The following is a 109,833-nucleotide window of genomic DNA, read 5'->3' as shown; positions in this document are numbered from 1 at the left end:
CGAGCCGCCGAGCACGGCGGAGACCGTCACGAAGCACAGCACCATCAGGCAGAAGTACTCGGGCGGGCCCAGCTTCAGCGCCAGCTCCACCACGATCGGGCCGAGGAAGGAGATGCCCAGCGTGCCGATCGTCCCCGCCACGAAGGAGCCGATGGCCGCCGTCGCCAGCGCCGGGCCGGCGCGGCCGTGGCGCGCCATCTTCGCCCCCTCGAGCGAGGTGATGATGGAGCCGGACTCGCCGGGCGTGTTCAGCAGGATCGAGGTGGTCGAGCCGCCGTACATCGCCCCGTAGAAGACGCCGCAGAACAGGATGAAGGCGCCGGTGGCCGAGACCTTGAAGGTGATCGGCAGCAGCAGCGCGATGGTCAGCGCCGGGCCGATGCCCGGCAGCACGCCGATGGCGGTGCCGAGGAAGCAGCCGAGCAGCGCCCAGCCGAGGTTGGAAATCGAGAGCGCGTTGCCGAAGCCCAGCGCCAGGCCTTCCCAGACGGACATGGAGTCAGAGAATCCCTTCCAGGATGCCGGCGCCGATGTTCACGCCCAGCAGGCGGTCGAAGGCCAGGTAGGCGACGACGGTGACGATGATGCCGATGAGAAGGTCCACCAGCGGCCGGCGGGAGCCGAAGGCGGCGCAGACGAAGACGTAGAGGATCGTGGAGGCGATGACGAAGCCCAGCCACTCGATCAGCGCCACCTGCACGATCAGGCCGGCGGCGAGGAGGCCGAGCGCGCGCCAGTTGGTCGGCGGGGCCTCCCGCACCTCCTCCAGGTCCTTGCTCCAGCCGCCGCGCAGCGCCGCGCCGCAGAGGCCGGCGCCGACGCCGACGAGCAGGGCGGCGACCAGCCAGGGCACCACCGTCGGCCCCACCACCGCGTAGGTGGGGGAAGCCGGGATGACCAGGGTCTGCCAGACCACCAGCAGGGCCATGAGGAGGACGGCGACGCCGACGGCGAGGTCGGGGCCGCGCCCCACCTCCTGTCCCGGCGGCGGCGCGGAGGTGGGCCCGATGGCATCGGGCCCGGCATGCTCCGGGGTCACGTGGTCGAAGGGGCTGTGGCCGGGTCCGGCGCCGCTCACGTCACCAGGCCCAACTCGCGCAGCACGCCGTCGGTCGCGGAGTTGTCGTTGCGCAGGAACGTCTCGAACTCGGCGCCGGTCAGGAAGGCGTCGTCCCAGCCACGGGTGGCCAGCAGCTCCGTCCAGGCCGGCAGCGCGTGGACCTCGGTCACCAGCCGGGTCAGCGCGGCACGGGCCTCGGGGCGGATGCCGGGCGGGCCGAAGAAGCCGCGCCAGTTGGTGGCGGAGACGTCCAGCCCGCTCTCCTTCAGCGTCGGCAGCCCCTCGATCGCGCGCTTGTCGCCCGAGGTGGCGAGCGCGCGCATCCGGCCCGCCTTCACCTGCTCGGCGAACTCGGAATAGCCGGAGATGCCCGCCTTGACCTGGTTGCCCAGGATCGCCGCCTGGGCCGGCCCGCCGCCGGCGAAGGCCACGAAGTTGGCGTCGCGCGCGCTGCGGCCCAGCGCCTTCAGCATCAGCCCCAGCACGATGTGGTCGGTGCCGCCGGCGCTGCCGCCGGCCACCGGCATGCCGCGCGGATCGGCCTTCAGCGCCTCGATGAACTGGGCGATGGTCTGGATCGGGCTCTCGCCCGGCACCACGATCACCGCGTCCTCGGCGGTCATGCGCGCGACCGGCGTCACGTCCTTCAGGCTGTAGGGCGCCTTGTTGGTCAGCGCCGCGCCGACCATCACGGAGCCGCCGACCATCAGCGCATCGGGCTTGCCGCGGCGCTGGGAGATGAAGCGGGGCAGCCCGACCATGCCGCCGGCCCCGCCCACGTTCTCGAACTGGAAGGAACCGACCAGCCCGGCCTGGCGGGCCACGTTCTCGAAGGCCCGGCCGAGCCCGTCCCAGCCGCCGCCGGGGCCGGCGGGGATGAACATGTTAAGGCTGGGGAAGAGCTGTTCGGCGCGGGCCCGGGGCGCGCCGGCGAGCAGCGCGGCGGCAGGGGCGGTGGCGAGCAGCAGGTGACGGCGCAGCATGGGTTCCTCCCGGTACGACGAGGGCGTACCGACCCCACTGTAGCGGCGATGCCATGGAGGGCAACGACCGCCTCCGACGCGCGGCCCGGCGGCTTGCGCGCGACACGTGTGCCAGGGATGTTGGGCGCACCTTGGGGAATCGGGAATGATCGGACGCGGCGCCTGGCCGGGCTGGATCGGGGTACTGGCGCTGTCGGCCTGCATCGCTCCCGCCGCCATCGTCCCCGCCGCCCTGGCGCAGGGCCCGCGCGCCGCCGCTCCCCGCGCGCCGGCCGAGCGGGAGGCGCTGGTGCAGAACGAGCTCGGCCTCTCGATCCGCGAGCTCTACGCCGCACCGGTGGGGCAGGCCGACCCGGGACCCGACCGGCTGGGCCAGGACACCCTGGCGCCGGGCGGGCGGCTGCGCCTGCGCCTGGGGCGCAACCAGCCCTGCCGCTTCAACCTGCGCGCCGTGCTCGCGGACGAGAGCATCGAGGAGCGGCGGGACGTGGACCTCTGCCGCCAGAACCGGGTCGTCTTCGGCGACCCGTCCGCGCCGCAGCGCGAGGCGCTCGTCGTCAACGAGACGGACCTGCCGCTGCAGGAGCTGTACCTGCGCCCCGCCAACGCGCCGGAGGGCGCCGACGCCCGTGGCCCGGACCGGCTGGGCGCGGAGACGGTGGCGCCGGGCCGCAGCCTGCGCCTGCGGCTGGGTCGGACGCGGGACTGCGTCTTCGACGTGACCGGCGTGCTGGCCGATGATTCGACGGTGACGCGCCCGCGGACGGATCTCTGCCGCAGCCCGCGCGTCGTCCTCGGCGATCCCTCCCTGCCCTGGCGCGAGGCGCGGGTGGAGAACCGCGCCGGCCGCATCATCCGCAACCTGCACGCCCGTCCGGCGGAGGAGGGCGGCGGGGAATGGGGCGCGGACCGGCTGGGCCCGGAGGTGCTGTCGGACGGCGGCAGCGTCCGCCTGCGGCTGCGGCGCGCGGCCTGCCGCTTCGACCTGCGCGCCGTCTACGAGGACGATGCGGCGGAGGAGCGGCGCGGCGTGGATTTCTGCGCGAGCCTGGCGCCGGCCGTCGCCTTCGACGGCAGCGCCATCCCGCAGCCGCCGACCATCCGCGTCACGCTGGTGAACCGGCACGACGCGCCGGTGGAGGAGGTCTACGTCTCCGCCGCCTCCGAGCGCGACTGGGGCCCGGACCGGCTGGAGGAGCCGCTGGAGCGCGGCGAGCGGATCGGCCTGTCGCTGCCGGTGGAGTGCACGGCCGACCTGCGCATCGTCTTCCCCAGCGGCGCCGCCGAGGAGCGGCGCGAGCTGGACCTGTGCGAGGCCGGCACCATCGTCCTGCGCCCCGGCTGGACGCTGGCGGAGCGGCTGGACGACAGCCCCGCCCCGCCCGGGCCGCCGGGCCCCCGCCCCGGCAGCGTGCGGCTGCGCAACGCCTCCGACAGCCCGATCGTGGAGCTGTACGTGGACGCCCCGGGCGAGCCGCGCGGCCCGGACCGGCTGGGCCGCAACGTGCTGGGCAGCCGGGAGACGCTGGACCTGCTGCCCCCCGAGCCCGAGGCCTGCGCCGCTTCCCTGGTCGCCGTGTTCCGCGACGGGCGCGAGGTGCGGCGCGACCCCTTTGATCTCTGCCAGGGCACGGAGGTGACGCTGCCATGACCCGCATGCCCCGCCCCACCCTGCTCCTGCTGCTGGCCCTTGCCTTCCCTGCCGCGGCGGAGGAGCTGCGGCCCGTCCCGGAGGCGCTGCGCGGCACCTGGTTCGCCGGGGCCTGCGCGGCGCCGGAGGAGATGCTGGTGCTGACCGCGCGCAGCGCCGCCCGCCTCTCGGCCGAGGATTCGCGCCTGGACCGCTTCGTCGCCACGCGCGAGGCGGATGGCTGGCTCATCGGCACCTCGCGCGGGGCGGAGGCGCCGCGCCTGATGCTGCGCGCCCGCGACAGCATGCTGGAGACGGGCGAGCCGGAGGCGAAACTGCGCGACGACCGCCTGCCCGGCCCCACGCCGCTGCGCCGCTGGCAGCGCTGCGCCACGCCGCCGCTGGAATGGATGCTGCAGCATGGCGAGGGGATCGCCGTGCTCGGCGCGCTGGAACGGATCGAGGCGGCCTGCGGCGAGGGCGCGACGATGCAGGGCTGCGCCGAGGCGCTGATCGCCCAGGCCAGCGTCTCGGGCGACGGGCTGCTCAGCGCGGCGGAACTGGCGCGGCTGGGCCGTGGCCTGACCTGGATGATCGCCGTCCGGGAGGGCGCCGGCACGCCGGAGATCGCGCTGGCCGTCGGCGCCGGGTCGGTGGCGGCACTGGGCGCGGCCCGGCTGGCCGTGGACAGCCTGGACTATGACGGCGACGGCCGCCTGTCGGTGCGGGAGCTGATGCAGGACCGCAGCCTGCCCGGACCGGGCGGCGGCGAGGCCGCCGGCCGGCCGCTGCGGCTGGACGGCATCCGCGAGGCGGTCGGCTTCCTGCGCGGCCTGTTCGAAGGGCTGTTCGCCCTGCGTTGAGGGCGGCGCGTGGCGTAGGTGGCACCGCCGGACCGGGGAAGGCTCTGCCTCCCCCGGACCCCCTCCGCCGGGGCCACGAGCGGGCCCCGGACCCCGCTGGGAGTCTGGCGCCGCGTGGCCGGTGTCAGCCTGCGGGCGGCACCCGCGGAGCGCGCGGACAGGCGGGGCACCGAAGAAGAATCAAAGGCCGCACGTGCTGCGGCCGCCGTCGCCGGGGAGCATGGCTCCCCGGCGTGCCGACGCGTCCGTGAACGGGGGTCCAGGGGCTCTGCTCCTGGCGGATGGGGGGTCCGGGGGGCAAGGCGGAGCCTTCCCCCCCCCGGGGGGGCCGGCTCCGGGCCCCGAACCGCATCACGCGTCCCGCGGCCGCCAGGCCAGCAGGCGCAGCGCGTTCAGGGTGACCAGCACGGTCGCGCCGGTATCGGCCAGGATCGCGGGCCAGAGGCCGGTGATGCCCAGCAGGGTGGTGACCAGCAGCACCAGCTTCAGCCCGATCGCCACCGCCACGTTCTGGCGCATGTTGGCCAGGGTGGCGCGGGACAGCGCCACCAGCTCGGCCACCCCCGTCACCCGGCCGCGCAGCAGCGCCGCGTCCGCCGCCTCCAGCGCCACGTCGGTGCCGCCGCCCATGGCGATGCCGACGGAGGCCGCGGCCAGGGCGGGCGCGTCGTTGATGCCATCCCCCACCATGGCCACCGGGCCCTGCGCCGCCATCGTCCGGATCTCGCGCAGCTTGTCCTCCGGCAGCAGCCCGGCCCGCGCCTCGATCCCCAGCGCCGCGCCGATGGCCTGGGCGGTGCGCGGGTTGTCGCCGGTCAGCATCACCGTCTCCACCCCCAGGCGGCGCAGCGCGGCGAGGCCCTCGGCGGCCTCCGGGCGCGGCTCGTCGCGCAGCGCGATCAGCGCGGCGGCGCGCCCATCCAGCAGCAGCACGGTGACGGTCTTGCCCTCTGCCTCCAGCGCCTCCGTGGCGGCCCCGGCGGCGGCATCCAGCGGAGCGCCGGATTCGGCGGCATGGCGGGGGCTGCCGATGGCGATCGACCGTCCCTCCACCCGCCCCGTCGCCGCGCGCCCGGCCACCGCCCCGGCCTCGGCGAGGGCGGGCAGCGTGCCGATCCCCTCGGCCTCGGCCGCCGCCAGGATGGCGCGCGCCAGCGGGTGGGAGGAGCCCTGCTCCACCGCCGCCGCCAGCCGCAGCGCCTCGCGCCGGTCCTGCCCGGCCAGCGGCAGCAGGTCGGTCACGCGCGGCCGGCCCAGCGTCAGGGTGCCGGTCTTGTCGAAGGCGATGCGGCGGGCGGCGCCGATCGCCTCCAGCGCCGCGCCGCCCTTCACCAGCAGCCCGCGCCGCGCCCCGGCCGAGAGGCCGGAGGCCATCGCGGCGGGGATGGAGATGACCAGGGCGCAGGGGCAGGCCACCAGCAGCAGGGCAAGGCCGCGATAGATCCAGACCGCCCATTCCCCGCCAAGCAGCAGCGGCGGCACCAGCATGGTGAGCGCCGCCGCGGCCATGGCCGCCGGGGTCCACCAGCGGGCGAAGCGCTCGACGAAGCGCTGGGTCGGGGCGCGGGAGGCCGTGGCCTCCTCCACCATCCGCACGATGCGGGCCAGGGTGTTGTCCGACGCGCCGTGCGTCACCCGCACGCGCAGCATCCCCTCGGCGTTGATCGCACCGGCCACCACCGCCTCGCCCGGTCCGCGCGAGACGGGGACGCTCTCCCCGGTCACGGCGCTCTCATCCAGCGCCGAGCGGCCCTCCAGGATCTCCCCGTCGCAGGGGACGCGGTCGCCGGGACGCACGATCACCGTGTCGCCGGGACGCAGCGCCGTGGCGGGCACCTCCTCCGGCGCACCGCCCGGCCCCTCGCGCTGGGCGGTGCGGGGGATCAGCGCGACCAGGGCGCGGATGCCGGCGCGGGCCTGGCTGGCCGCCACGTTCTCCAGCAGCTCACCCAGGGCGAAGAGGAAGACCACCAGCGCCGCCTCCTCCACCGCGCCGATGGCGACGGCGCCCAGCGCAGCGACGGACATCAGCGTCTCGATGGAGAAGGGCGAGCCGGCGCGGGCGAGCGCCACCGCCCGCCGACCAAAGGGCCAGAGCCCGGCCAGGGTCGCGGCGAGGTAGAACCAGAAGGACGCCGCCGGCCAGAGATGGGACAGCAGCCAGGCGGCCGCGACCAGCCCGCCGAGCAGGAAGACCAGCCGGGCCTTGCCGCTGCGCCACCAGGGGGTGCCGGGCGGCTCCTCCGCGCCATGGTCGTGCCCGTGCGCCAGGCCGGCGGCATGGCCGTGGGCGTCGGCGGGCGCGGCATGGCCGGGGCCATGGCGGTCGTGGTCGTGGCTGTGACCATGGTCGTGGCCGTGGTCAGGATGCGGCGCGCGGCCATGACCGTGGCCGGCCGCCTCCCCGCCCGCCTCGGCCGACCCCGCCGCGGCGAGGCGGGTCGGGGTATAGCCCAGGGCCCGGACCCGCTCCTCCACCGCCGCCCCGGACCCGGCATCCTCGGCCAGGAGGCTGAGCCGCTCGGCCATCAGGTTCACCCGCACGTCGCGCACCCCCGGCAGCCGGCTCACCGCCCGCTCCACCTTCGCGACGCAGGAGGCGCAGTCCATGCCTTCCACCCGCCAGGACAGCGCCGTGCCCGGCCCGCCGGAATCCGCCATGCTCGCCTCGCTTGTCATGGCCGGGGTTATGGGACCTCCAGCCACTGGAGGTTCAAGGGGGTATTGGGCGCCGGCTTGGCCCGGACGGCGGAAGGCCCCAGATAGAAGCTCCAGCCATGGGAGGTTTGTTCGATGCCGGACCATGCCACGCCATCCGACCCCCTGCCCCGCCCCGTCCAGGGCCGCCTCTCCATCGGCGACCTGGCCACGGCGGTCGGGGTGAATGTGCGCACCATCCGCTACTACGAGGCGGCCGGGCTGCTGCCGGAGCCGGCCCGCACCGCCGGCAACCAGCGCAGCTACGGTCCCGCGCACCTGCACCGCCTGGCCTTCGTGCGCCACGCCCGGGAGATGGGCTTCGACATGGCAGCGATCCGCGACCTGCTGCGCCTCGCCGATGCCGGGGCGGAGAGCCCCTGCGCCGGAGCCCATGCCGTCGCGCGGCAGCAGCTTGCCGCCACCCGCTCCCGCATCGCCCGGCTGCGCTCGCTGGAGGCGGAGCTGGAGCGCATGCTCGACGGAGATTGCGACGGCGGCCAGGTCGGCCATTGCCGCATCGTCGAGGCGCTGGCCGACCACGCCCACGGCCATTGCCTGGACCCGAGCCATGGCGGGCCGGAGGCCGCCTGACGCACCCCCCGCCAGGCGGGCGAGGCCGAGGTGCGCGGGGATGACGCTGGGGAACCGGCCGCTGCGGCCCGGGACCGGCTCCCGGTAGGTCACGCACGGAATCGGCGGCGAAGTCCCGGCCCGGTACAGGTTCCGCGTGGTGATGCGCGGTGCCCCCCGGCCTCATATGCGCGGCGTGATGCGTTGATCCATGCCAGCGCGGGGCGCGCTCGTGGCCCGGGGGCAAGGCTCTGCCTCGCCCCCGATACCCCCACTCCGCCAGGACCCTGCGGGCCCTGGACCCGAAGGGCGCTGCCGCGGGACAGCCTGACACGGGGTCACAGCGCCGAGGAGCCATGCTCCTCGGCGGGACCGGCCGCCGCACTCGCTGATGCCTTCAAAGCTATTCTGGAGTCCCGCCTGTCCGCGCTTTCCCCGGGATCAGCCCGCAGGCTGACGCCTACCGGAAGCACCAGACTCCCAGCGGGGACCGGGGCCCGCTTGTGGCCCCGGCAGGGGAGGGTCCGGGAGGGGACGGCGTCCCCTCCCGGTGCCGCTGCCGGAACACCATAGCGCGACCGGCCAGGTCATCCCGCCATCCGTATCAAGCGGCCCAGACCCGGGCGTAGAGCTCCTGGATCTCGTCCGCATCCGGCACGAGCGGGTTGTTGGCGGGCGAGCCCGAGGCCAGTGCCTGTGCCGCCATGGTCGGCAGCAGGGCTTCCCACTGCGCCGGGTCGATGCCCCAGGCGCGCGGGCCCGGGACGGCGAGGTCGGCGTTCAGCGCGCGCAGCTCGTCCAGCAACGCGGCCACGGCGTCGCCGTCGCGCAGGCCCGCCCCGGCGATACCCATGGCGCGGGCGCAGTCGGCGTAGCGTTGCGTCGCGGCGGGCGCCGAATAGGCTGTCACCGACGGCAGCAGCATGGCGTTGGACAGGCCGTGGGGGACGTGGAAATGCGCCCCGATCGGGCGCGACATGCCGTGCACCAGCGCGACGGAGCTGTTGGAGAAAGCGATGCCGGCCTGGGTCGCGCCGAACATCAGCGCTTCGCGCGCCGCGCGGTCGCCGCCGTCGCGATAGGCGCGGCGCAGGTTGCCGGCGATGGCCCGCATGGCGGAGAGCGCGAAGGTGTCGGAGAAGGGGTTGGCCCGGCGCGAGACATAGGCCTCGATCGCGTGCGTCAGCGCATCCACCCCCGTATCGGCGGTCAGGCGCGGCGGGCAGGTCAGCGTCAGCTCGTAGTCCACGATGGCCGCGACCGGCAGGAAGGACGGGCCGATGCAGAGCATCTTCTCGTGCGTCTCGCTGTCCGTCACCACGGTGAAGCGCGTCGCCTCCGACCCCGTGCCGGCGGTGGTGGGGATGCCGATCACCGGCAGGGCCGGGCCGGCATTCACCGCCGGCGCCTTGTGGTCGCGCATCCGCCCGCCCTGCTTCGCCAGCACCGCGACGGCCTTGGCGGTGTCGATGGGCGAGCCACCGCCGAGGGCGACGAGAGAATCGTAATCCCCGGCCAGCACCGCCGCCTGGGCGCGGTCCACCGCGTCGCTGTCGGGCTCGGGGACCGTGTCGGAGAAGACATCCGCCGCGATGCCCGCCCGCTTCAGCTCGCCCTGCAGCCGCTCGGCCAAGCCGAAGCGGACCATCATCGGATCGGTCACGATCAGCGGGCGTGACAGGCCCAGCAGGCCGAGCACCTCCGCCGTCTCGGCCAGGGCCCCTCCGCCGATGCGCAGGATGCGTGGCAAGGCGATCGCCGTGGACATCCGTTCCCTCCTTCCGGTTCGTCTCGCGGCACAGGGATACGCCGCGGCCACCCCGCGGAAAACCGGGAATCGCGCCGCCCTCCCGTGCGGATGCCGGCGGGCGGCGCGGGGGGCGATCCCGCCGGCTCAGCCGACCTGCACGTTGCCCTCGCGCACCACCTTGCCCCACTTCTCGATCTCGGCGGCCAGGAAGGTGCGGAACTCCTCGGGGGTGGAGGGGCGCGGCGTGGCGCCCTCGGCCGCGAGGCGCTCGATCACGGCCGGGTCGGTCAGCACGCGCCGCATCGCCGCATTGACCTTGGCCACCACCTCGGCCGGCATCTGGGCCGGGCCGACCAGCCCGGTCCAGTTCACCGCCTCGAAGCCGGGGAAGCCGGATTCCGCGACCGTCGGCACCTGGGGGAGCGAGGGCATCCGCTCGGCCGAGGTCACGGCCAGCGCGCGCAGGTCGCCCGATTCCAGCATGCCGCGGACCGCCAGCGGGTTGGCGGAGTAGAGGTCCACGCGCCCGGCCAGCAGGTCGTTGGTGAGCTGCGCCGCGCCGCGATAGGGCACGATGGTCAGCTCCACTCCGGCCCGCTGGGCGATCATCTCCGACGAGAGATGGCCCACCGTGCCGCTGCCGGGATGGCCGGCCGTCAGCGCGCCGGGCTTCTCCTTCGCCGCCGCGATCACGTCGGCGAGGCTGCGGAAGCGCGCCCCCTTCGCCACCACCAGCACGTTCGGCTGCACCGCCACCAGCGAGACCAGCGCCAGGTCGCGCAGCGGCTGGTAGGGGATGTTGGCGGCGTAGAGCGTCGGGTTGATCGCCAGGTTCGAGGTCTGGCCCATGCCGATCGTGTGCCCGTCGGTGGCCTTGGCCACGACGTCGATGCCGATGTTGCCACCGGCGCCCGGACGGTTCTCCACCACCACGGTCCAGCCCATCGCGGCGGTGAGGCGGTTGCCCACCTCGCGCGAGATCACGTCCGTCCCGCCGCCCGGCGGATAGGGGACGATCAGGCGGACCGGCCGGTCCGGCCAGGCGGCCTGGGCGCGCGCGAGGGCGGGAAGCAGTGGCAGGGCGGCGGCCCCGCGCAGCAGATGACGGCGGTGCATGTCCATTTCCTCTCGTCGTTTGCACCCGGAGACCGGCCCCGGGTGCTTCCCGTCCGGGCCGGAGCGCGTCCGGCCCGCCCGTTCCTCGCGTCGCGTCAGCCCTCCGCGACGGTGTCCGCCGGCGACGGCGCGGCCCCGCCGCGCGGCAGCGCGCCCAGCACCTCGGCATCGTGCTGGCCGGGGGCGGGCAGGTCGTGGCGCACGCCCAGCCGGCGGTCGCCGAACTGGATGGGCAGGGCCGGGACGCTGGTGCTCCGCCCGTCCGACAGGGTCAGCGGCAGCAGGCCGCCGCTCTCCTGCAGGTGGCGGTCGTCGTACAGGTCGCCCGGCTGCACGATGCGGGCGAAGGGCAGGCCGGCGCGCTCGCACATCGCCTCCAGCGTGGCGAGGTCGCGCTGGCCCACCAGCGTCTGCACCAGCGGGATCAGCGTCTCGCGCCCCTCGGCGCGCAGCGTGTTGGTGGCCCAGCGCGGGTCGAGCAGCGCCGGCTCCGCCAGCTCGCGGGTGAAGATCTCCCACTGCCGGTCGGTGACGACGCCGATGAAGAGCTGCACGCCGTCGGCGGTGGTGAAGATGTCGTAGACGCCCCAGGCGCGCTTGCCCGCCGCCATGGAGGGCGGCGCGACGCCGGTGATCGCCTGCTGCAGCATGTGGGTGGAGACGAGGAAGGCCGCGTTCTCGAACAGGCTGGACTGGACGTGCTGGCCCTTCCCGGTCAGGTCGCGCTGGCGCAGCGCGGCGAGGATGGCGATGGCGCCGAACATGCCGCCCATCATGTCGTTCACCGGCGCGCCCGCGCGCAGCGGCCGGCCGGGCGGGCCGGTCATGGCGGCGAGGCCGGACATCATCTGCACCACCTCGTCCAGCGCGGTACGCTTTTCGTAGGGGCCGGAGAGGAAGCCCTTCAGCGAGCAGTAGATCAGCCCGGGGTTGGTCCGCGACAGCGCCGCGTAGCCGAGGCCCTTCGCCTCCAGCCCGCCGGGGCGGAAGTTCTCGATCACCACGTCGGCGGTGTCGATCAGCGCCTTCAGCGTCGCGAGGTCGGCCGCGTCGTCCGTGTCGAGCTGCACGCTCTTCTTGTTGCGCGAGAAGGCGGCGAAGAAGCCGGTGCCGCTGCTGGTCAGGTAGCGCGTGCGGTCGCCCTTGCCGCGCGGCTCCACCTTGATCACCTCCGCGCCCAGGTCGGCCAGGATGAGGCCGCAGGTCGGGCCCATCACCATGTGCGAGAACTCGATCACCCGCACGCCGTCGAGCGGCAGCGGGGCGGCGTCGGCGCTCATGCTGCGATCCCCTTGCCCGCGATCTCCTTGCCGGAAGGCTGGCAGGCGGCGCCGCCGGGATGCGCCCGCCCCGTCCCCTCCGGAACCGGCCCCCGCGCGGCGTAGCGGAAGCCCTTCTCCGTGCCGACATCCGGCAGGTGGCCATAGAGCGCCTCGCCCGGCAGGGATTCCGCCAGGATGCGCCGCGCGGCGGCGAGGCCGTCCAGATCCACGCCCGTGTCGTGGCCCATCGCCTCCAGCATCCAGACCAGGTCCTCGGTGACGATGTTGCCCGTGGCGCCGGGGGAGTAGGGGCAGCCGCCGATGCCGCCCTGCGAGGCGTCGAAGGTGGTCGCCCCCGCCTCCAGCGCGGCGACGACGTTGGCCAGACCCTGGCCGCGCGTGTTGTGCAGGTGCGCGCCGCCGGCCTTGTCGCCCAGCTCCGCGATCAGCCGCGTGAACAGGCGCCGCACCTGCGCCGGGTTGGCGTAGCCCACGCCGTCGGAGAGGCCGACGCTCTCCGCGCCCGCGGCGGCCAGCCGCACGGCGATGTCGATCACGCGGTCCTCGGCGACGGGGCCGGAGATGGTGCAGCCGAAGGCGGTGGCGATGCCGACCTCGATCGCCGGGCGCGCGTCCTCCGGCAGGGTGGCGCACCAGGCGACGGCCTCCGCCACCTGCTCGATGGCGCGGTCGGTGGAGACGCCGATATTGGCGAGGCTGTGCTCGTTGGAGGCGGAGACGGGCATGGTGACCTTGTGCGCCCCGGCCGCCGCCGCGCCCTGGACGCCCTTCAGGTTCGGGGCCAGGGCCAGCACGGTGATGCCGGGAATCTCCCGCGCCGCGCGCACCACCTCGGCCGCGTCGGCCATCTGCGGCAGGCGCTTCGGGTTGACGAAGGAGCCGACCTCGATCTCGCGCAGCCCGGCGGCGGCGAGCGCCCGCACCCAGCGGATCTTGGCCTCGGTGGGCATGGTGCGGTGGATCGATTGCAGCCCGTCGCGCGGGCCGACCTCGCTCACCAGGATGGGGCTGGCCAGGATGGCGGACATGGGCGGGTTCCTCATTGCGGCTGGATGCCGGCCTCGCGCAGCACGCGGGCCCAGCGGTCCATCTCGGCATCGACGTACTGCCGTGCCTCGGCAGGGGTGTTGGTGATGATGCGCTCGGCGCCCAGCTCGGCGAAGCGCTGGCGCAGGCTGCCCTCGGCCAGGATCGCGGCGACCTCCTGCCGGAGACGGTCGACGATCGGCTGCGGCGTGCCGGCCGGGGCCAGGATGCCCTGCCAGACGCTGAAGGTGGCGGCCGGGAAGCCCGCCTCGCCGATGGTGGGCACGTCCGGCATCACCTTCGACCGCTCGGCCGAGGAGACCGCCAGCGCCCGCGCCTGGCCGCCCTGGGCCAGCGGGAAGGCGGTGACGCCCGCGTCGTAGAGCATGCCGAGCCGGCCGGCGACGAGGTCCTGCGCCGTGGGCGCGCTGCCGCGATAGGGAATCTCCTCCATCTTCAACCCGGCGGCCTTCAGGAAGAGCAGGCTGACGAGCTGCAGCGCCCCGCCCGTGCCGGTGCTGCCGTAGGAGAACTCGCCCGGCGCGGCGCGCACCCGCGCGACGAACTCGGCCAGGGTCCGCGTCGGCGCGTCGGGCGGCACGAGCAGCACCATGGGGCTCTCGGCCACGATGGTGACGGGGACGAGATCCTTCTGCGGGTCGTAGTCGAGCTTCGCGTAGAGCGAGCGGTTCACCGCATGGCCGGTGTTGGTGAAGAGGAAGGTGGCCCCGTCCGGCGCGGACTTCGCCACCGCCGCGGCGCCGATGTTGCCGCCCGCGCCGGTGCGGTTTTCCACCACGAAGCGCTGCGGCAGGCGCTGCGACAGGCTGTCGCAGATCAGCCGGCCGATCACGTCGGTCGGGCCGCCGGCGGCATAGGGCATGATCACGCGCACCGGCCGGTCGGGCCATTCGGCGGCCCGGGCCAGGCGGGGGGCGGCGAGCCCGCCGGCGAGGCCGGCCAGCCCGGCGGACAGGGCGCGGCGGGTCAACGGGGCATGGGGGCGATGGCGCATGGACGTCCTTCCCGGGCCGGTTCGGCCGCTTCTTCGTTCAAGCTTCTATTTTCTGTTTGACAGAAAATACTTCCCTCTGACAGAAATACCTAGCCCTGCGAGTTCCCGCGCGTCAACCATGAACCTCACCGACCCGCCCCGCCGCCGCGGCCGCCCGCCCGCCCCCCGCCCCGCCGGCGATCCGGTGGAGGAGCCGCGCGTCGAGGCGGTGGAACGCGCCCTCTCCCTGCTGGAAGCCTTTGCCGATGGTACGCCCCGGCTGGCGCTCAGCGAGCTCGCCGCCCGCAGCGGGCTCTACCCCAGCACGGCGCTGCGCCTCGCCGCCTCGCTGGCGCGCTTCGGCTACCTCCAGCGCGACGCGGACGGCGCCTTCCGCCTGGGGCCGACCCCGCTCCGCCTGGGGCGGCTCTACCAGGGCGCCTTCAACCTGGCCGACCACGTGCGGCCGGCCCTGGCCGACCTCACCGCCCGCACGGGCGAGACCTCGGGCTTCTACGTGCGCGAGGGCAACGACCGCATCTGCCTGTTCCGCCACCATTCGGAGCGGCTGATCCGCCACCACATCGAGGAGGGCGCCCGCCTGCCGCTCGATCGCGGCGCCAGCGCCCGGGTGCTGGCGGCCTTCACCGGGGATGCCGGCCCGCGCTCGGCGGAGGTGCGGGCGGCGGGCTTCGCCGTCTCGCTCGGCGAGCGCGATCCGGAGACCATCGCCATCGCCGCGCCGGTCTTCGGGAGCGACGGCTTCCTGGGGGCGCTGGGCCTGGCCGGCCCCCGCCACCGGCTGGAGGAGCCACGCCGCCCCGCGCTGGCCGAGGCCGTGCTCGCCGGGGCACGCAGCCTGTCCCTGGCCCTCGGCGGCGGCCGCACCGCGTGACGACCCAGCCCCGACACCCACCAGGGAACGACGCCATGGACCCCTTCTCCCCACCCCGCCTGATCGAGACGCGGCTGCACGCCGCCCTGCCGGAGGCGCTGCGCCGGCCGGTGCCCACCGAGTGGTCGCGCGCCAACAAGGGCGGCGCCCCGGTGGACAGCTTCCTGGAGGGCCCCTGCCTCGACCGGGACGGGAACCTCTACCTCACCGACATCCCGCATGGCCGCCTCTTCCGCCTCGACCCGGCGGGCGGCTGGACGGTGGTCGCGGAATACGACGGCGAGCCGAACGGGCTGGCGCTGCATCCCGACGGGTCGCGCCTCGTCATCGCCGACTACAAGCAGGGGCTGCTCTCGCTCGACCTCGGCAGTGGCCGGGTGACGCCCTTCCTGACCCGCCGCAACAGCGAGCGCTTCAAGGGCCCGAACGACCTCGTCTTCGCCCGCAACGGCGACCTCTACTTCACCGACCAGGGGCAGAGCGGGCTGCACGACCCCACCGGTCGGGTCTTCCGGCTGCGCCCCGACGGGCGGCTGGACCTGCTGCTGGGCAACGGGCCCAGCCCGAACGGGCTGGCGCTCTCGCCGGAGGAGGACGTGCTGTTCGTCGCCATGACGCGCGACAACGCCGTCTGGCGCCTGCCGCTGCTGGCCGATGGCAGCACCGCCAAGGTCGGCCGCTTCGCCTCCTTCCACGGCACCAGCGGCCCGGACGGCATGGCGATGGATGCGGAAGGGCACCTGCTGGTCGCGCATGCCTCGCTGGGCTGCGTCTTCGCCCTGTCGCACCAGGGCGAGGTGCTGGCGCGGCTGCGCTCCTGCCGCGGCCGGACGGTGACGAACCTGGCGCTGACGCCGGGGCGCGGGACGGCGCTGATCACCGAATCCGCGAGCGGCAGCGTGCTGGCGGCGGACTGGCCCCTGCCCGGCTGAGCGCGGGCCACGGGCCGGGGCGCCCGGCCGGTCCGAACCTGGGCAGCGGCGGGCCCGCTGCCTCCGTTTTGCGCGCCCGGCGCACCCGCGTCGGCTTTCGCACCATCAAGGTTTCTTGAGCTCGGCCGATCCGCCCGTCATCCTCCCCGCCACGACGGGAAGGACGACGGCGATGAGGAAAGCGATACTGCGGACGGCCCTGGCGGCGGCGGCCTGCCTGGGGCTGGCCCTGCCGGCCAGGGCGGGCGCGACGCTGGATGCGGTGAAGGCGCGCGGGCAGCTCATCTGCGGCGTGCACAACGGGATCGCCGGCTTCGCCCTTCCCGACGGGCGCGGCGTCTGGCAGGGGCTGGACGCCGACCTCTGCCGCGCCGTGGCGGTGGCGCTGTTCAACGATCCGAACAAGGTGCGCTTCACGCCGCTCAGCTCCTCCACCCGCTTCACCGCGCTGGGCTCGGGCGAGGTGGACGTGCTGTTCCGCACCAGCACGCACACCATGATGCGCGACGTCACGCTGGGGCTGCGCGCCATCACGCCCTACTTCTACGACGGCCACGGTTTCATGGTCCGCAGCAGCGCCAACATCGCCAAGGCGTCGGAGCTGGCGGGGGCGACGATCTGCCTCGTCTCCGGCACCACCAACGAGCTGGTGACGGCCGACTACTTCCGGACCATCGGCCAGAGCTTCACGCCCGTGCTGTTCGAGCGCACCGACCAGGCGCTCGGCGCGCTGCAGGCCGGGCGCTGCGATGCCTTCGGCACGGATGCCTCGCAGCTCGCCGCCGGCCGCTCCTCGATGCCCAGCCCGGGGGACTGGACCATCCTGGCGGAGCGCTTCTCCAAGGAGCCCTACGGCCCCTATGTCCGGCGCGGCGACGACGAGTGGTTCGACGTGATCCGCTACACCGTCAACGCGCTGATGGAGGCGGAGGAACGCGGCATCACCGCGGCCAATGTCGAGCAGATGCGGCGCGAGAGCACCAACCCCGACACCCGCCGCCTGCTCGGCGTGACGCCGGAGCTGGGCCAGGCGCTGAAGCTCGACCCGGCCTGGGTGGTGAACATCGTCAAGGCGATGGGCAATTACGGCGAGATCTACGACCGCCACATGGGCCCGCGCACCCCGGTCGGGCTGGCGCGCGGCCCGAACGAGCTCTGGACCAAGGGCGGGCTGCACTACCCGCTGCCGATGCGCTGATGCCGGCCCGCACGGGCCCCGTGCCCGTGCAGGCCGCCCCGGCACCCGCAAGCGGGCCGTCCCGCGGGGGCGGACCGTTCCTTCCGCGGGCGGCGTGACGCGGCCACGCGGTGTTGAGGCGGCGCGCTCCTGGCGGCCATGCCGCCGCCATGGCAGGCGGGGCGGATGCGCCGCCTCCTCCCGCCCCTGCTCCTCCTCCTCCTGGCCGCCCCGCCCTCCCTGGGCGCCGAACTGGCCTGGGACGGGGCCACCCCGGCCCTGAACCTCGCCGGGGGGCAGGTCACCCTCTCCCCCCTGCTGCGGCTGGATGCCGATGCAGGCAGCTATGCCGGCCAGTCCGAGCCCGACGGGTTCCGCAGCGGCGTGAACCTGCGCCGCGGGCGGCTGGGGTTGGAAGGGACGCTGCCCGCCCGGCTGTCCTGGCGCCTCGTCTGGGAGTTCGGCGGCCCCGACCCGCGCGACTATGGCCAGCCCTACGAGGCACAGCTCGCCTGGGAGGGGATCGATGGCCTCGCCCTGCGGCTGGGCGCCTTCACCCCGAAGCACCTGCCGGATTACTCGGGCGATTCCTTCGGCCTGCCCTTCCTGGAGCGCGCCGCCATCAGCAACCTGGCGGCCGGCCTCGCCAGCGGCGACAGCCGCACCGCGCTCGGCGCGGAGGCGCATGGCGGACGCTGGGTCGCCAGCGCCTATGCCACGGGCGGGGTGCTCTCCACCCGCAACGACGACCGCCAGCGCGGCCTGGCCGGGCGCGTGGCGGCGCTGCTGCTGGACGCCCCGGCGGCGCAGCTCCAGCTCGGGCTGGATGCGGCCTGGCAGTTCCGCCCGGGCACGCGCGGCGCCGCCGACCGGCTGAGCCTGGACGACTACCCCGAGCTGCGGGTGGACAGCCGCGTTTTCCTGGACACCGGCACTCTCGCGGCCGATGGCGCCGGCGCCTGGGGGCCGGAGGCCACGGCCCGGCTCGGCCCGCTGGTGCTGGAGGGGGTGTACCAGCAGCTCCTGCTGCGCGGCACGGGCGAGGGCACGCGCCGCTTCGAGGGCTGGTATCTCCAGGGCACCCTGCCCCTGCTCGGCCCGCCACGCCGGCGCGATGCGGAGACGGGCACCTGGGAGCCCCCAGAGGAGGGGCTGGGCCGCTGGGGCTCGGTCGAGCTGGCGGGGCGCTACAGCGTCGCCGACCTGCGCGACGGGCCGGTGCAGGGCGGGCGGCAGGCGATCTGGACCGGGGCGCTGACCTGGCGGCCGCACCCCGCGCTGCGCCTCACGGCCCAACTGCAGTCGGGACGCCTCACCCTGGAGGACCGGGTGCGGGACTTCCAGGCCCTGGGGCTGCGGGCCGCCCTCTCCCTGTGATACGGACGGCGGGATGCCTCGATCCGTGGCAGCACAGGCTGCGCCCGTGGCCCGGGGGCAAGGCTCTGCCTCGCCCCCGGTCCCCCACTCCGCCAGGACCCTGCGGGCCCTGGACCCGATCAGCGCTGCCGCGGGACAGCCGGACACGGGGTCGAGGCGCCGAGGAGCCATGCTCCTCGGCGGGTACGGCCGCAGCATTCGCTGAAGCCTTCTGAAGCTTCTTCAGAGTCCCGCCTGTCCGCGCGCCGTCAGGGTTCAGCCCGGAAGCTGACACCCACCGCACAGAACCAATTCCCAGCGGGGACCGGGGCCCGCTTGTGGCCCCGGCAGGGGAGGGTCTGGGAGGGGACGGCGTCCCCTCTCGGTCCCCCGCCCGAACACCACAGCACGACCGGTCAGGTCATCCCGCTATCGGTATGACGCCCTCTCCCTGTGCCCCCCATCCCCCGGGGTGGTGGAGGCCCGGCGCGGGGGCGGGGCCACGCCCGAGGCCCGGGCCGGGCGCGCCCGGTTGCCGCTCGGGGGCGCGGCTGGCAAAACCTTGCCCGTGTCACACGTGCCGCGCATCGCCCCGTCCCTGCTCGCCGCCGACTTCACCCGCCTCGGCGAGGAAGTCCGTGCCATTGAGGCGGCGGGGGCGGACTGGCTGCACCTCGACATCATGGACGGGCATTTCGTGCCCAACATCTCCTTCGGCCCGGCGCTGGTGAAGGCGCTGCGGCCACGTTGTGCCCTGCCCTTCGACGTCCACCTGATGATCGCCCCGGCTGACCCCTACCTCGCCGCCTTCGCCGAGGCCGGGGCGGACCTGATCTCCCTCCATCCAGAGGCTGGGCCGCACCTGCACCGTTCGCTGCAGACCATCCGGGCCCTGGGAAAGCGGGCGGGGGTCGTGCTGAACCCCGCCACCTCCGAGACGGCGGTGGAGCACGTGCTGGACCTCGTCGACCTGATCCTGGTGATGACGGTCAACCCGGGCTTCGGCGGCCAGTCCTTCCTGGAAAGCCAGCTTCCCAAGATCGAGCGGCTGCGGCGGATGATCGAGCGCACGGGGCGCGACATCGCCCTGGAGGTCGATGGCGGGGTCACCGCCGCGACCGCGCCACTGTGCCTCTCGGCGGGTGCGGACACGCTGGTCGCGGGCACGGCGGTCTTCGGGAAGCCCGATTACGCTGCCGCGATCGCCGCGCTGCGGAGCAACTCCGCGTGAGCGTCCACGATGAGTGACTGGATGCGCGGCGCCCGCCGGACCCTGGCGGGGCTGAAACCCATCCGCGTGCCGGATGCGCCGGCCCGCGCCTTCCGCGACCTCTGGCCCGGGGACGCCACGCGCGGCCAGCGGCTGCTGAAGGGCGAGTTCGATGTCCTGGGCACCAGCGGTCCCCTGCTGCCCGCGGAATCCCTGCGTGCCATCCCCGGCGCCGAGGCCGCGGCGCGCGGCGGCACCCCTGCCTGGCGCGCCGCCCTGCACGGCTTCGCCTGGCTGCGCGACCTGCGCGCGCTGGGCACGGATGGCGCGCGCCTGCGTGCCCGGGCGCTCACCCAGGACTGGCTGGCCCGGACCGGCGCCGAGGCGCTGGCGGAGGCGCCGGAGGTGGTCGGCGCCCGGCTCTCCGCCTGGCTGGGGCACTGGGACTTCCTGGCCGCCACCGCCGAGGACGGCTTCCGCCGCGCCCTGATGCTGCGCCTCGCCCAGGATGCGCGCGCCCTGGTGGTGACGCTGCCGGCCGAATGCCGCCACCGCGGCGCGCTGGTGGCGCTGAAGGGCGCGCTGGCCGCGGCCGTAGCGTTGGAGGAGGAGAACTGGCTCGCCCGCTGCGCCAAGCTGCTGCCGGGCGAGCTGGAGCGCCAGTTCCTGCCCGACGGCAGCCATGTCGAGCGCAGCCCGGCGATGCAGCTCGCCGCCCTGCAGGACCTGATCGAGCTGCGCAACCTGTTCCACGGGGCGGGGCTGGAGGCGCCGCCGCACCTTTCCCTGGTGCTGGAGCGCGCCGGCCCCGCGCTGCGCGTCTTCCGCCACGGCGACGGCGCCCTCGCCAGCTTCAACGGCACGCGGGAGGAGCTGGCCTCGCTGCTCGACCTGGTGCTGACCCAGGCCCAGACCCGCGGCCGCGCCCCCCTGATCCTGCCCGATGGCGGCTTCCAGCGCCTCCAGGCCGGGCGGACCCTGGTCATCGCGGATTGCGGCCCCCCGCCCGCGGCCCGCCACGGCAACCGCCCGCCATCGCCGGGCGCCCTGCCGCGCGGGGCGGACCGGCTGCACCATGCGGGCACCCTCTCCTTCGAGATGTCGGTCGGGCGCGACCGGCTGATCGTGAACTGCGGGGCCGCCCCGGCCGCCGAAGCGGAGTGGCGCGACGCGCTGCGCGCCACCGCGGCCCATTCCACCCTGGTGCTGGCCGACACCAACAGCGCCGAGCTGCGCGAGGACGGGCTGGGCCGCCGCCCCGAGCGGGTGGAGGCGGACCGCCAGGAATCCGAGGGCGCCCAGTGGCTCGATGCCACCCATGACGGCTGGAAGAAGAGCTTCGGCGCCATCCACCGCCGCCGCCTGTGGCTGTCGGAGACCGGCGACGACCTGCGCGGCGAGGACGCGGTGGAAGCCGATACGGTCCCGACCTTCGTGGTGCGCTTCCACCTGCATCCCGGCGTCTCCGCCACGCTGCACGCGGAGGGCGGCGCCCTGCTGCGCCTGCCCTCCGGCGCCGCCTGGCGGCTGCGGGCCGAGGGCGCCAACCTGTCGATCGAGGAGAGCGTCCACCTCTCCGGCACGCCCCGCCCGGCCCAGCAGGTCGCCCTGCACGCCGAGCCCGGCACCGCCAGCGTGCAATGGGCCATCCGCCGCGTGGCAACCCGCGCGCCAGGCGAGGACGGGTAGCGGCCACCCTCCCCATGCCATGAGCCGCCGGATCGTCGTTCCAGGGGCGGGCGCGTCCGCCCCCCGGGGGAGGTGCCGCCTCTCCCGATACCCCCTCCGCCAGGGCCACGGGCTGGCCCCGGACCCCGCCGGGAGTCTGGCGCGGGGCGGCAGCGAGCCGGCCTGCGGACTGGCCCCTGAGAGCACGCGGTCGGGCGGGGCCCGGCAAGGGGCAGAAGAAGCGGTCAGCGAGCGAGGCGGCCTTGCCCGCCGCAGGTCGCCGACCTGCGGCGACGCGACCCCGTCGAAGCCCGTCGCGCAGCAGCGCCCCCTGGGTCCAGGGCCCGCAGGGTCCTGGCGGTCGGGGGGTACGGGGGGCAAGGCGGCGCCTTCCCTCCGGGGAACGGACCTCGCGCGGTGAAGGTCCTCTTCGTCGCCAACGTGGATTTCTCGCTCCGCCACTTCGTCCTGCCGCTGATGCGGGCGGCACGGGCGCGGGGGCACGAGGTGGTGGCCGCCTGTGCCGAGGGGCCGCTGCTGGAGGTGCCACGGGCGGAGGGCTTCCGGGTGGTCGGCGTGCCCCTGGCCCGCAGCCTGTCGCCGGCGGCCAACGGGCGGGCCCTGAAGGCGCTGCGGGCGCTGATCCGGGCGGAGAAGCCGGATCTGATCCATGGCCACATGCCAATCAGCGGGCTGCTGGCGCGGCTGGCGGCCCGGTTGGAGGGCGTGCCCCGGGTCGCCTACACCGTGCACGGCTTCCTGTTCAACCAGCCGGGGCGACCCTGGCGGCGGGCGCTGTCGCTCGGGCTGGAATGGCTGGGCGGCCGGATGACCGACATCTTCCTGACGGTCAGCGAGGAGGAGGCGCGGGACGCCCGGCGCCTGGGCATCGCGCGCAACGCGGTGGCCGCCGGGAACGGGCGCGACCCGGCGGTGTTCCACCCCGACCCGGTGGCGCGGGCGGCGGTGCGGGCCGAGCTCGGCGCCGCGGAGGGGGAGTGCGTCGTGACCGTCGTCTCCCGCCTGGTGCGCCACAAGGGGCACCCCGAGCTGCTGGAGGCCATGGAATCCGTCCCCGGTGCCACCCTGTGGGTGGTGGGGGAGAGGCTGGCCTCGGACCATGGCGAGGACCTGACCCCCGCCTTCACCCGCGCGGAGGCGGCGCTGGGCCCGCGGCTGCGGATGCTGGGCTACCGGGAGGACGTGGCGCGGGTGCTGGCGGCGTCGGACGTCTTCTGCCTGCCGAGCCATTTCGAGGGGCTGCCGATGTCCGTCATCGAGGCGATGCTGACCGGCTTGCCGGTGGTCGCGACGGAGATCGGCGGCCCGCGCGAGATGGTGGTCGACGGAGAGACGGGCCTGCTGGTGCCGCCGCAGCGGAGTGCCCCGCTGGCCGCGGCCCTGGCGCGGCTGGCAGCCGATCCGGCGCTGCGGGCGCGGATGGGGGCCGCGGGCCGGGCGCGGGCGTTGGAACGCTACAGCGAGGAACGGGTCATGGCGCGGACGATGGAGCTGCTGGGCCTGTAGGGGGGCCGTGCCCGCGGCACGGCACGTGCAGGGCCCGGGCCGCGACCGCGCACGGGAGAGTTATTCCACCCGGCTTCCCATGATGCGGACATGATGCCATGCCGCGCACGCACCCTCGATGGGATCGGTAACATGACGCTGAACGCCCGACTCGGTGAGGTCACGGAACGCATCGCCCGGCGCAGCGCCTCGGCCCGCGCGCGCTACCTCGACCGCATCGACCGCGCGGCGGCGGTGACGCTGCCCCGCCACCGCCTGGGCTGCGCCAACCAGGCGCATGCCTTCGCCGCCTGCACCCCGGGCGACAAGGCGCGGCAGTTCGCCAGCGACGCGCCGAACCTGGGCATCGTCACCGCCTACAACGACATGCTCTCCGCCCATCAGCCCTATGAGCGCTTCCCGGAGCTGATCCGCGAGGCGGCGCGCTCGGCCGGCGCCACGGCGCAGGTGGCGGGCGGCGTGCCCGCCATGTGCGACGGCGTGACCCAGGGCGAGGCGGGGATGGAGCTGTCCCTCTTCTCCCGCGACGTGATCGCGCTGGCCACCGCCGTCGCCCTCTCGCACCAGACCTTCGACGCCGTCGTCTATCTCGGCATCTGCGACAAGATCGTGCCCGGCCTCGTCATCGGCGCGCTGTCCTTCGGCCACCTGCCGGGCGTCTTCATCCCCGCGGGGCCCATGACCTCCGGCCTGCCGAACGACGAGAAGGCCAAGGCCCGCCAGCTCTTCGCCGAAGGCAAGGTGGGGCGGGAGGCGCTGCTGGAGGCGGAGGCGAAATCCTACCACGGCCCCGGCACCTGCACCTTCTACGGCACGGCCAACACCAACCAGATGCTGATGGAGGTGATGGGGCTGCACCTGCCCGGCGCCGCCTTCGTCAATCCGGGCACGAAGCTGCGCGACGCGCTGACGGTGGAGGCGGTGAAGCGCGCCCTGTCCATCACCGCCACGGGCAACGCCTTCACCCCCATCGGCCGCGTGCTGGACGAGCGCGCCTTCGCCAACGGCATCGTCGGGCTGCATGCCACGGGCGGGTCGACCAACCACACCATCCACCTCGTCGCCATGGCGGCGGCGGCGGGCATCGCGCTGACCTGGGACGATTTCAGCGACCTCGCGGAGGTGACGCCGCTGCTCGCGCGCGTCTATCCGAACGGCAAGGCGGACGTGAACCACTTCCACGCCGCCGGCGGCATGGGCTTCCTGATCCGGGAGCTGCTGGATGCGGGGATGCTGCACGAGGACGTGGCCACCGTCTGGGGACCCGGCCTGCGCGCCTATACCACCGAGCCGGGGCTGGATGCGGAGGGCAGCGTCGTCTGGCGCGACGCCCCGCGCGAGAGCGGCGACCCCAAGGTGCTCTCCAGCGCCGCGGCCCCCTTCCAGGCGACCGGCGGGCTGAAGGTGCTGGACGGACCGCTGGGCCGCGCCGTCATCAAGACCTCCGCCGTCGCGCCGGAGCGCCACGTCATCGAGGCGCCCGCGAAGGTCTTCCACGACCAGGCGGAGTTGCAGGCGGCCTTCAGGCGCGGCGAGCTGACCGGCGACTTCATCGCCGTGGTGCGCTTCCAGGGGCCGAAGGCCAACGGCATGCCGGAGCTGCACAAGCTGATGCCGCCGCTGGGCGTCTTGCAGGACCGCGGCCAGAAGGTCGCGCTGGTGACGGATGGCCGCCTCTCTGGCGCCTCGGGCAAGGTGCCGGCCGCGATCCACGTAACGCCCGAGGCCGCGACCGGCGGGCCGATCGCGAAGCTGCGCGACGGCGACGTCCTGCGCGTCGATGCCGTGACGGGGCGGCTGGAGGTGCGGGTGGACCCGGCGACCTGGGACGCCCGCCCGCTGGCCGAGGCGGACCTCGCCCCCTCGCACGAGGGCGTGGGGCGCGAGCTGTTCGGCGCCTTCCGCGCCCAGGTCGGCTCCGCCGAGATGGGGGCCGCGGTCTTCTGACCGCCCTCCCCCGCCTGCTACCCCCTCCCCCGAGACAGCGCGAGCGAACCGCCTGATGGCCCGTATCCTGCCCGTTCCGAACTTCGACTGCGTGGTCTTCGGCGCCACCGGCGACCTGACGATGCGCAAGCTGCTGCCCGCGCTCTACAACCGCTTCCGTGACGGCCAGTACGATGGCGGCTGCCGCATCATCGGCGCGGCGCGCAGCGACCTGTCCGAGGAAGAGTACCGCAACAAGGCGGAGGCCGCGCTGCGCCGCTTCGTGCCGGAATCCGCCCAGGCCACGGCGACCGTGCAGGACTTCCTGCGGCTGGTGCACTACGCCCGGGTGGACGGCGCCGGCGAGACCGGCTGGGACACGCTGATCGCCGACCTCGATGCCCGGCCGAAGCAGGTGCGCCCCTACTACCTCGCCACCTCGCCCGACCTCTACGGGCCGATCTGCCACAACCTCGCGGCGCATGGCGGCATCACGCCCCTCTCCCGCGTGGTGCTGGAGAAGCCGATCGGCCACGACCTGGCCTCCGCCCGCGCCATCAACGACGCGGTGGGCGCGGTGGTGCCGGAGGCGCAGGTCTTCCGCATCGACCACTACCTGGGCAAGGAGACGGTGCAGAACCTGCTCGCGCTGCGCTTCGCCAACACCATCTTCGAGCGTCTGTGGAACGCCGACGTGATCGACCACGTGCAGATCACGGTCGCCGAGACGGTCGGGGTGGAGGGGCGCGGCGGCTACTACGACAAGTCCGGCGCGCTGCGCGACATGGTGCAGAACCACATCCTGCAGATGCTCTGCCTGCTGGCCATGGAGAGCCCCGTCTCGCTCGACGCCGATGCCGTGCGCGACGAGAAGCTGAAGGTGCTGCGCGCCCTGCGCCGCATCGCGCCGCACGAGGTGCCGGCCTTCACCGTGCGCGGCCAGTACGCGGCCGGCGCGGTCGGCGGCCAGCCGGTCGCCGGCTACCAGTCCGATCTCGGCAACGGCCAGGACGGCCATGGCGAACGGAGCCTGACGGAGACCTTCGTGGCGCTGAAGGTGCAGGTGAACTCCTGGCGCTGGGCGGGCGTGCCCTTCTACCTGCGCACGGGCAAGCGGCTGCCGCAGAAGGTGTCGGAGATCGTCGTGCAGTTCCGCACGCCCCCCTTCAGCATCTTCCCCGCCGACACCATCGGCACCGAACCCAACCGCCTGCTGATCCGCCTGCAGCCCGAGGAGGGGATGCGGCTGGAGATGATGACCAAGGAGCCCGGCCCGGGCGGGCTGCACCTGCGCCCCACCGGGCTCGACATCTCCTTCGAGAAGACCTTCGGCCAGCGCTTCCCCGATGCCTATGAGCGGCTGCTGATGGACGTGGTCCGCGGCAACGCCACCCTGTTCATGCGCCGCGACGAGGTGGAGGCCGCCTGGGCCTGGGTGGAGCCGCTGCTGGACGCCTGGGAGAACAAGCCGGAAATGCCGCGCAGCTACCCCGCCGGCTCCTGGGGTCCCACCGCCGCCATCGCCCTGATCGAACGCGACGGCCGCACCTGGTACGAGGGGACGCCCTGAAGGCGGGGCGCGTGTCCGGGGCCGGCTAGGGCCCCGGCGTCATGTCCTTCCAGGCGCTGTCCTTGAAGCGCGCGACGAAGGCGGCATGGCGCTCCAGCTCCTCGGGCGTCGGCACGATCGGGCGTGGGGTGCGCGGGCCGGCGGGACCGGTGCTCACCACCAGGGCAGGCTCGCGTCGCTGGCTGGCCAGCTCCAGCCCCGGCTGCTTGCCGCCCATCAGCTCCAGGTAGACCTCGGAGAGGAGCTTCACGTCGAGCAGCGCGTTGTGCGAGGTGCGCATCGAGTTGTCGATGCCGAAGCGCCGGCACAGCGCATCGAGGCTGTTGGGCAGGCCGGGGAAGCGCCGCTTCGCCAGTTCCAGCGTGTCCACCATGCGGCCGCGCGCGATGCGCGGCACGCCGCAGCGGTCGAACTCCGCGTCCAGGAAGCCGAAGTCAAAGGGCGCGTTGTGCGCCACCACCGGGTCGTCGCCCAGGAACTCCAGCAGCCCGGGCAGGATCTCGGCGAAGAGCGGCTTGTCGCGCAGCATGTCCCAGGTGAAGCCGTGCACCCGCACCGCCTCTTCCGGCACCTCCCGCTCCGGGTTAATCAGCCTGTGGTAGGTCACGCCGGTGGGGACGAGGTTCACCACCTCCACCGCCGCGACCTCCAGCACGCGGTCGCCGGTCCACGGGTCCAGCCCCGTGGTCTCCGTGTCGAGGATCAGGGTGCGGCTCATGCGTGGCTCCTCTGGGCTCGCCCGGTGCGGGTGCGCGTTCCCCGGTCGGCCCGCCGCCGCGGCCCGGCGCGCAGGCCCCGCACCAGCCTGCGCACGGCACGCTGCGCCGCGTGGCGCGACAGGCCGGTGCGGATGAGATGGTCCGCCCGGCGGCGCTTCTCGGCATCCGGCACCTGCCGCGCCAGGATGGCGGCCAGGCGCCCCGGCGTCATCCCCGGGCGGCGCAGCACCCGGGCGCGCTGCACGGCGGCGGGGGCGGAGACGACGACGACCTCGTCCACCCGGCCCTCCCCGGCCGTCTCGAACAGCAGCGGCACGTCCAGCAGCACCAGGCGCCGCCCCGCGCGGCGGGCGCGGGCCAGGAAGCGGCGCTCCTCCGCCCGGACCAGCGGGTGGACGATCGCCTCCAGCCGGGTCAGCGCGGCCGGGTCGCCCAGCACGGCGCGGCGCAGCGCCTCCCGGTCCACCGCCCGGCCGCGCGGCGTGTCGCGCACCGTGCCGGGGAAGGCGGCGGCGATGGGCGCCACGGCACGGCCGGCCGGCCCCTGCAGCCGGTGGACCGCCGCATCCGCGTCGAAGACGGGCACGCCCAGCCGCCGGAAGGTGGTGGCGACGGTGGACTTGCCCATGCCGATGCTGCCGGTGAGGCCGAGAATCCGCATGGCACGGTGGTAGAGCAGATCGCCCGCGGCCGGTATCCGCCGGCGCCGCGGGACAGCCAGCACCGGGCCGGCGGAGCGGCCTCGCCGGCCCCACCCGTGCCCCCCCGTGGCCCGGCCGGGGGCGGCGGGTCTATCCTCCGCGCCGCAAGACCCTGGCCGCCCCGCGCGGCCGCTGCGGAGGAGAGCATCCATGGACTACCGCCGACTGGGCCGCAGCGGCCTGCAGGTCTCGCCCCTCTGCCTCGGCACGATGATGTTCGGCGGCCCGACCGACGAGGCGACGGCGGCGCGCATCGTCGCGCGCGGGCGCGAGCGCGGCATCAACTTCATCGACACGGCCGACGTCTACACCGAGGGCCGCTCGGAGGAGATCACCGGCCGCGCCATCCGCGCGGAGCGCGGCCACTGGGTGCTGGCGACCAAGCTGGCCAACCCGACCGGCCCCGGCCCCAACGAGCGCGGCCTGTCGCGGCGCCACGTGCAGCGCGCGGCCGAGGCCAGCCTGCGGCGGCTGGGCGTCGAGACCATCGACATCCTCTACTGGCACAAGGAGGACCACGGCACGCCGCTGGCCGAGACGGTGCACGCCATGGCCGACCTGGTCCGCGCCGGGAAGATCCGGCACTTCGGCGTCTCCAACCACCGCGCCTGGCGGATCGCCGAGATCTGCCGCCTCTGCGACGAGGCGGGCATCGACCGGCCGGTGGTGAGCCAGCCCTACTACAATGCGCTGAACCGCATGCCGGAGGTCGAGCACCTGCCGGCCTGCGGCTATTTCGGCCTGGGCGTCGTGCCCTACAGCCCGCTGGCGCGCGGGGTGCTGACGGGCAAGTACCGCCCCGGCGCGGAGCCGGAAGCGGGCAGCCGCGTCGGCCGTGGCGACAGGCGCGCGCTGGAGACGGAGTGGCGGCCGGAGAGCCTGGAGATCGCCCAGACGCTGGCCCGCCACGCCGGGGCGCGCGGCATCACCCCGGGGCAGTTCGCCACCGCCTGGGTGATGCACAACGCCTTCGTCACCGCCCCCATCGCCGGGCCGCGCACGGAGGCGCAGTGGGAGGACTACCTGGGCGCGCTGGACTACCGCTTCACGGCGGAGGACGAGGCGCTGGTGGACGGGCTGGTGGCGCCGGGGCACCCCTCGACGCCGGGCTACAACGACCCCGCCTATCCGCTGGAAGGCCGCGTGCCACGCGGGGGGTGAGGGCGATCAGGCCTGCCCGACCGCCGCGGCGGCGACCTCCGCCGCCTCCGCCACCCAGTCCGCCTCCACCGTCGCGAAGCTGAGCCGCAGGTAGGAGCCGGAGGGCTCGGCCGGGAAGGCGTAGCGGCCGGCGGTGACGAGCACGCCCTGCGCCGCCATCGCCTCCGCCACCGCCAGGTCGCTGCGGCCGCCGGGTAGCCGGACCCAGAGATGCAGGCCGCCCGCCGGCAGGACGGGCAGGCACTCCTCGCCCAGCCGGGCCCGCATGGCGGCGGCGAGCAGGTCGCGGTTGCGGCGCAGGGCGGCGCGCAGCGCCCGCAGGTGGCGCGGCCAGGCGGCGGAGGTGACGAGTTGCAGCGCCGTCTCCTGCAACAGGCCGGGGACGAAGAAGTCGTCCACCAGCCGGGCGGCGCGCAGCCGCTCCAGCGCCGGGCCGCGGGCGCAGAGCGCGGCGACGCGCAGCCCCGGCGCCGCGCATTTCGTCAGGGACCGCAGATAGACCACGTGGCCGTCGCGGTCGGCGGCGGCCAGGGGCAGCGGCTCCTCCTCGCCCTCCAGCGTGAAGTCGTGCGCCCAGTCATCCTCGACCAGGAAGGCGCCACGGCGGCGCACCAGCTCCAGCAGCGCGGCGCGCCGGGGCGGGGAGAGGCTCGCGCCGGTCGGATTGGCGTGGCGGGGCTGGGCGTAGAGCAGCCGGGCGCCGCTGCGCTGGAAGGCGTCCTCCAGCGCCTCGGGGCGCAGCCCCTCGCGGTCGGTCGGCACCGGCACGGGCTGCAGCCCGGCAGCGCGGGCGGCGGCGATGGCGCCGAAATACGTCGGGCTCTCCAGCAGCACCGCGTCCCCGGGCCGGGCGAGGGCGCGGAAGGCGGCGGCGATGGCGGCCTGGCTGCCGGGGCAGATCGTCACCTCGTGCGTCGCGAAGGCGCCCCCGGTGCCGGCGGCGAACCAGCCGCGCAGCGCCTCCTGCCCCTCGGGCGCGACGCGGTTCCAGATGCCCGGCCGGCGCAGCGCGCGGGCCGAGGCGGCGGCGAGCAGGGCGGTCGGCTGCAACGCTTCGGGCAGGTAGCCGACCTGGAGGCGGCGGGCCGCGCCGGTGTGCAGGCGCGTGGCGTTGGTCAGCCCGTCCAGGCTGGCCCCGGCCGGGCCGAGCGCCAGGCTCTGCCAGCCGAAATCCGCCGGGGCGGCCACCGATCCGGGCCGGCGGGCCACGAAGGTGCCGCGGCCGGGCCGCGCCTCGATCACCCCCTCGCGGACGAGGGTGTCGAGGGCGCGCTGCACGGTGACGGGGCTGACGCGCCACTCCCGCATCAGCGCGCGCACGGAGGGCAGCCGCGCGCCCGCCGTCCCGGCCAGGGCCAGGCCGCGCAGGCGTTGAGTAACGCGATCGGCGGTGTTATTGGTTTCCATGAGAGACATCAGTAACGCTACAATCGCCTTCCCGATAACGCAACGCCGCGGCCGGGGCGCCACGGGCTTCCTGGCCGCGCTGGAACTGGCGCTGCGCGCCATCGCCACCCGGCGCCAGCTGGCCGAGATGACGCCGCGCCTGCTGTCCGACATCGGGGTGACCCGTGCCGAGGCGCTGCGCGAGGCGTCGCGCCCGCCCTGGGACCTGGGCCCGCCGACCCGCGATCCCAGCCGCCGGCGGCCCTGGCCATGAGCGAGCCGTCATGGCTGGCGGGCCTGCTGCCGCTGGCCGTCTTCGCCTTTGTCGCCTCGGTGACGCCCGGGCCGAACAACCTGATGCTGCTGGCCTCCGGGGTGAATTTCGGCTTCCGCCGCACCGTGCCGCACATGCTGGGGATCAGCACGGGGATGGTGGTGATGGTCCTGGCCCTGGGGCTGGGCCTCTGGCCGCTGCTGGCGGCCCGGCCCGGGCTGGCGGCGGCCATGCGCTGGCTGGGCGCCGCCTGGATGCTGTGGCTGGCCTGGAAGATCGTCCGCGCCGCCGCCCCGGACGCGCCCGATGCCAGCCCGGCCCGCCCCTTCGGCTTCCTCGCCGCGGCCGCCTTCCAGTGGGTGAACCCTAAGGCCTGGGTCATGGTGGTCTCGGCCCTGGCGACCTACGGCACCGGCGCCGGCTGGATGGCGATGGTCTTCGTGGCGGTCGGACTGCCGGCCATCGCCCTCTGGGCCGGCTTCGGCGTGGGGCTGCGCCGCTGGCTGGCCGATCCGCGTCGCCGCCGGCCGTTCAACTGGGTCATGGCCGGGCTGCTGGTCGCCTCCCTGGTGCCGCTGCTGGCCGGCTGACGGAAACCCGTTTCACCGGCCCCGGGGGAAAGGCGCCCCGGGCCACCGGGGCCGTACCTGCCCCCCGGGGGCGGCGCCACGGCCGGGCTCCGCGATGGCCGGAGGCGCGGGCCGGGACGACCGGCAGGGGCCGCCGGCCCCGGGACGATCAGCCGCGCCCGCGATAGGGCGGCACGTCCTGGGCGGGGATCCAAACGCCCTCGGGCGAGGCGCCGGACTGCCAGAAGACGTCGATCGGGATGCCGCCGCGCGGGTACCAGTAGCCGCCGATGCGCAGCCATTCCGGCGAGAGCACGTCCACCAGGCGCTTGGCGATGTCCAGCGTGCAGGCCTCGTGGAAGGCGCCGTGGTTGCGGAAGCTGGTCAGGTAGAGCTTGAGCGACTTGCTCTCCACCAGCCAGTCGCGCGGCACGTAGTCGATCATCAGGTGCGCGAAGTCCGGCTGGCCGGTCATCGGGCAGAGCGAGGTGAACTCCGGCGCGGTGAAGCGCACCAGGTAGCGCGTGCCGGGATGCGGGTTGGGCACGCGCTCCAGCACCGCTTCCTCCGGGCTGGCGGGCGGCGCGGCGTGGTGGCCGAGCTGCGTCAGGCCGGAGACGTCGGTGGCGGTCATGCGGGGCTTCCCAGAGGAGCTGCTTCCGGAGGCGCCGCTTCCGGACGGGCCGGTTCCGGGGGGACGGGCTCCGGCGCGTCGGCGGCCCAGCCGGCAGCGATGGCCTCCGCCTCGCGCGCGAAGCGGCCGGCGAGGATGGCGCTGCGCAGCCGGTCCATCAGGCGCTGGTAGTATTCGATGTTGTGCCAGGTCAGCAGCATCGGGCCGAGCATCTCCTCGGACCGGAACAGGTGGTGCAAGTAGGCGCGGCTGTGCCGGGTGCAGGCGGGGCAGTCGCAGGCCGGGTCGAGCGGCGCGCCGTCATCCGCGTGGCGGGCGTTGCGCAGGTTCAGCACCCCGCGCGAGGTATAGGCCCGCGCCGTCCGCCCCGAGCGGGTGGGGATGACGCAGTCGAACATGTCCACCCCGCGCGCCACCGCGCCGATCAGGTCCGACGGCGTGCCGACGCCCATCAGGTAGCGCGGCCTGTCGGCGGGCAGCAGCGGGTTGGTGACGTCGAGGGTGGCGAACATCGCCTCCTGCCCCTCGCCCACCGCGAGGCCGCCGATGGCGTAGCCCTCGAAGCCGATGGCGGTCAGGGCCGCGGCGCTCTCGGCGCGCAGCGCCGGGTGGATGCCGCCCTGGACGATGCCGAACAGCCCGTAGCCGGGGCGGGGGGTGAAGGCGTCCCGGCAGCGCGCGGCCCAGCGCATGGACAGGCGCATGGACTTCGCCGCCTCCGCCTCCGTCGCGGGGAAGGGCGTGCACTCGTCCAGGCACATGGTCACGTCCGCGTCCAGCAGACGCTGGATCTCGACCGAACGCTCGGGCGTGAGGCGGTGCTTCGAGCCGTCGAGGTGGCTGCGGAAGGTCACGCCGTCCTCGTCCATGTCACGCAGCTTGCTCAGCGACATCACCTGGAAGCCGCCGGAATCGGTCAGGATCGGGCCGGGCCAGTCCGCCATGCGGTGCAGCCCGCCGAGCCGCGCCACCCGCTCCGCCCCGGGGCGCAGCATCAGGTGGTAGGTGTTGCCGAGGATCATCCTCGCCCCCGTCGCACGCACGGCGTCGGCGGTCATCGCCTTGACCGTGCCGGCGGTGCCCACGGGCATGAAGACGGGGGTCGGCACCTCGCCATGCGCGGTGCGCAGCGTGCCGGCGCGGGCGCCGCCATCGGTGGCGGAGAGGGTGAAGGACAGGGTCACGGCGCGGATTCCTCCCGACGCAGCAGGCAGGCATCGCCGTAGGAGTAGAAGCGATAGCCGGACGCCACGGCGTGGGCATAGGCGGCGCGCACGCGCTCCGTGCCCGCATAGGCACAGGCGAGCATGAACAGCGTGCTGCGCGGCAGATGGAAGTTGGTCAGCAGCAGGGGCGCGCTGCGGAAGCGATGCCCCGGAAGCAGGAACAGATCGGTCAGCCCGCGGAAGGGGGCGATGCTGCCGTCCTCCCGCGCCGCGCTCTCCAGCAGGCGCAGCGCGGTGGTGCCCACGGCGACCAGGCGCTTCGCCGCGTTCAGCCGCGCCGCCGTCGCCTCGGTGATCTCGCCCCATTCGGCGTGCAGCCTGTGCGCCCGCGCATCCTCGCCGCGCACCGGCAGGAAGGTGCCGGCGCCGACATGCAGGGTGACGGTGGCGCGTTCGATGCCCCGCGCCTCCAGCGCCGCCAGCAGGCGGGGGGTGAAGTGCAGGCTGGCGGTCGGCGCCGCCACCGCGCCGGGGTTGCGCGCGAAGACCGTCTGGTAGTCCTCGCGGTCGGCGGCCCCCGGCCCGCCGGGGCGGGCGATGTAGGGCGGCAGCGGCACCTCGCCCGCCACCTCCAGCGCCGCGAGCAGCGCCGCCTCGTCCGGGCCGAAATCGACCAGGACGGCGCCGTCCTCCAGCCGTTCCACCACGCGCGGGGCCAGCTCCGGCGCGCCCTGGACGGTGAGCACGTCCCCTGTCCGCAGGCGCTTCGCGTTGCGCGCCAGCGCGTGCCAGACGCCGCCGCCCTCGGCGCGGTTCAGCAGCAGCTCGATGGCCGCCTCGCCGCGCTTCGCCCGGAGGCGTGCGGGGATGACGCGGGTGTCGTTCACCACCAGCAGGTCGCCCGGCTCCAGCAGCCCTGGCAGGTCCAGCACGCCGCGATCGGCCGGCGCGCCGGCGGTCAGGTCGAGCAGCCGCGCGGCATCCCGCGGCCGGGCCGGGGACTGGGCGATCAGGCTCTCGGGCAGGGCGAAGTCGAAATCCGCCGTCCGCAGCGGGGCGAGGGAAGGAACCGGGGCAGGGGTCACGGCGGGGCCGGGGTAGCGGGGCGGCAGGGCGGAGTCCACCGGCGGGAACGGGGGGCTGGGTTACCGAGTCGGAGCGGCTCGGCGGGCCCGGCGGCCGGGGCAGCCGCCGGGCGGAGGGGAAGCCGCCCCGCCGGGCACAGGCCGGCCGGTTTGGCGCCGGGCGGCCACGGGGCTAAAGGCTTCCCTTCACAGACGGGAAGCGCCCATACCATGACCGACAACCCCGAGGGCTTCACCGCCGCCCCCTCCGGCGTCCGCTACCGCGACGAGGTGGTGGGCGACGGCCCCTCCCCCAGCCACGGCCAGACCGTCACCGTCCACTACACCGGCTGGCTGGACGAGGGCGGCAAGCCCGGCCGCAAGTTCGACAGCTCCCGCGACCGCGGCTCGCCCTTCCAGTTCACCATCGGCGTCGGCCAGGTGATCTCCGGCTGGGACCTCGGCGTGGCAGACATGAAGGTCGGCGGCCGCCGCATGCTCCAGCTTCCGCCCGAGCACGGCTACGGCGCCCGCGGCGCCGGGGGCGTCATCCCCCCGAACGCCACGCTGCTGTTCGACGTGGAGCTGCTCGGCGTCGGCTGACGCGCGGATCGCCGGCCCCCGGGGGCCGGCCTCCCTCCGGCCCGCGCGACGCGCCCTTGGCACGGGGGGAAGGGTCCGCCTTTCCCCCGACCCTCCTCGCCACGCGGCGTCCGGGCCCCATGCGCCGCGCTTGGCGACGGGGAAGCGCCGCGACCGGGCTTGATCTCCGATGGCGTTGCGCGATCCTCTCCGCGACAAGACGTCAGGGAGGATACGGGCATGGGACGCGCGGCAAGCGGGCTGGGCGCGGCGGTCGTCGTTTGCTCTCTGGGCTTGGGCGGAGCCGCCCTCGCCCAGCCGGCAGCACAGCCCCCCGGCGTGTCGGAGAGCACGGGAACCGGCACCTTTTCCCGCGCGCAGCGGTCCAGCGTTCCCTACACGCTGACGCCGCAGCAGCCTCGACAGGGCTGCGACGCGCTGCGGACCGGGCTGTCGGGCGGCGAGGTGACGATCGTCTCCGCCACCGCCATCCCGGCGGCGGGCGACATCCCCGCCTATTGCCGCCTGCGCGGCGTGATCGCGCCGGAGGTGCAGTTCGAGGTGAACCTGCCGGAGCGCTGGAACCGCCGCTTCTACATGTTCGGCAATGGCGGCTATGCCGGCGAGGACCTGGACTCCCCCACGCGGCGCGACACGCGCGAGGCGGCGCTGCGCCGCGGCTTCGTCGTCGCCAGCAACAACACCGGCCACGACGCAGAGCGCGAGCCGCTGGGCACCTTCGCCGCCAGCACCGCGAAGCTGGTCGACTACGCCTTCCGCGCCGTCCACCGCACGGTCGAGGAGGCGAAGCGCGCCACGGCGGCCTATTACGGCCGCCCGCCCGCCTTCTCCTACTGGGATGCCTGCTCCACCGGCGGGCGTCAGGGGCTGATCTCGGCGCAGCGCTTCCCCGACGATTTCGACGGCATCCTGGCCGGCGCGCCGGTGTCGAACTTCGTCGACACCATGGTCAACTACATCTGGAACGACCGCGCCCTGCGCGGCAGCGGGCTGACCATCGCCAAGATGGGCGCGGTCTCGCAGGGGGTGCTGGCGCGCTGCGACGCCGCCGACGGGCTGCAGGACGGGCTGCTCGCCGATCCGCGCCGCTGCGACTTCGACCCGGCGCGCGACGTGAAGCGCTGCGCCCCGGGCCAGGACGGCGACGACTGCCTGACGGAGCCGCAGGCGCGCGCCGTGGCGGCCATCCAGGGCGGCATCCGCCTGCCGGATGGCAGCCCGTACTTCCATGGCTTCCCGCCCGGCTCCGAAGCCGCCGGCCCGGCGCTGCCCGGCGGCAGCGATTCCGCCAGCGGCTGGACGCGCTGGATCATCCCCCTGCCGGGGCAGCCCTCGCGCCAGTTCGAGTACGCCATGACCTTCATGCAGAACATGGCCTTCGGGAAGGCGAACCCCGGCTTCGACCCGGCCGGCTTCGACTTCGCCCGCGACCCCGGCCGCATGGCCGCGGCCCGGTCGCTGATCAACGCAACCGACCCGGACCTCTCCGCCTTCCGGCGGCGCGGCGGCCGGCTGATCATGTACCACGGCTGGGCGGACACGGCGCTGACGCCGCTGATGAGCGTGGAGTACTACCAGAAGGCGCTGGCCGCGAACGGTGCCGGCACGCCCGACTTCTTCCGCCTGTTCATGGTACCCGGCATGTTCCATTGCCGCGGCGGCTTCGGCCCCGACAGCTTCGACGCCATGACAGCACTGGTCGAATGGGTGGAGGCCGGGACGGCGCCGGACAGCATCCCCGCCGCCCAGCTCGCCGGCAGCCGCATCGCGCGGACCCGGCCGCTCTGCCCCTATCCCCAGCTCGCCGTCCATGACGGCCGGGGCAGCCCGGACGAGGCAGCCAGCTTCGCCTGCCGCGCGCCCTCGCCCTGACCGGTTGCGCCCGGCAGGCCGGCGGCGGACCGGGAGGGGACGCCGTCCCCTCCCAGACCCTCCCCTGCCGGGGCCACAAGCGGGCCCCGGACCCCGCTGAGAGTCTGGCTCTACGCGGTGGGCGTCAGCCTGCGGGCTCAACCCTGACGGAACGCGGACAGATGGGACTCCGAAGAAGCAATTTGGGGCGTCCGCGAGCGCGGACACCGTACCCGCCGAGGAGCCATGCTCCTCGGCGCTGTGGCCCCGTATCAGGTTGTCCCGCGGCAGCGCTGATCGGGTCCAGGGCCCACAGGGTCCTGGCGGAGTGGGGGTACGGGGGCGAGGCGGAGCCTTGCCCCCGGGCCACGAGCGCACCCCACGCCGGCATGGCCCCGGTGTCTCACGCTGCGCCCGGCAAGGGGCGGTAGGGCAGCGGCGCGAAGCGGGTGGCGTGCCACTCCGTCTCCTTCCAGACCTCGCCCGTGCCGTAGGGGTCCTGCGCCCACCAGGCACGGGCCTCGGCGATGTCGGGATGGGCGGTGATGGCCATGGACCCCACCATGCGCCCGCCCGGCGCGTCGAGGATCGCCCCGCCCACCGCCAGGACCCCCGCCTCCGCGGCGGGGCGGACGCGGGCGAGATGCGCCTCGCGCGCCGCCAGGCGGCGGGACAGCGCGGCGTCGTCCCGTCCGTCCCAGGCCAGCGTGACCACGTGGCTGGGCTGGGATGGCGCGGGGCCCGAGGGCAGGGGGCGATAGGGCAGTGGCGCGACGCGGAAGGGGTGGACCGAGTGGCTCTCCCAGATTCCCTCGCGCCGGAACGACTCGGCGTCGAGGTAGCGCTCCAGCGCCGTGGCGGCGACCAGCATCAGGGAGCCGCGAAAGGCCCCCGCCGCATCCAGCAGCGGCACGCCGACCAGCAGCTCTCCCGCCTCGGCCGTCGGGCGGAGCAGGGCGAGATGCGCCTCGCGCACGGCGCCGATCCGGGCGGTGGCATCCGGGGCGGCGCGCGCCAGGATCAGAGAGCATTCCGTCATCGGTTCCTCCCGGGATGGAGCCTGCGGGCCACGGCGCCACGGGCCGGGCAGCATAGCCCGCGCCGCCGGCCCGGCCACCGCCACCCGGGGGGGAGCAAGGGCTAAAGGCCCGGCCGCCCGCCGCATCCGACCGGGACGCCGGCGGGCATTTGGTCCCTGGCGGCGGCGGCGGCATCCTGCCGGCCGCATGGAACGGCGGGAAGGAAGGCACGGCATGGATCTGTCCCATGGGCTCGCAGGCAAGCGGGTCGTCGTCACCGGGGCGGGCGGCATCATCGGCACCTGGCTGTCCGACGCCTTCCGCTCCGCCGGGTGCAGCCTCTGCCTGACCGACACCGCGACGGCGGCGCTGGAGGGGCGCGACCTCGGGCCCGAGGGCTTCACCCATGCGGCCGACCTGCTCGACGCCGCCGCCATCGAGGCTCTGGCCGCCGAGGTCGGGCGGCGCTGGGGCGCGGCGGACGTGCTGGTGAACAATGCCGGGGTCTACCCCTCCGGCTTCCTGCTCGACGTGGACGCGGCGGAGTGGGACCGCATCCTGGGCATCAACCTGCGCGCGCCCTTCCTCCTCACCCGCGCCCTCGCCCGGCAGATGGTGGAGCGCGGGGTGAAAGGCAGCGTGATCAACATCTCCTCGGGCGCGGCGCGCAAGATGCGGCGCAGCGTGGCGCCCTACTGCCTGTCCAAGACGGCGCTGGACCGGCTGACCAAGGGCTTCGCGCTGGAGCTGGCGGAATACGGCATCCGGGTGAACGCGCTGGAGCCGGGCTTCGCCGCGGGCAGCGCCACCTCCCCCCTCACGCCTGCGCATGTGGCGGCGACGGCGGGGAACATCCCGCTCGGGCGCGGCGTCACCGCCGGGGATGTCGGCCGGGCGGCGCTGTTCCTGGCGGGCGAGGCGGCCGCCTTCGTCACGGGCACCGCGCTGGCCGTCGACGGGGGGAACTCCATCGGCACGCTGGCGGTCTACCAGGACAAGAAGCAGGCGCTCTGACCACCGGCCCCGCCGGCCGGCGGGGCGGTATGGCGGCGGGGCAGCCCGCCGCCGCAAGCTGGCGTCTCCACCCGTCCGGATGTTTCCGCCCCGTTGCGTTCTGTTCTATGGGTGAGGCCCCATCCCCTTTCCGGAGAACGCGCCGCGATGCCGCTCGACGCCCCGGCCGCCGAGGCCCCCGACCAGCTTCTGGCCGAGCGCTGCGACGTGCTGGTGATCGGCGGCGGCCCCGGCGGCTCCACCACCGCCGCGCTGCTGGCCGAGAAGGGGCGCCGCGTGGTGCTGCTGGAGAAGGACCGGCACCCCCGCTTCCACATCGGCGAATCCCTGCTGCCGCAGAACCTGCGCCTGTTCGACCGGCTGGGCATCACGGCGGAGGTGGACCGGCTGGGCGTGTTCAAGCCCGGCGCCTCCTTCATCTCGGACGAGCACGGCAAGAAGGTGACCTTCACCTTCGCCAATGCGCTGAACGCCACCTACAAGCACAGCTACCAGATCCGCCGCGCCGACCTGGACACGCTGCTGTTCCGCACCGCCCGCGAGCGGGGGGCGGAGGCGCTGGAGGGCTGGCGGGTGATGGAGGTCGCAATCGACCCCGTCCATGGCTCCCGCGTGATCGCCCAGGATGAGAGCGGCAACCGCCGCGCCTGGCTGGCGCGCTTCGTCGTCGACGCCTCCGGCCGCGACACGGTGCTGGCGGGGCAGATGCGCAGCAAGGCGCGCAACCCGCACAACAACACGGCCGCCATGTACGGCCATTTCCGCAACGTTGCCTTCTGCGAGGGCTGCCACGAGGGCAACATCACCATCCACCTGCTGGAGCAGGGCTGGTGCTGGATGATCCCGCTGCCCGGCGGGGTGATGAGCGTCGGCGTCGTCAGCAACCCCGGCTACTTCAAGACCCGCCAAGGCAGCATCGAGGCCTTCCTGCGGGAGACCCTGGCGCGCAGCCCCTCGGCGGCGGCGCGGATGGAAAGGGCGGAGATCCTCGGCCCGGCGACGATGACGGGCAACTACTCCTACCGCTCCGCCCGCATGGCCGGGGAGGGCTGGCTGATGGTGGGCGACGCCTTCGCCTTCATCGACCCCGTCTTCTCCTCCGGCGTGATGCTGGCCATGGCCAGCGCCGAGCTGGGGGCAGAGGCGGTGGACACCTGGCTGGACGACCCCCGCCGCGCCGCCCCCCTGCTGCGCCGCTTCGAGCGCAAGGTGGAGCGCGCGATCGGCTCGCTCTCCTGGCTGATCTACCGCATCAACCGGCCGGTGCTGCGCGACATGTTCATGCAGCCCTCCAACCGCTTCCGCATGCGCGACGGGCTGGTCAGCCTGCTGGCCGGGGACGTGCACGCCGACACCAACCGGCAGCTCCCGGTCCTGGCCTTCAAGGCGACCTATGCCCTGCTCTCCCTGGCCCACCGGCTGGGCTACCGCCTGCGCGGCGACAACCTGGTGCGCGTGACGCCGCCACAGCCGGCCGGCTGATCCGCGCGGCGGGATGCCCCTTGATCCGTGCCGGCGTGGGACCCGTTCCCCGGGGGCAAGGCTCTGCCTCGCCCCCGTACCCCCACTCCGCCAGGACCCTGCGGGCCCTGGACCCGATCAGCGCTGCCGCGGGACAGCCTGATACGGGGTCAAGGCGCCGAGGAGCCATGCTCCTCGGCGGGTACGGCCACCGCACTTACTGACGCCTACGAAGTTCTTATGGAGTCCCGCTTGTCGCGCTCCGTCAGGGTTCAGCTCGCAGGCTGACGTCTACCGGAAGCACCAGACTCCCAGCGGGGTCCGGGGCCCGCTTGTGGCTCCGGCAGGGGAGGGTCCGTGGAGGGGACGGCGTCCCCTCCCGGTCCCGCGCCGGATCACCGGGCGCGACATCCCGCCATCGGTATTACAGGATGAAGCGGCTGAGATCCGTGCTCGCGGCCAGCGGCCCCACCTTCTCCCGCACATAGGCAGCATCCACCCGCACCGACTCCCCCGCGCGGTCGGAGGCGGAGAAGGACAGCTCCTCCAGCAGCCGCTCCAGCACCGTCGCCAGCCGGCGGGCGCCGATGTTCTCCACCCGCGCGTTGATGTCGGCGGCGAGGTCGGCGATGGCGTCCATCGCGTCGTCGGTGATCTCCAGCGTCACGCCCTCGGTGCCCAGCAGCGCGACGTACTGCTTGGCGAGGCTGTGCTCCGGCTCGGTCAGGATGCGGCGGAAATCCTCCCGCGTCAGCGCCGACAGCTCCACCCGGATCGGCAGGCGGCCCTGCAGCTCGGGCAGCAGGTCGGAGGGCTTGGCGATGTGGAAGGCGCCGCTCGCGATGAACAGGATGTGGTCCGTCTTCACCGGGCCGTGCTTGGTGTTGACCGTCGTGCCCTCGATCAGCGGCAGCAGGTCGCGCTGCACGCCCTCGCGGGAGACGTCGCCGCCGCGGAAGCCGCCTTCGCTGGTGCGGGCCGCGACCTTGTCGATCTCGTCGAGGAAGACGATGCCGTGGTTCTCCGCCTTGGCGACGGCGTCGCGGGTCAGCTTCTCCTGGTCGAGCAGCTTGTCCGCCTCCTCGCGGATGAGAAGGGTGCGGGCCTCGGCGACGTGCAGCTTGCGCGGCCGCTGCCGGCCGCCGAACATCTTGCCCAGCATCTCCTGCATGTTGGCCATCTGCGCGCCCGGCGGCATGCCGGGGATGTCCATCATGCCGATCGGCGTGCCGGCGGAGTCCGAGACCTGCACCTCGACCTCCTTGTCCTCCAGGCTGCCCTCGCGGAGCATGCGGCGGAACTTCATGCGCGTCTCGCCCGCCGCGTTCTCGCCGACGAGGGCGGTGACGATGCGCTCCTCCGCGTTCAGCTCCGCCTTGGCCTGCACCTCGGCGCGGGCGGTGTCGCGGGTCTGCACGATCGCGGCCTCCACCAGGTCGCGCACGATCTGCTCCACGTCGCGGCCGACATAGCCGACCTCGGTGAACTTCGTCGCCTCGACCTTCAGGAAGGGCGCCTGCGCCAGCTTCGCCAGGCGGCGCGCGATCTCCGTCTTGCCCACGCCGGTGGGGCCGATCATCAGGATGTTCTTCGGCACCACCTCCTCGCGCATCCCTTCCGGGAGCTGCTGGCGGCGCCAGCGGTTGCGCAGCGCGATGGCGACGGCGCGCTTGGCGTCGTGCTGGCCGACGATGTAGCGGTCCAGCTCGGAGACGATCTCGCGCGGGGAAAGGTTGACGGGGTCCATTCTCGATCCATCCGGGCAGGGCCGGGCCCCGCCCTCCAAAAGCGTGTCGTTGGCGCGCGGCTCAGAGCCGGCGCAGCAGCTCGGCCTTCTTGGCGGCGAACTCGTCCTCGGTCAGCACGCCGCGGTCGCGCAGGGCGGCGAGCCGCTCCAGCGTGTCCAGCGTGCCGGCCGCGTCGCCCCGGAGGGGCGCGGCCATGTCGCCCCGGAGGGGCGCGGCGGCATCGCTGCCGCCCGGCGCCCCGACAGGGTCCGGGGGCGGGGCCGCGGCGGCGCGCCCGGGCTCGGCCGCCGGCCCCGAACCCTGTTGGGACGTGTCGCCGGGTTCCGGCATGCCGACCACGGGCAGCTCCTCCAGCCGCACGGTGCCGTCCGGCCCGCTGAAGGACAGCGTGCCGCTGCCGCCGCCCTGCTGCTGCGAGACGCCGTAGAGGAGGCGCCCACCCATGTCGTGCAGCGTCACCACCCCGTCGCGCCGCACCGCCAGCCGCTGCCGCTCCGGGAAGAGGGCATAGGCCGCGCCGTTCTGCGACCCGGTGGAGGAGGGGCGGCCCAGCTCCGCCGGCCACCAGCCGCCCGAGGCCCCGCCGCCGCCGAAGCCACCGCCAGAGGCGGCTTCCGACAGCTTCAGCGCGCCGTCGCGCAGCAGCGCGGCGAGGTCGCCGGCCAGCCCGCCGACGCGCGACTTCAGCGCGTCGTTGAACATCTCGCCGATCATCAGCATCCCGTTGGACCACTGGCCCATGCCGCCCAGCTCCGGGTGGCTGAACTGCGCCTGGGTCCCGCCGCCGGCGCGCAGCGCGCGCAGCAGCGCCAGCACCGCCTCGGCGCTGATCCCGTAGCGCCGCGCCAGCCCCTCCGCCATGCGCCGGTCGGCCTCGTCCTGCGCACCGTCCATCACAACGTCTCCAGCACGATGCGGCCGTTGGTGTAGACGCAGATGTCGGACGCGATCGCCATGGAGCGGCGGGCGATCTCCTCGGCCGAGAGCCCCTCCACCGTGGCGAGCGCCCGCGCGGCGGCAAGGGCGTAGTTGCCGCCCGAGCCGATGCCGATGATCTGGTCCTCCGGCTCCAGCACGTCGCCCTGGCCGGTGATGAGCAGGGAGCGGCTGGAATCGGCCACCGCCAGCAGCGCCTCCAGCCGGCGCAGGTAGCGGTCGGTGCGCCAGTCCTTGGCCAGCTCCACCGCCGCGCGCTCCAATTGGTCGGGGAAGCGCTCCAGCTTCGCCTCCAGCCGTTCGAGCAGGGTGAAGGCATCGGCGGTGGCCCCGGCGAAGCCCGTCAGCACGCGGCCCTGCGCGATGCGGCGGACCTTGCGGGCGTTGTTCTTGACCACGGTCTGGCCCATCGAGACCTGGCCGTCGCCGGCCATGGCCACCTGCCCGTCCTTGCGGACGCACAGGATGGTGGTGCCGTGCCAGCCCAGCGGGTCGTTCGGATTCGTATGCGACATGGCGCGCGATGTGGCCCCTCGGCCCCGCCGCTGCAATCGGGCACCGCCGCGCGGCCGGCTTGCGCCCCGGTTCTGCTCCCTGGCCGGGCCCGTCGCCCCGGGGGGCGTGTGACGGGGCATGCGATGGGGGCCTGTAACGGGGCCCTGTGACGGAGGCCGGTCTGTCCGGCGGAGTCCGGCCTTGCGCCCCGGCGCGGGCGGGCCCAATCCCAGCGGGTGGTGCAGCCCGCCCTTCTCGCCCCCACCCGTGGTCCCGATGCGGCCCGGCCTGGCGCCTTCCTTCGCCACGGCGCCCCCGATGCGCCGGGCGGCGCGATTCCCCCCGGGATTCCCCCGTTGCGGCCGCGCCTCGTTCCGGGGCCGCCCGGCTCGCCGCCGCCCGGCCGGGCCTCCTCCCGCCGCCGGCGCTGGTTCCACTGGGCGCTCGTCGCCTCGCTGCTGCTGCATCTGGGGCTGCTGGCCTTCCTGCTGCTGAGCCCGCCGCGCGAGCCGATGCGCGAGGCCATGCCCAGCCAGGGCATCGAGGTGGTGCTGGAAGGCGGCGAGGCCGCCAACGCCGCCCCCTCCGCCCCGCCCTCGGTCCCGGCCCTGCCCTCCCCGGCGGCGGAGGCCGCGCCCCCTGCCCCGCCGCCCGCGCCCCTGCCCCCGGTCGCCGCGCCCGCACCGCCCGTTCCCGCCCCCTCCGCCCCGCCGCCGCCCCTCCCTGCCCCGCCGACCGCGGCACTGACGCCGCCGCCCCGCCCGGCGGCGCCGCTGCCCGTTCCACAGCCGCCCGTGCCGCCCTCCCCCATCCCGCCGCCACCGGCCCCGCCCCGGACCGCCGCGGCGCCGCCCGACCTGCGGCCCGTGCCGGACGAGACGCCAGGCAGCGTCGCCCTGCTGCCGCCACCTCCGGCCGCGCCACCCGCGCCACCCACGGAGGCGCCACCCACCGAGGCGCCGCCGGCCGTGGCGGAGGCGCTGCCCTTGCCGCCCCCGCCGCCGCCCGAGGCCTCGCCGCGGCCGGCTCCGGCCCCGCCCCGCCCGGCCCCGCCCCGCCCGGCGCCGCGCCCCAACCCCTTCGCCAACACACTGGACCTCAGCCGCGGCCCGGCCATCGCCCTGGCCCCGGCGCCCCCGCCGGGCGGCGCGCCAGCGCGGCCCTCGCGGCCGCGGCAGGGGATGGATCTCTCGGTCGGCCGGGTGCCGGACCCCGCCCCGGGCCCGAGCGGCGGCAGCGACGTGAACAGCAACATGCGCGTGGTGGCCGGCGCCAATCCCGGCGCCGACTGGGGCCGGGCCCTGGTCGACTGGGTGCGGCGGCACAGCCAGTACCCCCGCGCCGCCGCCATGAACGGGGAGGACGGGTCCACCACCGTCCGCGTCGTGGTCGCGCCGGACGGGCGGGTGGAATCGGTGCAGCTGCGCACCCGCTCGGGCTCCTGGATGCTGGATGCCGCCACCCAGTCGGTGTTCCGCGACCGCATCGTGCCCGCCCTGCCCTATGGCATCCGCGAGAGCACGACGGTGGACTTCACGATCCACTACGTCCTGATCGGGCGCTGAGCGGCGCCAGTTCCGGGATGAGCGGCCCCGCGGGCTGCCGGAGGCGCCGCAACCGGCTGGCCGCGTCCCCGGAGCGGGTCTAAAGGGGCGCCATGAACGCCGCCTTCCTCGCCCCCGCGCGCACCGCCCAGATCGCGCGCGCGACCGCCGAGACCGACATCTCCCTGCGCCTGGACCTGGACGGGACCGGCCGGGCGGAGATCGACACGGGAATCGGCTTCCTCGACCACATGCTGACCGCGCTGGCGAAGCACGCGCTGTTCGACCTGACCGTGGTGGCGAAGGGCGACCTGCATGTGGACTTCCACCACACCACCGAGGATGTGGGGATCGTGCTGGGCCAGGCGCTGCGCCAGGCGCTGGGCGAGAAGCGCGGCATCCGCCGCTACGGCCACGCCGTGGTGCCGATGGACGAGGCGCTGGCGGAGGCGGCGATCGACCTTTCGGGGCGCGCCTTCCTGGTCTGGCAGGTCGAGTTCCAGCGCCCCAAGATCGGGGAGATGGACACCGAGCTGTTCGAGGAGTTCTTCCGCGCCCTGTCGTCCAACGGGCTGATGGCGCTGCACGTCATGCTGCGCCACGGGCACAACGCGCACCACGTCGCGGAGGGCTGCTTCAAGGCCGTCGCGCGCGCGCTGCGGCAGGCGGTGGAGCGTGACCCGCGCACGGCGGACGCCATCCCCTCGACCAAGGGCGTGCTGGAGGCGTGATGCGGGTCTTCACCGTCCACGCGCCCGGCGCCCCGGCGCTGCCGGCGCCGCTCGCCGCCTCCATCGCCGGCTCACCCTGGGCGACCGTGCCGGATGCCTCCGGCCCCGCGCCACGGCTGGTGCCGGAGGGCTTCGCCTGGTGGGGCTTCCTGTTCCCGCCGCTCTGGCTGGCGGCGAAGCGGCTCTGGTGGGGGCTGCTCGGCTGGCTGGCGCTGGCCGGGCTCGTCGCCCTGCTGCCCGAGCCCGTCGAGCCCTGGGCGGCGCTGGCCCTCGCCCTGCTGGTCGGCTTCCACGGCCGCGACCTGCAGCGCTGGACGCTGGCCCGGCGCGGCTGGCCGGAGCGCGACGTGGTGGTGGCGCGAGACGAGGAGGCGGCGCTGCTGCGCCTCGCGGAGCGCGCGGCATGAAGGTCGCCGTGATCGACACCGGCTCGGGCAACCTGGCCTCCGTGCGGCGCGCCTTCGACCGCGCCGCGCGGGAGGCCGGGATCGATGCGGAGATCGGCCTGACCACCCGCGCCGAGGATCTCGCCGCCGCAGACCGCGTGGTGCTGCCCGGCCAGGGCGCCTTCGCCGCCGTGCGCCGGGGCCTCGACGCGCTGCCGGGCATGGAGGCGGCGCTGCGCGAGGCGGTGGAGCGGCGTGCCCTCCCCTTCCTCGGCATCTGCGTCGGCATGCAGCTGATGGCGGAGCGCGGGCTGGAGCACGGCACCACCCCCGGCCTGGGCTGGATCGCCGGCGAGATCGCGCCGATGGACCCGCGCGCGGAGGACGGCACCCCGCTGCCCCTGCCGCAGATGGGCTGGAACGGGCTGGACTTCACGCCGCCCGGCCACCCCATCCTGGCCGGCCTCGCCCCGGGCGAGCACGTCTATTTCGTCCACTCCTACGCCCTGCGCGGCGGCCGGCCGGGCGAGACCCTGGCCACCGCGCGCTACGGCGGGCCGGTCTGCGCCGTGGTCGGCCGCGACAACCTGGCGGGTACCCAGTTCCACGTGGAGAAGAGCGGCCCGACCGGCCTGCGCATGCTCGCCAACTTCCTGGGCTGGTCGCCGTGAGCGGCCTGCATGCCCCCGCCCACGAGCTCTCCGTGGAGCGGGTCGAGAGCCTGGAGGAGCCCGACCTCTCCGAGCTGTGCGAGGCGACGGACGCAGCCATCATCGAGGGCGGCGGCTTCGGCTGGATCGCGCCCCAGGGCCGCGACGCGCTGGCCCGCCACTTCCGCGGCGTGCTGCTGGTGCCGGAGCGGGAGCTGTTCCTCGCCCGCCTCGACGGCCACCCGGTCGGCAGCGCCCAGCTCGTCCGCCCGCCGCGCCACAACGAGGCGCAGTCCTGGGGCGCGCAGCTCACCCACGCCTATGTCGCGCCCTATGCGCGCGGCCACGGCCTCGCCCGCCTGCTGGTGCGGCGGGTGGAGGAGCGCGCCGCCGCCCTGGGCCACCGCGTGCTGAACCTCGACGTGCGCGCGACGCAGACGACCGCCATCGCGCTGTTCGAGGGCTGCGGCTACGAGCGCTGGGGCACCCACCCCGCCTATGCCCGCGTGGACGGCGCCACCGTGCCCGGCCACTACTACTACAAGCTGCTGGGGCCGGCGCGCGCCCGGCGCGGAAAGGGAAGCCCGTGAGCCTGACCCTCTACCCCGCCATCGACCTCAAGGGCGGGCAGGTGGTGCGCCTGAAGCGCGGCGAGATGGACCAGGCGACCGTCTATGCCGACGACCCCGGCGCCCAGGCCGCCGCCTTCCAGGCCGCGGGCTTCCGCTGGCTGCACGTGGTGGACCTGGACGGCGCCTTCGCCGGCCGCCCCGCCAACGCCGCCGCCGTGCGCGCCATCCTGGCCGCCGTCTCCCTGCCGGTGCAGCTCGGCGGCGGGGTGCGCGACATGGCGACGCTGGAAGCCTGGCTGGCCGAGGGGGTGAGCCGCATCATCCTGGGCTCGGCGGCGGCCAAGGACCCGGACTTCGCCCGCGCCGCCTGCCGCGCCCATCCGGGCAAGGTCGCCATCGGCATCGACGCCCGCGACGGCCGCGTGGCCACCGAGGGCTGGGCCGAGACGGGGGAGATGACCGCCCTCGACCTCGCGCTGCGCTTCGAGGATGCCGGGGCGGCGGCGATCATCCACACGGACATCGACCGCGACGGCATGCTGGGCGGCGTGAACGTCGCCGCCACCTCGGCGCTCGCCGCGCGGCTGACCACGCCCGTCGTCGCCAGCGGTGGCGTCGCCGGGATGGCGGACATCACCGCCCTGCGCGAAGCCGGGAACATCGCGGGCGTGATCGTGGGGCGGGCGCTCTACGACGGGCGGCTGGATCCGGCGACGGCACTGGCCGAGGCGGGCTGAGCGGGGCGCTCCCGCCGACCGGGGAAAAGTTCCGCCTTCCCGGTCCCCGTCTCTCCGCCACGGGCGGCTCCCTGAACCGCTGCCAGGGAGGCCGAGGCGCCGGAGGCGGCGCCTCCCAGGTCAGCCTTGGCGCGCGCGGAGGCCCGGGCGGGCGCGACCTTCCGGATGGCGCAGCGCGCGACGCCCCGGCGCCGAGCCGGCTTTCCCTGCCGTCCGCGTAGGCAGGCTTGGCCGTTCGCCAGATGTCAATTGACAAATATGTCCAGAACCACTCAACCTCCTGGCAAGGAAGTCAAGGGAGGCAAGAATGTCCACCAACCTCGCGGAAGCCCGCACGGGCAGCGGCGCGCATGTCCAGCCGACCGGCGGCGGGCTGGGAGCCGACATCCTGGGCGTCGACGTCGCCAACCCGGGCGAGGCCGACATGGCCATCATCCGTCAGGCGCTGCTGGACCACCTTGTCATCCGCATCCGCGGCACGGCGATCGACGACCCGGCCTTCGAGCGGTTCGGTGCCCGCTTCGGCGAGCTGCTGCCCTCGCCCGACTTCACCCGCAGCCGCCCCACCTACCTGCGCGACGCGCCGAACGTCACCGTGATCTCCAACGTCACCGAGGACGGCAAGCCGATCGGCGAGCATGGCGACGGCGAGCTGCACTGGCACACCGACCTCGCCTTCACCGACACGCCCTCCGCCCTGACCATGCTGCTGGCGCGGGAGGTGCCGCCCACGGGGGGCAACACCAGCTTCACCAACATGTACGCGGCGCTGGAGGCGGTGCCGCAGGACCTGCGCGCCCGGCTGACCCGGCTGCGGCTGAAGCACCAGGCCAGCCACAACGCCCAGGGCGGCAAGCGCCCCGGCTACCAGGACATCGAGACGGACGACGTGCGGGAGATGCCGGGCCCGCAGCACCCGATCATCCGCACCCATCCGGAAAGCGGGCGCCAGGCGCTCTACCTCGGCCGGCGCTTCGGCTCCTACATCCCCGGCCTGCCGCTGGCGAAGAGCGAGGCACTGGTGGAGGAGCTCTGGTCCTATGCCGTCCAGCCGGGCCATACATGGGCCCAGGAATGGCGCGTGGGGGACCTCGTGATCTGGGACAACCGCTGCACCATGCACCGGCGCGACGCCTTCACCGGCCTGGGCCGGCGGCGCATGCACCGGCTGACCACCCGCGGCGAGCGGCCGGTCTGAATGGCGCGCGGGCCCGCCCGGCTGGCCCGGGAGGCGGCGGCCCCGGCCGCCGCGCCCGATGCCGTGCCGGAGCGCGCCCCGGCGGAGCGGATGCCCGCGGATCAGGCGTCCGCAGAGCGATCCCCCACGGAGCGCTCTCCCACGGAGCGTTCCCCCACCCTGGGCGAGCGCGTGGGCGAGCAGCTCCGCCGGCTGATCGAGCACGGCGAGTTCCCGCGCGACTGCAAGCTGCCCACGGAGTTCGAGCTGTGCCGCCGCTTCGGCGTCTCCCGCCCCGTGCTGCGCGATGCGCTCGCGCGGCTGCGGGAGGAGGGCTACGTCAGCTCGCAGCGCGGCTCCGGTACCGTCGTGCTGCGCGGCCCCAACCCGGGCAGCCTGCGCTTCCCCGTGCTGCGCAGCGTCGCCGACGTGGAGCAGTACTTCGACTTCCGCATCGCCGTGGAGGGCGAGGCCGCGCACCTCGCCGCGCTGCGCCACACGCCGGAGACGCTCGCGGGCATCGAGGCGGCGCTGCGCGAGGCGGAGGAGCTGCCGGCGCTGGGGGCGCCCGATCTCGCCGGCGACATGAACTTCCGCTTCCACCGCGCCGTGGCCCAGGCCAGCCAGAACCAGTTCTTCATCGTCACGCTGGAGCAGATGCCGAACCTGATCGGCATCGCCCGGGTGGAGGTGCGCAATTTCGGCCTGGCCGAGCCGCTGGCGCGCGCCCGGCTGATCGCGGCGGAGCACCGCTCCATCCTGGAGGCGATCCGCGCCCGGGACGGTCTGCGGGCCCGGCTGGAGATGCAGGCGCATATCGGCGCCGCCCGGCAGCACATCTACGAGCGCCACCCGCTGCGGCTGGAGCCGGGCACGGGATAGCGCCGCCGACGTCCAAGGGAGTGCCGGCAGAGCCGAACAGGGCCGCCGGAAGGTGGGAGGACAGGGTGATGATGGGAACCAGGCGGGATGTCCTGGCCGGCGGCGCCGGCCTGCTCGCGGCGGCATCGGGGCTGGCGCGCCCGGCGCTCGCACAGGCGCCACGCCGCGTGGTGATCATGAGCCACGCGGTGCACCAGCGCGTCGTGACGGGCGCCAAGGGCGGCGATTCCACCGCCGCCTGGCGCCAGGCGAATGGCGGGCGGGAGATCGAGTGGCTGACCTTCGGCGTGGAGGCGGTGCACGAGCGCCTCTACCGCGAGGCGGCGCTGGCCCAGGGCCAGGTGGATGTCGGCTTCCTGCTGGAACGCTACGGCGGCCCGCACATCGCGCCCCTGTTCGAGGACCTGCGCCCCTACATGGAGGCGGAGCCGATCGAGGCGATCGACGAGATCTCGCCCTCGATGATCGCGGCGCACACCTACCAGGGCCGCTGGATCGGCGTGCCCTTCCGGCACGCGACGCACGGGCTGTTCTACAACAAGGCGCTGCTGGAGGAGCGCGGCGTCGCCAAGGTGCCGGAGAGTTTCGAGGAGGTGATCCAGGCCGCCGAGCGCCTGACCTTCACGCGCCCGGACGGGACGCGGGTGGCGGGCTATGCCACCTCGATGGACGACCCTTCGGGGATCATGGACATCATCCGCGCCCATGGCGGCGACTTCATCACGGGCGACTACAAGTTCGTCGCCGACCAGCCGGCCGCCCTCCAGGCGATCACCCTGCTGCGGGACTGGTACAAGCGCGGCGTGCTGCCGCGGAACATGATGACCTTCAAGACGGAGGAGGTCATCACCGCCATGCAGCAGGGCCGCGCGGCGCTAACCAACCAGCCCTATGGCCGCTTCGAGAACTACAACGACCCGCGCCAGAGCAAGTACCCCGGCCAGATCGCGGTGACGCCGATCCCGATGCTGGCCGCGGCCGCGGGGAAGCCGGGCGCGCTGGTGCCGGCCAAGACCTCCGTCTGGGCCATGGGAATCCCGCGCAACGCGCCGGACAAGAAGCTCTCCTGGTCGCTGATCCGCACCATCTCCTCGCGCGACAACACCATCCGCGCCGCGGTCAACGGCAACGGGCCGGTGCGCATGTCCGCCTATGACGACCCGCGCGTGCGGGAGCTCGCGCCCTATTCGGATGCGGAGCGCCGCGTGCTGCCCATCGCGAAGCTGGTGGTGCCGGGCTTCGACCAGGTCGGGCGGGCGATGGATATCTTCATGGAGGAGGTGCAGAAGGCCATGCTCGGCGCCTCGGAGCCTGCCGCCGCGATGCGCTCCGCCAAGGCGCGCATCGAGCCGCTGCTGCCGGCCTGACGCAGGCATGACCGGCCGTCCGCGATGCGGGGTCGCAGCATGACCCCGCCCTCCGGGGTGGAGGCGGCGGAAGCCCTGCCGGCCGTCGCCCTCGCCCGTCCCGCCCCGGCGCGCGCCAGGCGCCGGCGCGGCGCCGCCTCCGGCCGCCCCGGCGCGGCGCAGTACGCGCTGCTCGCCCCGGCGCAGCTTCTGCTGCTCGGGCTGATCCTGCTGCCGGCGATCTATGTGGGCTGGATGAGCCTGCACAGCGCCTCCTTCGCCGGGGACTGGACCTTCGTCGGGCTCGCCAACTTCCGCGCGCTGCTGGCCGACGGCGTGTTCTGGCATGCCGCCTGGAACACCTTCTGGGTGGTCAATGCCGTCGTCTATGGCGAGATGCTGCTGGGCCTCGGCCTCGCCCTGCTGCTCTCCGGCTGGATGCCCTGCCGCCGCCTGCTGATCGCCCTGCTGATCGCGCCCTATGCGATCAACGAGGTCTCGGCGGTGGTGATGTGGCGCTTCGTGCTGGAGCCCGACATCGGCATGGTGAGCTGGACGATGGCGAGCCTGGGCCTCGGCCAGCTCGACTGGTCGGCCGATCCCTTCGACGCGCTGACGCTGGCGGCGATCCTCAGCATCTGGATCCACACCCCCTTCACCTTCCTGATCCTCTACGCCGCGCTCCAGGCGGTGCCGCGCGACCAGATGGAGGCGGCGACGGTGGACGGGGCGGGCGCCTGGCAGTGCTTCTGGCACGTCCGGCTGCCCTTCATCCTGCCCTCGCTGCTGGTGGCGCTGCTGTTCCGCTACATCACGGCGATGCGCATCTTCTCCGAGGTCTGGCTGCTGACCGAGGGCGGGCCGGCGCGGATGACGGAGGTGCTGGCGGTCTACCTCTACCGCGCCGCCTTCCGCTACCACGAGTTCGGCCTCGCCTCGGCCACCGGGCTCGCGATGCTGATCCTCTCCCTCGCGGTCGCGATGCCCTACCTGTACCAGGCCTGGCAGAGGATGTTCCGCCATGCGTGAGCCGCGCTGGCCCGGCAAGCTGCTGCGCCTGCTTGGCGCGGGGGTGGCGGTGGTCTGGTCGGTCTTCCCGATCGCGATGGTGGTCGCCGCCTCCTTCAAGCCGCCGCGCGACATCTTCGCCATCCCGCCCAGTCTGGTCTTCGCGCCCACCTTCGAGAACTACGCGCGGCTGTGGGAGACCTGGCCCGCCTTCTTCGGCAACATGCTGAACAGCCTGATCGTCACGCTGGGCGCCACGGCGCTGACGGTGGTGGCCTCCACCTGCGCCGGCTACGTCTATTCGCGCTATTCGGGGCGGCTGCTGACCGGCTCGGCCTTCTTCATGGTGGTGGTGCGGATGCTGCCGCCGATCGTCGTGACGCTGCCGCTCTTCCCGCTCTTCTCCTGGCTGCGTCTGAGCGACACGCACCTCGTGCTGATCCTGCTCTACGCCGCCTTCTTCGTCAGCCTCGGCACCTGGATCATGCGCGCCTTCATCGACCAGGTGCCGCGCGAGCTGGAGGAGGCGGCGCTGGTGGACGGCGCCACCCTTGTGCAGATTCTGCGCCGGGTGGTCTTCCCGCTGGTGCTGAACGGCGCCATCGCCGCCTCGCTCTTCGTGATGGTCTATGCCTGGAACGAGTACATCTTCGCCCTCGTCTTCACCACGCGCGACGCCCGCACCTCGCCCCTCGTCATCGGCGAGATGCTGAGCACGGTGGAAGGGGTGGACTGGGGCATCCTCTTCGCCGCCGCCACGCTGCAGCTCGCGCCCGTGCTGCTGGGGGTGGTCGCGGCGCAGCGCTACGTCATCGCGGGACTCACGGCGGGGGCGGTGAAGGGGTAGGCCGGGCTTGCGCGCCGACGCCCCGGATGGCACCCCGGCAGGCCATGCGGACGGCCTTCATCGGCGCCTACGGCTTCGGCAACCTCGGCGACGAGCTGTGCCTGATCGAGGCCATGCGGGAATTCCCGGCGGCGGAGGCCTTCGCCTTCTCGGTGCAGCCGGCGTGGACGCACCGCTGCGTCCCCGGCCTCGCCGGCACCTTCCGGAACGGGCCGGAGATGCGGGCCCTGGCACCGGCGCGGGTGGTCTATGGCGGCGGCGGCATCGGCACCCGGGCGGATGTCGAGACCTTCTTCCCCTGGATGGCCGAGGCCCTGGCCGCCGGTGCCGAGCTGCACGTCCATAATATCGGCGTCGCCCGCATCCCCCCCGGCCCCGGCTGGCCCGCGCCGGTGGTGCGCGAGGTGCTGGAGGGCCTCGCCTCCTTCACGGTGCGCGACCACCGCTCGGTGGACATGGTCGCCGAATGGGGGCTCGAGGTGCTGCCTGGCGTCACCCGCTACCCCGAGCGCGCCATCGCCCCCGATTTCGGCCTGGCCGATGCGCTGCTCCCCGGGGACCGGCCGCTGCTCGGCCTGTCCATCATCGACACCCCGCTGATGCGCCGCTGCCTCGAGCACGATGCGGCGGTCGTGGAGGCCCTGCTGGCCCGCTTCCCCGGCCACGCCGTCCTGCCCGTCTGCTCCACCCTGCATGTCGATTCGGCCGAGGAGGATGACGGCAGCGGCTTCCGCCGCTTCGCCGCCCGCTTCCTGGCGGGCCGGGAGATCCTCTGCCCGCAGTTGGCCGAGCGCCCCTTCTGGGCGGCCGAGGTCACGCCGCGCCGGCTCAAGGGCCTGATCGCCCGCCTGGACACGCTGATCTCCCAGCGCAAGCACAACTGCCTGCACGGCCTCGGGGCGGGCACCCGCACCATCGGCCTCTCGCCGATGCGCGACGACAGCCTCCGCCGCGTCTTCGTCACCCTGGCCAACCAGCTTCCCGCCGGCTCCGGCTGCATCGGCCTGGAGGATCCGCCGCCGTGACGGCGGGGCCCCGGGTCAGTACACCCGGTCCGGCGGGCAGATCGCCGCGCGCAGCTCCGCCTCGGTCGGGGCACGCAGGATGGTGATCCTGGCGCCCTCGGCCGGGAGGGGGGCGATCAGCCCCATCCGGGCGAAGGCATGCAGCCATCCATCCATCGGCCAGAGCCCGTGCCGCGCGCGGAAGCGCTGGGCATTGGCCAGGATGTCGGCGAAGTGCTGCAGCGGCGGGTCGCGGACCGTGTGGTGCTGGTGGAAGGCGCGGGTGTCGCCGGTGAGGAGCAGCGGCACCCCGGCGGCACGGGCGCGGAAGGACAGGTCGGTGTCCTCGGCGCCGTAGCCGGTGAAGGACTCGTCGAAGCCGCCGATCCGCTCGAAGGTGGCGCGGCGCACGGCGAAGGCCAGGGACCAGAACAACCCGGCATTCGCCTCCTCCCGCCGGCCCGAGGCGGGGAAGGGCCGGTCGCGATGAGGCCGGCCGGCGGCCAGCAGCGCGGCCTCCGGCGGCAGGGGCGCGTCCTCCTCCGGCGGCAGGGCGGCGGCGGGCAGGTAGCGGATCTCGCAGCAGACCAGCGCATCCTCGGCCTGGGCCGCGGCCGCCAGCGCCTCCACCAGGTTCGCGGCGGGGATGCAGTCCACGTCCAGGAAGACCAGCAGCGGCGTGCCCGCCAGCCGGGCGGCGGCGTTGCGCGCGGCGGCGAGCGGCAGGCCGGGCGAGGGCATGCGGTGGTGCGTGACGGGGAAGGGACAGGGCGGCAGGGCCGGCGGCGCCTCGCCCATGTCCACCACCACGGCGCGGTCCGGGCGCCGCGTGCCGCGCGCCAGCCCGGCCAGGAGGCGGCGGAGATGCCGCTCGCGTCCTTTCACCGGGGTGAGGACGCTGACCGACGGCCTGTCCATTCACCCTCCCCGGATCGCGGCGGAACCGCATATCAGGGGCGGGGCCGGCCGGCGAGAGGCCGCGGCGCGGCCGGGGTGCGCGAGGAGGAAGGGCGATGGTGTCAGCGGGCGCTCCCGGGGCGGCCCCACGCTACTCGGGGGTGGCGCAGCTGCTGCACTGGGTCAGCACGGCGGTGCTGTTCCTGCTGCTGCCCTTCGTCTGGGTGGCGGAGAACTTCCCGGAAGGGCCGGTGCGGGTCTTCTGGTACCTGCTGCACGAATCCTGCGGCATCTCCCTGTTCCTCCTGGTGGTCGCGCGGATCGCCTGGCGCCTCTCCCACCCGCCGCCGCCCGGGCCGGCCGGCGAGGGGCCGGTGCTGCGGGCGCTGGCCTGGGGCACCCACTGGGGGCTGTACCTCGTGCTGCTGGCCATGCCGGTCACCGGCTACCTGATGGCGGGGAACGGCCAGCCCGTGCCCTTCTTCCGCCTGTTCGACCTGCCCGGCCTGCCGCGCAACGACGTGCTGGGGGTCATCGGCAACCGGATCCACGTCGCCCTGCAGTTCGCGGTCTATGGCCTGGTGATCCTGCACATCCTGGGCACGGCCTGGCATGTCGCGGTGCGCCGCGACGGGCTGCTGGACCGCATGCTGCCGCTGCAGGACAGGGCGCCACGGGGCTGACCCCCCCGGGGGGCGGCTGCCCAGGGGATCGGTGCCCACGGGATCGGAGCAACGGGGCCGGCGTCTCCGCCGGCGGCCGGCGCATCGTCGCCGGGCGGCGCGGCCCCGGCCTGGGCCGCCGCGCCAGGATCGCGGCCTCTTCCCCGCTGCCGCCGGCCGGCTACAGGAAGGGAGCCGGGACCTGCAAGGAGAGCGCGACATGATCGGAGCCATCACGGGCCTTCTGGCCTGCCAGCTCGCGGGCGAGATCCTGGGGCGGCTGCTGCATTTGCCGGTACCGGGGCCGGTGATCGGCATGGTGCTGCTCTTCGCCTGGCTGCTGCTGCGCCACGGCGAGGAGCGGCCCCCGCCCCAGGCGCTGGGCCAGGTGGCGGATGCGCTGCTGGGCAACCTCGGCCTGCTCTTCATCCCGGCCGGGGTCGGCGTGGTGCTCTACCTGCCGCTGCTGGCCCGGGAATGGGCGCCGATCAGCCTGGCCATCCTGGCGGGGACGCTGCTGGCGATCGCCGTCACCGGGCGGCTCGCCCAGGCCCTGCTGCGCCGGCTGGGCTGACGCCGTGGGCGGCGAGCTGACCGAGATCTGGGTCTATCTGGCGCGGGAGCCGCTGGCGGCGCTGACGGTGACCCTTGCCGCCTGGCTCGGCGCGCTTCGGCTGCAACGGCGGCTGGGGCGCCATCCGCTGGCCAATCCCGTGCTCTTCGCCGTGGCCCTGCTGGCCGGCGGGCTGCTGCTGGGCGGGGTGGAGTACCGGGCCTATTTCCAGGGCGCGCAGTTCGTCCACTTCCTGCTGGGCCCGGCCACCGTCGCCCTGGCGGTGCCGCTGCACCGGCAGTGGAGCGCCGTGCGCAGTTCCTTCCCGGCGGCGGTGCTGGCGGTCTGCGGCGGCGGGCTCTTCGCCTCGGCCGCGGGGATCGGCATCGCCCTCGCCCTGGGCGCCTCGCCGGAGGTCACCGCCTCGCTCGCGCCGCGCTCGGTGACGACGCCGGTGGCCATGGGCATCTCCGAGCGGCTGGGCGGGCTGCCGGCCCTGACGGCGACGGTGGTGATCCTCTCCGGCATCGTCGGTGCCGCCCTGGGGCCGCTGGTGCTCGACCTCGCCGGGGTGAAGGACTGGCGCGCCCGCGGGCTGGCCATCGGCACCGCCTCGCACGGGATCGGCACGGCACGCGCCCTGTCGGTGAACATCGTCGCAGGGGCCTTCAGCGGCCTGGCGATGGGGCTGAACGCCCTCGCCAGCGCCCTGCTGCTGCCGCTGCTGTGGCGGCTGTTCGCGGGCCCCTAGGGGCTGCCGCGGGCCTGCTCCAGGGCGTCGGGGGTTGGACGCCTGGGGACAGCCAGCAGATGCTGGCCAGCAGGCCGCCGTGCCTGTGCCGCGCCTTCGGGTTCGACCCTGCCGGAGCCGATCCCGCAAGGCCGGATGCAGGCCCCGCCCCGCCGCGTCCGGCGCCATCCACGCGCGCGCCACCGGCCGAGGGGCGACGGCGTGCCTCCGTCAGTTCAGCATCTGCGGCACGTCGCCGATGCGCCTGGCGCAGACGCGGAACGCTTCATCCAGCCGGTCGAGGGCCTCGCCCGGATGCGTGGCGGAGAGGTAGTGGCGGCCGAAGGGCACGGCCATGGAGACCACGCCTTCCCGGCGCAGCGCGTCGTGCATCAGCCGGTTGAAGCCGTGGTCGATGCGGGCCAGGGCGTCCGCGTAGGTTCCGGGCGGCTCGCTGCCGCGCCACAGGGTGAAGACGTTGCCGTACCCGCTGGTGCAGACCGGCAGGCCCGCCGCGGCGAACTCCGCCTCGATCCCCTGGCGCAGCCGGTCCCCGTCGCGCAGCAGCGCCGCGTAGTCCATCCCGCGCAGCAGGGCCATCGTCGCGCAGACCGCCGCACAGGCGACGGGATTGCCGCTGTAGGTGCCCGCCCGCGGGACGCGCCCTTCCGTCAGCGGCGCCATCGCCGCCTCGGTTCCCAGCACCGCCGCGACGGCGAAGCCGCTGCCGATCGCCTTGCCGACGGTCGCCAGGTCCGGCGTCACCCCCAGCAGCGGGCTGGTCAGCCCCGCCTGCAGCCGGAAGCCCATCAGCACCTCGTCGGCAATCACCATCGCGCCGCTGGACCGCGCCAGGGCCGCCAGGGCCGCCAGGTAGCCCGGGGCCGGCGGGATGCAGCCGGCATTGGCCAGGACCGGCTCAATCACGAGCGCGGCGATGTCGCCGTTCTCCTCGAACAACCGCCGGGCGTCGTCGAGGTCGTTGAAGCGCAGCAGCACGGTGCGCTGGCGCTGCGGCCGGGCATTGGCCTGCATCAGCGCCTCCGGGCTGCCGGCATTGCCGAAGGCCACCTCGTCGTACCAGCCGTCGTAGCCGGCGGCGAACTTGGCGATGGTGCCGCGCCCCGTCGCCGCGCGCGCGACGCGGCAGGCGAGGTGGACGGCCTCGCTGCCGGTGTTGGTGAAGACCGCGCGATCCAGCGGCCCGGTCTGCGCGGTCAGGGCCGCGGCGGCGGCCTCCTCCAGCGCGTGCGGGAAGGCCGGCATCGGCCCGCGGTCGATGGCCTCGCGCACCGCCGCGCAGACGGCGGGCGGGGCATGGCCCAGCACGGTGGCACCGAACCCCAGCGCGGTGTCGACGTAACGGCGGCCGGCGCCATCCCAGACCCAGGGCCCCTCGGAGCGGGAGACGAGGAAGCCTTCGCCGTCCAACTCCGGCAGGCCGCGTGCGCCGCTGGAGATGCCGCCGACCAGATGTGCCATGAAACCGTCTCCAAGCCGCCGCGGCGGGCCCCCTCAGGGCCTGCCGTCAGAGCGGGTCGATGGGAAAGAGTGGCCGCCCGCGCCGGTGCCGCAGGAATCCGACCGCGCGCGCGGAGAGGCCGGGCGTCGCCGCGACCAGGCAGCGGCATTCCGACGCGAAGGACAGGCGGAAGTGGTTGCCGGACTTGGCCACGAGGAAATCGAGATCGGCGAGCAACAGCCCCGCCTCGGTGGCCAGGGCAGGGTCGGTGGCCGAGGGCGCCCGGCTGGTGGCGAGCAGGCGCAGCGCGCCGTGCCGCAGCACCGCGCTGGGGCCATGATCGTTGACCACGCCGGTCATGTAGGCGCCGGTATTGGCGAAGCGCCCCGCGGTCAGCCGCTCCACCACCACCGGGAGGCGCCAGGGCTCCAACCCGGGGGTGATGCCGCCCCCCAGGGCCAGCTCCAGCCAGGCCCCGACCCCCGCTGCCTGCGCGGCCCCCACGGCCGCCGGATCGTAGACCGGGGCGAGACCGCGCAGGCCGGGGTGATGCTCTGCGGCGAAGCGGGCCAGGGCCAGGGAATCGCCTGGCGTGCCGGCCAGGACGCTGTCGCCCTCGTCCCCGATGGCGGCCGGGCGGCCGGGGGATTCGGCGATGGCGGCGAAGACCTCCGCCATGGCCGGCGAGGCCCCCGCGAACTCCCCCCGCGCGGCCCAGAAGGCGGCGGCGATCTCCTCCGCCACCGCCTCCGCCAGCCCGCCATCCTCGGCATAGGCCAGCACCACCTGCCCCATGCCCGGCAGGTCCAGGAAGGGGTGGACGTTGAACAGGGAGAGGTCGAGGAAGCGCGGGTCCCGGCAGCCGGGCAGCGTCTCCTGCAAGCCGCGCAGCCGCCGCATCGGCGGCATGCTCGTCTCGTCGTTCGACAGCGCCAGGAAGGGCAGGGAGCGGCGCGCCGCCAGCGGCCGCAGCCCCTCGGCCAGCATGGCCATCAGGACGGAGGCGGCGCGCTCGCCCGTCTCCACCATGTCGGCATGCGGATGGGTGCGGTAGCCGGTCAGGAAGCTGGCCGCCGCCACCATGGTCGCGGTGACGTGCCCGTGCAGGTCCAGCACCGCGACGATGGGCGTGTCCGGACCGAGTGCGGCGCGCAGCCGGGCGAGCAGCGTGCCCTCCACGTCGTCCAGCTCCGGGACGGCCCCTGTGGCAGCGGCCATCGAGCCGTGCAGCTCCAGGCAGACGCCGTCCGGCGCGGCGGCGACGATCCCCGACACCATCCGGTCGAGCAGCTCCGCCATCCAGCCCGGCTCGATCGGCCCGCCCGGCCGCGCCTTGGCCGCCAGCACCGGCACCGCCGACGCGCCCAGCGCCCCGAGCCGCGCCAGGATGCCGCCCAGCGGCGTGGCCGAGCCGGCATAGGCGGCGATCATCGCCTCGCCCACCTCCACCTGGAAGTCCTCGCGCGTCGTGGGCAGCGGGTTGAAGGAATTGGTCTCCTGCCACAGCCGCCCGACGGCAATGCGCGGGGCGGGGCCGGCCGGCGGCGCGGGCGGCCGCCGGGTCAGCGCATCCGATCTCATGCCGCTGCCCTGCCGGGGATCGAGGCCAGCAGCCTGCGCGTGTAGGCATCCCGCGGACGGCGCATCACCTCCCCCGTCCAGCCGTATTCCACCACCTTCCCCTCCCGCATGATCGCCAACCGGTCGCAGAGCTCCGCCGCGACGCGCAGGTCGTGGGTGATGAAGACCATGGTCAGCCCCAGCTCCGCCTGGATGCCGCGCAGGAGCTCCAGGATCTGGCGCTGCACGGAGACGTCGAGCGCCGAGACGGGTTCGTCCGCCACCAGCACGGCGGGGCGCACCGCCAGCGCCCGGGCGATGGCGATGCGCTGCCGCTGGCCCCCCGAGAATTCGTGCGGGAAGCGCCGCGCCGCGTCCTCGGGCAGGCCGACCCGGTGCAGCATGGCCAGCGCCTCCTCCCGCGCGACGGCAGCGGGAATGCCGGCGGCGAGCGGCGCCTCGACGAGGATGTCCAGCACCCGCCGCCGCGGGTTCAGCGAGGCATAGGGGTCCTGGAACACCATCTGCACCTGCCGGTACAGGCCGCGCCGGGCGCCCCGCGCCAGCGCATCCGTGCCGCCGATCCGCAGCGTGCCCGCCTCGGGCAGCACCAGCCCGACCAGCAGCTTCGCCAGGGTGGACTTGCCGGAGCCGGACTCCCCGATCACCCCCAGAGTCTCGCCGCGCTGCACCGTCAGCGAGACGTCGCCCAGCGCGACCAGCGCCTGGCGCGGCGCCAGCAGCCCCGCGCGGTGGTGGTAGGTCTTGCGCGCTCCCGCCAGTTCGATCGCCGGTATAGCATCCAGCGCCCGGCGCGGCCGCGGCTCCCCGCGCGGCACCGCGGCCAGCAGGGCCCGGGTGTAGTCGGCCCGTGGTGCGCCGAGCACCTCGGCGGCCGGCCCCTGCTCCACCACCTCGCCGGCGCGCAGAACCACCACCCGGTCGGCAATCTCGCCCACCACCCCGAAATCATGGGTGACGAAGAGCAGGCCACTGCCCTGCTCGCGCCGGATGTCGCGCAGCAGGTCGAGAATCTGGGACTGGGTGGTGACATCCAGCGCCGTGGTCGGCTCGTCGGCGATGACGAGGCGCGGACGCAGCGCCACGGCCATGGCGATCATCACCCGCTGGCGCTGCCCGCCCGAGAGGCGGTGCGGGTAGCCCCGGGCGATCCGCTCCGGGTCGCGGAAGCCGACGCGCCGCAGCAGCTCCGCGATCCGCGCGGCATCGGCGGCGACGCCGTGGGTGGCGAAGACCTCGCGGATCTGCTCGCCCACCCGCATCACCGGGTTCAGGGCGGAAAGGGGCTCCTGGAAGACCATCCCCGCCTCGCGGCCACGCAGCCCCTCCAGCGCCGTCTCCCCCAGCGCCGTGACCTCCTGGCCGTTCAGCCGGATCGTGCCGCCGGACACGCGGATCGGCTCCGGCAGCAGCCCCATCGTGGCCAGCGAGAGCAGCGACTTGCCGGAGCCGGACTCCCCGACCAGGCAGACGGTCTCGCCCGGGGCGACGGCGAAGGAGACGTCGCGGACCAGCGCCCGGCCGCCGAGGGAGAGGGAGAGGTCGCGCACCTCCAGCACGGGCGGCCCGCTCATGCCCGCACCACCGAGCGGCGCGGGTCGAGGTGGTGGGCCAGCCCGTCGCTGAGCAGGTTCACCCCCAGCACCAGCAGCAGGATGCCGCAGCCGGGAAAGACGCTCATCCACCAGGCGAAGCGGATCACCGAACGCGCGGCGCCGATCATGTAGCCCCAGGACATCAGCCGGGGATCGCCCAGCCCCATGAAGCTCAGCGCGCTCTCGGTCAGGATGGCATTGGCGACGATGACGCTGGCCACCACCAGCACCGGCGGCAGCAGGTGCGGGACGAGGTCGACCAGCAGCACCTTCCACAGCGGCTTGCCGCTGAGCCGCGCGGCGAGGACGAACTCCCGCTCGCGCAGCGACAGGGTCTGGGTCCGGACCACCCGCGCCACCTGGGGCCAGGAGACCAGGGCGATGGCGGTGACGATCGAGCCGAGGGACGGGCGGAAGAGCGAGACCAGCAGGATCGACAGGATGAAGCCCGGAACCGTCTGGAAGAATTCCGTCACCCCCGTCAGCACCGTGTCCACGGCGCCGCGGAAGAAGCCGGCGAGCAGCCCGACCACCCCGCCCAGCAGCACGGCCCCGGCCGCCGCCACGGCGCCGACCAGCAGCGAGACGCGCGCGCCCTGCAGCACCCCGGCCAGGATGTCGCGCCCCAGCAGGTCCGTGCCGAGCGGCGCCCCTTCGGACAGGGGCGGGGCGAAGGGCATCGGTCCGCTGGCCCAGGGGTCCACCGGGTAGAGCACCGGGCCCAGCAGCGCCATGGCCAGCACCAGGGCGAGGCAGAGCAGGCCCAGCAGCAGGGCGGGGGAGGCCCGGCGCATCAGGCACCCCCGCCGATGCGCGGGTCGGCCAGGGCGGCGACCAGATCGGTGAGCGCGTTGAACGCCACGACGAGGACCGAGGAGAGCAGCAGGATGCCCATCAGCACCGGGTAGTCGCGCTGCAGCAGGGAGTCGAAGGCCAGCCGGCCCATGCCCGGCCAGGCGAAGACCGTCTCCACCACCACCGAGCCGCCGATGAGCTGCCCCGCCTGCAGCCCGGCCAGCGCGATCACCGGCAGGATGGCGTTGGGCGCGACGTGGCGGCGCACCACCCGGGCCCGCGGCACGCCCTTGGCACGGGCGGTGCGGACATGGTCCAGATGCTGCACCTCCAGCGCCGAGGCGCGCATCACCCGAGCGTAGACGGCCATGTAGAACAGCGCCAGGGTGGCCACTGGCAGCACCGCGTGGCGCAGCACGTCCAGCGCGGCCAGCAGGGCGGAGTCCGGCGCATCCGTCTCGCGCATTCCGAAGGCGGGCAGCCAGCCCAGCGTCACGGAGAAGAGCAGCACTGCCAGCAGCGCGATCCAGAAGACGGGCGCGGCATTGAACAGGGCGGTGCCGGCGGTGAAGACGGCGACGCGCGGCCCGCCGCGCCGCTGCGCCGCATGAAGCCCCCAGGCAATGCCGCCGCCGAGCGCCAGCAGGAAGGCGGGCACGGTGAGGAGCAGCGTGGCCGGCAGCGCACCCAGGATGAGGTCGAGCACGGGGACGCGCTGGCGGTAGCTCATCCCCAGGTCGAGCCGCGCGATGCTGGCGAGGTAATGCCAGAGCTGGACCGCCAGCGGCTGGTCCAGCCCGAACTCGCGGCGAAGCTGGGCGACGAACTGCGCGTCCGCGGCACCGGATTCGCCCGCCAGCACGCTGACGGGGTCGCCCGGCGCCAGATGCACCAGGGTGAAGTTCAGCACCGCGACACCCGCGACCACCAGGATCAGGCGAAGCAACTGCCAGGAGAGGAACCGCAGGACGGGCACGCGGGCGACGGGGCCTGGCCCGGTTCAGCGCAGGTGGACGGCGTCGAAGCTCTCGTTCACGCCGATCGCGGTGGTGATCACGTCCGCGAAGCGCTTGTTCAGCACCGTCGGGAAGCGCACCTGCAGCAGCCAGCCGACCGGCACGTCCTGGACCAGCAGCTTCTGGGCGTCGGAATAGAGCTTCGCGCGCTCGCCCTGGTCGACGGTCACGGCGGCCTTCTCGAACAGCGCATCGACCTGCGGGTTGGAATAGCCCTCGGTGTTGGTGAAGGGGATGCCCTTGCGGATGTTGCTGCTGACGTAGCTGCGGGCCACGCCGATCGCCGGATCGGCGAACTGGCCGACCACGTTGATCGTCATGTCGTAGTCCCAGTTGCCCAGGCGCTGCGCCCAGGCGCCGGCATCCACCGCCTCCAGCGTCAGCCGGATGCCGACCTTGCCCAGGGATTCACGGATGTATTCCGCCATCCGGGTCCAGACCTCGCCATAGGGCAGCGGCATCATGCGCAGGCTGACCCGCACCCCGTCCGCGCCGGGCTTCAGCCCCATCTCGTCCAGCAGGGCGCGTGCCTTCGCCGGGTCGAAGGGGTAGCGCGCAGTGTCCTTCTCGTAGAAGCGCGTCGCCTGGTTCAGCGGGCCGGTGGCGGGGATGGCGTTGCCGAACCAGATGCGCTGGGCCAGGAAGTCGCGGTCGATGGCATGCAGCACCGCCTGGCGGAAGCGGCGGTCGTCCATCGGCTTCACCCGGTTGTTCATCTCCAGCCAGGAGAGGTGGCCGAGGAACTCGTAGCCCTTGTTCGTCACCTCCAGGTTGGGAAGGCGCGACAGCATCGGCGTGTGGACCGGATCGATGTCGTAGTTGGAGGCGACGTCGATCTGCCCGTTCTCCAGCGCCGCGAGGCGGGAGGCGGCGTCGGGCAGGATGCGGAACACCACCTCGTCCAGATAGGGCCTGCCCGGCTTCCAGTAGTGCTCGTTGCGGGCGAGGCGCACCAGCTCCCCCCGGCGCCACTCCACGAAGCGGAAGGGCCCCGTGCCGATGGGGGTCGCATTGGCGGGGTTGTTGCGGAAATCCGTCCCGGCATAGAGGTGCTTCGGGATCATCGGCATGGTGGTGACGTCGAAGAACCAGAGGAAGGCAGGCACCGGCTCGCCCAGCGTGATCACCACCGTCTGCGCGTCGGGCGTGGCGTATTCCTTGATGCGGCTGGTCAGGCCGCGGGCGCGCGGGTTGGTTTCCGACAGGAAGTCCCGCATCGAGAACACCACATCCTCGGCGGTGAAGGGCTTCCCGTCATGCCAGGTCACGCCCTCCTGCAACCGGAAGGTGTAGCGCAGCCCGTCCGGCGAGACCTCCCAGCTCTTCGCCAGGCTCGGCTGCGGCGTCAGGTCGTGCGCATAGGTCAGCAGCGCGTCGTAGATCTTCCCCCCCACGAGCTGCACCGGCCCCTGGCCGCTGAGGCCCAGCATCAGCGTCGGCGGCTCGGGGCTCAGCGCCACCGTGATGCGGCCGCCCCGCTTCGGCTGCGCCTGGGCGCGCAGCGGGCCGCTCCAGGCCGGCGCCAGCGCCGCGGCCAGGCCGGCGGTGCCGAGCAGGCGGCGCGTGAGGCCCGGAGTATTGCGCGCAGAGGTCGTCATGGGCCGAAGATCCGCTGTCCGTTGGGGGCGGGCGGATTGGAGCGACCAGGGGCCCCGACGGTCAATCGCCCACCGGGCGGCGGGGGATGAAAAGATTTGGGGCGGGCTTGACGGAAATTTATTCCGCTGCCGCAGGCATCTGGGTGGCGCCGAACTCCCGCCGGAGAAATGCGGCGAGCCGGCGCACCGCCAGCCGGGGCGAGCGGGCATGCAGCAGACCCAGGGGCAGCTCCGGCAATTCGGGCAGCCCGTGCTCCGGTCCCAGGCGGCGCCAGCCCCGGGGCACCGCCGGCTCCGGCAGGACGGTCAGCAGCTTGCCGGAGACCACGGCGATCTCGATGCCGGCCAGGTGCGAGGAGGAATGGACCAGCCGCCAGTCCCGTCCGGCCTGGCGGAGCAGCGCGAAGACGCCCGGCCTGGCCGGACATTCCTCGGAGAACAACGCGAGGGGCAGAACCCGCTGCGCTTCCGGCACCGCGTCCGGCGCGGTGCACCAGACCTGCCGCTCATGGCGGAGGAACTCGCCCTGGGGGCGGTCCGTGCTCTGGGTGATCAGCGCCAGATCCAGCTCCTGGCTGCCGACCATGCGTTCCAGGTGCCGGGAGAAGTGGCATTGCAGGTCGATGTAGACGTTCGGATGCGCCGGGCTGAAGCGCTGCACCAGCGCGGCGCCGAACCAGGAGACGTAGTCGTCCGGCATGCCCAGGCGCACCCGGCTCTCCCGGCGGTCGCCCATCAGGTCGGCCAGCGCCTCCGCCTCCAGCGCCTGCATCTTGCGCGCATGCAGGAGGAGGCGCTCTCCGGCCGCCGTCAGCGCGATGTTGCGGTGGCCGCGCAGGAACAGGCGATGGCCCAGCCGCTCCTCCAGCCGCGAAACCGCGATGCTGATGGCCGAGGGCGTCTTGTGCATCTGCGCGGCAGCCGCGGTGAAGCTGCCGAAATCCACGACCGCCGTGAAGGCGGCCAGCGCCTCGGTGTCCAGATGCCGCATGGCGCATCCTATCGCGCCGGCCGGAGCCGGCTCAAGCCGCTCCCCCACAGGCGATGGGGACAAGCCTGCGGGCCCCCGGGCAAGAACCGACCGGGGAGGCCCGGGTGGTTGCGGGCGCCTTCCCAGAAGGACAGGAGTAGGGCTCCACCCCATCGCCCGGGTTCGCGACCATGCGCGCAAGCTCGGACTTCATGCGCGCGGTCGGCAGCCACCTTGTCGCCGGCGAACAGGTTGCTTCCAGCAAAGGGATTGGCGGCGTTGTTTTTGGGGGCACCTTGCGCTACATCCTGGCCTGTGCCGGTGCCCTGGCGAGATGCAATCGTGCCGGTCGAGATTGGCGGGCGTCGAAGGTGCGCCGGCATTCGCCAGATAATCGGGGGAAGCACACAGCAGCACCTGAACTTCGCCGACCTGGACTGTCTTGAAGGTCGAATCGGAGAGGGGGGCGAGACGCACCGCCAGATCCACTTCCTCGCCGGTCAGATCGAACAGATGATTGGCCATCAGCATCCTGGCCTCGATGTGAGGATGCTCCCGAAGAAATTCCCCGAGGATCGGCACGACCTTCATGCGGCCGAACAACTTCCGAGCGGTCAGGACGATCTGACCCTTGAGCGTTCTGGCAGCAGGGTCAGGCTCGATCTCGCGAAGCCTGGCCAGGACATCACTCCATACAGAGACATACCGCTGGCCCGATGGCGTCAGGCTGAGCCGGCGTGTCGACCGGAGCAAAAGGATATCGCCGGCCTGCCGCTCAAGCAGCGATACGGCCCCCGTGACGGCTGCCGGCCATTGACCGTGGCGTCTCGCCGCAGCAGCGAGAGAACCTTCGTCCACGGCAGAGACAAACAGCGCCATCGCATCCAGCCCGTCCATCGTTTCAGTATCTGCTTTCAGGACCATCAACCGCCGCTGCTGGCGGAATGGGGACGGCACGATCCCGCGTTCGTTCCCTCAGGCGGCGAGGCCCATCGGAAGGATCTGCCCGACGCCGAAATCCACCTGATCGACGCGGGACACTTTGCCCTTGAAACCCCTGCTGCGGAGTTTGCCGACCATATCGTGGACTTTCTCGCACGGAAGCAGGCGGTCAACGGAACTGTCTGCGCCGGCAAACAGCCATGAAGCCGGTGGATGAATTCATCAGCGCTGACGACCTTCGATACAGTGAGCAAGCCCGCGGCCTGGTGCGCATCGGCAGGGAGGCCATGGCGCGAGCCGGTGACGGATCCCTCGATCGCTATGTCCCGCGCGACTGCACCCTGCATGGCACAGTGGTGGGTTCGGCCATGCCAAACGGAAAACCGATGCGGCGCGAGCTGATGAACCTGCTCCGATACGACAGCCGCGGCCGTCTGGCGGAGGAGTGGGTCCAGTACGGCGACCTTACATTCCTCACGCCGTCGAACGTGGAACCGAATGTCCCGCCCCTAGCGAAAACATGCTGCGCATGCCATCGTTGAGACATCTCCTCTCGCGATGCTCGACAGTGCCAGGGCGCGGGCCGCGCTGCCCCGCGCGCCATTGATCCGGCACGCAGACGCGCCAGGGCTGCGGCGCGGCTCAGCTCCTTCACTTGGTGTCGATCCGGCCTTCCGAGGCGACATCCGAGCTCACTGTCCGCCACTCGGCATCACCCAACCCCAGTACGTGCCGAAGGTAGGCGGTCGTGACCCGTTGCACGGCGGCGATGCGCAGCGGACTCTCATCGGTCGTCTCTTTCGCCTCGTAGTTCGCGACCCCGCCGAGCGAGTGTTCGCCGCCGAACACCGTGAACAACGCCTTGCGCCCAGGGCTGAGGTCGTAGGCCTCGCGCCACCAATCAGGTCCGCGCGTCGTCATCGCGCCATGGTCCGCGTCACCCGCGACGATGAGGGCAGGCGTGTCCATCCGGGCAAAGCTGGGGTTCATGAACGGGAACCGCGTCGCGGCGAACTCACTGAGGTTCCTGCCGCCGGTACCCGGCACGGCGAGCAGGACCCCCGCCTTCACGCGATCGTCGGCGATGCCGACCGTCGTCCCGTCGCGCGGATCGGGATGCGTGGCACCAAGCAGCATACTGGCCGTCTGTGCGCCCCAGGAGTGCCCGGCGACCGCGATCCGATCCCGGTCCAGCCTGCCGTGAATCGCAGGGATCTGATCCGCGATCGCGTCAAGCTCATCAAGGATCCGCACCAGATCCTGCTCGCGGTGGTGCCATAGGTCGGGCCGCCGCGGGTCATCCTGTGGCAGGGCGAGCATGCGGGAATCAAGATGGGTCGGGCTGATGACGGCAAAGCCTTGGGCGGCCCAGTAATGGACGATGGGCCCGTAGGCGTGATGCGACTGACCGTTGCCGTGGGAGAAAATGAGAACCGGCAGCCGGTCGCCGTCGACCGGTGCCGACACACGCAATTGGATATCCTCGCCACGTTGCGGCGCCGTCAGCCTGACCGGGGCGATCGACACGACCTGCGCGAGATCCATCGCCGTTGATCTGGCAACCGGTGCCTGGTCGGCCATCGTACCCTCCTCGTTGGCCCACACACGGGGCGACCGGACGGCCGGCCATTACCGGAGCATTGCTCCGATTGTGGCACTATATGGAGCACTGCTCCGCTTAATCAAGCGCTGTGAAGGCTGCTCGGCGCCGCCTGAACCGCGCCGGGTTTGGCGGAGGCTCCAACCGTTGAGAGGATGGAGCGATGACGGCGAAGAAGACGGCGGCGAGCTACTCGCCTGAGGTTCGGGAGCGGTCGGTGCGGCTGGTGCTGGACGGCGCCGGGGAGCATGGCTCGCAATGGGCGGCGATTGGCTCGATCGCGGCGAAGATCGGCTGCACGGCGGAGACGCTGCGTCGCTGGGTCCGGCAGGCCGAGCGTGACCGCGGCAAGCGTGCCGGGCCCACGAGCGAGGATCGGGATCGCATCAAGGCGCTGGAGCGGGAGAACCGCGAGCTGCGCCAGGCGAACGAGATCCTGCGCAAGGCATCAGCGTATTTTGCCCTGGCGGAGCTCGACCGCCGGTCGAAGCCATGATCGCCTTCATCGACGATCATCGGGGCGTGTACGGGGTCGAGTCGATCTGCCGGGTTCTGCCGATCGCCCCGTCCACCTACCACGCCCATGCCGCGCGCCGCGCCGATCCCACTCTGGGCTCGGCCAGGTCGCAGCGGGACAGCATGCTGCGGGCGGAGGTGCGGCGGGTCCACGCCGAGAACTTCGGCGTCTACGGCGTGCGGAAGGTCTGGCGCCAGCTCGGCCGCGAGGGGACGTCGGTCGCCCGCTGCACGGTGGCGCGGCTGATGCGCCAGATGGGCCTGCGCGGCGTGGTGCGTGGCAAGGAGACCAGGACGACGGTGCCCGACAAGGGCGCGCCATGCCCGGCCGACCGGGTAAACCGGCAGTTCCTGGCGCCGCGGCCGAACCTGCTCTGGGTGTCGGACTTCACCTACGTCGCGACCTGGCAGGGCTTCGTCTACGTCGCCTTCGTCATCGACACCTTCGCGCGGCGGATCGTCGGCTGGCGGGTGTCGCGCACCTCCCATGCTGGCTTCGTCCTGGATGCCCTGGAGCAGGCGCTGCATGACCGGCGGCCTGTCCAGGGCATGGGGCTGATCCATCACAGCGATCGCGGGGTCCAATACGTGTCTATCCGCTACACCGAGCGCCTGGCGGAAGCGGGCATCGAGCCGTCGGTCGGCAGCGTCGGCGACAGCTACGACAACGCGCTGGCCGAGAGCGTCATCGGCCTGTTCAAGACCGAGGTCATTCGGCGCCGCGGCCCGTGGCGCAGCCTGGAGGGCGTCGAGTTCGCCACCCTCGAATGGGTGGACTGGTTCAACAACCGCCGCCTCCTCGAGCCGATCGGAAACATCCCGCCCGCCGAGGCGGAGGCGCGCTACTATGCCGCCCAGGAGGCCATAGCCCTGGCGGCCTGACTCACGCCAAACAGCCTCCGCCAAACCCGGCGCGGTTCACGGCCCACACATGGCGCCGGCAGCCGCAGTTCGAGGGAGGCGTCAATCCGCCCGCATGACGGTAAGGCCGTCGACGATGAGCCCAAGCATCACCCGGACGTGAGCAGGACCGCCCGGCCCCGAGGCCGTGGCAAGGTTGCCGATGCCGCGAAGGAGATCGAAGGCCGTGACGTCGGCTCGCACCACCCCGGCCGAGCGCGCGGTCTCCAGCAGGTTCTCCAGCGCCGGCTCGAAGCGCATCCGGAAATGGATCGGCAGCTCGTCGTAGTCGGGATCGCCCGAGTGGAGCGCGGCGCTGAAACCATGCTTGGTCTCGATGAACTCCGCATAGCGCTGGAGCCAGGCGGCGAGTGCGGCAAGCGGTGCCTTGGTGCTGGCAAACGTGGCTGCATCGTCGGCACATGCGTCGATCTCGCGGCGGAAGACCGCGACGATCAGGTCCGACCGCTTGGGGAAGTGGCGATAGAGCGTGCCCATGCCGACGCCGGCGCTCGCCGCAATGACGCGCACCGGAACATCCACGCCGTTCTTGGCGAATTCAGTCTTCGCGGCCTTCACGATCGCCATCTCGTTGCGGCGCGCGTCCGAGCGCATCGGCGAGGTGACCTTGCCTGCGGGCGGGTGGGCCTTGTCTTTCGCGCGCGACGCCATGCAGCATCTGCTCTCCGAACTCCGCCTGAAACGCAAGCGGTCCATGTTCGGTCAGAAAAGGAACAGCACCCCCGGCCCTCCTGTCTTCAGCCGTTTGCATGCTGAAGCGCAGATGATTCAAGATGAGCTCGTGGGGGCGTGGGTGAGCCAGCGCGATCTGCTTGCCCTAGCTTACGCTGTCGCTTCGCGGTAGCGCCTCACCATCCGGCGGCCCCTTCCCTGCCGCCAGACGATGAATCACACCCCGTCGCGTCACGCCAAATGATGGTCGATCGGCCCCGGCCGCGCCGGGAGGCTGCCGCCTCCCGGACGGGCTGGGTTCAGCCGCCGGCGGCCTGCCGCACGCGCCGGGTGGCGGCGTTCAGGGCGGCGACGAAGCGGTTCTGCCCGCGCATCAGCTCCACCTGCCCCGGCCGGCGGAGGTGCTCCGGCAGGGAGGGCAGCTCCGCCGCCACGGCCAGGGTGGGCAGGGGCGGCACGGTATAGGCGGGGTCGTGGGTGAAGCGCGGCTCGCGCGTGTAGTTGATCGGCACCAGCAGCCGGGAGAGCTCCTGCAGCGCCGCATTGCGGGCGGCCGTGGGCGCGCCCTCCAGCGCGGAGAGGGCCTGGCGCAGCGCCGCGACCGCCTCGCGGGCCGGGGCGAGGTCCGCCATGCCGGAGGAGGCGGCCTCGTACTCGCCGATGGTGCCGTCGAATTCGTCGCAGGTGGCGGTCCAGTCGAAGGGCAGCACCTCCGCATTGGCCACGCGCAGCACGGAGAGCAGGTAGATCCGCATGTCCGTCAGCAGGATGTCGCGGTCCGCGATCTCCAGCGTGTCGTTCTCCGTATGCCACGCGATGTTCGCGCCACAGCCGGAGACGTCGTAGTAGTTCTTCTCCTTGCGCAGCGCCTCCGGCATCGTGCTGGACAGCATCAGGAAGCTCGGCAGCCCGATGTTGTTGAAGGAGTAGTCGCCCGCCTGCGGCGGCCGCATGGTCCTGATCTCCGCCCCGGGCACCACGTCGCGGATGGCGCCCGCGGCCAGGGCGGCGCATTCCGTGAAGGCCCGCGTCTCGTGGTAGGAGGTCGCCCAGCGGCAGCCCGGACTGTCGCAGTTGATCTGCGCCAGGCAGTCGCGGTCCAGCTCCTGCGCGAAGGCATCGGTGAACCAGGTGGAACCGGCATAGCGCCCGGTGGAATGGCCGGGCCACCACGCGATCTTCACGCTGCGCTTCAGCCGGGCGCGATGGGCCCAGAGCACCCGCGCCACCTCCAGCATGCAGGCATCGCCGGTGGCGTTGTCCCCCACGCCGACGTCCCAGCTGTCGTAGTGCCCGTGCAGGAGGACGAACTTCTCCGGCTCCTCGGTGCCGGGGATGGTGGCGACGGGGACGGCCTGCTCGAACCAGCCTTCCTGCATCACCGTGCGGATGGTGGCCTCGCCGCCCCGCTCGGCCAGGGCCATCAGCGCCTGCCCGTCCGGGTTGTTCACCGCCACCACGGGGATCTTCGGCTTGCGCGGCAGGTCGTGCAGGTCGGGGCTGCCCCAGATGGTGGTGCAGGTGCCCCAGTGGATGTCGATGCCGGGATTGACCGCGATCAGCCCGACGCCGCCCCACTCCTCGATCAGGCTGGTCAGCGCGGGGTTGCCGAAGCCCTGCATGACCACGATCTTCCCCCCCACCTTCTCCCGCACCTCCTCGACGGAGGTGATGGAGCCGCCGAACAGCGTGGCGATGTCGCGGTTGTAGGAGCGCAGCGCCTTCGGGTTGGCGACCAGCTTGACCAGCGGCGCGGTGCGCCCCTCCGGCACCGGCAGCGAGGAGGAGGGCGGCTTGGCGCGGTAGGTCACGCCCGCGGCCGTGACGGAGGCATCGTGGGGAATCGAGAGGCAGATCTCCGGCCGGTGCACCTCCACCGGCACGCCGTGCCGGCGCAGCCGCTCGGCGATCATCCCGCCCGCCGCGTTGACGTCCTCCGGCTTCCAGCGCGGCGTCTGCGCGAAGGTCGTCACCAGCTCCCAGGGCGCATCGAGGGAGATGGCATCGAGGAAGGAACGCTCGGCATCGCTGATCGGCATCGGACGGGCTCCCGTTGGCGGCGCGGATGCCAGCACCGACGGCCCGGCCGTGCAAGCGGCTGCATACCAAAAGAATGCAATGGATGCGGATTCCGCCTTGCCTGAGGCACAGGATGTGCTTGCATGCGCGCCAATCGCCGGAGACGTTTCCCATGCGCCGCCGTCAGTTGCTCCTCGCCGCCACATCCCTCACGGCCCTGCCGCACCTGCCCGCGGCGGCACAGGGAGCGCCCGGCGACCCGATCCGCCCGATCGTGCTGATCACCCGCCCCCAGGCCGCGGCGCCGGCCGCCTGGCAGGCGGCGGAGCTGATCGCGCAGGAATGGCGCAAGCTCGGGCTGGTGGTGGACCTCCGCCCGCTGCCGAACCAGCAGCAGAGCCAAGTGGTCTGGTACGAGCGGCAGCGCTGGGACACCACGATGTGGCAGATGGTCGGCCGGCCGGAGCGCGGCGACCCGGACGAGATGGTCTACAACCTGCTGCACTCGGCCAACATCGCCACGGGCTACAACTTCGTCGGCTACAACAACCCCGATTACGACCGGCTGGCCGAGGCGCAGCGCGTCGAGCTGGACCAGAAGCGCCGCCGGGACCTGGTGATGCAGGTGCAGGAGCTGGTGAACAAGGACCAGCCCTACGGCTTCCTGGTGCATCCGGTGAACCTGCACGCCTTCAACAAGCAGGTCTTCGCCGAGGACAGCGTGGTGATGCAGGCGGGGCTGGGGCTGCGCAACTTCTGGAACTGGATCAGCCTGCGCCCCACCGGGCGGCAGCGCGACATCGTGGTGAACAGTACCGAGCCGGTGAAGGCGACCAACCCCTTCTATGTCAGCGGCGCGCCGGATTCCTGGGTGACCGACCTGGTCTGGGACCGGCTGATGCGCGTCGGCCCGGACGGGCTGCCGCAGCCCTGGGCCGCGGAGAGGGTGACGCAGGTCGATCCCACCACCGTCGACTGCACGCTGCGCGAGGGCATGGCCTTCCACGACGGCAGCCCAGTGACGGCGGAGGACGTGGTCTTCTCCTTCGAGGTGCCGGGGATGGGCGACGAATCGCCCATGTACAAGCCCTTCGTGGCCAACATCGCCTCGGTGACGGCGACCGGCCCGCGCACGGTGCGCTTCGCGCTGAAACGCCCCGACGCGGCCTTCCAGATCGCCGTGCTGGCGAAGCTGAACATCGTGCCCAGGAAGCTGTGGGAGCCGGTGGTCAAGGACTACCTGAACCGGCCGCAGAACCTCGAATCCTACGTCGAGGAGAAGCCGGTCGGCTCCGGCCCCTACCGTTTCGTCCGCTCGCGCGTGAACGAGGAGGTGGTGCTGGAGGCGAACCCGAACCACTGGGCGAAGCCCAAGGCCGACCGCTGGATCATGCGCATCATCACCAACACGGAGGCGACGCTGGGCGCCTTCCGCCGCGGCGAGGTCAACGTCATCGCCGACTACTACGGCGACCCGGAGCTGCTGAAGGGCATCGCGGCGCAGATGCCGGCGATGGTGGCGATCCGCGAGGGGGTGGACATTGGCTTCCAGTTCGTCGCCTTCAACCTGCGCCGCCCGCCCTTCTCCGACCCCGCCTTCCGCCGCGCGCTCTCGGCCGCGATCAACCGCGAGATGATGGCGGGCGCAGCCTGGAACGGGCAGGCGGTCCCGGCGAACTCGCTGGTCTCGCCGGCGCTGGAGTTCTGGCACGACAAGGGCATCGAGACGCGCGTCCCCGGCGGCAATTTCGACGGGGCGAAGAAGCTGCTGCAGGAGGCGGGGTACCGGCTGGTCGGGAACCGGCTGCACTACCCCCCCGGCGTGAAGGAAAGCACGGCGCCGTTCCAATGAGGGCGGGGCCGATGAGGGCGCACCGGTGAGGGGCCTGCCGGCGGGGGCGGGCCGCCCGTGAGGCTGCTCCTCGGCCGCCTGGGTCATGCGCTCTTCGTGCTGTGGGCGGTGGCGACGCTGACCTTCCTGGTCTTCCGGCTGATGCCGGGCGACCCGACGCTCAACTTCCTCTCGGAATCCTTCAGCGAGGAGATGCGCGCCGCGCTGCTCGCCTCCTTCGGCCTCGACCGGCCGCTGCACGAGCAGTACGGGCTCTACCTGCTCAGCCTCGTGCAGGGCGACTTCGGCATCTCCTTCCTACAGAAGCGCCCGGTGGCCGACATCCTGATGGAGGCGCTGCCGAACACCGTGGCGCTGACCGTCACGGCGCTGCTGGTCGCCTATGCCTTCGGGATCGTGGCGGGCGCCTTCCTCGCCTTCGCGCGGGGAACGCTGATCGAGGGCGTCGCCATCCCCGCCGCGCTGGCCACGCGCGCCGCGCCGGAATTCTGGCTGGGCATGATCCTGCTCTCCTGGCTCTCCTTCGCCTGGGGCATCTTCCCCTCCGGCGGCGCCGGCGTGGCGGGGGCGGAGCACGCCTCGGAATGGGCGCGGATGACCTCGCTCGACTTCCTGCGCCACCTCGCCCTGCCGGCCATCACGCTCGCCCTGTACCTGCAAGGGCTGCCGCTGCTGCTGATGCGCGCGACCATGCTGGAGGTGCTGAACGACGAGTTCATCGTCATGGCCCGGATGAAGGGCCTCTCGCGCTGGGCCATCGTCATGCGCCACGCCGCGCGCAACGCGCTGCTGCCCGTCGCGACCGCCTTCGCGCTCGGCCTGGGCCAGTCCTTCGGCGGCAACGTGGTGATCGAGCAGGTCTTCTCCTGGCCCGGGCTGGGCCGCGTCCTGGTGGGCGCGGTGCAGGGGGCCGACTATCCTCTGGCGCAGGGGGCCTTCATCCTGATCGCCTTCGTCCTCGTCCTCATGAACACGGTGGCCGACCTGCTCTATGCCTGGCTCGACCCGAGGGTTTCGGTCGGTGCCAAGCGATAGGGCCCTGCCCGCCACGCGCGGGATCGGCTGGGGGCCCGGCCTGGGCCGGGCGCTCGGCGCGACGCTGGGCTTCCTGCGGGCCCAGCCCTTCGCCCTGGTCGGGCTGGCGATCTACGCCACCTTCATCCTGGTCGCGGTCTTCGCCGACCTCATCGCCACCCACGACCCGCGGCAGATCATGTTCAGCGGCGCCTACCGCGTCGCGCGCTACCTGCCGCCCTCGGCCACGCACTGGCTGGGCACCACGGCGGGCGGGCGCGACATCTTCTCCCAGCTCGTGCACGGCACCCGCTCGGCGCTCACCGTCGGCATCACCGCGGCCATCTGCGTCGTGGCGCTGGGCTCGCTGCTCGGCCTGCTCTCCGGCTACCTCGGCGGCTGGGTGGACCGGCTGGTGATGCGGCTGGCCGACGTGGTGCTGGGCCTGCCCTTCCTGCCCTTCGTGCTGGTGATCTCCGCCCTCACCCATGCCGGGACGGATACGCTGGTGGCCTCGGTCGCGCTGCTGCTCTGGCCCAACACGGCGCGCGTCATCCGCTCCCAGGTGCTGTCCCTGCGCGAGCGCGGCTGGGTGGAAGCGGCGCGCGTCACCGGCTGCTCCCGCGCGCGCATCATCTTCGTGCACATCGCGCCGCAGGTCGCGCCGCTGGCCGCGCTCTACGGCTCCATCGCGGTGGGCTGGGCGATCCTGACCGAGGCCTCCGCCTCCTTCCTCGGCTTCGGCGACCCGGCGGCGATCTCCTGGGGGCTGATGCTGCAGGACGCCTTCGCCAACCAGGCGCTGTCGCGCGGCGCCTGGAACTGGTTCGTCCCGCCCGGGCTCTGCGTCGTGCTGCTGGTTCTGGCGGGCTTCCTGATCTCGCGCGGCTCCGAGAAGCTGCTCTTCCCGAAGCTGGGGGATTGATGGCGCCGCTGCTCTCCGTCCGCGGCCTTGCCGTCCACTACGCCACGCCGGCCGGTCCGGTGCGGGCGGTGGACGGGGCCAGCTTCGACGTGCCCGCCGGCGCCATCGTCGGGCTGGTGGGGGAAAGCGGCTGCGGCAAGTCCACCCTGGGCCGCGCGCTGATGGGCGTGCTGCCGCGCGCGGCGCGGATCGCCGCCGGGCAGGCCGTGTTCGAGGGGCGCGACCTCGTCGCCCTCTCGCCCGGCGAGCGGCGCGCGCTGCTCTGGCGCCGCCTCGCCTTCGTGCCGCAGACGGCGATGAACGCGCTCGACCCGGTGCAGCGCGTCGGCGCCCAGGTCATGGAGGTGCTGACCGAGCGCGGCGGGATGTCGCGCGCGGCGGCGCAGGCGCGGGCGGCGGAGCTCTTCGCCCTGGTCGGGCTGGATGCGCGGCGCCTGCGGGACTGGCCGCACCAGTTCTCCGGCGGCATGCGGCAACGCGCCTCGATCGCCGTGGCCCTGGCGCTGAATCCGGCCCTGCTGATCGCGGACGAGCCGGTGACGGCGCTGGACGTGATCGTGCAGCGGCAGGTGCTGGACGTGCTGAAGGACCTCCAGGCCCGGCTCGGCCTGGGGATGATCCTGGTCACGCACGACGTGGCGGTGGTCGCCTATGCCTGCGACCGGGTGGTGGTGATGTATGCCGGGCGCGTGGTGGAGAGCGGGCCGGTGCGCGCCGTGCTGGAGGCGCCGCTGCACCCCTACACCATGGGGCTGATGAACGCCTTCCCCGACCTGGAGCGCGCGGGCGGCGAGCTGGTGCCGATCGAGGGCGCGCCACCCTCCCTGCTCGACCCGCCCGGCGGCTGCCGCTTCGCGCCACGTTGCCCCTTCGCCGTCGCGCGCTGCGCCGAGGACCCGCCGCTGGTCGAGGAGGCGCCGGACCACCATGCCGCCTGCTGGCGCGCCACCGAGGCGGCCGCGTTGCGCCCGCTCGCCGCGGAGGCCGCGACATGGGCCCGCTGATCGCCGCCAATGACCTGGTGAAGGCCTTCCCGGCGCCGCGGCGCATGGCGGACGTGCTGGCCGGGCGGCGGCCTGTGGTGCGGGCGGTGAACGGCGTGTCGCTGGCGGTCGGCGCCGGCCGGGCGCTGGGCATCGTGGGGGAGAGCGGCTGCGGCAAGACCACCACGGCGCGGCTGCTGCTGCGGCTGGAGGAGCCGACCTCGGGCGCGGTGCTGTTCGAGGGGCGGGACGTCACGCCCCTGCAGGGCAAGGCGCTGCTGCCCTTCCGGGCCAAGGTGCAGCTGGTCTTCCAGAACCCCTTCGACGCGCTGAACCCGCGCTTCACCATCCGCCGCTCCCTGACCGAGCCGCTGAACAATTTCGGCCTGCCCGCCGCGCAGCACCCGGCCCGCATCCAGGAGGCGATGGCGCGGGTGCGGCTGAACCCGCCCGCCGCCTATCTCGACCGCTATCCGCACGAGCTGTCGGGCGGGCAGCTCCAGCGCGTGGTGCTGGCGCGCGCCCTGGTGACGCATCCGAAGGCGATCGTGGCGGACGAGCCGGTTTCCATGCTCGACGTCTCCGTCCGCGCAGGCGTGCTGAACGTGCTGCGCGCGGCGCGGGACGAGCTGGGGCTGGCCGCGCTCTACATCAGCCACGACCTCGCCCTGATCCGCTACGTCTGCGAGGAAGTGGCGGTGATGTATCTCGGGCGCGTGGTCGAGTCCGGCCCCACCGCCGAGGTCATCGCCGCCCCCGCCCACCCCTATACCCGCGCCCTGGTCGCCGCCGTGCCCGTGCCGCGCGTGGAGCAGGACCGCGGCGCCCTGCCGCTTCGCGGGGGGCTGCCGGACCAGGTGAACCAGCCCTCCGGCTGCACCTTCCGCGACCGCTGCCCGCTGGCCTTCGCCCGCTGCGCGGAGGAGGAGCCGGTGCTGCGCGGGGTCGCGGCGGGACGCCACGCCGCCTGCCACCTCGCCTGACCGCCCGAAGCACAAGGAGCTACGCCGATGCGCCGCCGAGCCCTGCTTCTCAGCACCGCCACCATCGGTTCGGCCGGCCTGGGCATAGCCGGGCTGGACATGACTGGTCTGGGCATGGCCGCCCCCGCCCTGGCACAGGGCGCTGCGGGCGACCCGATCCGGCCCATCATCCTGCTCACCCGCCCCCAGGCTGCCGCTCCCGCCGCTTGGCAGGCCGCCGAGCTGCTGGCGCAGGAATGGCGCAAGCTCGGCCTGACCATCGAGCTGCGGCCGATGCCGATCCAGCAGCTGACCCAGACCGTCTGGTACGAGCGGCAGCGCTGGGACGCCACCATGTGGGCGATGACCGGCCGCCCCGAACGCAGCGACCCGGATGAGCTGGTCTACAACCTCTTCCACTCCGCCAACATCGCCAGCGGCTACAACTTCGTCGGCTACAGCAGCCCCGATTATGACCGGCTGGCCGAGGCGCAGCGCACGGAGCTGGACCTGCCGAAGCGACAGGCGCTGATGCGGGAGCTGCAGGAGCGGATCAACCAGGACCAGCCCTATGCCTTCCTCGTGCACCCGGTGAACCTGCAGGCCTTCAACAAGCGGATCTTCGCCGAGGGCAGCGTGGTGATGCAGGCGGGGCTGGGGCTGCGCAACTTCTGGAACTGGATCGGCCTCGCCCCCTCCGGCAACCTTCGCGACATCGTGCTGAACAGCACCGAGCCGGTGCGCGTCATCCATCCCTTCAACATCGGCGGCATCCCCGATTCCTGGGCGAACGAGCTGGTCTGGGACCGGGTGATGCGCGTCGGCCCGGACGGGCTGCCGAAGCCCTGGGCGGCGGAGACGGTGACGCTGGTCGATCCCACCACCATCGACTGCGTGATCCGCGAGGGCATGACCTTCCACGACGGCTCCCCGGTGACCGTGGAGGACATCGTCTTCTCCTTCCGGCTGCCCGGCACCGGCGACGAGGCGCCGATGTACAAGCCCTTCGTGGCCAACATCGCCTCGGTCGAGGCGACGGGTCCGCGCACGGTGCGCTTCACCCTGCGGAAGCCCGATGCCGCCTTCCAGATCGCCACGCTGTCGAAGCTGAACATCGTGCCGAAGGCGTTGTGGGAGCCGGTGCTGCGGGACTACATGGGCCGCCCGGAGAACCTGGAATCCTATCTCGACGAGAAGGCGGTCGGCTCCGGCCCCTACCGCTTCGTCCGCCACCGCACCAACGAGGAGGTGGTGCTGGAGGCCAACCCGAACCACTGGTCCCGGCCGAAGGCGGATCGCCTCATCATCCGCATCATCACGAACATCGAATCCACCCTCGGGGCACTCCGCCGCGGGGAGGTCAACGTGCTCGCCGACTATCCCGGCGACCCGGAGCCGCTGCGGGACCTGGTGGCGTCGCAATCCGCCACCCTCGCGCTGCGCGAGGGCGTGGACATCGGCTTCCAGTACGCCGCCTTCAACCTGCGCCGCCCGCCCTTCTCCGACCCTGCCTTCCGCCGCGCGCTCTCGACGGTGGCGAACCGGGAGATGATGGCCGGCGCCGCCTGGGGCGGGCAGGCGGTGCCGTCGAACTCGCTGGTCTCGCCGGCGCTGGAGTTCTGGCACGACCCGGGCATCGAGGCCCGCGCCCCGGGGGGCGGCCTCGAGGCCGCGCGGCGCCTCCTGCAGGAGGCCGGCTACCGCGTCGTCGGCGGCAGGCTCTGCTACCCCGCCGGCACGCGGGAAACCGCGCGGCCCTTCCAGTGAGCCCCGCCCCCTTGCCCGACCGGAGAGCCGCATGAACGACGCCCCGCCCGCCCAGCTCTCCCCGTCCCGGCTCCCCCCGCCCCGGCTCTGCGATCCCGTCACGCTGGAGATCGTGCGCGGCGCCATGCGCGCCGCCCAGGTGGAGATGGAGGCGCTGATCGAGCGCACCGCCATGTCCGCCTTCATCCGCGAGAAGAAGGACTTCTTCAACGCGCTGTTCGACGCGGACGGGGTGATGGCGGTCGGCTCCAACGTGCCGATCTTCGGCGACATCACCGGGCCGGTCTTCCGCCACTTCCCCAAGGAGGCGATGCGGGAGGGCGACCTCTACTGGTACAGCGACTGCTACGGCTCGCGCGGCGCGGTCAGCCATTCCAACGACCAGGTCTTCCTCGCACCCGTCTTCCACGAGGGGCGGCGCATCGCCTTCGTCATGGGCTGGGCCCATTTCGCCGACATCGGCGGCCTGCGCCCCGGCTCCATCTCGCCCGACGCCACCGAGATCTTCCACGAGGGCATCATCGTCCCGCCGACGAAGCTGATCGATGCGGGCACGCTGAACGAGGCGGCGCTGAACATCTTCTACCGCAACTGCCGCTATCCCGCCGTGGCGCGCGGCGACGCGCGGGCGCTGATGGCCAGCGTGGATCTGGGCGCGACGCGCATGCGCGAGATCGCCGCCCGCTTCGGCCCCGACATCCTGGCGGATGCGCTGGCGCAGTTGCTGGCCCGCACGCGCGCCATCGTGCGCGCCCGGCTGCGCGACACCTTCCCCGTCGGCACGCACCGCTTCACCGACCGCATCGATGGCGACGGCCATGGCAACGGCCCGCTGCGGCTGCGCCTGGCCCTGACGCGGGAGCCGGCGCCGGACGGCGACGACCGCTTCATCCTCGACGCCACGGAGACGGACGACCAGTCGCCCGGCCCGGTGAACTTCCTGATGAACCCGGACGTGCCGGGCATGGCGTTGGGCATGTACTTCCTCGGCGGCGACCCGAACCAGGTGGTCAATGCCGGCGGCCCGCAATCCCTGGACGAGGTGATCCTGCGCGAGGGCTCGCTGCTGCAGCCGCGCTGGCCGGCGGCGCTGGGCATGCGCGGCCTGACCATGATGCGGACGCTCGCGGCGCTGAACGGGCTGGTCGCGGTGGCCGGCGGCGAGGCGCCGGCGGCGCATGCGGCCTATGTCATCATGCTGCTGCGCGGCATGCACCAGGGAAAGCCCTTCCTGATGAGCGACGGGCTGGGCGTGGGCTATGGCGCGCGCGGCTTCGCCGACGGGATCGACGGCGTCTACTTCGTCGCGCAGGAGAACTACCCGGTCGAGTTCCTGGAGCTGGAATACCCCGTGCGCCTGCGCCACTACGCGCTGCACCGCGACAGCGGCGGGCCGGGGCGCTGGCGCGGCGGCTGCGGCATCCTGCGCGAGTACGAGGTGCTTGCCGACGAGGCCGTGCTGGCGGTGCGCGTGGACGGGGTGGAGAACCCGCCCTGGGGCGCGGCCGGCGGCCAGTCCGGGCGACCCGGGCGCGTGGTGGTGAATCCGGGGACGGGGCGGGAGCGGGTGCTGCGCCCGCTCTCCGACGGCAACCGGCTGGTGCGCGGCGACATCCTGCGCATCGAGACGGGGGGCGGCGGCGGGCGCGGCCACCCCTTCGACCGGCCGGCGGACGCCGTCCTGGCCGATGTGCTGGGCGGGCTGGTGAGCCCGGAGGGCGCGGCGCGCGACTACGGCGTGGTGGTCGCGAGCGGCGCGGTGGACGCGGCCGCCACCGCGGCGCGGCGCGCCGACCGGCCCGAGGCGCGGGCCTTCCACCGCGGGAGCTATGCTGATGCCCTCGACTGACGCGGACCTTTCCGTGGCCCCCCTTTCGGTCGCGGTCGACATCGGCGGCACCTTCACCGACATCACTTTGCAGGACGACGCCACCGGCCGCGCCTGGACGGCCAAGACCCCCTCCACGCCGCAGGACCCCTCGGAAGCCTTCCTGACCGGCGTACGCCTGGCCCTGGAGGCGGCGGGCGAGGCGGAGGCGCGGGTGGGGCGGGTGCTGCACGGCACCACCGTGGCGACCAACCTGATCCTGGAGGGCAAGGGCGCCACGACGGCCCTCGTCACCACCGCGGGCTTCCGCCACGTGCTGGAGATCGGGCGGCAGGACATCCCGCGCCGTGCCAACCTGCATGCCTGGGTGAAGCCCGCGCGCCCCGTCCCGCCCTCCCGCGTCTTCGAGGTGGTGGAGCGCGTCGCGGCCGACGGCACGGTGCTGACCCCGCTGGATGAGGCCAGCGTCGCCGACGCGGCCGCAGCCTGCCGTGCCGCGGGGGTCTCCGCCGTCGCCGTCTGCCTGCTGCACGCCTTCGCCGCCCCGGCGCACGAGGCCCGCGTGGCGGCGATGCTGCGCGAGGCCCTGCCCGGGATCGCGGTCACCGCCTCCTCCGACGTGCTGCCGGTGGTGCGGGAATACGAGCGCTCGCTCGCCACGATCCTGAATGCCCAGGTGATGCCGGCGGTCTCCACCTATGTCCGCCGGCTGGAGGAGCGGCTGGCGGAGGCGCGCATCGCGGCGCCGCTGCTGCTGATGAAGTCGAATGGCGGCGTGGCCGGCGCCACCTCCATCCGCCGCGCCCCGGCCGTCACCGCGCTGTCCGGCCCGGCGGCCGGGGTGGTGGGCGCGCGGGCGGTGGCGCAGGCGGCCGGGGTGCCCGACATCCTCACCGTCGATATCGGCGGCACCAGCGCCGACATCTGCCTGCTGCGCGGCGGGGCCATCGGCCTCACCCAGCATGGCAAGGTGGGGGAATGGCCCCTGCCCCTGCCCATGGTGGACATGGTGACGATCGGCGCCGGCGGCGGCTCGCTGGCGCGCGTCACCCGCGACGGCGCGCTCGCCGTGGGGCCGGAAAGCGCCGGCGCCCGGCCTGGCCCCGCCTGCTACGGGCTGGGCGGGACGCAGGCGACGGTGACGGACGCGCATGTCGTGCTCGGCCACCTGCCGCCGCGGCTGCTGGGCGGGCGCATGGTGCTGGACGTGGGGGCGGCCGAGGCGGCGGTGCGCCGCGAGGTGGCGGAGCCGCTGGGGCTGGACCTGCACGCCGCCGCGCGCGGCATCCTGGCCATCGCGGATTCCAACATGGTCGGCGCGCTGCGCGTCGTGTCCGTGGAGCGTGGCCACGATCCGCGCGACTTCGCCCTGGCCCCCTTCGGCGGGGCCGGGCCGCTGCATGGCTGCGCGCTGGCGCGGATGCTGGGGATCGGCACGGTGCTGGTGCCGCCCTCGCCGGGCGTGCTCTGCGCCCAGGGGCTGCTGGCCGCGGACCTGCGCGCGGAGTTCAGCCGCTCCCTCCTGCCCGGGGAGGCGGCCGACCCCGCGATCGAAGCCGCCTTCGCCGCGCTGGAGGCCGAGGCGGAGGACTGGCTGGCGGAGGAGCAGGTCGCCCCCGCCTCCCGGCGGCGGGAGCGGGTGGTGCTGATGCGCTATGCCGGCCAGGGCAGCGAGCTGGCCGTGCCCTGGCGCGGCGGCGTGGCCCGGGCGGCCGCGGATTTCGCCGGCGCGCACCGGGCGCTGTACGGCTTCGACCTGCCGGAGGGAACGCCCGAGATCGTCACCCTGCGCGTGGAGGCGGCGGGGCTGCTGCCGCCCGCCGTGGCCGCGACCCTGCCGCCCGGCGACGGCGCCGTGCCGGTGGGCACGCAGCGCGTGCACTTCGCCGGGGGCAGCCGGGACGCGGCGCTCTACGACCGCGCCGCGCTGGGGGCCGGGGACCGGTTCGAGGGGCCGGCCATCGTCACGCAGCTCGACGCGACGACGCTGGTTCCGCCCGGCTGGTCCGGCGAGGTGCACGAATCCGGCGCGATCCTGCTGCGGGCCGCGATGCCCGCGGGATGACGGCAGTGTGCGGCAGGAAGCAGCCGCCCGGCATCGCGACGGGGTGAACGGAAGGCGGCGCTGTCAGGATGGGGAGAATGCCCAGGGGCGGCGTCCGGAAGTCTCGCTGAATCAGTCGCCTGCTAACGACTGGGACACTTCCGAGGCCCGCCATTTTACTGGCGATCCGAGGCATGGTGTCCCACCAAACGAGGCTGACGACAAGCCTTTTCCCGTCACCCTCGCCACCCTTGCCACCCACCCGCGCTGGGTTGCTTGGCAGACGGAGGGCCGCGGGCCGCAGGGCAAGCCGACGAAGGTCCCCTACGCCCCGGACGGCCGGAAGGCGAAGGCGGACGCGCCGGCCACCTGGGGCCGCCGGCCGGAAGCCGAGGCACGCGCGGCGCAGCTCCCCCGGCCCTTCGGCTCGGGCGGGATCGGGCTGGAGCTGGGCGAGCAGGACGGCTTGTGCATCGGTGGGATCGACCTCGACACCTGCCGGGCCGAGACGGGCGACCTGGCGCCCTGGGCGCTGCCCGTGCTGACGCGCTTCCCGACCTATGCCGAGGTGTCGCCCTCCGGCTCCGGGGTGAAGCTGTTCTTCCTCTACGACGCGGCGGACGCACCCGCCCTGCGGCAGGCCATGGGCACGGCGACGGGCCGGAAGTGGGCCAGGAAGGGCGGCGACCACCCGCCGGGCATCGAGTTCTACATCTCCGGCCGGTTCTTCGCCGTGACGGGCGAGCGGCACGCGGACGCGCCGGAGGAGCTGCGCCCGGCGGCGCTGGCGGACCTGCTGTGGCTGGTCCAGGAGGCCGGCCCCGGCATGGCCGCGGGCGCCTCCGGAGAGAGCCAGGAGCGGCCCCGCAGCCGATCCGGGGCGCAGGGTACCAAGGGGGGCGGCAAGGACGGCAGCCGCAGCGCCAAGGCGTTCCGCATGGCCGCCGAGGTGAAGCGGGCGGGAGGCGACTATGCCGCCTTCCTGGACCGGCTGGAGGAGGACCCGGACACCGCCGCGTGGAAGGCCGACAAGGGCCTGCCGGACGGCGCGCGGGAGGCACGCCGCACCTGGGATCGGGCGTCGCAGGCGGCCAACGACGACGTGCTGCTGACGGAACACGGCGTGGCCCTGGCCTTCACCCGCCAGTTCCGCGACCGGCTGCGCTACTGCCACAGCACGGGCGCCTGGTTCGAGTGGGCCGGCACCCACTGGCGCCAGGACCGCAAGCACGCGGCGTTCAGCTTCGCCCGCACGCTGGTGGCGCAGGCCAACCGGGAGGCCGAGTTCAAGACCCAGGCCATCACCGGCAAGGCCGCCTTCGCCGCCGGGGTGGAGAAGTTCGCCCAACGTGACCCCGCGCATGCCGCGGTGGCGGAGGACTGGGACGCCGACCCCATGCTGCTGGCGACGCCGGGCGGCACGGTGGACCTGCGCACAGGCCGGATGCGGCTGGCCCGGCCGGAAGACATGATGACCCGGGTGGCGGCCGTGGCGCCCTCGCGCGAGGTGCCGCCGGACCGCTGGCTGCGGTTCCTGGATGAGACGACCGGCAGGGATGATGCGCTGATCGGCTTCCTCCAGCGGTGGTGCGGCTACTGCCTCACCGGCCTGACCCGCGAGCAAGCCCTGCTGTTCGGGCACGGGGCCGGCGGCAACGGCAAGAGCGTCTTCCTGAACACCGTGGCGAAGATCATGGGCGACTATGCCGCGGTGGCGGCCATGGACACCTTCACGGCGAGCCATGGCGAGAAGCACCCCACCGACCTCGCCGCGCTGCGCGGAGCCCGCATGGTCGTGTCCTCCGAGACGGAGGAGGGGCGCACCTGGGCGGAGCAGCGGATCAAGCAGATGACCGGCGGCGATCCCGTCACGGCGCGGTTCATGCGGCAGGACTTCTTCACCTACACCCCGCAGTTCAAGCTCACGATCATCGGCAACCACAAGCCCGTGCTGAAGAACCTGGACGAGGCGATGCGGCGCCGGATGAACCTGGTGCCCTTCACCCGCAAGCCGGCGGTCAAGGATGCAGAGCTGGAGGAGAAGCTGAAGGCGGAGTGGCCGGGCATCCTGGCATGGATGCTGGACGGCTGCCTGCTGTGGCAGCGCGACGGGCTGATGCGTCCGCCAGTGGTGATCGAGGCGACGGCGGAATACTTCGCGGAGCAGGACTACTTCGCCCGCTGGTTGGCCGAGTGCTGCATCCTGGACGCCACCCTCAGCACCAAGCCCGCCGCCCTGCTGGGCAGCTTCCACCAGTGGTGCCAGGCGAACGGGGAGCCCGAGCCGGACAACCGCCGCCTGCGCGGCATGATCGAGCGAACCCAGGGGCTCCGGTACGCCACGAACAAGGGCATCCAGTGGGTTCGCGGCATCGGGCTCCAGCCGACCGCCCGCCCTGGGTGGGGTGGAGGGGTGGAGGGTGGTGGAGGGTTATCCGCATGATCCATGAGGCGTGCGTGCACGCACCTAGTGCGGTTAACCGGAAGACCCCCCACCACCCTCCACCCCCTCCACCCGCGAGGATGTCGCCATGACCTACGACAGCCCGTTCCTTTGCTCCGCCAACCCTGACATCCGGCAGCGAGAGGAAGCGCTGAAGGCTCTGTGGCCGGAGGTGGTGGCCGCCTGTCGCGGCGGCGTCCCTGGGCGATCCTGGATCGAGGTTCGGGATCGGCTGATCGAGCGGCTTCGCGACCATGGCTTCAAGACGAAGGCGGGTGGGATGCGCGGCGCCTATCAGGCCGTGGACCAGCTCATGAAACGGGCGATCAAGGAGCGGGGGCCGTGAGGCTGGAGCGCGGGGATCGCCTTGCCGTTCAGCTCCCATCCTCCACCCTTGAAGCCCTGGCCGAGCGGGTATCCCGCCTGTCCCCGAGCCACCGCGACCCGCACCGGTTCCACGAGGACAAGAGCGAGGTGGTGGCCGAGCTGCGGCGCCTGGCGCGCCTGCTGGGGAGGGTGGCATGACCGACGCCGAGACGGTTCCCGTGCGGTACGAGGTGAAGGGCCTGGAGGCGGTGCGGGGCGCCGGGCGCCTGGCGGGGCTGGCCGTGGTGGATGTGGAGATCGCGGGCGGGCTGCTGACCCTCCAGGGTGTGCAGGTGGTGCGGGAGACGGATGGGAGCCTGACGTGCAAGGCGCCCGTCTTCCGGCACCCCAGGGACGGCCGGTGGCTGCCTGCGGTGGTGCTGCCGCCCGAGCTGCGCGACGCCATCGGGCAGGAGGTGGTGGAGTTGGCCGAGAAAATCGCTCGGAGCTGATGGGAGGGATGAACCGCAGTGGGGTCACGCGGAGAATTTTTCCCCGCTGGTGATTGATTGTTTTTCATACGGACTGCGGACCCGGCGGCGAATCCCAGCAAATGCTGGGGATTTTTGCGGTCGTCGGGGGTTCGCAGGGTCCGCACCCTGCGAACCTAGTGCGGACTGCGGACCTAGTGCGAACCAGGGTGCGAACCTGGTGCGGACTGCGGACCCCAACCCTCCAACTGTGGACGCGAAAAATCGCCTTGGGGCGCGGTCTAGCCGGCGCCAGTGGGGAGCGATTGCCAGTCGTCTCGCCACATGAAGCGATCTGACCGTTTCCCGTACCGAATCACGCGAGGGGGAACGAATCGGTTGCGCGTCGTTCCAGACCGTGGAATCAGTGGTTGTGATCGCCACGAGAAAAGGCCGGGGCTGCAATCCCCGGCCTCGTGGCCACCGCAGCGTTGGAACCGCCTGCGGTACCGCGTCTCTTGCGTCCGCAGCTTAAGCGGAAATCCTGCGCGTCGGTCAAGGCGGTTCTGCACCCTCGTTCCAGGAAGGGACGACCGACCATGGCCACGTACATCATCAGTTATGACCTGATGAAAGAAGGCGATGCTTACCGCACAGCATTGAAGAAGCTGACTGACCGCATCGAGAGCACCTTCTCCGTGCGGTGGAAGCCGCTCTTTTCGTATTGGGTCGTTCAATCTGACAAGAGCGCCAAGGAGATTCGAGATAACCTTCAGCAGGTGATCGACTCCAACGACAGGCTTATCGTCGTGAAGAGTGCCCGTGACGCTGCTTGGTGCGGCTTCAGCGACGCTGGCAACAAGTGGCTGCGGGATAACATCTGACCAAGGCACAAGCTGATGGCGCAAGCTGTCAGCTTGTCTTCCTCAACCGCACTCCCGCCCCGCCGCCGTTCTCCGCGATGAACTCTACCCCAGCCGCCTCCAGCGCGGCGCGGATGGCGGAGAGGGTGGCAGGCACAGGCTGGCGACGCCCGGCTTCGAAGTCCTTCACGGTGCTGAGGGACACGCCGGCGGCTTCTGCCAAACGCCCCTGTGACCAATCCACGAGCCCACGAGCGGCACGAGTTTGAGCGGGCAACATTGGTCCAACTAAAATGGTTGACCAGAGCATTCTAGCACGCCAATTTGGTTGGCGTCAGCCTAAACGGCTGGCGGCCGAGCTGCGGGGGTAGGAGCCCGCGCCCGGCCTAACCGCAACCCGCTGAAGGAGTCAGCAGGTCATGGCTGAACACGCCCATAGCACGCCCGCGCCCAGAAGAGAGGCGCGGCACCGTGCCGCGCTATCGAGAAGAGCCCAGCGGGCGGCGCTGGAGAACATCGTCACCCGCGCCCTCGCGATGCTGGACGCCCTGGACGGCGACCCGGACCTGGAGCCGGAGGGGCTGGAGGATGACGACCTGGCCGAGGTGTCGGCCCAGCCTGTGACGCTCGCCGCGGATCGCGTGCCGGCGGTGGTGGTCCGGTTCCCCCGGCGCGGCGGCCAACTCGGCAAATTTGCCGAGTTCTTGGCCAGCCCGGCTTCAAAGTGCAAATTTGCCCTTTGCTCCTCCGGCGCCTTGCCGCCGCCGCCTGCCTTCCGGCCCGAGGGTGGCCGGTGATGGCGACCGCCACCCCAACCGCTGCGGCACCCCGTTGCCGGAAAAACCGGCAACGAAATCAGAGTTCTCGCCACCGTGGCGGAAACTCCCCCACCACCTGCCCGGCTGCCCTGATCGGCCGCGAGCTGGCCGTGCTGAACGCGGCCCACGAGGCGGCCGACGTGGCCGAGCTGGAGGCCAGAAGAGCGAACCAGGGTCCGGCCTCCCTGGCGCACTTGCACCGCAAGGAAGCCATCTGGCCGCGGATCGAGTGCCTGGAGCGGGACATGACCTTCGCCCGCCCCACCAGCCACGAGGGCGCGTTGATGCAGCTGGCTGTGGCCTACGGCGAGGCGAGCGCCCTGACGACCAACCATCTCTCCAAGGACGACCTGCTGGCCCTGGGGCGGCGCCTTGCGCGGCTGCTGTACGGGCTGCGCGGGTTCCTGGAACGGGCGGGTGGCATTGAAGCCGAGGCGCTGGGGGCCGGCTGCTACATGCCCGCCGAGCTGGACCCGCTGCGCGCTCTTGATGCGGCCCGCACCTGGGAGGCCGGCCGATGAGCACTCCTACCCCCAACGCCAAGGATGCCTTCAACGAACTGGACCGCCGCCTGCTGGAGATCGGCAGCGGGCTGCACGCCCTCCAGGAGATCGCCACGACCGGCGACTTCCGGCGAGGCTCGTGCCCCGAGGCCGATCAGTTGCAAGGCGCCATCGAATGGGTGACGGCCCGGCTGATGGAGCAGGTGGTCGCCGCGAACACCTACGCCGAGGAGCAGGCGCGGGCCCAGAGATGACCGATCGGAGGCGGGTGGCCGTGGGGCTGCTCGCCGGAATCAGGGCTTGACAGGTATGCCACGTATGACGTATGACGTGGCATACCTGCTGGAGCCATAGTCGTGACCACTGCCAAGAAGCGAACCACCATCTGGATCGACCCGCCGGTTCTCAAACAACTGAAGCTGATGGGAGTCGATCGCAGTCAGCCCATTGGAAATGTCATCGAGGCCCTGGTGGACTTTGCTGGCATGGGCGATCTCATCAAGGACGAGACCTTCCGGCGTCGCTGGAATGCGCTGCTCGAAACGGCTTTCGCGAACGCAGGTCGCCGCGCTGTCTGGGAAGGTGATCCGCCTGGGGCTGACTTCGACGGCGGCCAGGGCCCATCGGGCGACGACATCGAGGACTGATGCAGCTCTCCTTCACCATTTCGGGTATGGAGCCGTACCAGAAGCCCATTGTGCGCGGCCCCTGGAAGATCCTCGCACGGATGACGGTGGAGGCCGGTCCCTTCCTCTTCGCGGGCGCGACCTTCTCGCTCCGCGACGACGGCACACTCCACATTCGCCTGGGAGTGGCCGGCCGCCAATGTCGCGTCGCCATCCTCGACAGCTCCTTTCGGAGACAGCTCACCCGGGCTGCATCCGACACCTATCGCGCCCTGACGGGCTGCGACCCCGCTGACACGCCTCTCGCGAAGGCATCCTCTACCGCCGAGGTTCCTTCGTGACCCTGCGTGAAATGCTGGAGCGTCGCGCGGCCATCGCCGCCGAGATGCGCTCCCTCAACACTGCTCCTGCCGGCGAGGCAGGCGACCTCTCGGCCGAGCAGCGTACCCGATGGGATGCGCTCAAGGCCGAGCTGGATGCGCTGGAGAGCCGCATCGGCCGCCAGTCCATCGTGGACGACGCCGAGCGCCGCGCCGCCGGCACGCCGGTCCCCGGCACGGGCGACGCCCGCCTGGACGCCGAGATCAGCCGCGTGGGCATCCTCGACGTGATCCGCGCTTCCCTGGGCGGCACCGATCCGGCTGCCGGCCGTGCCCGCGAGGTGTCGACCGAGCTGGAGCGCCGCTCCGGGCGCCGCGCCGAGGGCCTGTTCTGGCACATGGGCGCACCCGCCAACGTCGAGAGCCGCGTCGTCACCACCGCCCTGCCGGCGGGCGGGCCGGGTGGCAACCTGGTGCCGGGCGAGTACCGCGAAGACCTGTTCATCGACCGCCTGCGGACCACCACCCGCGTCCGCGCGCTGGGCGCCACGGTGCTGACTGGCCTGCTGGGCAACATCACCATCCCGCGCCGCAAGGCATCCGTAGTGGCCGGCTGGGTCGCGGAGAATACCGCCCTGGCCTTCTCGGACCCGCAGTTCGACGGCGTGACGCTGACCCCGAAGCACGCGGGCGTCATCACCGAGTACAGCCGCAACATGATCCAGCAGGCGAGCCCGGACGTGGAGCAGCTCGCCCGCAACGACATGGCCCTGGTGCTGGCTGAGACGCTGGACCGCGCGGCCATCGCCGGCAGCGGCGCGGGCGCCGAGCCGCGGGGCATCCTCAACACCTCCGGTATCGGCGGTGTGTCGGCCGGCACCAACGGCGGCGCTCTGACCTTCGACCTGGTGGCCGACCTCCAGGGGCAGGTGGAGGATGCCAACGCGGACGGCGGCTCCATGGGCTTCCTGACCAACACCAGGGTCCGGCGCGCCGCGGCCAAGATGAAGGACGTGTCGGGCTTCCCGCTGGGCGTCCCGATGGTGTTCCAGGGCGCCACGCCCACCGTCACGAACAACGTGCCGTCCAACCTCACCAAGGGCACCGGCACCGGCCTCTCCGCCCTGATCTACGGCAACTGGTCGGACCTCCTCATCGGGGTGTGGTCGGAGCTGGATATCCTGGTGAACCCCTACGCGGCCGATGCCTACGCCAAGGGGAACGTGCAGATCAGGGCGATGATGACGGTGGACGTCGCCGTGCGTCACCCGGAGAGCTTCGCGGCCATCAAGGATATCATCGCGTGAGCGGCGCGGCGCGCTTCCCGGACGGGCTGGAGCGTCGCGCCGCCGCCGAGCTGCGCGCCGCCGGCCGCCGCCTGGAGGGCTACGCCGCGGTGTTCGCGGCCGAGGCCCACATCGGCGGCTTCACCGAGACGATCCGCACCGGCGCCTTCCGGGCGTCGCTGGCCGCCGGGGGCGACGTGCTCGCCCTGGTGGACCACGACCCCGGCCGGCTGCTGGCGCGCACCGCCTCGGGCACGCTGCGGCTCGCGGAGGACACCCGCGGGCTGCACTTCTCCCTGGACGTGCCGGATACTAGCCTGGGGCGCGACATCCTCGCCCTGGCCGAGCGGCGCGACCTGGGCGGCATGTCCTTCTCCTTCCGGGTGAAGGACGAGGCATGGCCCGCGGCCGACAAGCGCGAGCTGCGCGCGGTGGAGCTGCTGGAGGTGTCGGTGGTCCATGCCTGGCCCGCCTATGCCGCCACCACCGTCCAGGCCCGCAGCCGGACCGCCCAGGGCGCCGCGGCAGCCGCCCGCGCCCGCTTCCTGGAGACGCTGTGATGGCTGGCCTCCTCGCCCGCCTGCTGGGCCGGACGGAGAAGCGCGCGGCGCCCCTCTCCGACCCTGCGGGCTATGCCGCGGCCTTCGGCATCCGCCCCACCGCCTCGGGCGTCTACGTCAACGCCCGCCTGGCGGAGAACCTGTCCACCGTCTCGGCCTGCGTCGGCGCGATCAGCTCGACCATGGGCAGCCTGCCGGCCTACGTCTACCGGGTGACGCCTGGCGGGCGGGAGGAGGTGCCGTCGCATCCGGTGGCCCGCCTGATCCGCCGGCCGAACGCGCACCAGACCTGGCCCGACATGATCGAGTGGCTGATGGCGCAGGTGCTGCTGCACGGCAACGCGGTGCTGGCGCTGGAGTACGACGGCGCCGGGCGCATCACCGCGCTGCGGCCGATCCCCTGGGGCAAGCTCCAGCTCTACACCCTGCCGTCCGGACGGCTGGCCTACGACGTGGTGCAGGATGCCGGCGGCGTGCGGCGCTACCTGGCCGACGAGGTGTTCCACCTGCGCGACCGCAGCGACGACGGGCTGATCGGCCGCAGCCGGATCAGCCGCGCGCCGGAGGTGCTGGGCAGCGCCACCGCGCTCCAGGAGTGGACCGGCAGCCTGTGGCAAAACCAGGCGACGCCCTCCGGCTCGGTCACGCATCCCAAGACCCTGAGCGACGATGCAGTGCGACGTCTGCGGGCGCAGATCACAGACAGCATCACCGGCACGCGCAACGCCCGCCGGGTACTGGTGCTGGAAGAGGGCATGGAATGGAAGGCCCTTTCCGTCAGCCCGGAGGACGCCGAGGTGCTGGCGTCGCGGCGCTTCACGGTGGAGGAGCTGTGCCGGCTGTTCCAGGTGCCGCCGCCCATCGTGCAGGACTACACGCACAACACCTTCACCAACTCGCAGCAGGCGGCGCTCTGGTTCGCGCAGTTCAGCCTCACGCCCTGGGCGCGCAAGATCGAGGCGGAGTTCTCCCGCTCCATCTTCGGCACCGGCTCCGACCTGACGCTGGAGGTGGACCTCTCCGGCCTCATGCGCGGCGACTACGAGGCGCGGTGGAAGGCGCACGAGATCGCCGTGCGCAACCAGATCCTCGACCCCAACGAGGTGCGCGAGGTGGAGGGCTGGAACCCGCGGCCGGCGGCGGCGCAGCAGGGCCAGCAGCAGCCGGTGGAGGGCGCGCAGGGCTGATGGCGCACTACGACCACCTGCCGCCCGGCATCCTGCCCTTCCTGGTCGCCCGCGAGGCTGCGGCGGCCCTGGTGGGCGTGTCCTCGACCAAGTTTGACGAGATGGTGGAGGACGGGCGGATGCCGGAGCCGCGGAAGGTGGACGCGCGCACCCTGTGGGACACGGAGGAGCTGCGCGCCGCGTGCCGGCTCCTCCCCCGCCGCGGCGGGAAGGGCAAGGATGGTTCCAACTCCTGGGATCGGGTGCTGGAAGCATGACGCGGATCAAGCTGGACTACATCCACGAGTTCCGGAAAGGGCGGGTGACCTACCGCTACTTCCGCAAGGGGCGGGTGAAGGTGCGGCTGCATGGGCAGCCCGGCAGCGCCGAGTTCATGGCGGCCTATCAGGCGGCCTAGCAGGGCGAGGCGCCCCCCATCGGGCATCGTCGCACGAGGCCCGGCAGCATGGCCGCCCTGGCCGTCTCCTGGTACTCCTCCGCCCGCTTCACCAGCCTGACCGAAGGCAGCCAGGACCGCTATCGGCGCATCTTCGAGGAGCTGCTGAAGGAGCATCGCGACGACGCCGTGGCTGGCCTCCAGCCGGCGCACATTCGCGCCATCGTCTCCCGCCGCGCCAAGACCCCGGCCGCCGCCCGCGCCCTGCTGAACGTGCTGCGGCAGGTGCTGCATCATGCGTTCGACGTCGGGATGCGCGGCGACGTGCCGACCCGTGACGTGCGCCCGCCCCGCTACAAGGCCAAGCCGCACGCGACCTGGACGGAAGAGGACATTGCCGCCTTTGAGGCGAAGCACCCGCTGGGCACCCGCGCCCGCCTAGCGCTGGCTCTGCTGCTCTACACCGGCCAGCGATCCGGCGACGTGATCCGCATGGGTCCGCAGCACGTCCAGGGCGGAGCAATCTTGGTGCGGCAGCAGAAGACGGGGAAGGAGCTGGCGATCCCGAAGCACTCCGAGCTGGAGGAGGCGCTGGCCGCCCATCCCGGCGGGCACCTTGCCTTCCTAATGACGCAGCTCGGCGCCCCCTTCGCATCGCAGACCGCCTTCTACAATTGGTTCCGCCGCTGCGCCGCCGATGCTGGCGTGACTGCGCCGCCCCATGGGTTGCGCAAGGCCACCTGCTGCCGGCTGGCCGAGGCGGGATGCACACCGCACGAGATCAGCTCCATCACCGGGCAGAGCTTGAAGATGGTGGAGCACTACACGCGGGAGGTGAACCAGCGCCGGGTTGCGGCGCGCACGGTGCCCAGGTTGGCGAGGCCGGCCAGGACCGAAACGTGAAAGGGCGTTGGCTACCGGGCGGCCACCCGGTAGCCAACTGGAAGGAAATCTCGATGGATAACAATAGCCTAAGCGAAGCAGTGGTGGAGCTGAGGGGAATCGAACCCCTGACCTCCTCATTGCGAACGAGGCGCTCTCCCAACTGAGCTACAGCCCCATGCCCGCGAAGGCGGGCGGCTTATTGCCCAGTCCTGATGGTCCGTCAAGCGCCCGAACCTCCGGGCCCTGCTTGCCCATGCCGCCCCGGCCCCATACATCGGGACCTCCCCGCCCTGGATTTGGGACAAGGATCGGCATGGCAGCCCTCTTCTGGTTCATCGACCAGCTCATCGGCCTGTACGTCTGGGCGCTGATCATCGCCGCCGTTTTCAGCCTGCTGATGGCCTTCGGTGTGCTGGACAGCCGCAACCGGCTGGTCTGGACCATCGGCGACTTCCTGGAGCGGATCACCGAGCCGGCGCTGCGCCCCATCCGCCGGTTCCTGCCGAATCTGGGCGGCATCGACATCTCGCCCGTCATCCTGATCCTCCTGTTGCAGGCACTGCGCATCTTCATCGCCACCACCCTATGGCCGGCCCTGAACTGACCGCCTGGCGCACCCGCCCCGAGGGGCTGGAGGTGCGGGTACGGGCCCAGCCCAAGGCGAAGCGCCCCGGCATCACCGGCGTGGTCGCCGGGCCGGACGGGCCGCGGCTGCGGGTGGCCGTCTCGGCCGCGCCCACGGACGGCAAGGCCAATGCCGCGGTGATCGCGGCCCTGTCCAAGGCGCTGGGCGTCCCGCCCTCTGCCGTCACGCTCACCGCCGGCGCCGCCGCGCGGGAGAAGACCCTGGTGGCGCGCGGCGATCCGGCTGCGCTCGCCGCCGCACTGGAGAGCTTCGCATGACCGCCCGGCTGATCGACGGCAAGGCCCTGGCCGCGCGGCGGCGTGCCGCCCTGGCCGAACGCGTCGCCGCCCTGCCCTTCCGCCCCGGGCTGCGCGTGGTGCGCGTCGGCGAGGACCCGGCCAGCGGCGTGTACGTCCGCAACAAGGACCGCGCCGCCCGCGAGGCGGGGCTGGAGAGCGAGACCCTGCACCTGCCGGAGGCGACGACCGAGCCGGAGCTGCTCGCCCTGGTGCGCCGGCTGAACGACGACCCGGCGGTGGACGGCATCCTCGTCCAACTGCCGCTGCCCGCGCATATCCGCACCGAGGCGGTGCTGGACGCTATCGACCCGGCCAAGGACGTGGACGGCTTCCACCCGGTCAACCAGGGGGCGCTGGCCCTCGGGCGGCCCGGCCTGGTGCCCTGCACCCCCCGCGGCGTCATGCTGCTGCTGGAGGAGGCGGGCGTCTCCCCCCGCGGGGCGCGGGCCGTGGTGGTCGGGCGCAGCACCATCGTCGGCAAGCCCGCCGCCCTGCTGCTGCTGGGGGGGGACGCCACCGTGACCGTCGCGCATTCCCGCACCCGCGACCTCGCCGCCGAATGCCGACGGGCGGAGATCCTCGTCGCCGCCGTGGGCCGCGCGGAGATGATCCGCGGCGACTGGGTGGCACCCGGCGCCACGGTGATCGACGTGGGCATCAACCGCACCGCCGAGGGCAGGCTGGTCGGCGACGTCGCCTTCGCCGAGGCGCTGCCGCATGCCGGCGCCATCACCCCCGTCCCCGGCGGGGTGGGGCCGATGACCATCGCCTGCCTGCTGGAGAACACCGTCCAAGCCGCCCTGGCCAGACGCGCCCCCACCAGACAGGGGGGCTGACCGCCATGCGGCCAGCCGATCTGGGGCTGGTCGCCCTGTTCGTCGTCATCTGGGGCCTGGCCTTCAACAGCGCCAAGGTGGTGGTGCTGGAATGGACGCCGCTCTGGGCGCTGGCCATCCGCTTCGCCCTCACCGCACCGCTGCTCCTCGGCCTGATGCTGGCCTTCCGCCAGCGGCTGCCGCGCGGCGGCGATCTCGTCCGCGTCGGGCTGCTGGGGCTGGTGGGGACGGGCGGCTACCTCGCCCTGTCCTGGATGGGCATGGCGCGCATCCCCTCCGGCCTCGTGGCCGTCATCACCGCCGCCTCGCCGCTCTTCGTGGCGCTCGGCGAGGTCACGCTGTTCGGCCGCCGCCTCGGGCCCGCCGCCTGGGCCGGGCTGGGCCTGGGCTGGGCGGGCGTCGCACTGCTGGGCGGGGCGCGGGTGGCCGGCGGGCTGCATGCGGGCGAGGGGCTGGGCTTCCTCTTCGCCCTGCTCGGCGCCGCGTCCCAGGCGGCGGGGCTGCTGGTCTTCGCCCCGGCGCGCGGGCGGGTGGACCTCTGGGCCGCCACCTTCGGCCAGAGCCTGGTCAGCGCCCTGCTGCTGCTGCCCCTCGCCCTGCTGATCGAGGGCGCGCCGCCGCAGCACGCCGCCCCGGCCACGCTCGCCAGCCTCGTCTTCACCATCCTGGTGGTGGGGGTGGGCGGCTATGCCCTGCTGTTCGTGATGCTGCGCCGATTCCCGCCCAGCACCGCCGCCGCGCTGCAGCTCCTGGCGCCGCCGGTCGCGGCGCTGATCGGCTGGGGGTTCCTGGGCGAGGTGCTGGGCTGGGCCGACCTGATCGGCGGCGCGATCACCCTGGCCGGGCTGATGCTGCTGTTCCGCTCGCGCCGGGCGGGCTGAGGAAAGGGGCGTCGCGTTCACCGGCGATTCAGCTTCGTCGCGTGAAATGAGACACGTCCCGCCAGGATGGCGGACCCGAACGCCCCGGAGGTCCCCCGCCGTGCCCGCTCTCGCCGCCCCTGCCCCGTCCTCATCTCCGCTGGACCTGATGGTCCAGACCCTCGCCACCCTGCCGCGCGGCGCGCTGTGGCGGGTGCTGCTGGTGCTCAGCCTCGTGCTGCTGGCCCTGCCGATGCTCCAGATGGCGCTGACGGAGGTCGGCCTGCGCCTCAGCGGCGGGGCGTTCCGGCATCTCTGGCCGGTTTCCGTCCCGCCCGCGTTGTAAGGGACGGCGGGGCGGCCAGCCGGCGCCGCCCCGCGCCGCATTACAGCGCGCCGCCCTTGCGGCCGGCCATCGCGCCGAGGCGCAGGCGCAGCGCCTGGAGCTTGATGAAGCCCTGGGCGTCCACCTGGTCGTAGGCGCCCTGGTCGTCCTCGAAGGTCACGTGCTTCATCGAGTACAGGCTGTCCGGCGAGCGGCGGCCGGTGACGATCACGTTGCCCTTGTAGAGCTTCAGCCGCACCTCGCCGTTCACGCTGTGCTGGCTCTGGTCCACCAGCGCCTGCAGCATCCGGCGCTCCGGCGAGAACCAGAAGCCGTTGTAGACCAGCTCCGCATAGCGCGGCATCAGGCTGTCCTTGAGGTGCGCCGCCTCGCGGTCCAGCGTGATGCTCTCCATCGCGCGGTGCGCCGTGTAGAGGATGGTGCCGCCCGGGGTCTCGTAGCAGCCGCGGGACTTCATGCCCACGAAGCGGTTCTCCACCAGGTCGAGCCGGCCGATGCCGTTCTCCTTGCCCAGGGCGTTCAGCTTCGTGAGCATCGCGGCGGGCGACAGCGTCTCGCCGTTGATCGCCACCGGGTCGCCGTGCGCGAACTGGATCACGATCTCCGTCGCCTTGTCCGGCGCCGCCTCGGGGCTGATCGTGCGCTGCCAGACGACCTCCGGCGGCTCGTCCCACGGCTCCTCCAGCACCTTGCCCTCGCTGCTGCTGTGCAGGAGGTTGGCGTCCACGCTGAACGGGGCCTCGCCGCGCTTGTCCTTGGCGATGGGGATCTGGTGCTGCTCGGCGAACTCGATCAGCCGGGTGCGGCTGGTCAGGTCCCATTCGCGCCAGGGGGCGATCACCTTCACGTCCGGCTTGAGCGCGTAGTAGGCGATCTCGAAGCGGACCTGGTCGTTGCCCTTGCCGGTCGCGCCATGCGCCACCGCGTCGGCGCCGACGGCCTCGGCGATCTCGATCTGGCGCTTGGCGATCAGCGGGCGGGCGATCGAGGTGCCCAGCAGGTACATGCCCTCGTACAGGGCGTTCATGCGGAACATCGGGAAGACGAAGTCGCGGACGAACTCCTCGCGGAGGTCGTCCATGAAGATGTTCTCCTCCTTGATGCCCAGCAGCTTCGCCTTGTCGCGGGCCGGGCCCAGCTCCTCGCCCTGGCCGAGGTCGGCGGTGAAGGTCACCACCTCCGCCCGGTAGGTCGTCTGGAGCCACTTCAGGATCACGGAGGTGTCGAGCCCGCCCGAATAGGCGAGCACCACCTTCTTCACGTCTTTCACCGCCATGGCGCGGGGGCCCTTTCACCGGAATGCCGCATGGATGTGCCGCAGCGATTCGGCGCGGACAAGCCGCAAGCGGGCATGGCGGGGGCGGGGTTTCCCGGGGGGCGGCGGGTCATGGCCAGGCGAGCCGGACGGAGCGGCGGATGCGGGCGCGGCCGGCGGCGGCGCGATGAAGGGCGGCGAGCGCCCGCAGCGCGTCGCGGGCGGGACGCGGCAGGCGGGTGGCGGATTCGGCCGCCGGAACCGGGGTGCGGCGCAGGGTTTCGGACAAAACCGGGTCGGGGAGCAGCCAGGGCGGGGCGTCGAGCGCGGTGCGGAAGCCCAGGCGGCGGATCAGGACGAGGAGGCGGAAGCCGCCCAGCCGCGCGGCGCGGCGGGTGGCGCGGCAGATGGCGTATTCGAGGGTGCGGAGGGGGTGGTCCGGGGCGGCGTCCGCCAGGGCCTCCAGCAGGCGGTGCCAGAGGCCGGCATGGGTGAGGCGGCGGAAGAAGCGGGAGACGGTGTCGGGGCAGCCGTGTTCGGGCGGGAGGTCGCGCCAGGGGGCGGCGCGGGTGTGGGTGAGGTGGAAGATGGTGTCCATGCGGGCGCGGAGGTCGGAGACCCGGCGCCCCTGGGGGGCACGCGGGAGGAGGTAGGGGAGGAGGGCGTGGAACTGGAGGTCGGTGAGCGGGGTCCAGGGGGTGGGTGGGGTGAGGGGCATGGGGCAGGCTCCGCGAACGAGCAGCAAGAATTCTAATAGGTATTTATTCCTTTGTCAAGGAAAATTGCCCCTTTACTACAATTTCCCAGCTAAGTTTGTCGCTGCCGTTCTGCAAAGCGAGGTCCATAGTGCACGTCACGGTGGCAGTTGGGACAAAGCGCTTCAACATTGTCTAAATGATCAAGACCTCCTTCGGCAAGTGGCTTAATATGATGCACCTCTAAGTAAGGGGACCCATTAGTCGCTCGCCTAAACGGAGCCTGCCTCCCACAACCTTCGCAGATTCCCTGAGCTCGATAAAGTGCCTCAGCAATAACATCTGGGTCACGATCAAATGCTGTCACAAGCACTGTAATTTTCTGAGGCGGCTGAATATTGCTACTTTTAGCCTGAAGTCTAGCTATTCTTACCTCTCTCCGATCCATCTCAGAAGATCGGACAGCCTTTGTCAACGCCGATTCCAGTTCATAGAGAAATAGATGCCCCTCGCCAGAAAGATTCTCGGCAAAAATTTCTGATCCCACTCTCAACATCTTCTCAAAGTGCAGGAGTACTATTTTACTAGCATCGCTTTCGCCTACATTAAGTTGACTGACAGAATAAATAACAACTATAACAGACGTTGCAGGACCTCTCCTAAGAATCTTGATCTCCCGACCGGGAAATTCAGAGCTAAGCTTATTTATTAAATTTTTGCGAACAGCTTCAAATTTTTGCCTGCCTCCATTTTCATCTACAAAACAAAAAGAAATATCAATGCCAGATTCTGGCCGAAAATCCATACTCGGAAAAATGCAGTCGAGGTAGTTTATTATATAAGCATAGCGCCTCCCCCTATCTGGAATTTTTAGAATAAGATCGGGGAATTTTTGATGTGCATCGAACAACATTTTCGTTGATTGCAGGGCCTTATAAAGATCAATCATCCCGAGGTCTCCATCCAATTCTCCGCATTCAATCCTGGGACCCGCACAAACTCTCCCAGATTCGCTGTCACCACTGTAGCTCCCAACGCACTAGCATGAGCGGCGATCAGCAGATCATTCCCCCCAATCGGCCTCCCTGCCGCTTCCAACTCCGCCCGTAGCGTGCCGTAAGCTTCATCCGCCGGAGCGTCGAACGGAAGCACCGGCACCTCCGCCAGGAACTGCGCGACGCGGCGCGTCAGCTTCGGCGAACCCTTGCGGGCGCAGCCATAGCGAAGCTCCGCCGCGACGATGACGCTGACGCACACTGCATCCCCCTCGGCGCGCGCACGCTGCGCGGCAGCCCCCAACGGGTTCCGGATGATGTCGCTGACGATGTTGGTATCCAGCATGTAGCGCACGGTCAGAAGACATCCTTCGGCGCCAGGGGCAGGTCCTCGGGCTCCGGAAGCTCCTCGTCCAGCGGCTCCCAGCTATCCAGCAGGGCGGCGAGTCCCCGGCGGCGCACCGGCTCGATGATCAACCGGTCGCCATCGCGGGTGATGATCGCCTCCTCCCCCGGAAGCTCGAACTCCACCGGGATGCGGATGGCCTGATTGCGATTGTTGCGGAACAGGCGGACCTGACGCGAGGCTGGGGCAGGCGAGGGCATGGCGGACCTCTTCGGGGTATGTCATCGACATATGCCATACGAAGGTTGCCCAATTCCAGCGCAAAGCCTTGTCACCCAACCGTCACGCTCACCCCACCCCTCCCCTGCTAGCAGCCGCCCCCGACCTTCCGCCCTTTCGGACCCCCACCGCATGCGCCCTCTCCCCCTCGCCACCCTCCTCCTGGGCCTCACCGCCCTCCCCGCCCTCGCCCAGCCCCGCATCACCATCCTGGACAGCCAGGACGCGAACCTGACCCTGGGCGAGGTCACCTCCCCCGGCGGCAAGATCATGCGCTTCACGGTGGGCATCGGCAGCGCCGCGCACCGCCGCCCGACCGACCCGGCGGACATCGTCCATACGCTCTCCGACCGCGGCCCGAACTTCACCTGTGCGGAGGCGCCGGAGATCACCGGCCTCCCGCGCGACCGCATCTGCGCCGCCGACCGCAACGGGCGCGTCTACCCCACGCCGGGCTACAGCCCGACGCTCTACGGCGTGCGGCTGGACGAGGCGAACCGCACCTTCCACGTCTTCGACGCCATCGCCGTGAAGGACCGCGACGGCCGGCCGGTGACGGGCCTGACCAACCCGCTCCCCGGCCGGACGGAGACGCCGATCGACGCCGCCGGGAACCGGCTCGACTTCGACCCGAACGCGATCGACGCGGAGGGGCTGTTCCGCGCCCCGGACGGCACGCTCTGGGTGGGGGAGGAGAACGCGCCCTCCGTCGTCCACATCGCCGCCGACGGCCGCATCCTGCGCCGCTACGTCCCCGCGGGGACCGAGGGTGAGCTGGCCGGCGCGCACTACGAGGTCGCGGGCACGCTGCCGGCGATCCTGGCGAAGCGGCAGAGCAACCGGGGGATCGAGAGCCTGACGGCGCCGCCGGACGGCTCCGCGCTCTACGTCATGGTGCAGAACCCGCTGGCCAACCCGGACGCGGCCGCCTTCCGCGATGCGCGCAACAGCCGGCTGCTGCGGATCGACCCCGCGACGGGCCAGGCGACGGGCGAGTGGGTCTACCAGCTCGACGACCCGCGCAGCTTCCGCCTGGACCCGTCGGCGCGGCAGAGCGACCCGCGCATCAGCGAGATGACCTGGCTGGGCCCGAATCGCCTCCTCGTCCTGGAGCGGACGGACGGGACGACGAAGCTCTACGAGGTGAAGCTGGATGCGGGTGCCACGGACATCCTGAACAGCCGCTGGGACGATGCGGCGACGCGCCCGACGCTGGAGCAGTCGAACGACCTGGCCGGCACGGGCGTGGTGCCGCTGGCCAAGCGGCTGGTCCTCGACACGGCGGACCACCCGGAGCTGCCGGTGAAGCTGGAGGGGATGGCGATCCTGCCGGACGACACGCTGCTGCTCATCAACGACGACGATTTCGGCATCACCGGCCAGCGGACGCGGATCGTGCTGGTGCGGGGCCTCGGGCTGACGAACTGACGCGCCGCCGCTACCCTTCCGTGCCGGATGGTGCGGAAGGGCGCGGCATGGCCGATATCGGGGATTTCACGGCGCTCGCGCTGGACGGACACGAGGTGTCGCTGGCCGATTATGGCGGCCAGGTGCTGCTGGTGGTGAACGTCGCCAGCAAATGCGGCTTCACCCCGCAATACGAGGGGCTGGAGGCGCTGTACCGCAAGCTGCACCCGCGCGGCTTCACGGTGCTGGGCTTCCCCTGCAACCAGTTCGGCGGGCAGGAGCCGGGGGATGCGGAGGAGATCGCCCGCTTCTGCGTCTCGAACTATCGCGTCACCTTCCCGCTCTTCGCCAAGGTGGAGGTGAACGGGCCGGACGCGCACCCGCTGTTCCGCTGGCTGAAGGGGGAGCGGAAGGGCGTGCTGGGGACCGAGGCGATCAAGTGGAACTTCACCAAGTTCCTGATCGGCCGCGACGGGCAGGTGGTGGACCGCTTCGCGCCGACGACGAAGCCGGCCGAGATCGAGGGGCGGATCGAGGCGTTGCTGTAAAAGGAGAAGTCTCGGGGGAGTGAACTCCCCCGAATCCCCCGCCTTCTTTCAGGAGTCCGCCCAAGGCCGCACGGGGTCGCCAGAGGGCGCAGGTCCCGTCACCCGCGGACTCCCGAAAAAGGGAGGGGGTTTGGGGGAGGTCACTCCCCCAACCTTCCTACGCCGCCGGCCGGCGCCGCGCCCGCTCGCTCTCCGTCTTGAGCTGCCCGCAGGCGGCCAGGATGTCGCGCCCGCGCGGGCGGCGGACGGGGCTGGCATAGCCGGCATCGTTGACGATGGCCGCGAAGCGTTCGATCGCCGGCCCCCGACTGGTCTGGTAGGGGCTGCCGGGCCAGGGGTTGAAGGGGATCAGGTTCACCTTGGCCGGCAGGCCGCGGAGGAGGCGGACCAGCTCCCGCGCATCCGCCTCGCCGTCGTTCACGCCGTCGAGCATGACGTATTCGAAGGTGATGCGGCGGGAGTTGCTGGCGCGGGGATAGCGGCGGCAGGCGGCCATCAGCTCGGCGATGGGGTACTTGCGGTTCAGCGGCACGATCTCGTCGCGCAGATCGTCGCGCACGGCATGCAGCGAGACGGCGAGGTTCACGCCCAGCTCCTCCCCTGCCCGGTCCATCATGGGGACGACGCCGGAGGTGGAGAGGGTGATGCGCCGTCGGGACAGGCCGATGCCCTCGTGGTCCATGATGATCTTCAGGGCCTTGGCAACGTTCTCGTAGTTGTAGAGCGGCTCGCCCATGCCCATGACGACGATGTTGGACAGCAGGCGGGGCGAGGGGTCGTCTTCGCCATCCCCTGGGCCGTCCTCACCCTCGGCCGCGTTGCCGCGCCGGGTGGGCGCGAGACCGCCGGCCTTGCGCGCGGGGTCGCCGCCCTGCCACCCCTTCTGGCCGGGCCATTCGCCGTAGGAATCGCGCGCCGCCATGAACTGGCCGACGATCTCGGCCGCGCCCAGGTTGCGCACCAGCTTCTGCGTGCCGGTGTGGCAGAAGCGACAGGAGAGCGTGCAGCCGACCTGGGTGGAGATGCACACCGCGCCCCGGTCGGTCTCGGGGATGTAGACCGTCTCCACCTGCTGCCCGTCGCGGAAGCCGAACAGCCACTTGCGGGTGCCGTCGCGACTCGTCTGCTCGGTGGTCACGCCCGGGCGGCCGATGACGAAGCGCTCGGCCAGACGCGCCTGCATCGGCTTGGCGATGGTGGTCATGCGGGCGAAGTCGCGCTCGCCCTGGTGGTAGATCCAGTGCCAGAGCTGCTTGGCGCGGAAGGGCTTCTCGCCCATCGCCACCATCTCCGCCGCCAGCTCCTCGCGCGACAGGCCCACCAGGTCGCGGCGGCCGTCCGGCAGGGTGGCCGGGGGCGGGGCGAAGAGGGCGGACTTGGCCAGGATGCGTGCCGCCTCGCCCGCGTCCAGCAGGGGCGGGAGGGCCGGCGCGGCGGCCCCCCCGGCCGGGATCGGGACGGCGGGCCGCGGGGCGGCGGGGTCGCTCATCGGCGCGCCGGGCACTCGCGCGAGATCGCCTCGTAGGCGGCGCTGAAGCCCATCAGGGAGAAGGTGTCCGTGGTCGCGCCCTTGCCCTGCGGACCGGGGCTGCGGAAGACCACGTCGCGGCCGTTGCGGAAGGCCGCCACCGCGGCGCCGCCATTCTGGGCGAAGGCGTTGGTGCCGGCGCCGTAGAAGGACAGGTCGTTGGACCCGACCGAGGCCTCGACCGTGGTCTCCCGCCGGTCGGCGTTGCGCGGGAAGGAGAAGCCGAGCGAGGCGGCGACCTGGTCGCGCCCCTGGGGGCGATGGGTGACGGTCAGGATCACGTTCTGGCGGGGCCCGCCGCCCTCGGTCTTGGTGGCGCGGGTGAAGGCGTAGCAGACCTTCTGGCCCCCTTCCTGGTGCGTCGCGGCGGTCCAGTTCTGCGAGATGCCGAGCCGCTGCGGGCCGGGCTGGCCTCCCTGGGCAGGCCGGTTCGCCTGGGCATTGGCCACGACAGGCAGGAGCAGGGCGAGGAGGGCGGGAAGGGCGCGCTTCATGGCGCCGCAGATAAGACCCCGAAGCAGTCGGCTTCAACCGTCCATTGTCCCGGGGAGAGTCTCGCCGGGTGCGGGGCTGGCCCGCCGGGCCCCGGAATTCCGGCCGGCCAGGGGGCGGCTGACGCGGCGGCGCGTCTGGCCTATGCAGCCGGCCATGCAGGACGACCGGGACCGGCAGCTCGCCGCGCAATACGACCGCTACCCCTACCCGGCCCGCGACCCGGCGGAGGAGGCGAGGCGGCTGATCGTCGGCAGCCCCTCCCACCTGCGGGAGGTGGATCACTGGGTCTTCGGCGCCCGCCGGCCCGCCACGCAACCGCTCCGCGCCCTGGTGGCGGGGGGCGGGTCGGGGGACGGCACGATCATGCTGGCGCAGCAGATGGCCAGCCTCGGCCGCCCGGGAGAGGTGGTCTGGCTCGACCGCTCCGCCGCCGCCCGCAAGGTGGCGGAGGCCCGGGCGGCGAAGCGGTCCCTGGGCAACATCCGCTTCGTGGAGGGCTCGATCCTCGATCTGCCGGACCCGGCGCTCGGCCTGTTCGACTACATCGACTGCTGCGGCGTGCTGCACCACCTGCCCGACCCGGCCGCCGGGCTGCGCGCGCTCGCCGCCAGCCTCGCCCCGGGCGGCGGGATCGGGCTGATGGTCTATGCCCCGCATGGCCGCACGGGCGTCTACATGCTCCAGGACGCCCTGCGCCGCCTGACCCCGCCCGAGGAGGCGCCGGCGAAGCGGGTGGAGGTCGCGAAGCGCCTCTGGCGGCACCTGCCGGAGACCGCCTGGCTGCGCCGCAACCCCTGGATCACCGACCACCTGGAGGGCGGGGATGCCGGGCTCTACGACCTGCTGCTGAACCCGCGCGACGTCGCCTATACCGTCCCCCAGCTCGCCGGCCTGATCGCGGGGGCCGGCCTGACCCTGCGCTGCCTGGTGGAGCCGGTGCGCTACGACCCGGACCGCTACCTCCCCGACCCGCGCCTGCGCGAGCGCACCGCCGGGATGGGCCTGATCGACCGCGCCGCCCTGGCCGAGGCGATGACCGGCAACATGGGCGTGCACATCGCCTACGCGACCCGCGACACCGCCCCCGAGCCGCGCTGGGACGATCCGGACTCGGTCCCCGTGCTGCGAGAGCTGGACGGCCCGGCCCTGGCACGGGGGCTGCCGCGCGACGGGACCCTGGTCGTCACCTTCGACGGCATCCGCCTCCAGCTCCCCCTCCCACGCCTCGCCGCCGGGCTGCTGTCGCGGGTGGATGGCCGGCGCAGCCTGGGGGCGATCCTGGACGAGGTAGTGGCCGCCGGCGCGTCGCGGGAGCAGGCGGTGCGCGACTGGGCCGCGCTGCGGGCGACGATGGAGCCGATGAACCGCCTGCTGCTCGGGGCGCGGGTGGGATGATGTAGGATACGGTGGGTTAGGCGGTGCCGGAAAAGGCGCTGGCTCCCCCTCGACCGAGAGCAGGGCCCCTAAAGGCTTGTGGACTTTGCTCCCAACTTCTCTGAAGCTCATACTCGGTGCTGCTAGGTCTGGCTCTGGCCGATAGCGACACATTCTCCCCCGAGGAGGAAACCCGAGAAGGCGGACATTCTCCACCGAAGTGGTAAGGTAGGCGGATGAAGTGAGCATTGCGAACATGGAATGAAAGCGGCACCGCAGGCCGGAGGCTCCTGAATTTACAGCGGCTTATGCGCCAAATGATGCGAGAAGAACGAGTTCGCGCCAAGCTAGGCCAGTTGCTGGCAACGGCGTGAACGCGGCTCGTTGCGGGATGTGGCACTCACAGAAATAGGCCGATGAGATCGGGAGCTAGTGGTCGGGAAAGCTCTCCTCGTTGATGATGCCATCCAGGGTGCCGATCACGTCCCTCATCTCCTGGAAAAGCGTGCACAGCTCAACAGTTTTCGGCAAAGGTTCAGAACTGTAAGATGAGGGTGACGGATTCATCGGGAGCTAGGCATCGCGATGGCGCAAGGCCGGCAGTTCTTTTTCTGCATGGGTTCACGAAGAGTGGGACACGCCATGCCAAGAAGAAAGTCGGCAGTGCTTAAGATAAGGATGTTTAAAAGTCAGAAAGAGGCGACGGAGTTTTTCCGAGAAATGTTGAGCCGTTACCGGCCCAAGCAGCGCGCTTCCGATATTGATGACGCCGACTTGGCTACGCTCCTTGTGAGGCAGGCCGCGCACGCCAAGAAAGTCGGCATCGGGATCGACCACTTCGAGGTGATGAGCGCAGAGCTCGGAACGCAGTGCTTCCAACTCGTTCGCACTGATGGGACCGAAGAAGATTTTTCGTATTCGCATCGTATCGCGGCTCCGCAAGCAGGCGATAGTTCACAGTTGCGGTAATCCGGGATGCCTAGTCCCTCTATGCCACCGGCTCTGCTGCGCGCCATTGTGAAGCGCGTAGAAGACGTGCCTGGGCTCGCGGGCGTCTGTGCGGGATTCGAGGCGGGCGAGTGGCGCTATGACCAGTTGGCTGAGCATATCATCGAATGGCTGCCCGAGTTCGCGCTCAACGAGCGGGAGTTCAATGCGCTGAGCGGCGTCAACGCCCGCGCGCGCTCCGCGCGGCAGCCGAGACGATCTACAAATCCGCCAAGTACACTACACGAGGCGAGGTTGGTGAGATACTGCTCCACGCCATCATCCGTCAGGAGTTCGGTTCAGTCCCGGCGATCAGTAAGGTGTTCTTTAAGGATGCCCCTAATGACACGGTGAAAGGTTTTGACGCCGTTCACGTTGTGGAGGCTGCGGACGGCCTGGAACTCTGGCTGGGAGAGGTGAAGCTCTACCAGGACGTAGCAAGTGCCGTACGGGACATTGTCGATGAGCTGAATCAGCACACTCGCATTCCCTACCTTCGATCCGAGTTCGCTGCGATCTGGCGCAAGGTCGACCAAGACCACCCGCATCGTCCCGCGCTCGAGCGACTTCTGGCCGGCAATGTCACTATGGACGAGGTGTTCGAGCGGCTCTGCATCCCCGTGCTTCTCACCTATGACAGCGCCACTCTTGCCGTCCACAGACGTACTAACGCCACCTACGAGACAGCAATAACGGCAGAGTTTGAGAAGCATCACCAGCGATTTTGTAACGCAAGTCTGCCTGCCGAGATCAAAATCATCCTGATCCTGCTTCCAATGAATAATAAGGCGAAGCTGCTGGAGCGCTTTGATGCGAAGCTCAAGGGGATGATGACATGACTCTCGACGAGACGCGGGACGCGGGACGCGCTCGATGCCCCATCCCGAACGCCTGCGCAAGCTTTCGCCATCCTCCAGTCGATTGCTCACCAACTCGGCCAGAAGCAGGAAGACGCAGCGGCGCAGTTGCTCCTCATCCGCGCACTGGAGCACCGTGATGACTTCGCCAGCTGCTCGGGGCTGCTCAATGCCTTGCTGCGGGAGACCGGACTCTATCCTTATGCTGAGCCGAATGAGCTATCCGCCCGGGACCGCTTAGCGTTCGAATTTCACCGGCCGGAGGGGCGGCTGGCTGACGGCGGAATGGTTTTTCACCGGGTTCAAGCCCAAGTCTACTGGAGGCTTGTCGATGGCGAGAACGTAATACTCAGTGCGCCGACCAGCTTCGGCAAAAGTCTTGTAGTCGACGCGCTCATCGCTTCGGGCAAGTACAAGCGCATCGCGCTGGTGGTACCAACGATCGCGCTGATCGACGAGACGCGGAAACGCCTTTCGCGCTTCTCAGACAGCTACAAGATCGTAACCCACGCATCGCAGCCAGCCGATCTGGAACGTGGCACGATATATGTTCTAACCCAGGAGCGAGTGATCGAGCGGGCGGACCTCGACTATCTTGACCTGTTCGTAATCGACGAATTCTACAAACTTGACCCAAGTGGAGGCAACGCGGACCGTGCTGCCATTCTGAACCACGCTTTCTATAAGCTGCTGAAGACCGCTCGGCAGTTCTATCTTCTGGGCCCCAACATCCGCGCCATCCCGACTGACTTCCAGGATCGCTTCGAGGCTCGCCTGATTGTCAGCGACTTCGTGACGGTGGCGAGCGATGTACGGCGCGTCGATTTGACAGGCGGAGCCCGTGAGGCGCTAGTGCGCCTAACAAAGGAACTAGACGGCTCCACTCTGATTTATTGTCAGTCACCGGGCAGCGTGCGCCGGGTGGCGCAATTGATGGTTGAGCGGCACATCAGTCCAGCAAAGCCAACTTTAGCCGAAGTGGTGGACTGGGTCGCCAGCAATTTCCATCCTGACTGGATCGTGGCGCGTGCGTTGGCGCACGGCATTGGTATTCATCACGGCCGGCTGCCACGTGCGCTTGCACAGCTGCAAGTACGTCTCTTCAATAGCGGTGCGTTGAAATTTCTTGTGTGTACGTCGACCCTGATTGAGGGCGTCAACACCGCTGCGAAGCACGTCGTTATTTACGACAATAAGATTTCGAAGAAGCCGTTCGACTACTTCACCTACCGCAATATTCAGGGACGATCGGGTCGGATGTTCCGGCATTTTGTCGGCACGGTCCATCTCTTTCACCCGCCACCACAGACTAATCTGCTCGACGTCGACTTTCCTGCTTTTAGTCAAACTGACACTGCAACGGACGGCCTTCTTGTGCAACTCGATGAGGAGGATCTCGGAGGAGAAGGACTACGCCGCGTCAACAAACTGAAGGGGCAACCTGAGCTCAGCATCGAGACGATTCGTGCCAACGCACACGTAGACCCGCAACAGCAGATCGACCTAGCCCGCTACATCCGCCTACACGCGCGCGAGCTGCATCCGGCGTTGTCGTGGCGGGGAGAGCCGTCGAACGATCAAATTTACAAGGTATGCGAGCTTCTATTCGACACCCTTCTTGCTGGCGCGGGGC

110 protein-coding genes, 1 tRNA gene, 2 pseudogenes and 1 other annotated feature (2 of these 114 only partly in view) are annotated in these 109,833 nt (G+C 72.4%); of the genes and pseudogenes, 73 read left to right on the top strand and 40 right to left on the bottom strand.

The window, feature by feature from the left end; translation table 11 throughout:
• The 3 genes in view from LPC08_RS23815 to LPC08_RS23805 are tightly spaced (at most 4 nt apart) and all read right to left on the bottom strand, a layout consistent with a single transcriptional unit that may run on beyond the window.
• Positions 1–495, bottom strand: partial view of a tripartite tricarboxylate transporter permease gene (locus LPC08_RS23815; RefSeq protein WP_230450697.1) — the start only. It extends 1,011 nt beyond the left edge of the window; the window shows 495 of its 1,506 coding nt (coding positions 1–495); its start codon is at positions 493–495; its stop codon lies off the left edge, out of view.
• A gap of 4 nt (positions 496–499) precedes the next feature.
• On the bottom strand, positions 500–1,078 hold the full coding sequence (locus LPC08_RS23810) for a tripartite tricarboxylate transporter TctB family protein (protein ID WP_230450696.1): 579 nt from the start codon (positions 1,076–1,078) through the stop codon (positions 500–502).
• Entirely contained in the window at positions 1,075–2,043 is a 969-nt protein-coding gene (locus tag LPC08_RS23805) for a Bug family tripartite tricarboxylate transporter substrate binding protein (RefSeq protein ID WP_230450695.1), read from the bottom strand. The genes LPC08_RS23810 and LPC08_RS23805 overlap by 4 nt, the downstream gene beginning before the upstream one ends.
• Before the next feature lie 145 nt (positions 2,044–2,188).
• On the opposite strand from LPC08_RS23805, the gene LPC08_RS23800 reads away from it, so the two are divergent.
• Together LPC08_RS23800 and LPC08_RS23795 are read left to right on the top strand one after the other, a co-directional pair.
• A complete protein-coding gene (locus LPC08_RS23800) occupies positions 2,189–3,694 on the top strand; it encodes a hypothetical protein (protein ID WP_230450694.1) in 1,506 nt (501 codons plus the stop codon).
• Positions 3,691–4,536, top strand: a complete 846-nt coding sequence (locus LPC08_RS23795) for a hypothetical protein (RefSeq protein WP_230450693.1) — start codon at positions 3,691–3,693, stop codon at positions 4,534–4,536. Before LPC08_RS23800 ends, LPC08_RS23795 begins: the two co-directional genes overlap by 4 nt.
• 351 nt (positions 4,537–4,887) lie before the next feature.
• Here LPC08_RS23795 and LPC08_RS23790 read toward each other — a convergent pair whose 3' ends face one another.
• Positions 4,888–7,215, bottom strand: a complete 2,328-nt coding sequence (locus LPC08_RS23790) for a heavy metal translocating P-type ATPase (RefSeq protein ID WP_230450692.1) — start codon at positions 7,213–7,215, stop codon at positions 4,888–4,890.
• A 114-nt stretch (positions 7,216–7,329) separates the two neighbouring features.
• Between LPC08_RS23790 and LPC08_RS23785 the strand changes: the two genes are divergently transcribed.
• Complete coding sequence (locus LPC08_RS23785) at positions 7,330–7,827, top strand: MerR family transcriptional regulator (protein ID WP_230450691.1); 498 nt, start codon at positions 7,330–7,332, stop codon at positions 7,825–7,827.
• A 583-nt stretch (positions 7,828–8,410) separates the two neighbouring features.
• Here the strand turns inward: LPC08_RS23785 and LPC08_RS23780 are convergent.
• From LPC08_RS23780 to LPC08_RS23760, 5 genes are all read right to left on the bottom strand, one after another.
• Positions 8,411–9,574, bottom strand: coding sequence for an iron-containing alcohol dehydrogenase (locus tag LPC08_RS23780; RefSeq protein WP_230450690.1), 1,164 nt, complete (start codon positions 9,572–9,574; stop codon positions 8,411–8,413).
• A 126-nt stretch (positions 9,575–9,700) separates the two neighbouring features.
• The gene (locus LPC08_RS23775; protein WP_230450689.1) at positions 9,701–10,672 is read right to left on the bottom strand and encodes a Bug family tripartite tricarboxylate transporter substrate binding protein; all 972 of its coding nucleotides are present in this window, start codon (positions 10,670–10,672) and stop codon (positions 9,701–9,703) included.
• A gap of 95 nt (positions 10,673–10,767) precedes the next feature.
• On the bottom strand, positions 10,768–11,952 hold the full coding sequence (locus LPC08_RS23770; RefSeq protein ID WP_230450688.1) for a CaiB/BaiF CoA transferase family protein: 1,185 nt from the start codon (positions 11,950–11,952) through the stop codon (positions 10,768–10,770).
• Positions 11,949–12,983, bottom strand: coding sequence for a hydroxymethylglutaryl-CoA lyase (locus tag LPC08_RS23765; RefSeq protein ID WP_230450687.1), 1,035 nt, complete (start codon positions 12,981–12,983; stop codon positions 11,949–11,951). Before LPC08_RS23765 ends, LPC08_RS23770 begins: the two co-directional genes overlap by 4 nt.
• Positions 12,984–12,994: 11 nt before the next feature.
• Entirely contained in the window at positions 12,995–13,996 is a 1,002-nt protein-coding gene (locus tag LPC08_RS23760) for a Bug family tripartite tricarboxylate transporter substrate binding protein (protein ID WP_230450686.1), read from the bottom strand.
• A 118-nt stretch (positions 13,997–14,114) separates the two neighbouring features.
• Here LPC08_RS23760 and LPC08_RS23755 point away from each other — a divergent pair, with 118 nt between their 5' ends.
• From LPC08_RS23755 to zwf, 9 genes are all read left to right on the top strand, one after another.
• Positions 14,115–14,870 carry an IclR family transcriptional regulator gene (locus tag LPC08_RS23755; RefSeq protein ID WP_230450685.1) on the top strand — a complete coding sequence of 252 codons (756 nt, stop codon included), beginning with the start codon at positions 14,115–14,117 and terminating at the stop codon, positions 14,868–14,870.
• Between the two features lie 35 nt (positions 14,871–14,905).
• The gene (locus tag LPC08_RS23750; RefSeq protein WP_230450684.1) at positions 14,906–15,802 is read left to right on the top strand and encodes an SMP-30/gluconolactonase/LRE family protein; all 897 of its coding nucleotides are present in this window, start codon (positions 14,906–14,908) and stop codon (positions 15,800–15,802) included.
• 172 nt (positions 15,803–15,974) lie between these two features.
• Positions 15,975–17,000 (top strand): amino acid ABC transporter substrate-binding protein, encoded by a 1,026-nt coding sequence (locus tag LPC08_RS23745; protein WP_230450683.1) that lies wholly within the window; start codon positions 15,975–15,977, stop codon positions 16,998–17,000.
• Between the two features lie 165 nt (positions 17,001–17,165).
• A complete protein-coding gene (locus LPC08_RS23740) occupies positions 17,166–18,356 on the top strand; it encodes a porin (protein ID WP_230450682.1) in 1,191 nt (396 codons plus the stop codon).
• 541 nt (positions 18,357–18,897) lie between these two features.
• Positions 18,898–19,566 carry a ribulose-phosphate 3-epimerase gene (gene rpe / locus LPC08_RS23735; protein ID WP_370643270.1) on the top strand — a complete coding sequence of 223 codons (669 nt, stop codon included), beginning with the start codon at positions 18,898–18,900 and terminating at the stop codon, positions 19,564–19,566.
• Between the two features lie 9 nt (positions 19,567–19,575).
• The gene (locus tag LPC08_RS23730; RefSeq protein WP_230450680.1) at positions 19,576–21,234 is read left to right on the top strand and encodes a heparinase II/III family protein; all 1,659 of its coding nucleotides are present in this window, start codon (positions 19,576–19,578) and stop codon (positions 21,232–21,234) included.
• 396 nt (positions 21,235–21,630) lie between these two features.
• Complete coding sequence (locus tag LPC08_RS23725; RefSeq protein ID WP_230450679.1) at positions 21,631–22,740, top strand: glycosyltransferase family 4 protein; 1,110 nt, start codon at positions 21,631–21,633, stop codon at positions 22,738–22,740.
• A gap of 132 nt (positions 22,741–22,872) precedes the next feature.
• Positions 22,873–24,687 carry a phosphogluconate dehydratase gene (gene edd, locus LPC08_RS23720; RefSeq protein WP_230450678.1) on the top strand — a complete coding sequence of 605 codons (1,815 nt, stop codon included), beginning with the start codon at positions 22,873–22,875 and terminating at the stop codon, positions 24,685–24,687.
• 55 nt (positions 24,688–24,742) lie between these two features.
• On the top strand, positions 24,743–26,236 hold the full coding sequence (zwf, locus tag LPC08_RS23715; protein WP_230450677.1) for a glucose-6-phosphate dehydrogenase: 1,494 nt from the start codon (positions 24,743–24,745) through the stop codon (positions 26,234–26,236).
• A 25-nt stretch (positions 26,237–26,261) separates the two neighbouring features.
• On the opposite strand, the gene dnaQ is transcribed toward zwf, so the two are convergent.
• On the bottom strand, positions 26,262–26,954 hold the full coding sequence (dnaQ, locus tag LPC08_RS23710) for a DNA polymerase III subunit epsilon (protein ID WP_230450676.1): 693 nt from the start codon (positions 26,952–26,954) through the stop codon (positions 26,262–26,264).
• A complete protein-coding gene (gene coaE / locus LPC08_RS23705) occupies positions 26,951–27,616 on the bottom strand; it encodes a dephospho-CoA kinase (RefSeq protein WP_230450675.1) in 666 nt (221 codons plus the stop codon). The genes dnaQ and coaE overlap by 4 nt, the downstream gene beginning before the upstream one ends.
• A gap of 190 nt (positions 27,617–27,806) precedes the next feature.
• Between coaE and LPC08_RS23700 the strand changes: the two genes are divergently transcribed.
• Entirely contained in the window at positions 27,807–28,817 is a 1,011-nt protein-coding gene (locus LPC08_RS23700) for an aldo/keto reductase (protein ID WP_230450674.1), read from the top strand.
• A 6-nt stretch (positions 28,818–28,823) separates the two neighbouring features.
• Here LPC08_RS23700 and LPC08_RS23695 read toward each other — a convergent pair whose 3' ends face one another.
• Positions 28,824–30,224 (bottom strand): aminotransferase-like domain-containing protein, encoded by a 1,401-nt coding sequence (locus LPC08_RS23695; RefSeq protein ID WP_230450673.1) that lies wholly within the window; start codon positions 30,222–30,224, stop codon positions 28,824–28,826.
• Between LPC08_RS23695 and LPC08_RS23690 the strand changes: the two genes are divergently transcribed.
• Entirely contained in the window at positions 30,223–30,477 is a 255-nt protein-coding gene (locus LPC08_RS23690; protein ID WP_230450672.1) for a DUF1127 domain-containing protein, read from the top strand. The two genes, LPC08_RS23695 and LPC08_RS23690, sit on opposite strands and share 2 nt — an antisense overlap.
• Entirely contained in the window at positions 30,474–31,067 is a 594-nt protein-coding gene (locus tag LPC08_RS23685; RefSeq protein ID WP_230450671.1) for a LysE family translocator, read from the top strand. Before LPC08_RS23690 ends, LPC08_RS23685 begins: the two co-directional genes overlap by 4 nt.
• Before the next feature lie 148 nt (positions 31,068–31,215).
• On the opposite strand, the gene queF is transcribed toward LPC08_RS23685, so the two are convergent.
• The 3 genes from queF to queA are packed head-to-tail and all read right to left on the bottom strand — an operon-like array spanning position 31,216 to position 33,898.
• Positions 31,216–31,680 (bottom strand): preQ(1) synthase, encoded by a 465-nt coding sequence (queF, locus tag LPC08_RS23680; protein ID WP_230450670.1) that lies wholly within the window; start codon positions 31,678–31,680, stop codon positions 31,216–31,218.
• The gene (gene tgt, locus LPC08_RS23675) at positions 31,677–32,864 is read right to left on the bottom strand and encodes a tRNA guanosine(34) transglycosylase Tgt (RefSeq protein WP_230450669.1); all 1,188 of its coding nucleotides are present in this window, start codon (positions 32,862–32,864) and stop codon (positions 31,677–31,679) included. The genes queF and tgt overlap by 4 nt, the downstream gene beginning before the upstream one ends.
• Positions 32,861–33,898 carry a tRNA preQ1(34) S-adenosylmethionine ribosyltransferase-isomerase QueA gene (queA, locus tag LPC08_RS23670; protein ID WP_230453145.1) on the bottom strand — a complete coding sequence of 346 codons (1,038 nt, stop codon included), beginning with the start codon at positions 33,896–33,898 and terminating at the stop codon, positions 32,861–32,863. The genes tgt and queA overlap by 4 nt, the downstream gene beginning before the upstream one ends.
• A 243-nt stretch (positions 33,899–34,141) precedes the next feature.
• Between queA and LPC08_RS23665 the strand changes: the two genes are divergently transcribed.
• Both LPC08_RS23665 and LPC08_RS23660 read left to right on the top strand, forming a co-directional pair.
• On the top strand, positions 34,142–34,513 hold the full coding sequence (locus tag LPC08_RS23665; RefSeq protein WP_230450668.1) for an FKBP-type peptidyl-prolyl cis-trans isomerase: 372 nt from the start codon (positions 34,142–34,144) through the stop codon (positions 34,511–34,513).
• A gap of 219 nt (positions 34,514–34,732) precedes the next feature.
• On the top strand, positions 34,733–36,385 hold the full coding sequence (locus LPC08_RS23660) for a tannase/feruloyl esterase family alpha/beta hydrolase (protein ID WP_230450667.1): 1,653 nt from the start codon (positions 34,733–34,735) through the stop codon (positions 36,383–36,385).
• Between the two features lie 382 nt (positions 36,386–36,767).
• On the opposite strand, the gene LPC08_RS23655 is transcribed toward LPC08_RS23660, so the two are convergent.
• Positions 36,768–37,403, bottom strand: a complete 636-nt coding sequence (locus tag LPC08_RS23655; protein WP_230450666.1) for a YciI family protein — start codon at positions 37,401–37,403, stop codon at positions 36,768–36,770.
• 214 nt (positions 37,404–37,617) lie between these two features.
• Here LPC08_RS23655 and LPC08_RS23650 point away from each other — a divergent pair, with 214 nt between their 5' ends.
• Entirely contained in the window at positions 37,618–38,397 is a 780-nt protein-coding gene (locus LPC08_RS23650) for an SDR family NAD(P)-dependent oxidoreductase (protein WP_230450665.1), read from the top strand.
• A gap of 147 nt (positions 38,398–38,544) precedes the next feature.
• Positions 38,545–39,879, top strand: a complete 1,335-nt coding sequence (locus LPC08_RS23645; RefSeq protein ID WP_230450664.1) for an NAD(P)/FAD-dependent oxidoreductase — start codon at positions 38,545–38,547, stop codon at positions 39,877–39,879.
• A gap of 403 nt (positions 39,880–40,282) precedes the next feature.
• On the opposite strand, the gene hslU is transcribed toward LPC08_RS23645, so the two are convergent.
• The 3 genes from hslU to hslV form a co-directional block, all read right to left on the bottom strand.
• On the bottom strand, positions 40,283–41,605 hold the full coding sequence (hslU, locus tag LPC08_RS23640; protein ID WP_230450663.1) for an ATP-dependent protease ATPase subunit HslU: 1,323 nt from the start codon (positions 41,603–41,605) through the stop codon (positions 40,283–40,285).
• 61 nt (positions 41,606–41,666) lie between these two features.
• Complete coding sequence (locus tag LPC08_RS23635) at positions 41,667–42,500, bottom strand: SHOCT domain-containing protein (RefSeq protein ID WP_230450662.1); 834 nt, start codon at positions 42,498–42,500, stop codon at positions 41,667–41,669.
• Positions 42,500–43,057: an ATP-dependent protease subunit HslV gene (gene hslV, locus LPC08_RS23630; protein ID WP_230450661.1), complete on the bottom strand. Its 558-nt coding sequence runs from the start codon at positions 43,055–43,057 to the stop codon at positions 42,500–42,502. Before hslV ends, LPC08_RS23635 begins: the two co-directional genes overlap by 1 nt.
• Positions 43,058–43,393: 336 nt before the next feature.
• Here hslV and LPC08_RS23625 point away from each other — a divergent pair, with 336 nt between their 5' ends.
• The 12 genes from LPC08_RS23625 (at position 43,394) to LPC08_RS23570 (ending at position 53,942) form a co-directional block, all read left to right on the top strand.
• Positions 43,394–44,602: an energy transducer TonB gene (locus tag LPC08_RS23625; RefSeq protein ID WP_230450660.1), complete on the top strand. Its 1,209-nt coding sequence runs from the start codon at positions 43,394–43,396 to the stop codon at positions 44,600–44,602.
• 92 nt (positions 44,603–44,694) lie between these two features.
• Positions 44,695–45,312, top strand: coding sequence for an imidazoleglycerol-phosphate dehydratase HisB (gene hisB, locus LPC08_RS23620; protein ID WP_230450659.1), 618 nt, complete (start codon positions 44,695–44,697; stop codon positions 45,310–45,312).
• Entirely contained in the window at positions 45,312–45,719 is a 408-nt protein-coding gene (locus tag LPC08_RS23615) for a DUF2628 domain-containing protein (RefSeq protein ID WP_230450658.1), read from the top strand. Before hisB ends, LPC08_RS23615 begins: the two co-directional genes overlap by 1 nt.
• Positions 45,716–46,369, top strand: a complete 654-nt coding sequence (gene hisH, locus LPC08_RS23610) for an imidazole glycerol phosphate synthase subunit HisH (RefSeq protein ID WP_230450657.1) — start codon at positions 45,716–45,718, stop codon at positions 46,367–46,369. Before LPC08_RS23615 ends, hisH begins: the two co-directional genes overlap by 4 nt.
• Complete coding sequence (locus LPC08_RS23605) at positions 46,366–46,938, top strand: GNAT family N-acetyltransferase (RefSeq protein WP_230450656.1); 573 nt, start codon at positions 46,366–46,368, stop codon at positions 46,936–46,938. The genes hisH and LPC08_RS23605 overlap by 4 nt, the downstream gene beginning before the upstream one ends.
• The gene (hisA, locus tag LPC08_RS23600) at positions 46,935–47,657 is read left to right on the top strand and encodes a 1-(5-phosphoribosyl)-5-[(5-phosphoribosylamino)methylideneamino]imidazole-4-carboxamide isomerase (protein WP_441295821.1); all 723 of its coding nucleotides are present in this window, start codon (positions 46,935–46,937) and stop codon (positions 47,655–47,657) included. The genes LPC08_RS23605 and hisA overlap by 4 nt, the downstream gene beginning before the upstream one ends.
• 307 nt (positions 47,658–47,964) lie before the next feature.
• The gene (locus LPC08_RS23595) at positions 47,965–48,855 is read left to right on the top strand and encodes a TauD/TfdA dioxygenase family protein (protein ID WP_230450655.1); all 891 of its coding nucleotides are present in this window, start codon (positions 47,965–47,967) and stop codon (positions 48,853–48,855) included.
• Positions 48,856–49,716: a FadR/GntR family transcriptional regulator gene (locus LPC08_RS23590; protein WP_230450654.1), complete on the top strand. Its 861-nt coding sequence runs from the start codon at positions 48,856–48,858 to the stop codon at positions 49,714–49,716. It begins immediately after the preceding gene.
• Positions 49,717–49,784: 68 nt separating this feature from the next.
• Positions 49,785–51,083 carry an extracellular solute-binding protein gene (locus LPC08_RS23585; RefSeq protein WP_230450653.1) on the top strand — a complete coding sequence of 433 codons (1,299 nt, stop codon included), beginning with the start codon at positions 49,785–49,787 and terminating at the stop codon, positions 51,081–51,083.
• Positions 51,084–51,122: 39 nt separating this feature from the next.
• Entirely contained in the window at positions 51,123–52,091 is a 969-nt protein-coding gene (locus tag LPC08_RS23580; RefSeq protein ID WP_230450652.1) for a carbohydrate ABC transporter permease, read from the top strand.
• On the top strand, positions 52,084–52,917 hold the full coding sequence (locus tag LPC08_RS23575; RefSeq protein ID WP_230450651.1) for a carbohydrate ABC transporter permease: 834 nt from the start codon (positions 52,084–52,086) through the stop codon (positions 52,915–52,917). Before LPC08_RS23580 ends, LPC08_RS23575 begins: the two co-directional genes overlap by 8 nt.
• A 44-nt stretch (positions 52,918–52,961) precedes the next feature.
• Positions 52,962–53,942, top strand: coding sequence for a polysaccharide pyruvyl transferase family protein (locus LPC08_RS23570; RefSeq protein WP_230450650.1), 981 nt, complete (start codon positions 52,962–52,964; stop codon positions 53,940–53,942).
• 15 nt (positions 53,943–53,957) lie between these two features.
• On the opposite strand, the gene LPC08_RS23565 is transcribed toward LPC08_RS23570, so the two are convergent.
• Positions 53,958–54,839, bottom strand: a complete 882-nt coding sequence (locus LPC08_RS23565) for a glycosyltransferase family 2 protein (RefSeq protein ID WP_230450649.1) — start codon at positions 54,837–54,839, stop codon at positions 53,958–53,960.
• A 95-nt stretch (positions 54,840–54,934) separates the two neighbouring features.
• On the opposite strand from LPC08_RS23565, the gene LPC08_RS23560 reads away from it, so the two are divergent.
• The 3 genes from LPC08_RS23560 (at position 54,935) to LPC08_RS23550 (ending at position 56,784) form a co-directional block, all read left to right on the top strand.
• Positions 54,935–55,501 carry a cytochrome b gene (locus LPC08_RS23560; protein ID WP_230450648.1) on the top strand — a complete coding sequence of 189 codons (567 nt, stop codon included), beginning with the start codon at positions 54,935–54,937 and terminating at the stop codon, positions 55,499–55,501.
• Positions 55,502–55,700: 199 nt separating this feature from the next.
• A complete protein-coding gene (locus LPC08_RS23555) occupies positions 55,701–56,054 on the top strand; it encodes a CidA/LrgA family protein (RefSeq protein ID WP_230450647.1) in 354 nt (117 codons plus the stop codon).
• A gap of 4 nt (positions 56,055–56,058) precedes the next feature.
• Positions 56,059–56,784 carry an LrgB family protein gene (locus LPC08_RS23550; RefSeq protein ID WP_230450646.1) on the top strand — a complete coding sequence of 242 codons (726 nt, stop codon included), beginning with the start codon at positions 56,059–56,061 and terminating at the stop codon, positions 56,782–56,784.
• 210 nt (positions 56,785–56,994) lie between these two features.
• Here the strand turns inward: LPC08_RS23550 and LPC08_RS23545 are convergent, their stop codons facing one another.
• From LPC08_RS23545 to LPC08_RS26335, 8 genes are all read right to left on the bottom strand, one after another.
• A complete protein-coding gene (locus LPC08_RS23545; protein WP_230450645.1) occupies positions 56,995–58,245 on the bottom strand; it encodes an aminotransferase class III-fold pyridoxal phosphate-dependent enzyme in 1,251 nt (416 codons plus the stop codon).
• Positions 58,246–58,291: 46 nt separating this feature from the next.
• Positions 58,292–59,806: a M81 family metallopeptidase gene (locus LPC08_RS23540; protein WP_230450644.1), complete on the bottom strand. Its 1,515-nt coding sequence runs from the start codon at positions 59,804–59,806 to the stop codon at positions 58,292–58,294.
• Positions 59,803–61,380 carry a dipeptide ABC transporter ATP-binding protein gene (locus LPC08_RS23535; protein WP_230450643.1) on the bottom strand — a complete coding sequence of 526 codons (1,578 nt, stop codon included), beginning with the start codon at positions 61,378–61,380 and terminating at the stop codon, positions 59,803–59,805. Before LPC08_RS23535 ends, LPC08_RS23540 begins: the two co-directional genes overlap by 4 nt.
• Entirely contained in the window at positions 61,377–62,195 is an 819-nt protein-coding gene (locus LPC08_RS23530) for an ABC transporter permease (protein WP_230450642.1), read from the bottom strand. Before LPC08_RS23530 ends, LPC08_RS23535 begins: the two co-directional genes overlap by 4 nt.
• Entirely contained in the window at positions 62,195–63,172 is a 978-nt protein-coding gene (locus tag LPC08_RS23525) for an ABC transporter permease (protein ID WP_230450641.1), read from the bottom strand. The genes LPC08_RS23530 and LPC08_RS23525 overlap by 1 nt, the downstream gene beginning before the upstream one ends.
• A 24-nt stretch (positions 63,173–63,196) precedes the next feature.
• Positions 63,197–64,810 carry an ABC transporter substrate-binding protein gene (locus LPC08_RS23520; protein WP_230450640.1) on the bottom strand — a complete coding sequence of 538 codons (1,614 nt, stop codon included), beginning with the start codon at positions 64,808–64,810 and terminating at the stop codon, positions 63,197–63,199.
• Positions 64,811–64,928: 118 nt separating this feature from the next.
• Complete coding sequence (locus LPC08_RS23515; RefSeq protein ID WP_230450639.1) at positions 64,929–65,801, bottom strand: LysR substrate-binding domain-containing protein; 873 nt, start codon at positions 65,799–65,801, stop codon at positions 64,929–64,931.
• 189 nt (positions 65,802–65,990) lie between these two features.
• Positions 65,991–66,659 (bottom strand): LysR substrate-binding domain-containing protein, encoded by a 669-nt coding sequence (locus LPC08_RS26335; protein ID WP_370643364.1) that lies wholly within the window; start codon positions 66,657–66,659, stop codon positions 65,991–65,993.
• Positions 66,660–66,922: 263 nt separating this feature from the next.
• On the opposite strand from LPC08_RS26335, the gene LPC08_RS23505 reads away from it, so the two are divergent.
• Positions 66,923–67,264 carry a nuclear transport factor 2 family protein gene (locus tag LPC08_RS23505; RefSeq protein ID WP_230450637.1) on the top strand — a complete coding sequence of 114 codons (342 nt, stop codon included), beginning with the start codon at positions 66,923–66,925 and terminating at the stop codon, positions 67,262–67,264.
• 109 nt (positions 67,265–67,373) lie between these two features.
• Here LPC08_RS23505 and LPC08_RS23500 read toward each other — a convergent pair whose 3' ends face one another.
• The gene (locus LPC08_RS23500) at positions 67,374–68,303 is read right to left on the bottom strand and encodes an alpha/beta hydrolase family protein (protein ID WP_230450636.1); all 930 of its coding nucleotides are present in this window, start codon (positions 68,301–68,303) and stop codon (positions 67,374–67,376) included.
• A gap of 182 nt (positions 68,304–68,485) precedes the next feature.
• Between LPC08_RS23500 and LPC08_RS23495 the strand changes: the two genes are divergently transcribed.
• Positions 68,486–69,720, top strand: a protein-coding gene (locus tag LPC08_RS23495; protein WP_230449651.1) for an IS3 family transposase whose coding sequence is annotated in 2 segments (ribosomal slippage) — positions 68,486–68,780 and positions 68,780–69,720 — 1,236 coding nt in all. Because the reading frame shifts where the segments join, the coding sequence is not laid out codon by codon here.
• Positions 68,773–68,889: a sequence feature (AL1L pseudoknot), on the top strand. It overlaps the preceding gene by 117 nt.
• Before the next feature lie 81 nt (positions 69,721–69,801).
• Here the strand turns inward: LPC08_RS23495 and LPC08_RS23490 are convergent.
• Both LPC08_RS23490 and LPC08_RS23485 read right to left on the bottom strand, forming a co-directional pair.
• Positions 69,802–70,410 (bottom strand): TetR/AcrR family transcriptional regulator, encoded by a 609-nt coding sequence (locus tag LPC08_RS23490; protein WP_230450635.1) that lies wholly within the window; start codon positions 70,408–70,410, stop codon positions 69,802–69,804.
• Between the two features lie 320 nt (positions 70,411–70,730).
• Positions 70,731–72,470: a M28 family peptidase gene (locus tag LPC08_RS23485; RefSeq protein ID WP_230450634.1), complete on the bottom strand. Its 1,740-nt coding sequence runs from the start codon at positions 72,468–72,470 to the stop codon at positions 70,731–70,733.
• Positions 72,471–72,622: 152 nt separating this feature from the next.
• Here LPC08_RS23485 and LPC08_RS23480 point away from each other — a divergent pair, with 152 nt between their 5' ends.
• The 13 genes from LPC08_RS23480 (at position 72,623) to LPC08_RS23420 (ending at position 87,928) form a co-directional block, all read left to right on the top strand.
• Positions 72,623–74,302 carry an ABC transporter substrate-binding protein gene (locus LPC08_RS23480; RefSeq protein ID WP_230450633.1) on the top strand — a complete coding sequence of 560 codons (1,680 nt, stop codon included), beginning with the start codon at positions 72,623–72,625 and terminating at the stop codon, positions 74,300–74,302.
• Positions 74,303–74,359: 57 nt separating this feature from the next.
• Positions 74,360–75,337: an ABC transporter permease gene (locus tag LPC08_RS23475; protein ID WP_230450632.1), complete on the top strand. Its 978-nt coding sequence runs from the start codon at positions 74,360–74,362 to the stop codon at positions 75,335–75,337.
• Entirely contained in the window at positions 75,324–76,241 is a 918-nt protein-coding gene (locus LPC08_RS23470) for an ABC transporter permease (RefSeq protein ID WP_230450631.1), read from the top strand. The genes LPC08_RS23475 and LPC08_RS23470 overlap by 14 nt, the downstream gene beginning before the upstream one ends.
• Positions 76,241–77,245, top strand: coding sequence for an ABC transporter ATP-binding protein (locus LPC08_RS23465; RefSeq protein WP_230450630.1), 1,005 nt, complete (start codon positions 76,241–76,243; stop codon positions 77,243–77,245). Before LPC08_RS23470 ends, LPC08_RS23465 begins: the two co-directional genes overlap by 1 nt.
• Positions 77,233–78,207, top strand: coding sequence for an ABC transporter ATP-binding protein (locus LPC08_RS23460; protein ID WP_230450629.1), 975 nt, complete (start codon positions 77,233–77,235; stop codon positions 78,205–78,207). The genes LPC08_RS23465 and LPC08_RS23460 overlap by 13 nt, the downstream gene beginning before the upstream one ends.
• 27 nt (positions 78,208–78,234) lie before the next feature.
• Positions 78,235–79,953, top strand: coding sequence for an ABC transporter substrate-binding protein (locus tag LPC08_RS23455; protein WP_230450628.1), 1,719 nt, complete (start codon positions 78,235–78,237; stop codon positions 79,951–79,953).
• A 31-nt stretch (positions 79,954–79,984) separates the two neighbouring features.
• Complete coding sequence (locus LPC08_RS23450; RefSeq protein WP_230450627.1) at positions 79,985–81,802, top strand: hydantoinase B/oxoprolinase family protein; 1,818 nt, start codon at positions 79,985–79,987, stop codon at positions 81,800–81,802.
• On the top strand, positions 81,789–83,846 hold the full coding sequence (locus LPC08_RS23445) for a hydantoinase/oxoprolinase family protein (RefSeq protein ID WP_230450626.1): 2,058 nt from the start codon (positions 81,789–81,791) through the stop codon (positions 83,844–83,846). The genes LPC08_RS23450 and LPC08_RS23445 overlap by 14 nt, the downstream gene beginning before the upstream one ends.
• Before the next feature lie 7 nt (positions 83,847–83,853).
• Entirely contained in the window at positions 83,854–86,268 is a 2,415-nt protein-coding gene (locus LPC08_RS23440) for a phage/plasmid primase, P4 family (protein WP_230450625.1), read from the top strand.
• Between the two features lie 88 nt (positions 86,269–86,356).
• On the top strand, positions 86,357–86,614 hold the full coding sequence (locus LPC08_RS23435; protein ID WP_230450624.1) for a hypothetical protein: 258 nt from the start codon (positions 86,357–86,359) through the stop codon (positions 86,612–86,614).
• Positions 86,611–86,793: a hypothetical protein gene (locus LPC08_RS23430; protein WP_230450623.1), complete on the top strand. Its 183-nt coding sequence runs from the start codon at positions 86,611–86,613 to the stop codon at positions 86,791–86,793. The genes LPC08_RS23435 and LPC08_RS23430 overlap by 4 nt, the downstream gene beginning before the upstream one ends.
• Positions 86,790–87,086 carry a hypothetical protein gene (locus LPC08_RS23425; RefSeq protein WP_230450622.1) on the top strand — a complete coding sequence of 99 codons (297 nt, stop codon included), beginning with the start codon at positions 86,790–86,792 and terminating at the stop codon, positions 87,084–87,086. The genes LPC08_RS23430 and LPC08_RS23425 overlap by 4 nt, the downstream gene beginning before the upstream one ends.
• Positions 87,087–87,643: 557 nt before the next feature.
• Positions 87,644–87,928 carry a hypothetical protein gene (locus LPC08_RS23420; RefSeq protein WP_230450621.1) on the top strand — a complete coding sequence of 95 codons (285 nt, stop codon included), beginning with the start codon at positions 87,644–87,646 and terminating at the stop codon, positions 87,926–87,928.
• 28 nt (positions 87,929–87,956) lie between these two features.
• Here LPC08_RS23420 and LPC08_RS23415 read toward each other — a convergent pair whose 3' ends face one another.
• Positions 87,957–88,187 carry a helix-turn-helix domain-containing protein gene (locus LPC08_RS23415; protein WP_230453143.1) on the bottom strand — a complete coding sequence of 77 codons (231 nt, stop codon included), beginning with the start codon at positions 88,185–88,187 and terminating at the stop codon, positions 87,957–87,959.
• A gap of 139 nt (positions 88,188–88,326) precedes the next feature.
• Between LPC08_RS23415 and LPC08_RS23410 the strand changes: the two genes are divergently transcribed.
• The 11 genes from LPC08_RS23410 to LPC08_RS23360 all read left to right on the top strand — a co-directional run bounded on the left by LPC08_RS23410 (position 88,327) and on the right by LPC08_RS23360 (position 94,486).
• Positions 88,327–88,704, top strand: coding sequence for a hypothetical protein (locus LPC08_RS23410; protein WP_230450620.1), 378 nt, complete (start codon positions 88,327–88,329; stop codon positions 88,702–88,704).
• Positions 88,704–89,246 carry a hypothetical protein gene (locus tag LPC08_RS23405; protein WP_230449843.1) on the top strand — a complete coding sequence of 181 codons (543 nt, stop codon included), beginning with the start codon at positions 88,704–88,706 and terminating at the stop codon, positions 89,244–89,246. The genes LPC08_RS23410 and LPC08_RS23405 overlap by 1 nt, the downstream gene beginning before the upstream one ends.
• Complete coding sequence (locus tag LPC08_RS23400) at positions 89,243–89,482, top strand: hypothetical protein (RefSeq protein ID WP_230449844.1); 240 nt, start codon at positions 89,243–89,245, stop codon at positions 89,480–89,482. The genes LPC08_RS23405 and LPC08_RS23400 overlap by 4 nt, the downstream gene beginning before the upstream one ends.
• A gap of 102 nt (positions 89,483–89,584) precedes the next feature.
• Positions 89,585–89,875, top strand: coding sequence for a hypothetical protein (locus LPC08_RS23395; protein ID WP_230450619.1), 291 nt, complete (start codon positions 89,585–89,587; stop codon positions 89,873–89,875).
• Entirely contained in the window at positions 89,875–90,195 is a 321-nt protein-coding gene (locus LPC08_RS23390) for a hypothetical protein (RefSeq protein ID WP_230450618.1), read from the top strand. The genes LPC08_RS23395 and LPC08_RS23390 overlap by 1 nt, the downstream gene beginning before the upstream one ends.
• Complete coding sequence (locus tag LPC08_RS23385; RefSeq protein ID WP_230450617.1) at positions 90,192–91,481, top strand: phage major capsid protein; 1,290 nt, start codon at positions 90,192–90,194, stop codon at positions 91,479–91,481. The genes LPC08_RS23390 and LPC08_RS23385 overlap by 4 nt, the downstream gene beginning before the upstream one ends.
• Positions 91,478–92,020 (top strand): HK97 family phage prohead protease, encoded by a 543-nt coding sequence (locus LPC08_RS23380; RefSeq protein WP_230450616.1) that lies wholly within the window; start codon positions 91,478–91,480, stop codon positions 92,018–92,020. The genes LPC08_RS23385 and LPC08_RS23380 overlap by 4 nt, the downstream gene beginning before the upstream one ends.
• The gene (locus tag LPC08_RS23375; RefSeq protein ID WP_230450615.1) at positions 92,020–93,207 is read left to right on the top strand and encodes a phage portal protein; all 1,188 of its coding nucleotides are present in this window, start codon (positions 92,020–92,022) and stop codon (positions 93,205–93,207) included. Before LPC08_RS23380 ends, LPC08_RS23375 begins: the two co-directional genes overlap by 1 nt.
• The gene (locus LPC08_RS23370) at positions 93,207–93,464 is read left to right on the top strand and encodes a helix-turn-helix transcriptional regulator (RefSeq protein WP_230450614.1); all 258 of its coding nucleotides are present in this window, start codon (positions 93,207–93,209) and stop codon (positions 93,462–93,464) included. The genes LPC08_RS23375 and LPC08_RS23370 overlap by 1 nt, the downstream gene beginning before the upstream one ends.
• On the top strand, positions 93,461–93,604 hold the full coding sequence (locus tag LPC08_RS23365; RefSeq protein WP_230450613.1) for a hypothetical protein: 144 nt from the start codon (positions 93,461–93,463) through the stop codon (positions 93,602–93,604). Before LPC08_RS23370 ends, LPC08_RS23365 begins: the two co-directional genes overlap by 4 nt.
• Positions 93,605–93,652: 48 nt before the next feature.
• Entirely contained in the window at positions 93,653–94,486 is an 834-nt protein-coding gene (locus LPC08_RS23360; RefSeq protein WP_230450612.1) for a tyrosine-type recombinase/integrase, read from the top strand.
• An 81-nt stretch (positions 94,487–94,567) separates the two neighbouring features.
• Here LPC08_RS23360 and LPC08_RS23355 read toward each other — a convergent pair.
• Positions 94,568–94,643 (bottom strand) — tRNA-Ala (locus LPC08_RS23355).
• A 138-nt stretch (positions 94,644–94,781) separates the two neighbouring features.
• Here LPC08_RS23355 and LPC08_RS23350 point away from each other — a divergent pair.
• The 5 genes from LPC08_RS23350 to LPC08_RS23330 all read left to right on the top strand — a co-directional run bounded on the left by LPC08_RS23350 (position 94,782) and on the right by LPC08_RS23330 (position 97,434).
• On the top strand, positions 94,782–95,072 hold the full coding sequence (locus LPC08_RS23350) for a YggT family protein (protein ID WP_230450611.1): 291 nt from the start codon (positions 94,782–94,784) through the stop codon (positions 95,070–95,072).
• Positions 95,054–95,371: a DUF167 domain-containing protein gene (locus LPC08_RS23345; protein ID WP_230450610.1), complete on the top strand. Its 318-nt coding sequence runs from the start codon at positions 95,054–95,056 to the stop codon at positions 95,369–95,371. Before LPC08_RS23350 ends, LPC08_RS23345 begins: the two co-directional genes overlap by 19 nt.
• Positions 95,368–96,228: a bifunctional methylenetetrahydrofolate dehydrogenase/methenyltetrahydrofolate cyclohydrolase FolD gene (gene folD, locus LPC08_RS23340; protein ID WP_230450609.1), complete on the top strand. Its 861-nt coding sequence runs from the start codon at positions 95,368–95,370 to the stop codon at positions 96,226–96,228. The genes LPC08_RS23345 and folD overlap by 4 nt, the downstream gene beginning before the upstream one ends.
• Positions 96,229–96,233: 5 nt before the next feature.
• Positions 96,234–97,109 (top strand): DMT family transporter, encoded by an 876-nt coding sequence (locus LPC08_RS23335; RefSeq protein WP_230450608.1) that lies wholly within the window; start codon positions 96,234–96,236, stop codon positions 97,107–97,109.
• Positions 97,110–97,209: 100 nt separating this feature from the next.
• Positions 97,210–97,434: a hypothetical protein gene (locus tag LPC08_RS23330; RefSeq protein ID WP_230450607.1), complete on the top strand. Its 225-nt coding sequence runs from the start codon at positions 97,210–97,212 to the stop codon at positions 97,432–97,434.
• Between the two features lie 40 nt (positions 97,435–97,474).
• Here LPC08_RS23330 and LPC08_RS23325 read toward each other — a convergent pair whose 3' ends face one another.
• The 5 genes from LPC08_RS23325 to LPC08_RS23305 form a co-directional block, all read right to left on the bottom strand.
• Positions 97,475–98,710 carry an argininosuccinate synthase gene (locus LPC08_RS23325; protein ID WP_230450606.1) on the bottom strand — a complete coding sequence of 412 codons (1,236 nt, stop codon included), beginning with the start codon at positions 98,708–98,710 and terminating at the stop codon, positions 97,475–97,477.
• Positions 98,711–98,819: 109 nt separating this feature from the next.
• Positions 98,820–99,407: a transposase gene (locus LPC08_RS23320; RefSeq protein WP_230450605.1), complete on the bottom strand. Its 588-nt coding sequence runs from the start codon at positions 99,405–99,407 to the stop codon at positions 98,820–98,822.
• A gap of 89 nt (positions 99,408–99,496) precedes the next feature.
• The gene (locus LPC08_RS23315) at positions 99,497–100,333 is read right to left on the bottom strand and encodes an HNH endonuclease (RefSeq protein ID WP_230450604.1); all 837 of its coding nucleotides are present in this window, start codon (positions 100,331–100,333) and stop codon (positions 99,497–99,499) included.
• The gene (locus LPC08_RS23310) at positions 100,330–100,725 is read right to left on the bottom strand and encodes a type II toxin-antitoxin system VapC family toxin (protein ID WP_370643363.1); all 396 of its coding nucleotides are present in this window, start codon (positions 100,723–100,725) and stop codon (positions 100,330–100,332) included. Before LPC08_RS23310 ends, LPC08_RS23315 begins: the two co-directional genes overlap by 4 nt.
• Positions 100,726–100,736: 11 nt before the next feature.
• On the bottom strand, positions 100,737–100,985 hold the full coding sequence (locus tag LPC08_RS23305; RefSeq protein WP_230450602.1) for an antitoxin: 249 nt from the start codon (positions 100,983–100,985) through the stop codon (positions 100,737–100,739).
• Positions 100,986–101,136: 151 nt separating this feature from the next.
• Between LPC08_RS23305 and LPC08_RS23300 the strand changes: the two genes are divergently transcribed.
• The gene (locus LPC08_RS23300; RefSeq protein ID WP_230450601.1) at positions 101,137–102,432 is read left to right on the top strand and encodes an esterase-like activity of phytase family protein; all 1,296 of its coding nucleotides are present in this window, start codon (positions 101,137–101,139) and stop codon (positions 102,430–102,432) included.
• Positions 102,433–102,479: 47 nt separating this feature from the next.
• Positions 102,480–102,959 carry a glutathione peroxidase gene (locus tag LPC08_RS23295; RefSeq protein WP_230450600.1) on the top strand — a complete coding sequence of 160 codons (480 nt, stop codon included), beginning with the start codon at positions 102,480–102,482 and terminating at the stop codon, positions 102,957–102,959.
• Between the two features lie 157 nt (positions 102,960–103,116).
• Here LPC08_RS23295 and rlmN read toward each other — a convergent pair whose 3' ends face one another.
• On the bottom strand, positions 103,117–104,448 hold the full coding sequence (rlmN, locus tag LPC08_RS23290; RefSeq protein ID WP_230450599.1) for a 23S rRNA (adenine(2503)-C(2))-methyltransferase RlmN: 1,332 nt from the start codon (positions 104,446–104,448) through the stop codon (positions 103,117–103,119).
• A complete protein-coding gene (locus tag LPC08_RS23285; RefSeq protein WP_230450598.1) occupies positions 104,445–104,981 on the bottom strand; it encodes an invasion associated locus B family protein in 537 nt (178 codons plus the stop codon). The genes rlmN and LPC08_RS23285 overlap by 4 nt, the downstream gene beginning before the upstream one ends.
• Before the next feature lie 154 nt (positions 104,982–105,135).
• On the opposite strand from LPC08_RS23285, the gene LPC08_RS23280 reads away from it, so the two are divergent.
• The 6 genes and pseudogenes from LPC08_RS23280 to LPC08_RS23265 all read left to right on the top strand — a co-directional run.
• Positions 105,136–106,377: a class I SAM-dependent methyltransferase gene (locus LPC08_RS23280; RefSeq protein ID WP_230450597.1), complete on the top strand. Its 1,242-nt coding sequence runs from the start codon at positions 105,136–105,138 to the stop codon at positions 106,375–106,377.
• A 564-nt stretch (positions 106,378–106,941) separates the two neighbouring features.
• Positions 106,942–107,325 (top strand): DCL family protein, encoded by a 384-nt coding sequence (locus LPC08_RS26330; protein ID WP_370643269.1) that lies wholly within the window; start codon positions 106,942–106,944, stop codon positions 107,323–107,325.
• A gap of 6 nt (positions 107,326–107,331) precedes the next feature.
• Positions 107,332–107,487 (top strand): annotated as a pseudogene (locus LPC08_RS26400) (hypothetical protein); the annotation flags it as partial.
• Positions 107,472–108,182 (top strand): HamA C-terminal domain-containing protein, encoded by a 711-nt coding sequence (locus tag LPC08_RS23270; protein ID WP_230450595.1) that lies wholly within the window; start codon positions 107,472–107,474, stop codon positions 108,180–108,182. The pseudogene LPC08_RS26400 and the gene LPC08_RS23270, both read left to right, overlap by 16 nt.
• Positions 108,183–108,215: 33 nt before the next feature.
• Positions 108,216–108,425 (top strand): annotated as a pseudogene (locus LPC08_RS26395) (hypothetical protein); the annotation flags it as partial.
• Between the two features lie 60 nt (positions 108,426–108,485).
• Positions 108,486–109,833 carry the 5' portion of a DEAD/DEAH box helicase gene (locus LPC08_RS23265; RefSeq protein WP_502592168.1) on the top strand. It continues 479 nt past the right edge of the window, so 1,348 of the gene's 1,827 nt are visible here — the first part of the coding sequence; its start codon is at positions 108,486–108,488; the stop codon falls past the right edge of the window.

Origin of the sequence: Roseomonas sp. OT10, assembly GCF_020991085.1 — a bacterium.
In the GTDB taxonomy this organism is placed as follows: domain Bacteria; phylum Pseudomonadota; class Alphaproteobacteria; order Acetobacterales; family Acetobacteraceae; genus Roseomonas; species Roseomonas cutis.
The sequence above is the reverse complement of the archived record's forward strand: the minus strand, read 5'-3'. Positions and strand labels throughout refer to the sequence as shown.

Coding starts and splice junctions, on each gene's coding strand:
- LPC08_RS23805 (WP_230450695.1), bottom strand. CDS start 2,043: ATGCTGCGCCGTCACCTGCTGCTCGCCACCGCCCCTGCCGCCGCGCTG.
- LPC08_RS23800 (WP_230450694.1), top strand. CDS start 2,189: ATGATCGGACGCGGCGCCTGGCCGGGCTGGATCGGGGTACTGGCGCTG.
- LPC08_RS23795 (WP_230450693.1), top strand. CDS start 3,691: ATGACCCGCATGCCCCGCCCCACCCTGCTCCTGCTGCTGGCCCTTGCC.
- LPC08_RS23790 (WP_230450692.1), bottom strand. CDS start 7,215: ATGACAAGCGAGGCGAGCATGGCGGATTCCGGCGGGCCGGGCACGGCG.
- LPC08_RS23785 (WP_230450691.1), top strand. CDS start 7,330: ATGCCGGACCATGCCACGCCATCCGACCCCCTGCCCCGCCCCGTCCAG.
- LPC08_RS23780 (WP_230450690.1), bottom strand. CDS start 9,574: ATGTCCACGGCGATCGCCTTGCCACGCATCCTGCGCATCGGCGGAGGG.
- LPC08_RS23775 (WP_230450689.1), bottom strand. CDS start 10,672: ATGCACCGCCGTCATCTGCTGCGCGGGGCCGCCGCCCTGCCACTGCTT.
- LPC08_RS23770 (WP_230450688.1), bottom strand. CDS start 11,952: ATGAGCGCCGACGCCGCCCCGCTGCCGCTCGACGGCGTGCGGGTGATC.
- LPC08_RS23765 (WP_230450687.1), bottom strand. CDS start 12,983: ATGTCCGCCATCCTGGCCAGCCCCATCCTGGTGAGCGAGGTCGGCCCG.
- LPC08_RS23760 (WP_230450686.1), bottom strand. CDS start 13,996: ATGCGCCATCGCCCCCATGCCCCGTTGACCCGCCGCGCCCTGTCCGCC.
- LPC08_RS23755 (WP_230450685.1), top strand. CDS start 14,115: ATGAACCTCACCGACCCGCCCCGCCGCCGCGGCCGCCCGCCCGCCCCC.
- LPC08_RS23750 (WP_230450684.1), top strand. CDS start 14,906: ATGGACCCCTTCTCCCCACCCCGCCTGATCGAGACGCGGCTGCACGCC.
- LPC08_RS23745 (WP_230450683.1), top strand. CDS start 15,975: ATGAGGAAAGCGATACTGCGGACGGCCCTGGCGGCGGCGGCCTGCCTG.
- LPC08_RS23740 (WP_230450682.1), top strand. CDS start 17,166: ATGCGCCGCCTCCTCCCGCCCCTGCTCCTCCTCCTCCTGGCCGCCCCG.
- LPC08_RS23730 (WP_230450680.1), top strand. CDS start 19,576: ATGAGTGACTGGATGCGCGGCGCCCGCCGGACCCTGGCGGGGCTGAAA.
- edd (WP_230450678.1), top strand. CDS start 22,873: ATGACGCTGAACGCCCGACTCGGTGAGGTCACGGAACGCATCGCCCGG.
- zwf (WP_230450677.1), top strand. CDS start 24,743: ATGGCCCGTATCCTGCCCGTTCCGAACTTCGACTGCGTGGTCTTCGGC.
- dnaQ (WP_230450676.1), bottom strand. CDS start 26,954: ATGAGCCGCACCCTGATCCTCGACACGGAGACCACGGGGCTGGACCCG.
- coaE (WP_230450675.1), bottom strand. CDS start 27,616: ATGCGGATTCTCGGCCTCACCGGCAGCATCGGCATGGGCAAGTCCACC.
- LPC08_RS23700 (WP_230450674.1), top strand. CDS start 27,807: ATGGACTACCGCCGACTGGGCCGCAGCGGCCTGCAGGTCTCGCCCCTC.
- LPC08_RS23690 (WP_230450672.1), top strand. CDS start 30,223: ATGAGAGACATCAGTAACGCTACAATCGCCTTCCCGATAACGCAACGC.
- LPC08_RS23695 (WP_230450673.1), bottom strand. CDS start 30,224: ATGGAAACCAATAACACCGCCGATCGCGTTACTCAACGCCTGCGCGGC.
- LPC08_RS23685 (WP_230450671.1), top strand. CDS start 30,474: ATGAGCGAGCCGTCATGGCTGGCGGGCCTGCTGCCGCTGGCCGTCTTC.
- queF (WP_230450670.1), bottom strand. CDS start 31,680: ATGACCGCCACCGACGTCTCCGGCCTGACGCAGCTCGGCCACCACGCC.
- LPC08_RS23665 (WP_230450668.1), top strand. CDS start 34,142: ATGACCGACAACCCCGAGGGCTTCACCGCCGCCCCCTCCGGCGTCCGC.
- LPC08_RS23660 (WP_230450667.1), top strand. CDS start 34,733: ATGGGACGCGCGGCAAGCGGGCTGGGCGCGGCGGTCGTCGTTTGCTCT.
- LPC08_RS23655 (WP_230450666.1), bottom strand. CDS start 37,403: ATGACGGAATGCTCTCTGATCCTGGCGCGCGCCGCCCCGGATGCCACC.
- LPC08_RS23650 (WP_230450665.1), top strand. CDS start 37,618: ATGGATCTGTCCCATGGGCTCGCAGGCAAGCGGGTCGTCGTCACCGGG.
- LPC08_RS23645 (WP_230450664.1), top strand. CDS start 38,545: ATGCCGCTCGACGCCCCGGCCGCCGAGGCCCCCGACCAGCTTCTGGCC.
- hslU (WP_230450663.1), bottom strand. CDS start 41,605: ATGGACCCCGTCAACCTTTCCCCGCGCGAGATCGTCTCCGAGCTGGAC.
- LPC08_RS23635 (WP_230450662.1), bottom strand. CDS start 42,500: ATGGACGGTGCGCAGGACGAGGCCGACCGGCGCATGGCGGAGGGGCTG.
- hslV (WP_230450661.1), bottom strand. CDS start 43,057: ATGTCGCATACGAATCCGAACGACCCGCTGGGCTGGCACGGCACCACC.
- hisB (WP_230450659.1), top strand. CDS start 44,695: ATGAACGCCGCCTTCCTCGCCCCCGCGCGCACCGCCCAGATCGCGCGC.
- LPC08_RS23615 (WP_230450658.1), top strand. CDS start 45,312: ATGCGGGTCTTCACCGTCCACGCGCCCGGCGCCCCGGCGCTGCCGGCG.
- hisH (WP_230450657.1), top strand. CDS start 45,716: ATGAAGGTCGCCGTGATCGACACCGGCTCGGGCAACCTGGCCTCCGTG.
- LPC08_RS23595 (WP_230450655.1), top strand. CDS start 47,965: ATGTCCACCAACCTCGCGGAAGCCCGCACGGGCAGCGGCGCGCATGTC.
- LPC08_RS23590 (WP_230450654.1), top strand. CDS start 48,856: ATGGCGCGCGGGCCCGCCCGGCTGGCCCGGGAGGCGGCGGCCCCGGCC.
- LPC08_RS23585 (WP_230450653.1), top strand. CDS start 49,785: ATGATGGGAACCAGGCGGGATGTCCTGGCCGGCGGCGCCGGCCTGCTC.
- LPC08_RS23580 (WP_230450652.1), top strand. CDS start 51,123: ATGACCCCGCCCTCCGGGGTGGAGGCGGCGGAAGCCCTGCCGGCCGTC.
- LPC08_RS23575 (WP_230450651.1), top strand. CDS start 52,084: ATGCGTGAGCCGCGCTGGCCCGGCAAGCTGCTGCGCCTGCTTGGCGCG.
- LPC08_RS23570 (WP_230450650.1), top strand. CDS start 52,962: ATGCGGACGGCCTTCATCGGCGCCTACGGCTTCGGCAACCTCGGCGAC.
- LPC08_RS23565 (WP_230450649.1), bottom strand. CDS start 54,839: ATGGACAGGCCGTCGGTCAGCGTCCTCACCCCGGTGAAAGGACGCGAG.
- LPC08_RS23560 (WP_230450648.1), top strand. CDS start 54,935: ATGGTGTCAGCGGGCGCTCCCGGGGCGGCCCCACGCTACTCGGGGGTG.
- LPC08_RS23555 (WP_230450647.1), top strand. CDS start 55,701: ATGATCGGAGCCATCACGGGCCTTCTGGCCTGCCAGCTCGCGGGCGAG.
- LPC08_RS23545 (WP_230450645.1), bottom strand. CDS start 58,245: ATGGCACATCTGGTCGGCGGCATCTCCAGCGGCGCACGCGGCCTGCCG.
- LPC08_RS23540 (WP_230450644.1), bottom strand. CDS start 59,806: ATGAGATCGGATGCGCTGACCCGGCGGCCGCCCGCGCCGCCGGCCGGC.
- LPC08_RS23535 (WP_230450643.1), bottom strand. CDS start 61,380: ATGAGCGGGCCGCCCGTGCTGGAGGTGCGCGACCTCTCCCTCTCCCTC.
- LPC08_RS23530 (WP_230450642.1), bottom strand. CDS start 62,195: ATGCGCCGGGCCTCCCCCGCCCTGCTGCTGGGCCTGCTCTGCCTCGCC.
- LPC08_RS23520 (WP_230450640.1), bottom strand. CDS start 64,810: ATGACGACCTCTGCGCGCAATACTCCGGGCCTCACGCGCCGCCTGCTC.
- LPC08_RS23515 (WP_230450639.1), bottom strand. CDS start 65,801: ATGCGGCATCTGGACACCGAGGCGCTGGCCGCCTTCACGGCGGTCGTG.
- LPC08_RS26335 (WP_370643364.1), bottom strand. CDS start 66,659: ATGGCGCTGTTTGTCTCTGCCGTGGACGAAGGTTCTCTCGCTGCTGCG.
- LPC08_RS23505 (WP_230450637.1), top strand. CDS start 66,923: ATGAAGCCGGTGGATGAATTCATCAGCGCTGACGACCTTCGATACAGT.
- LPC08_RS23500 (WP_230450636.1), bottom strand. CDS start 68,303: ATGGCCGACCAGGCACCGGTTGCCAGATCAACGGCGATGGATCTCGCG.
- LPC08_RS23490 (WP_230450635.1), bottom strand. CDS start 70,410: ATGGCGTCGCGCGCGAAAGACAAGGCCCACCCGCCCGCAGGCAAGGTC.
- LPC08_RS23485 (WP_230450634.1), bottom strand. CDS start 72,470: ATGCCGATCAGCGATGCCGAGCGTTCCTTCCTCGATGCCATCTCCCTC.
- LPC08_RS23480 (WP_230450633.1), top strand. CDS start 72,623: ATGCGCCGCCGTCAGTTGCTCCTCGCCGCCACATCCCTCACGGCCCTG.
- LPC08_RS23465 (WP_230450630.1), top strand. CDS start 76,241: ATGGCGCCGCTGCTCTCCGTCCGCGGCCTTGCCGTCCACTACGCCACG.
- LPC08_RS23460 (WP_230450629.1), top strand. CDS start 77,233: ATGGGCCCGCTGATCGCCGCCAATGACCTGGTGAAGGCCTTCCCGGCG.
- LPC08_RS23455 (WP_230450628.1), top strand. CDS start 78,235: ATGCGCCGCCGAGCCCTGCTTCTCAGCACCGCCACCATCGGTTCGGCC.
- LPC08_RS23450 (WP_230450627.1), top strand. CDS start 79,985: ATGAACGACGCCCCGCCCGCCCAGCTCTCCCCGTCCCGGCTCCCCCCG.
- LPC08_RS23445 (WP_230450626.1), top strand. CDS start 81,789: ATGCCCTCGACTGACGCGGACCTTTCCGTGGCCCCCCTTTCGGTCGCG.
- LPC08_RS23435 (WP_230450624.1), top strand. CDS start 86,357: ATGACCTACGACAGCCCGTTCCTTTGCTCCGCCAACCCTGACATCCGG.
- LPC08_RS23425 (WP_230450622.1), top strand. CDS start 86,790: ATGACCGACGCCGAGACGGTTCCCGTGCGGTACGAGGTGAAGGGCCTG.
- LPC08_RS23420 (WP_230450621.1), top strand. CDS start 87,644: ATGGCCACGTACATCATCAGTTATGACCTGATGAAAGAAGGCGATGCT.
- LPC08_RS23415 (WP_230453143.1), bottom strand. CDS start 88,187: ATGTTGCCCGCTCAAACTCGTGCCGCTCGTGGGCTCGTGGATTGGTCA.
- LPC08_RS23410 (WP_230450620.1), top strand. CDS start 88,327: ATGGCTGAACACGCCCATAGCACGCCCGCGCCCAGAAGAGAGGCGCGG.
- LPC08_RS23405 (WP_230449843.1), top strand. CDS start 88,704: ATGGCGACCGCCACCCCAACCGCTGCGGCACCCCGTTGCCGGAAAAAC.
- LPC08_RS23400 (WP_230449844.1), top strand. CDS start 89,243: ATGAGCACTCCTACCCCCAACGCCAAGGATGCCTTCAACGAACTGGAC.
- LPC08_RS23390 (WP_230450618.1), top strand. CDS start 89,875: ATGCAGCTCTCCTTCACCATTTCGGGTATGGAGCCGTACCAGAAGCCC.
- LPC08_RS23375 (WP_230450615.1), top strand. CDS start 92,020: ATGGCTGGCCTCCTCGCCCGCCTGCTGGGCCGGACGGAGAAGCGCGCG.
- LPC08_RS23370 (WP_230450614.1), top strand. CDS start 93,207: ATGGCGCACTACGACCACCTGCCGCCCGGCATCCTGCCCTTCCTGGTC.
- LPC08_RS23365 (WP_230450613.1), top strand. CDS start 93,461: ATGACGCGGATCAAGCTGGACTACATCCACGAGTTCCGGAAAGGGCGG.
- LPC08_RS23360 (WP_230450612.1), top strand. CDS start 93,653: ATGGCCGCCCTGGCCGTCTCCTGGTACTCCTCCGCCCGCTTCACCAGC.
- LPC08_RS23350 (WP_230450611.1), top strand. CDS start 94,782: ATGGCAGCCCTCTTCTGGTTCATCGACCAGCTCATCGGCCTGTACGTC.
- LPC08_RS23345 (WP_230450610.1), top strand. CDS start 95,054: ATGGCCGGCCCTGAACTGACCGCCTGGCGCACCCGCCCCGAGGGGCTG.
- folD (WP_230450609.1), top strand. CDS start 95,368: ATGACCGCCCGGCTGATCGACGGCAAGGCCCTGGCCGCGCGGCGGCGT.
- LPC08_RS23335 (WP_230450608.1), top strand. CDS start 96,234: ATGCGGCCAGCCGATCTGGGGCTGGTCGCCCTGTTCGTCGTCATCTGG.
- LPC08_RS23325 (WP_230450606.1), bottom strand. CDS start 98,710: ATGGCGGTGAAAGACGTGAAGAAGGTGGTGCTCGCCTATTCGGGCGGG.
- LPC08_RS23320 (WP_230450605.1), bottom strand. CDS start 99,407: ATGCCCCTCACCCCACCCACCCCCTGGACCCCGCTCACCGACCTCCAG.
- LPC08_RS23315 (WP_230450604.1), bottom strand. CDS start 100,333: ATGATTGATCTTTATAAGGCCCTGCAATCAACGAAAATGTTGTTCGAT.
- LPC08_RS23310 (WP_370643363.1), bottom strand. CDS start 100,725: ATGCTGGATACCAACATCGTCAGCGACATCATCCGGAACCCGTTGGGG.
- LPC08_RS23305 (WP_230450602.1), bottom strand. CDS start 100,985: ATGCCCTCGCCTGCCCCAGCCTCGCGTCAGGTCCGCCTGTTCCGCAAC.
- LPC08_RS23300 (WP_230450601.1), top strand. CDS start 101,137: ATGCGCCCTCTCCCCCTCGCCACCCTCCTCCTGGGCCTCACCGCCCTC.
- LPC08_RS23295 (WP_230450600.1), top strand. CDS start 102,480: ATGGCCGATATCGGGGATTTCACGGCGCTCGCGCTGGACGGACACGAG.
- rlmN (WP_230450599.1), bottom strand. CDS start 104,448: ATGAGCGACCCCGCCGCCCCGCGGCCCGCCGTCCCGATCCCGGCCGGG.
- LPC08_RS23285 (WP_230450598.1), bottom strand. CDS start 104,981: ATGAAGCGCGCCCTTCCCGCCCTCCTCGCCCTGCTCCTGCCTGTCGTG.
- LPC08_RS23280 (WP_230450597.1), top strand. CDS start 105,136: ATGCAGGACGACCGGGACCGGCAGCTCGCCGCGCAATACGACCGCTAC.
- LPC08_RS26330 (WP_370643269.1), top strand. CDS start 106,942: ATGGCGCAAGGCCGGCAGTTCTTTTTCTGCATGGGTTCACGAAGAGTG.
- LPC08_RS23270 (WP_230450595.1), top strand. CDS start 107,472: ATGGCTGCCCGAGTTCGCGCTCAACGAGCGGGAGTTCAATGCGCTGAG.